This window comes from Sphingomonas colocasiae (genome assembly GCF_019880585.1).
GTDB classification, from domain to species: Bacteria; Pseudomonadota; Alphaproteobacteria; order Sphingomonadales; family Sphingomonadaceae; genus Sphingobium_A; species Sphingobium_A colocasiae.
This window is the reverse complement of the sequence record NZ_JAINVV010000005.1, coordinates 1-115343: the sequence shown is the minus strand read 5'-3', so window position 1 is coordinate 115343 and position 115343 is coordinate 1. Positions and strand designations below refer to the sequence as shown.

The following is a 115343-nucleotide window of genomic DNA, read 5'->3' as shown; positions in this document are numbered from 1 at the left end:
TTTCCATTCGTTCGATGATCTGGCGAGTCGATGCTGACGGGGATCTCCAACCGGGCGGGGCGCGATGCCCGCGTCCGGGCGCCTGAGGGGGAGCGGGCGGGGTGGCTGGCGAAGCCGCTCTGCCCGATTGGCGCGAGCCTGCGGACTATCAATGGCTGATGGCGGCGGATCGCGCCTGTTTCGCATGGGAATGGCTGCGCCGCGATGCCGGTTATCGCGGGGATTGGCGGCGGGCGGGACAGGCCGGCCGCTACGGCCTGGTGCGCTGCGAGGATCCCGCGCTCGACGCGCGTTCGGCGCTGCCGCTCTGGCGCTTCGATTGCGATCCCGCGGTGCTGGTCGGGGAGCGCGCTGACGGTGGCGCAACGGGCAGGACTGTCGGCATCGACTTCGATTTTCGGGGGCTTGCCGGGATGCTGCGGGTCGTTGCCGGGCAGGATGCCGAGCATATCCGCATCGGCGACGCGCGGCATGGCGTGCGGATCGACCTGAATGGCGGCGGCATCCTGGCCGGGCCCGTCGCGATCGCCTGGCGGCTGGTCGGGGTCGATGGGCTGGGACCGCAATTGCGTAGCTTGTCGCTGCTGCGCGCCATGTGCCGAAATGAGCGGCCCGGCTGGAGGCGGTGCGGCGAGGCACGGGCGTCGCGGTGGATCCTCGCGCTGCGGACCCATGACGCACTCGGCGCCGACGCCAGCCACCAGGATATCGCGCATGGCCTGTTCGCGGCATTGGTGACGCGCGCGCGCTGGCGGATCGAGGCGCCGAGCATAAGGCTGCGCGTCCAGCGGCTGGCGCGCGACGCGCGCAGCCTTGCCGCTTCGCCGCCGTCGCGCTGGTTCGCGTGAGAAGAAGGCAGCCGGTCCGACGCGCCTGCCCTGGGGTTCCGCATGGGCCCTGCGAGAAATCCGCTACGGATCGGCGGGGTTCGTTCGTCTTATCCGCGAAGCCGCCATGCGCCTTGAGGCGGATGAGTGCGTCAATCAGGAGAGGAAAAGCGAATGTCGGGCGTCAATGCGAAGCGTTTGCCGGAAATCGAGGCGCGCCGTGTCAGGATCATGGCGCTGCGCGCCGAGGGGCTGACCTGGGCCGCGATCGGACATGAGCTCGGCGTCAGTCCCGACCGCGCCCGCGTGCTCCATGTCCGCGCGCTCGAGGTCGAGGCCGAGCGCGCCGCCGGCATCTCGGCACGGGCTCGGCAGATCATCGACGAATGCGGCGTCGGCGTCGAAGGGCTGCGCGCCCGGCTCGCGCGAAGCCAGGCCGAGGTCGAGCGGGTGCTGCGCCGGCGCGCGATGTGCGGCGCGCGCGAGCTTGCCGAGATCCTCGCATGGCTGGGGCGGGAGGACGTGTCAGCGCAATGACCTGGCGTCCGGCTTTTTGCTCACGAACTTCCATCCCGCTGGCCGGCCGACTTTGCCACCATAGTCGAACAGGTACGGCTTTCGCCCGGTTGCGGCCGACGCTAAGAGTGCGCGCTTCCAGGGGAGGGGGTTTGGACGGGATCATGAAGTGTGAGTGGAACTGAAAATTGGCCACGCTGAATGATGTCTTCGTCACGCTGTTTCCGGATCGCCCCGCTGGCAAGGACCCGTTCGCGCAAGCGCCGTTCATGCCGACCGACATCTTCGCATATGTCGCGCACTTGCTTGAACGGTCCGGAGCCTATCATCATATCGTACCCGAAGTCCCGAGTGAGCCGCATTGTCCCTATCGACGGATCGTGGTTGATGATGCGATGCGTGCGAGGGCGCGGGATCTCGGCCGGACCTGGAGGAGATCGCCCATTCCGCCTGGCAGGCTGTTGCCACCGGTGCCCGGTACGGTTGAGGCGCTGTGGCTCGACCTCGGCCAGTTCCGCGATGTGCCGGTATTCGTCCAACTGAACGATCGCGCCGAGGCTCCCGGATGGTGGGCACGCTGTCTCGAATTGATGATGATCTGCGACGAGGCCTGTGAGGATATAGGTTTCGATACTGGCAATCCCTTCTTCGCGATGGTGAGCGAGCCCTATCGCGAAGGCGAGGGGTTCGAGCGCGTCCAACACGGCCCTTTCTCCCTTTCTTCCGCTGCGGAGGACCTTCTATGCGTCCAGGCCAAGTCGCGCACGCCCTCGGTCGGTTGCACACCGAGGTCGCTTAGCCATCATCTGGCGCTTCTTCCGCCCCGGGGCCAGGTCCGGGCCCGCTGGGTCGACCCCCTTTTCGCCGACGGAGCCAAAGTCGAGGAGCGCCAGCTCGGCCTTCTGCTCGTACCTTTCCCCTATCGCGTCAACGACGAGGCCTTTCGGCCAGCAGGAATAGACCCGGGCGATCATTTCGGATGGTTCACCGTCGAACAGACATGGTTGCCGCTCAACGACGATAAATATCGTCGCGGGTTGCTGGTGGACTTCGTGCTCGGCCTCGTCGCGGAGGCACGTGCCAAGGGCGCTCGCGTCGATGGCGTCGTCCTGCCGGAACTCGCGCTCAATTTCGAGCAATTCTCATCGCTGGCGAGAGCGCTTGCCAAGGACGCTGAGATCGATTTCCTGGTCTCGGGCATTTCGTCGGACAAGTCGAAACGGGAGGGCAATTTCGTCGCTATCATGCCCTTCTTCCTGCTTGGCGCCGAACGCGACCCTGAAATAACGGGCTGGGAGGGGCTGATCCTGATCCGGGAGAAGCATCACCGCTGGAAGATCGATGCCCGGCAGATCAAGGATTACAACTTGGTCGGGCTCAACCGCCGCCGGAACTGGTGGGAGCAATTGACGATTTTGCGCCGCAGTCTCGACCTGCTGGTCTATCGCGGTAACACCACGCTCACGACACTGATTTGCGAGGATTTGGCGCGGGTTGATCCATGCCAGGCGGTCGTACGCGGCGTAGGCCCCAATCTCCTGATCGCGTTGCTTATGGACGGGCCGCAGATCCGCGACAGATGGCCGGCACGCTATGCGACGGTGCTTGCCGAGGATCCGGGAACCTCGGTGCTCAGCCTGACTTCCTTCGGGCTCATCGCGCGTCAGAACGATGTTGGGGAGTTCCCTGAATCACGAAGCGTCGCTCTTTGGAAGGACGAAAAATCAGGTGTGTGCGTGCTCGATCTGCCGGCTGAGAACGATGCGATCGTTCTTGAACTCGAAGCAGTCGACAAGGAAGAACGTACGCTCGACGGACGTCGCGATCACGGTTCCGCGATCCGCTGGCAATATGGGCGCCATCTGCCGATCGCCGGCCGCAAGGTGCCGGAATGGATCCGAAGCGGCACTGCGCCGCAGAAATCAAGCAGCGATCAGGATGCCCGATAGTCGGCGCGAGCCCGGCTCCGGAACTTGGAGAAAAGCCGCATCTCCTCGTCCGCAGTCGCGTCGTGACGAGCAGTAGGAAATCTGGATTCTGCGACCACGCAGTCGAACCGTCCCGTCCGGGACGACTTCTTGACCTCGCTGTAGCGCTTTTTCACATTCGCCATGCCATCAACTTAAGCCACGCGCGGGCAGGATTCAACCAAAACGACGCCGTTCACGGTTCGCGTGTGATGGGAGGTGCCAATCCTTCGCGCGGCCAACATGGTGTTGGTCGCTTGTCCTCAGCGTATCCGCAGCAATGGCCGTATCCCGGATATGTCCACATCGTTGCTTTCGTCCGGAACGACGCCGAGCAGGGGCGCCGACCGCGCGGCGACGCGTCCGACCAGCGGCGCCGCCACCCAGGCGCTCGTCGCATAGCCGAATGAGGCGGCATTGCCCTTGGGATCGGTGATCGCGACCGCGATCAGATAGCGTGGCGCGTACATCGGAAAGGCGCCGATGAAGGACGAGATGGCGGGGCGCCCGCCGTCGATACGCGTCAGAGGCTCGACGCTGCCCCCGAATCCGCCGAGCGCAAGGCCTCGTATATCGGCCTTTCGGCCGGGGCCGTCCGTCACGTTCACCCGGAAGAGCCTGCGCATCGTCTGCGCGGTTCCGTCGCGGAGCATGCGCGGGCCTTCGGGCCTGCTTCCGGTCGCCTGCTTCATCACCGTCGGGCTCGCGGCCATGCCCATGATCAGTCCGCGATAGGTGTTGGTCATCTGGAGCAGCGAACCCGCATAGCCATAGCCGGTGACCACCGATGCGAGCGTCGGTCGGCTCCAGGTCCGCGGTACGAGTGGCGACGCCGCGCCGGGCAACTCGATCGTCGGGCGTTCGGCGAGCCCGAACCGCGCGATCGCCGCGCGATAATCGTCCATGCGCATCGTTTCGGCGATGCGCATGCCGCCGACATTCGAGCCCAGCAGCGCGATCTCGGCGAGGTTGCGCGATCCGTTTGTCGGGAAGGCATCGCGGATGACGAATTCGCCGATCGTCATGGGGCTGCGTATGTCGTAATCCTGTGCGGGGCTGGCGGTGCCCGCGTCGAGCGCGGCCGCGGTCGTGACCGGGCCCCAGAGATTGCCGAACTGGACAAGGTCCTGGATCGGGGCGTTGCGGCCGAGGTCGGGGCGATAGGTCGCCATGTCGTTCGGATCGAAGCCGGGGAGCGTCGCCATGGCGAGCACTTCGCCGCTTCGCGCGTCGATGACGAGCCCCTGGCCCGAGCGGGCGCCGTGCGCCTGGATCGTCGCGAGCAACTCCGCCTCGAGGACGCGCTGGACGCGGATGTCGAGCGATGTCGCGACGCGGGGTGTCAGGGGCACGCGCGGCGAGCCGAGCACCGACTGGATCCCCGAGCTTCCCACGCCGTCGATGTTCATGGTGCCGAGAAAGGCGGCGGCGAGCCCGGCTTGCGGATAGACGCGCTGCTGCGCGCGGATGAGCTCGAGCCCGGGTTCGCCCAGGTCCAGCACCGCCTTTCGCTGATCGTCGGTGAGCTTCCTGCCGAGATAGGCGAAGGTCCGGTTTCCGCGCAGGATCGCCTCGATGTCGGCGGCCGTGCGCTCCGGAAAGATCCGGGCCAGCGCGACCGTCAGCCGGGCGGGATCGTTGATGAGCCGTCGCGGCCGGACTCCGAGTTCCCATCGCGTGCCGCTCTCGACCAGTGTCTCGCCGTTCCTGTCGACGATCACCGTATCGATCGCTTTGAGGGCAGGCGTCACCTGCCCGCGGTCGGCGGGCTCGAACGCAAGGACCATCAGCCTGAACGATATGGCCAGCATGAAGATTGTCGCGAGGGCGATCCCTTCGATCAGGCGCCGTTCGATCGTCCGACGCTCCTGATCGATGCCCTGCCTCGGCGGAGTCGCGCGCAGCGCGCCGCGATATATCCTGAAGAGGAGAGTGGCCATGCCGGCGGCCATGGCCGTGGTCATCGCCGCGGCCGCGATCCGGCCGATCGTCTCGAACCAGCCTTCGTCGAGCGTTTCGAGCCGGGCGGGCGCGAGCCAGATTGCGCCGGCCACGCACAATCCCGCGATCGCGAGCGCGCCGAGCGTCGATGGCGCCGTCAGCCGGGTGGCCAGCGAGGGCACCAGCCAGCGCCGCAGCCGCGCGGGCACGTCGGAGGCCCTGAGCGTGCGCCGATCGCGCCCGCCGATCACCAGCCGGGCAAGCACGAGGTCGGCGGCGGGGGTCGTGATCCCGCCGGCCTGGGTCAGGGCGGTCGCATCCTCCTCGCCATCGTGCGCCGGCGCGCGCTCGAGACCCTCGATCACCAATTGGCGGAGCCGCTCGCGATCCGCCGGTTCCAGGTCCAGGACCAGCCTGTCGCGCAGCCAGTCCGGAAACCAGCCCGCGCGCAGCCAGGGCAGTGCGAACAGCGCGCGGGCGGTCGCGTGGTCGGCGGATGCCGTCTGGCCGGACGGGAGCGCCAGCGCATGCGCGATACGCCATGCCAGCGGTTCGTCGATCAGCGGCAGCGTGGCGGTCGCCGCGAGCCAGCGAAAACCCCCATCCCCCAGATGCAGGCGCAGCACCGCGCGCAGCCGCATCCAGTCCTGTTCGCCCGGCGGGCTTTCGTCGAGCCAGTTGATATCGGGATCGAACAGGATCGCCGCGGTCGCGGGAGCGGGGGCCGCGCGGGCAAGCGCCGTGACGGTCTCGCCGAGATCGGCCGCGGGGGTGGGGGCGTGCGCCTGCGCCGCATCGTCGGGCGCGAGGATCGCGACCGAGCCGTTTGCCGCGCGCCAGCGCGACACGGTCCGGCTCGCGGCGGCGCTGGCGTTCCCGAACACCAGCAGCCAGCCTCCGGGCGGCGGGTCGTCGAGCGGACCGGTACTGGCGCCGTGCGGCGTCGCCCGGTCGAGCGAGCGGCCGAACGTGACCACCCGGATCGCCAGTCCCGCCTCGCGAAGCGACGCAAGCAGCCTCAGCCAGAAGGATGCGAGTGCATCGCGCCGCGAGATACGTTCGATCGCGACCGTGAACCGCGCGAACCCGCGCCTGGGGCGGTGGCGGATCGAGGCGAATCCGCCCCGGGCGGCGGTCGCGAGCACCGAGGCCTCGATGTCGAGCGCGGGCTCGCCGGGAACGGGCTGGGAAAGCGCGGCGCGCCAGCGCGCCGCCCAGGCCCGGTCGATGCCCGGATCGGTGTCGCCGGGCCCCGCGAGCGGCAGTCTTGGCGCGGCCCGGTCGGCGCTCACCTGCCCGAGCGCGAGCGGAAAGCGGTATAGCCGGATCGCGATGAGGAGAGCCGCGATCAGGAGCGCGATCGTGCCGATCACCCAGCGCGTGCTGTCCTGGACAAGGGCCGCCGCGCCCGATCGCTCGGGAAGCCAGGGTGGGTCCACAAGCGCCAGTGGCTGTTTGAGATCGTGCCCGCCGATCGCCCAGGCCCGCGCGATGCTCGCGTCGCTGGCCTGCCCGAGCGTCGTCCGCCGGCCGGTGATGGCGCGCGTCGCGGCGCCGAGTTCGGCAAGGGTCCATGGCGCGGTCGCGTTGCGGGCGAATACGAGGCGGGTCAGGCTCGCGCGCTGCGCACCGGCGTTCCGTTCGGCCTGCTGGATCTGGCGCCATAGCAGCTGGCTGGGCGCATTGGCCGCACGCTCCGCGACCTGTCCGGCGAGCTGCGCGGCGGCGGTCCTTGCGGCGTCGTTTCGCGGCGAGCCGCCCAGTCCCGCCTCCAGGATCCGCTCGACGATCGTCGCATCGTGGAGCGGCAGGGGCGCGTCCGGCGACCAGCCGGCATTCGCCGCCGCCTGCGCCAGCCACAGCGTATCGGGCCCGCCGCGCGCCGCCTCGTTCGCCGAGCGCGCGCCGCGGGTCGCGAGACTGAACAGCGCTTCGGTCTCGCGCGTGTCCAGCGTCTCGCCGCCGCCGGACTGGGGAAGCGCGATCGGGGTGGGTGCGGGCATGTCGTCGGCGGGCCGGACGACCGTCGATGGCCGGGGTGGCTGCAACAGCGCTTCGAGCGCGTAAGGCACCATGGCCAGCAGGACGAGCACGCCCATGCCGAGCCAGAGCCGATTGGCGAGCGAGAGCGAACCGAAGCGCGTCGGGCGCTCGGGCGAGCCTGTGGCGTCGGCGGTCCGCCGGGCAGGCGCCGCGCGTGCCAGCGCGGCGATGTCATGCTCGAGCGCTTGCTCGAACCGGTCCTGCGACGTCGCGAGCGCCGCAAGGATCGGGCGGACGTGCCGCCGCAGCCTGTCGGCGGTGATCGCTCCGTCGCCCGCGAGGCGGGACACCAGCATCATCAGCCGGGTGCGGATCGGCTCGACCAGGATCACATCGGCGAAGCGCTCGCCACCGATCGCGGCGCGAAGCCGTGCGAGATCGATGGTCGCTTCGCCTGTCCCGGGATGATCGGTGCCGGCTTGTCCGGCGGCGACGGTCACCGTCGTTCAGCTGAGCGCGTCGCGCAACTGGGCCATGTCGCCGCTCGTCTTCGCGAGGAGCGCGAGCCAGGGCTCGATCGGGATCGGCTGCTCCCTGAGCCCCAGGCCCGCCGATCCGCCCGCCATCATCAGGGCGGAGAGGAACTGGAGAAGTTCCGCGCTGCTCGGCGCGCGTTCGAGCCTGTTTTGCTGACGCAGGCCGTCCGACAGCGCGACGATATCGGCGACGAGCGCATGGTCGCGGGCGAGCACGCCCTCGAAGCGCCGCTCGATGATACGCGCCAGCGTCTCGCCCGTCGGCGGGCGGAGATGGACGAAGGCGCAGCGACGCAGAAAGGCGTCGGGCAGCAATTGTTCGGCATTGGTGGTGATGAAGACGATCGGCCGGAACGCGTCGTCGATCGGCGGCGTCTCGGGACGGCCGGTCTCTGGGATGCGGAAGCGCAGATGCTCGATCTCGTGGAGCAGGTCGTTGGGAAAGTCTCGCGGTGCCTTGTCGATCTCGTCGACGATGACCAGTGAGCGGCGGCGTTCGCTGCCGCTCGCGGAGAGCCGGTCGGCGGGAGGCAGGGCGCTCTCGATCGCCCGGCCGAGCGGCTGCAGTTCAACGAACGGGGCGGGATCGGCGCCGCGACCGGTCTGGGCGGCATGGAAATGGCCGATCGCGTCATAGCGGTAGAACAGGTCCCGCGCCTGGCTGGTCGATCGCGTCACGAAGATCTCCGGCCTGGACAGGCCGAGCTCGTGCGCGACCGCGAAGCCGAGCTGGGTCTTTCCGCTGCCGGGCTCGCCGCTGATGAGCAGCGGCAATCCCATCAGCAGCGCGACATTGACGGCGTCGCGCGCTTCGTCGCTGGGACGATAGCCCGCCGGATCCGTCAGCGCGTCCGCCCGGCTTCCCGCCATGCCGCCGGACCCCGGATCGTCCCGTCTCGTTCCGTCGCCGCGATACCAGTCCACACTCACCCCCTATCCTGGCGAAGCCGTTTTCCTGAATTCCGTGCCTTCAGCCGCGCATGTCCGGCGCGCCTGTCGACACGCGCCCGTCATGCGGGCCTGTCGCCGGCGGTCCGGTCATCTGCCGCACATGCCGCGCCCAGCGCTCCATCTCCAATCCCGCATGTGGGACGCTCCGGTCGAGCCGCGCGCGATAGTCCGCGGCCCGCGCCTCGCCGAGCGCGGCGCCCACTTCGTCGCGCAGCCATTCCTCGATGCAGGACCATGTGATGCGACCGAGCGGCGGCAGCACCAGCGGCATGACCGAGGGATAGCGTTCCGAGAGCGGCCCCGCCTGTGCCTGGAGCCGGGAGGCGATCGAACCACGCCGGCGGAACAGCGCCGAGAGCTTCGCGAGCGCGGGCCTGCCCATCAGGTCCGTCCGCAGGTCCAGGACCGGGAGCAGCGCCCGCCGCCGATCCATCGCCGCCCAGTCGTGCCAGGTCGCGCACCAGAGTTCGAGACATGCGGAGATCGCCACCGGGGAGCGCAGATCCTCCGACCGGGGTTGCGCATAGACGATGAGCGCGCCCTGTGCCGCGCCCTGATCGTCGATCTCGTCGCGCAGGAAGCGCGCGGCGCGGCGCGGATCGTGTCGCGCATAATGCGGCCAGGGCAGCGAGACTGTCTCGCAGCCGTCGACGCGCAGCAGCCTCGGCACGAGCCGGTCGGGCAACTGATGGAGCGCGAACTTGTCGGGCCGGTCGTCGCGTGTTCCGAGCATCACGGGCAGGACCAGTCGGGGCTCGGGTGCCGTGCCCGCGCCGCGCAGCGCGTCCGCCATGTCGATCGCCTGGGCGTGGCGGTCGGCGAGATAGGGCGACGGCATCTCGAGCGTTATGGTGCGGGGCCCGGCGGCGGTCCTGTGCGCCTTGCGCAGTTCCGCGATCAGCTCTCCGACATCGCGCGCTCCGCGTTCGGTGAGGCGCCAGGCGCCGCGCTGATCGTCGTCGCCCTGTTCGACATAGGTCTTGAACCCCTGGCGGCGGCCGATCAGCGACGCGCCGCGCTCGAGCTCGGCTTGCGACAGCGGCAGCGGGAAGATCGGGCAGCCGTCGCGTTCCTCGCGGAACTCCGCGACCGCGGCTTCCATCTGCACCTGCGCGCGCGTGTCCGCGATGCTGGCTTCGCTCACGACGATGAGGAATGAGGTCGCCGTCTGGAGCGCCTGGTTGCGCTGACGTGGCCAGTCGGCGCCTTCGATCACCCGGCCGGCGAGCTTCGCGATGAGGTCGTCGCCGAGGCCGAGGTCGGGATGGCGCGGATCGTCGATCCAGAGCGGGATATCGGCCTCGATGAGCGCGCGGACGGTCGGCGCGATCCGCGCCTTGTCGTCACCCGCATGGATCAGGAAACTGAACGCCCGCGCCAATCCCGTCACTCCCCTTGCCGGATATCGCGCAAATGCCATTGCCGCGAAAGGCAAAAACGCGTTGTCCCGGCAATGTAACGAGCCGGTTGAACCATCGCGCAACTTGGACAAGAAAGGTTCGAAACGGGGAGTGGGCCATGCAAGAGCATAATCGCGACATGTTTCCGGCGGCGGATGTCTGCGAACTCTATGCGTCGCTCGCGCCGCTCATCGCCAATCCGGTCATCGACCCCGTCTTCGACGAGAATGAGGCCGAGGCGGTCGCCGCCAAGCGCATCTATCATCGCTGGGGACGCCGCGCGGTCTACATGGTGCTGGCCGGCGCCATCTATACCGTCGCCGAGGCGCTCGTCATTCCCGAGTTCGAATGGCGCACGCTCGCCAGCGTCGTGGCGATCCTGCTCGGCGGCGCGGGGGTCGGCATCCAGCTCTGGCTCATCTCGACGCGCGTGAAGCAGCGCTGGCTGCTCGCACGGTTCGCCGCGGAGCGGCTGCGCAGCCTCAAGTTCCAGGCCTATCCGCTGGCGATCGACGCGCCCGACACGGCGGCGCTCGAACAGGCGGTCGACGCCTTTTCCCGCGCGCGCCTCGCCGAACTCCGGTCGGAGCTGAACGCGGGCGAGGCGAGCATCGACCTGTTCACCGCCGAGTTGGGGATCAAGGGATGCGTGCCCGCGCGGGCGGTGACGCCCGGGCCGCTCGCCGACACGGCCATGCGCGCCTATTCCGCGCTGCGGACCGATTATCAGCGGCGCTTCGCGAGCGCCGAGCTGATCAAGCTGCGCGAGCGCGGACGCTTCGTCGAGAGCATGGCCGACATGCTGTTCCTCTTCGGCGCGATCCTCACGGTCGTGTCGCTGTTGCTCAAGATCCTGCCGTCCGTGGGCCCCGCCTGGTCGGCCTGGATCGACTTCATTGCGGTCGCCGCCTTCATCTTCGGTCTCGCCAAGACGATCCTCGACGAGGCGACGATCGATGAGACCTCCAGGCGCCGCTACGAACATTATGTCCATTCGCTCGATACCACCGAGGCCGCGCTTTCTGGCGACGGGGTGGATTTCGCGGAGAATGTCCGCCGCGTCGAGCGGATCGCGATGGACGAGCTCGACCAGTTCTCCCGCTCGGCCATCCGGATCAGCTACCGGATCTGACAGGCAGGTCGTGTGATCGTGTTGAAGTAATCGAAGACCCGGGGCGCCGGGGGCACACATAAGCGAGGTTCTTTCGGGCGTCTCGTGTACTAAAGCGTGGAGCTCTCGCGGCGTCGTTGATCGCATTCGGCCGGGTTGGCGACGCTAAGGTTTCCGTTGCGCCATGATGCCTCGCTCCGGTGAAGCAATCCGGTAGATTTACGTGCTGATTGAGCCCTTTATCCGCCCTTTTTCACATTTCGAGGTTGTTGGGGCAAGATTCTGTTCACCAATATTTTCGAGAAGTATTCGGTGGTTGCTCATGTAAGCGATGTAATAGGCATAGGGGTATATAGAAGCTGGCAAGGTCGCGATCGACCTTGTTTGTATATTCACCAAATGTTCTCGCCTTGCCCTTTTTTGGGCCCGGATGCTTGGTGGGCCGGTATCTTGTCTACCGGTTCCGTCCGGTATAAAGGGCCGTTTCACGAATCGGAGGAACGATCGAGCCAAGGGGGGCGTTAACCGGTAATCATGCAGATCGCGCTCACCATCCTTGCCATTTTCTTCGGCTTTCTCGCGGTCATCCTCGGAACGGTGTTCCTGAGTGCTCTTCGCAATGGCCGCAAGGAAATCACGCGGCTGCGGCGCAAGCGCTATGGTGTGCAGAGCTGGGCGGCCGGGAGTCTCCCGGCCACGACGACCGGTGCAACAATGCATGAGCTCGAAGGTCTAGAGCTCAAGGCCAATGGCGGTGAACTCGTTCATATCCGCCAGACACGGGCACCTTCCTCGGAGCTGATCTGATCGTCCCATCACGGGCGTCGGAGGGGCGGGGGTGCGCAGGCGTTGACGGCTAATTTCCATTTATCGACTGTCGGCGACTATCCGTGGACCAGCGCGGCCTATAGCTATGTCGGCTGGGTGCCCAATGTGTCCGGGCACCTTTCGTTCGGCCTTGTATGCGCAAATGGCGAGGCGCAGGCCCTCAATCTTGGCAGCTGCGCCAATGGCGGGCGCGCGATGGTCATCCACCATCGGCGCTCCGCCGAAGATTTTCCTCTTCCGGGGCGTCTTGTCGGTCATTTTCGCCGTTCGGTAACGCTCGACTATGTGGTGTCGGCGCGAACTTCAGCGGCAAACACACCATTTCTGCTCGACGGCAAGGTCGGTGAACGGGCGGAAGAACACGGCGTTCTCGTCGGTGTCGTCCTTGTGCTGCCGCGTGACAGTGATGCGGAGGCGTCGGCGGCGCGTAAGGCTTTCCTTGCCGAGGTGGATGACGCCATCGGAAAAGGCGTCGCGTGCGAGGCTCCTGATGAAGTGCTTGCCGCGAAGGCGCTGCCGGAGTTTGTCGCCGATCGTGCGAACGATTATCGCGGCAAGATTGCCTGTCACCGGGTCAATTTCGCGCTGTTCAGGACAGGTGAATTGCGCATCTGGTTCGACATGGACGAATTTCTGGGGCGCGATACCCTTGAAAGGCCGCCAACCAATGTTCAGACGCTCGCGGCCGAAATCCTGCCGTCGCAAATCTATTTCTGTCTGAAGGACCTTATCCACCACCATTATCATCACGATCCGCACACGGATCAGTTGCTCGATCTCTACCGCATCGACACAAGTGCGCCGACCTTCGACGACTCCAAATGGCGGATAGACACCTTGCGCGGCCTCGCAAAGGTCGTCGTGGAGTTTCGTCATTCGGACGCTCCGACGAGCAACAAGAAGGCCCTTGGCGTCCTTGCCTATGCGGACGCGTTCCAATCTCTCCTCGCGCGCGTCCAGCGCAAGCGCAGGGTCGAGGAGGACATGGTCGCGCATAAGGGCATCATCCCCTATGACTTCAACCATGTCCGTGCTTCGATCGAGGCACTTGATGCGCTGAATGAATCCAAGCGCGGCGCGTTGCTTCAGCTTTTCGGTATCCTGGTCGGCGTGATCCTGTCGGCGTTCGCGCTTTGGGCAGGGGCGGTCCAGATCCAGCCGCTTCTTTGCGACGCGATGAAGGTCACCAATACACCCTGTCCGGCGATGAAACCCAACACGGCGGTCGACTTCATAAACTGGGTGGTCGCTAATCCGCTGGGCTTCGTGCTCGTTCTTGCTGTGCTCGGATTTATCGCCTTTATCTGGTTCTTCAAGGGTATCACCTCGGTGCCCGGCCAGCGCGCGGTTCGCATCTGGGTTAACCGCTTTTCTTCCGCGATCGGTACGACGCTTTCGCAGAAATCGGGTTCGGACAATCTCGGCTACATCGTTTATGTGTCGATCATCGGGGCGTTGATGACGGCGAGCGGCCTCATCGCCTATTGGATCGTTCCCAAGACCGAGGTCCCGAGTGTCGCCGAGATCGGCCGGGATGCCTCCGGTCCATGGTCGCAACTCGACCGTCTTGCGACCAAGAAACCCTCCGAAACCGGGCTTTTTACCTCAAGCATCATCGCTCCGCATCTCCGTGATCTGACGGGCGAGGACTATGACAGCTTCATGGCGCTGATGGCGGACAGTGGTTCTTTGCAGCAAAAGGACGGCATCTTCTGGGTCACCGGCCGGGCGGCGAATGTTGCGGGTCGTGACGGCGCCTATCTGATCATCGATCAGCGTCATCGCAAACTCGAGATCGGGCTGCGGCAGGATGGCGCCACAAAGGTCTATCGGACGCCCGGCTCGACGATCGCCAAGCCCGCCGCAGTGACGGAAATGCTCGACGGTATAACTGCAGACGTTGGCCCGCTGGCCGTCCTCGCACCGGTTTGCAAGCTTTCCCCGACGAGTAGCAAGAGCAGGACCCTTATTTTCGAGGGGCATCTCCCGGGTGCGGAGCCTTGTGACTATAAGATCATGCTTCGCGCAGGCCAGCTGTTCAGTTACAGTCCGACATCCGCACGCGGGCTCCAGATCGCGATCGGGGCGCCGGGCAAGCAGGCGGTTCCCATCGAGCGGACCTATACCGCGGCGACCGATGGCGAGCACCTCGTGCGGATCACCTGGCAAAGCGTTGGCGGTACGCCCGAGGCTCGGGCAGCCCTTCGTCCCTTCTACGCTCGCGCCAAAGTGCAGTGAGTATGGGCGGGGTACTTCCCTTGGAGAACCAGGACGTCTTTTAGGGGCAGCGGAGAGCTTGCGGTTGAAATGGTATTTCGAAGGCGTCGGCTCTGTGTGATGCTTTCACATATCGCAGGGCCTCACGGTCCGTATGCTCTGCAGTCTTAACCTTTAATAAGAAGGCATGCATGGATTCATATTAAAGGTTATGATATTATCCTTAAATATGGATCATCATATTGGCTCATATTGAAGGATATCACCATGCGCCGGGGAGATCTCTCTCAAGCGGTTGTCGATCGTCTCAAGCGATTGCCGCCACCCCATGCCGCGCACTATGGCGTGGTGCCATCGGCACCGCCCGAGCATGGGGTCGAGCTGGGCGACGCACTGGCCAGCCTGCAACGCGCGACAAGGGCGATGGCGCATGTCGATGTCCTCGCCCGTGAACCTGGCGGCGGCTTTCTCGTCAGCAGGCTGCTGGCGCGCCGCGAAGCGGTGAGCAGTTCCGCGATCGAGGGCACCAACTCCACGCTGGACGAGCTTCTCTCCGTCGAGGAAGGCGCGGCGGACGAGACGCGTCATGCCGCGCTGCAGGTTCGCGACTATGCCATCATCCTCGAGCGTCACATCCGCGATGCTGCAGCAGATGGTCCGGCTGTGTTCACGCGTTCTCTCGTAACGACGCTGCATGCGCAGGCCATGGCGCGCGATCCCGATTACCGCGACGTGCCCGGCGAAATCCGCACCCGCGTCGTCTGGATCGGTGGCGCGCACGATATTGCCTACTCGACTTACAACCCCGCGCCGCCCGACAGCATCGAGGAAACGCTCTCCGACTCGGTCGCCTATATGAGGGCCGAGGGCATGCAGGTCATGACACAGAGCCTCATTACCCGCATGGCAATCGCGCACGCCCATTTCGAAGCGGTCCATCCGTTTCGCGATGGCAATGGCCGGGTCGGCCGACTGCTCCTGCCGCTCATGATGGCGGCGGACGGACAGGTGCCGCTTTACCTCGCTCCGTATATCGAGGCCAACAAGCAGGAATATTACGCGTCACTGAAGGCGGCTCAGCAAAAGCTGGATTGGGCGACGGCGGTGAAGTTCATGGCTGATGCGGTCACGGGCACCGTCGATGAGTTGCTCGCCACGCGCGCGGCACTTTCATCGCTCGCCGATGGCTGGCGTGATCGTCGTCACTTCCGCAAGGAGTCCGCCGCCCTGCGCGCCTTGGACGTCCTGCCGCAATATCCCGTTATCACCGCCAAACGTCTTGCGGGACAGCTTGAGGTTTCCGCGCCGGCTGCGCTCAATGCGATCGACCATCTCGTAGACGCAGGCATCCTGAAGGAACGGACCGGCTATGCGCGCAATCGCGTCTTTGTCGCGTCCGAGGTGCTCTCGATCGTCAATCGACCTTTTGGCGCCGCGCCGGTGCTTGCGTGATTGCGATGCGTCGCCGGAGGCGCGCTGTCACGTTGGGCCGCGCCGCGGTTCGCGGCGGGGCTTCGCTGCTGATCGAACATTGACCGGCCCCATGCTCGGCTGTCCGGCGGTGCATGGATCACCGTGACGATGCGTCACAAAAATATTTGCCCGCTTCATGCGATCCGGCGCTTCCCGTTCGTCACTCAAGGTTAAGGGCAGACATAGCCTGGAGGCGGCTGATGTGGGGTGGCGATGTCGGGGGACGGAGCGCGCAAGCGGTGCGACGGGCGATCAGGCATGCCGATCGGGTGCGACCGTGGCGCGCCGGGGACTTGTCGCCGCGCCGGCAAGCGATCAATCTGGTCGGCATGACGCGGCCCGAGCGTGAGACCGGCGAGAACGAGGAACGCGGCGAGCCCGGAGCGGATACGGGCTTCGGCGCGGGTTTCGATGCGGCGTATCGCGCGCACTGGCGCGAGCTGTGCAGCTATGTGCTGCGCAATTTCGGGAGCGGCCCGCCCGATCCCGAGGATGTCGCGCAACAGGCGTTCATGCGCCTGTCCGGCGTCGGGCATATGGTGGACAATGTCGGATCCTTCCTGCGCCGGATCGCGCGCAACCTCGTCATCGACCATCATCGCCGCGGCCTGCGTACCAGCCTCGTGCACCGGAGCGTCGCTATCCTCGAGGATGCGGGCTTGGAGCACAGCCCGGAGGATCTCTTGTCATCGAAGGAGCAGATCGAGGTCATGAACGAGGTCATCGCGGCGCTGCCGGTCAAGGAACGCGTGGCGTTCCTGATGCACCGCGTCGACGGCGCCCCTTTCACCGAGATCGCGCGCGATCTCGGCGTGTCGCATTCGGGTGCGCGCCTGCTGGTCTCGCGCGCGCTCGAGCGCTGCGCCACGGCGATGGGAGACCGCCGGTGAGCAATGTCGCACCGATCGACCGCCGCGACGTCGACACCGTCGCCCGCGACTGGGTGATCCGGCTCATGGAAAGCGACGACGCAGGCCTGACCGCGGCATGCGCGGCATGGCGCGATGCCGACCCCGCGCATGACGCGGCCTTCTGGCGGGCCTGGACGACATGGTCCGGCGCCGGGCGCACGGCGATCGCGGCCGACGAGAGCTGGCGCGCCGAGGCGGCGGCGCTGCGGTCGGGCTGGCGGCCGCGCGCGCGGCGCTGGATATGGATCGCCGCGCCGGTCGGTCTCGCGGCGTCGGTGGCGCTGGCCTTGGGCATCCCGAACCTGACCCGGCCCGCGGCGATCGAGATCGCGACGCGGGTGGCGGAGACCCGCGTCGTGGCGCTCGCGGATGGGTCCAGGGTGACGGTCGGCGGCCGTTCGGGGATCGAGGCACGGGTCGATGCCACCGGCAGGCGTGTCGAGCTCGCGCGCGGCCAGGCCTTTTTCGAGGTGGCGCACGATCCGGCGCGTCCCTTCGTGGTCGTGGCGGGCGATGCGGAGATCACGGTCAGGGGCACCAGGTTCGACGTGCGCCTCGTCGGCGACGATGTTCAGGTGTCAGTGCTCGAGGGCAAGGTCGAGGTCCGGCGGCGCGGGCTGCTCAGCCTATTGAGCGCGGGCGCGCCCGATGCGGTGCTGACCGGCGGGCAGAAGAGCGAACTGGCGCCGCAGGCGGGGGCGTTCGCGCCGGCGGCGCCCGCCGCCACCGTGCCCGGCGAATGGCGCAGCGGACGGCTTTATTATGCCGATGCGCCGTTGAGTGAGATCCTCGCCGACGCGGCGCGCTATTCCGCGGCGCGGATCGAAGCGTCGAGCCCGGCGATCGGGGCGATGTCGCTGACCATGTCCTACCGGGCGGGCGACGATGAAGGCCTCCGGCATGCCATCGAGGCGGCGCTTCCGGTCCGGGTCGAGAAGCGTGGGACCGTCTGGATGGTCGACGGCGCGGCGGGCGAGTGAGGCATTGGACGCCGATGTGACGTCCAGCCGCTGACGATCGGCGCGGTGCTGGATAGCTGCTCGCCGCGCAATGGCTCGATCCGGTCGGGCCGTGGGACCGACAAAAAATTCTGCTGATCGGCATGGCTCGTCCGTCTTACGCCTGAGCCCCCGGAGATGGGGCGCACAGGGAGCGTTCGATATGGTCCGATCACTGCGCGACGCGCGCATCACCGGCCCGGGACTCGCGTCCGGCGGTCCGGCGGAATCGCGCCGCCCATGAGGAAGCGGTTGCCAATCCATGCCGGATTTGCATGCTAAAGCACTCGTGGAGGATATGTCGGGTGAGCATGGATCCGCTCAAGACCGGGTTGGATATGCCGGGCGAGCGCTCGGGCATCCGCCTGGGCGACACCTTCCTGGACCGGCTTTACCGCAACCATGCCGCCGAGCTGCGGGGCCATCTGCGGCGCAAGCTCGGCAACGGCCCACCCGACCCGGACGATGTGCTTCAGGGCGCATTCGCGCGTTTCGCCGCTCTGCCCGACCGGGAGGCCGTGCCCAATCCCAAGGCGTATCTGCTGCGGACCGCGCACAATCTCATCATCGACGCCCGCCGGCAGGACGGCACCGTCCAGCGCGCGGCCGGAACCTTGCGGCTCATCGAAGAAAATCGTGCTGATCCCAGTGCCGAGGACGTCTTGTCCTCGAGGGAGGAACTGGAGCGCCTCGCCGCGATCATAGGGCGCCTGAAACCGAAGGAGAGGTCGGCCTTCCTGCTGCACCGGATCGACGGTCTCAACTATGTCGAGATCGCGCGACGGCTGAATGTATCCGAATCCGGAGCGCGGGGCCTGGTCTCGCGCGTGCTGGAGATTTGCGTAAAGGAGATGCGGCGATGACGACGGACGCCATGTCCCGACCCGACCCGCGCGAGGAGATCGAGGCGCTGGCGCGCGACTGGCTGTTGCTCGAGGACGCGGATGCGTCCGCGCTGGCGCGCCGCGACGCCTGGCTGGCCGAGTCGCCCGACCATCGGGACGCGTTCGACGAGGCGCGGAAAGTCTATCTCCAGGCCGCCCGGCTCGATGCCCTTTTGCCGGGCTGGCGCGAGGAGGCGGACGGCCATGGCCGCTCGAATGTCGTCAGGCTGAAAGACTGGGCGTTGCGTGGCGCCGGCCGCTTCATATTGCCGGCCGCCATGGCGGCGTCGATCGCGGTCGCGGTGCTGGGGCCCGCCCTGACCGGCGAGCGGCCGGCCGGGATCGCGACCGTCACCGCCCAGACGCGTGCGCTGGCGCTCGCCGATGGCAGCCGCGTGACGCTGGGCGCGCAGTCCGGAATGGATGTGCGGTTCGACGCGCGGAGCCGCCAGGTCGTGCTGCGCCGCGGTCAGGCCTTTTTCGAGGTCGCCCATGACCCCGGCCGGCCCTTTACCGTCATCGCGGGCGATGCCGAGATCCGGGTGACCGGCACCAGGTTCGATGTCCGCTGGATCGGTGACACGGTCGATGTCTCGGTGCTCGAGGGGCGCGTCGAATTGCGCAAGCGGCGCCTGCTGCCTCTCGGCGGGACGGCGCCCGAACGGGTCCTGACCGCCGGCCATCACGTCAACCTCACCGAGGGCGCGACCTTCACCGAGGTGTCGGCGCCCGCGATGACGCCCGGCGAATGGCGTACGGGCCGGCTGTTCTATTCGGAGGCTCCGCTTGGCGAGATCGTCAGCGACATGCAGCGCTATACCGCAACGCCTATTCGCCTGGGCGACGAGCGGGTCGCGGGCCTCAGGCTCACGACCTCGATCCGCGCGGGCAATCTCGACCAGTTCGTCCGCAACGTCGAGGCGACCTTGCCGGTGATCGCCACGCGCGGCGCCGATGGCAGCGTCACATTCTCGGCGCGCTGACACTTTGTGACGGTCTCGTAAAAAAAATCTGCTGATCGAGATGGCCCTCCCGTTTGTGGTTATGGGAGCCGGTGATGCTCCCCGCGCTTGGCGCGCCAAAAATGGGGGGTAGATGATGAACAAGGGGACTGTGGCACGGGTTCGAGGTCGGTGGATGCGATGCGCGGCGGCGGGGGCACTGGGCATCGCGATGGTGACGGCGGGCACATCCGTGCACGCGCAGGCCGGCGAGATCGCGTTCAGCCTGACCGCGCGCCCGCTCGCCGACGCGCTTCTCCAGGTTTCGCGCCAGGCCAATGTCGATGTCACCGCGCCGGAGGCGCTGACGCGCGGCCGGACGGCGCCGGCGGTGGACGGACGCATGACGGCGCGCGACGCGCTGGAGCGGTTGCTCGCTGGATCGGGCCTTCGTCTGCGCCAGAATGGAGAGACAAGCTTCCTGGTGGAGTCGGCAAGGGGAAACGGCGCCGCCCCCGGTGACGGGGGTGCTGCGGCCCGCTCGGGCAGGGGAACGATCGCCGGCAGCCTGAACGAGGAGACGACCGGTGCGGCGCTGAAGGGCGCACGCGTCGAAATCCAGGAGACCGGTGATGTCGTCGCCACCGACGAACTGGGGCAGTTCAGGTTCGCGAACGTGCCAGCCGGACGGGTGACGCTCTCGGTGTCCTATCTGGGTTATCCCACGACCACCATGTCGGTCGAGGTGTCCGCGCGCGAGACGGCGAACGCCCCGATCACGCTGGTTGCCGCAGGCAGGAATCCCGAGATCATCGTGATGGGGCAGGTGTCCGCGCGCGCACAGGCGCTCAATCAGGAGCGTACCGCGGAGAATAGCTCGACCATCATCTCAGGTGACCTGCTCGGCAATTTCAACGGCACGACGATCTCCGATTCCATGCGGCGCGCGCCCGGTATCGCATTCCAGCAGAGCAACGACACCGGCGATGGCACCAATGTGATCGTTCGTGGCCTGTCGCCCGATTACAACCAGATCAAGCTCAACGGGATCGCGCTCCCTGAGGGCAGCGGCATCGGCCGATCGGCCAATCTCAACAATATCCTTTCGAGCGCGGTCTCCGAGATCCGTATCAACAAGACCCTGCTCGCCAATCACGAGAGCGCAGGCACGGGCGGTCTCATCGAGATCGAGACGAAATCGCCGCTCGATCGGCCGAGGCGCTATTTCAACCTGAGTGCCGACGGCACGAAGCTGGGCAAGGGCTTCGGCTACGAATATCTGGTTTCCGGTACGGCGTCGGCACGGTTCGGAGCGAGCGGAAATTTCGGCATCAGTGCGTCGGTGCAGTTCCGAAAGCAGGATTTGACGACCTATTCCTACAATGCGCAGGGAACGCCCGGCGCCTATCTTCCCCTCGCGCCAAACGGCCAGCCGGCGACGTTGGCGGATCTCGATCCCCGGACGCCGTTTCCCTTCTATGACGGCGCTGAATATCTGATCGTCGGATCGCAGACCAACAGGAATCATGTCGCCGCGGAGACGCTCAATGTCTCGCTGTCCGCCGAGTGGGCGGTGAGCAGCTCGACGACCCTGCAGGTCGATTATGTGGGGTCGCGGCGCGAGCAGAACGCGCTCAACATGAACTACAATATCAGGGCCGGCTTTGGCCAATATGGCAGCCTGCGTGCAGTGCCGGCCGAGAATGGCGCGCTGCGCTACGTCTATGGCGACGCATCCAATGTGGTGCGGGTCTCGAACTTCGTCCAGTATACGCCCAACAGCAAGGACGAGACCGACAATCTGAGTTTCCGGGGCAAGTCGGCGCTTGGTCCGCTCACCCTCAATTACAGCGCGGGTTTTGCGGAAGGCCGCTCCGCTACGCCGTTCAGCGCCAATTTCACGTTGCTCAACGATGTGACGCCTTCCTCGGTGCTGGCGCCCGAGGCGATCAATCCCGACACGGGTACGGTGACCAGCTATTTCGGCCCGCGCGTCGGTCGAGGCGTACCGATCCCGCTTCTCACGGCCGCCGGCTTCGAGACGTTGCGCACCTTGCCATTGTCTCGCTTCGCGGGCGTCTATGCTTCGGAGAATCTGCGCGGCAAGTCGAACAACTGGACCGGCGATGTCAGCGCGAAATATGAGTTCGGGCCAGGGATCCTGAAATATGTCGAGGCCGGCATCCAGTATCGGCGTTCGAATTTCCGCAACTTCAGCTCGAATTCGCTCACCTATAATCCGATCTACGGGCCCCCTCCGGCCTATTACCAGGCACCGCTTCCAGAGATCGGGCTCATCTATGCGAATTTGCCGTTTTCGGCGGTCGCCGGCGATACGGTCTATCGCTTCCTGACCGAGGAATCGGTTCGTACGTTCCTCAACAATCTCGATAATCTGGTGACGGGTGGCCATGCGACGTTTCTGAAGACGCCGCGCGACCCCATCATGGATCAACAATACACGATCGAGGAGAATATCGCGGCCTATATCCAGGCGCGCGCGGATATCGGCAAGGTCGAGGTGATTGGCGGCCTTCGTATCGACCGCAACAAGGTCGATGCCGCCTTTCTCAATTCGATCTCCGTCGCCGACGCGAGCTGGCTCACCGATCAGGCATTCTCCAATGCCAACCGGAAGCTGGTCACGGCATCTGATGTACTCACGAGCTATCTTCCCCGCGTTCTCGCCAATTATCGCCCGGCCGAGAATCTGATCGTCCGCGCCGGCTATTTCTCGACTGTGGCGCGGCCGCAGATCCAGCAGCTCAACCGATCGCGTAACGTCTCATTCTTCGCTGCCCGCGTGTTCGGTCCCGGCGGCAACCAGCCGGGCCTGATGGTCCAGGAAGGCAATCCCGCGCTCAAACCTGCCATGACGCACAATTTCGACATCGGGGCTGAATGGTATGACGGCCAGGTCGGTGCCCTCAAGGTCAATGTCTTTTACAAGCGGATCAAGAACCTGCTTGAGGCCAATATCCTGACGGGCCTGAGTTCGCTCGGCGAGGGTTTCGTTCTTCCCGACCACCCGCTGCTGAACCCGCTGCCAGCGGACACCTATGTCTCCTACACCATCCCGATCAACAATCCCAAGCTCGCGAAAGTCTGGGGTGTGGAGGTGTCCGCGGAGAAACGGCTGAGCTTCCTGCCTGGATTCCTCTCGGGCTTCGGAATCTATACCAACTACACCTTCAGCAAGAGCCAGAAATCGACCACGCTGAACTGGTCGAGCGCGCCTGTCTACGGCGCGAACGGTGCGTTGCTGCGCCGCGAGAATATCGCCTATCAGCGCATCCTGCCGTTCGACAATTCCCCTCGTCATTCGGGAACCGCCGGTCTCACCTATACGCGGCCCGGATTCGATGCCTCGCTCTATTACAGTGCCCAGTCGCGCCGTCAGGGGCCATCGGGCGAGCGGGGTTTTCTGCTCGATACCTATTATGAGGCCGCGACTTCGCTCGACTTCCGGGCCGTCTATAATTTCAAGCTGGCGGGTGCTGATCTCCGGTTCAATGTCGAAGGCCGTAATCTGCTCAGGGGCACCGCCGACGCGGTCAACGAGGAAACCGTCGGAGGTGTCGGCGAAACACCGAAATATTATATCAACGGCTATTATTTTGGCGGCCGCAAGGTCACCCTCGGCCTGTCGGCGAACTTCTGATGCGCGACATCCTGTCGATACCGTCGGGACGGCGGTTCCCGTCCACGGCCCTGTGCCGTGGACGGAGTGCTCTCGCCACCGCCAGTCTCGCCGCCCTCTGCTTCGCCGTGGCGGCTGCCGATGTGCCCGCCTTCGCGTCCCGCCCGGCGGCACATTATCAGCCTCGCGCGAACGAACGCGTCGGCACGTTGCCCAACGGACTGCGCTATTTCATCGAGCGCGGACAGCCCGGCGACAAGGTAGAGTTCCGGCTCGTCGTGAGGGCGGGCGAGGCTGAAATACTGCCGCGCGAACAGGAGGTCGCGCATGTCGTCGAGCACATCGTGTCGCACAAGCTGCGCGATATCGCGACCAAGGGATCGCCCGCCCAGCGTGTCGCGCGATATGGCGGTGTGCCCGGCGGCGATTTCAATGCCGGCGCCGGATTTGTCCAGACCAACTATTTTATCCGCATGCCCGCGAACGAGGCGGCAGCGATCGCGGAAGGGTTTGACATTCTCCGGGACTGGGCAACGCCCGGAGAGATAAGCGACGAGGAAATCGATCGCGACCGCAAGGCGGTGGTCGAGGAAAAGCGCCGGGCGAGTCCATCGATCATGCACGGCTTCGAGACGCTGCGACGGACCTGGTATCCGGGAGAGCCGCTCTACACCTATCACTTCGACCCCGCGGGCACGATAAGCGCAACAGCGGCCACAATCCGTGACTTTCATCGGCGCTGGTATGTTCCGGCGAACATGGCGCTCATCGTCGTCGGCGACATCGACCCGGATGTCGCTCTTGGAGAGATTCGCCGTCGTTTCGAGGACATTCCGGCGGGCGAGCCGGTACCGCAGCGCGCGGATCTTCGGATCGAAGCGATAGCGGGCGGCGCGTTCGTCGCGACCGCGAGCCCGGGCGGGCGCGAATCCGATCTCACCGTCAGCTACAAGTACAGGCGTCAGCCTGCGGGGTCCCCTGGCCTGGTCCGGCAGGCAGCGATCGCGCGGATATCGGATATGCTGCTGGCGGGCGCCTTTGCCAATATCACCCAACGCTACGGCTCGCCTCTCGAGGCTGGCGGCGTCTCGACGTCGTTCCATGGGAATCCGGGCAGTTATGGCGGGGTCGATGTGCTCGTTGCGAAGGGCAAGCTCCGTCCCGGCAGGGTCGCTGACGGTCTTTTCGAGATTCTTCGCCTTCTGGAAACGGTGAGGCGCCAGGGTTTCAGCGTGGCCGACATCGAGGCGGCGCGTGCTCGCCTGCTGGGCTCGCCGCCGCAACTTCGGGGTGGCCCGGGCCGTTGGGAAGCCCTGTTCGTGGACGGGGCTTTCGAGCCTGACGAAGCCGCGATCCAGGGCGAAGTTCGCGCGCTGACCGCGTCGGAGTTCAATGATGCGATGAAGGCGCTGCTTGATCCCAAGGCGCGCGATGTCGTCCTGATCCGGCCTGATCATCGGCCCGAGCTCGACCTGTCGGAAATGGATTTCCGTTCACTTGCCGCGAAGGTCGCGCGCGCGCCGGCCGCACGGCTGTCCGGCCCGGTCGTGCGGGAACCGGAGCTGCTCGCGTTCACCGCGGCGGGCGGAGTTGCGCCCGGCAACGGAAAGCGTGCGGTGGACGGCGCGGGCGAGGCGGATCACGGTTTCAGCCGCTCGACGCTGCCGCGCTCGAATGCCACGCTCTTCGTCCGGAAGACGGCGGGGCCGATACGGCTCCATATGGAGCGTCGCGGCGGTGAGGGGCGGTTCGCGCCGGCAGACGCCAATGGCCTTGACCTCGCGTCCGACCTGGTCGCCTGGTCGGGGCTAGGCGGCCTCGACAGGTTCGAAATCCAGCGCTTCCTGGCGTCGCGGCAGATTTCGTTGGACGCGTCCGTTGGCGGCGCGCGCGAGAGCCTGTCGGTCAGCGGACCCGCACGTGAATGGTCGTTGCTGCTTCGACTTGCGCGGACGCGAATCCTGGAGCCCCAGTGCCGCGCGGACGCGCTCGATGATATGGTTGCGGTCCGCTCCGATGCATTTTCAAGCGCTGCCTCCCTGACGGCGGCTCGCGCGGATTTCTCCAACTTCATCGCCCGGGTGCTTGGCGAGGCCGAGCTGCCTGGTGGCGACGATGTGCGAGCGCTCAAGCTGGCTGATGCATGCCGCAAGGAACGCCTGGCGCTAGGCGATACCGAGGGCATGACGATCTTCGTCGAGGGCGATCTCGACGAAGCTGAAATGTCGCGCTCGGTCGGCGCCATGCTCGACCTTCCCGCGTCAGGTCCGAAGCCGCCGCTGCGCGTACGCGAGGTCGTCGAGCCGCGTCCGGGGCGCCACACCATGCGGGCCGGGGAAGGCGCATTGGCGAGCGTGTCCCTCCTCGTCCACATGCGTGCCGATGGCCCGCCCGTGTCGGATGCGGGTTTTCTCGTCGCCGATATTCTCGTCGAACGGATGAATCACCGGCTGAGGACGGTCGAGAGGGGGACATATTCGGCTGGCGGCGGGTTCACCGCGCGCAATGCGCCGTATCGCGAAACATTGAGCATCGGCTTCGACTGCGATGCCGCCAATGTCGATCGCATGGCGGCGGCGGCGAGGGACGAATTCCGGATCCTGCGCGAAAATGGCGTTACCGGCGACGAACTGGCGCGGGCTCGTCGCAAACGGGCCGGCCGCGGGCGGGGGCTTGCCGAACTGGCGGGCGACTGGATCAATCGTGCGACGCTTGCGCCACTGCCGGCCGCGAACGACGTCGAGGTCGCCGGCTGGATCGCGGAGAATGTCGATCCTTCGCGCATCGCGGAATTCGTCCGGCTGCCCGAGACGTGAGGCCGGGTCGCGGAGGGCCGCGCTCTCGGGGCGATTTTGGGGACCCATCGGCGTGGGACCGGTGAAAGCCTTGCGCTGAACCGGGGGCCCAACGGCGTCGGCGTCGCGCGACCGACGCTCATGGGCGACGGCGCAGGACGTGGGGCGCTCGGGGGCGCTGACCCTCGAAAGCATCACCGCGTCCTTTCAATCGTCGCGCCACTCATCCGTACCAGGAGTAAACCATGCGTATCCGATCGCTTCTCATCGCCTCGTGCGGCCTGCTGATCCTTGCCGGCTCAACCGCCGCCGCGGCCGGCATGGGCCGTAAGCCCGCAGCTCCGATCGTCCGGCTCGATCCCGAGGTCAGGCACGGCAAGCTCGGCAACGGTTTCACCTATTATATCCGCCGGGTGAAATCCTCGCCGGCGCGGATCGAAACGCGTCTCGTCGTGAAAGCCGGCTTCAATCAGCAGGACGACGACCAGATCGAGCATGCGCATCTGGTGGAGCACATCGTCGCCAACCATGTCGTCGGAAACCGCGGCACCATCTGGGACTGGGTGCCGAGCTGGGGCGGACAGATCGCGCGGGACTTCGGCGCCTATACGAGCGATGATCGCACGGCCTATAAATTGTCGTTTCCGGCCGATCGGCCGGACCTGCTCGCCGCCGCGATCGAGATCAGCCGGGGCTGGGCGCAGGGGGCTTCGCTTGGCGCCAAGGATAGCCAGCGGGAGCGAAAGGCTGTGCTTGCCGAGATCCTGCGCACCCGCACCATGGGGGCCCGGCTGATGGATCAATATATGCCCCAGATGACGCGTTATTATCGTAGCTGGGCAAGCCGGCAGGCATCGATCGAGAAGACCGATGACGCGCCGGTCCTTCGCTATTACCGGGACTGGTACAGGCCCGATCTCCAGGCGCTGATCGTCGTCGGCGACGTCGATCCCGAGGCTGTCGAGGCGATGATCGTCAAGCATTTCTCGGACATGGCGCCGCTGCCGGATGCGCGCTCCCCTGCGATCAGGGCCGCCCCTCTCGAAACGCGGTCCGGATTCCGCATCGTGACCGACCCCGAGGCGAAGGAACTCCATGTGAAGCTGCTGGCGAAACGCCGGGCGCCACGCCTCACCGGCTATGCGGCGGTTCGCGAGCGCGTGATCGCCAAGCTTGTCGACGCGATGTTCCGCGAAAGGGAGACCGCGCTCATTCATCGCTATGACGCACCCCTTCTCATGTCGGACTATGATCGTTCGTTGACGGCGATCTCCGAGCCTTTGGCCGGTGAAGTGGCGATGGCCATCTCGTCATACCGTGTGCGGCCCGAAAGCATCAGGGAAGGGCTCGAAGCCGGCCTCGCCGTGCGTCGGTCGGTGCTCGCCTTCGGCTTCACGCCCGACGAACTCGATTTTGCCCGAACCTTCGTGGAACGGCAGGATTTGCTGGCGGACAGGCCTGTCGAAGCGCGCGTTCTGGGGCCCGGTTCGATCATGGAAGGGCTGGTCAACGACTTCGTGACCGGTGAGGCTTTCCAGAGTTGGGCGGAATATGAGGAGAGTTACCGACATGCTGTCCGCTCGTTGACCGTGGCCGAACTCAACAAGGCTGCACGTGAAGCGCTTGCGGGGAGCGATCGGGACATCCTGGTCGTGAGCCCTGAAAAGCTTGTGGGCAGCCTGCCGTCGGAGGCCACGCTGCGGCGCTGGATCGCCGAGGCCGAGCGGCGCCCGGCTGTACGTTACACGCCGCGGCCTTCACCGCTGGCGCTGAAGACCAAGGTCGTCGTGCCGGCTTATGCCGGGACGGTCCGGCAGACCCGCCATGACGCAATGGGTATCACGAAGGTTGTCATCCCCGAGAATGGAGTGACCGTCCTGTTCAAGCCGGATCTCGAGCTTGGCACGGCGGATCCCCGAGGCGGACAGATCCAGTTCGCGGCGCTTCGCCCGATCGGCCCCGAGATTTACAAGGGCGATGACTATCTCAATGCCCGTTTTGCCGCCAATCTGGCCTCTGCTGGCGGTGTGGCCGGCCTGGACAAGTTCGAGACGGATCGTCTGGTATACCGCAATACCTGGATGTCGTCCTTTTACGACGAGGACGGGACGGTCTTTCTTGGCGGCGCATTGCGTGACGATTTCGATACGCTGATGCAAATGGTCTATGGCCGGTTCACGCATGTTCAACGCTCGGACAAGGGCTTTGCGCATTACATGAAGGCCGAGCGGGAATATCGCTCCCGGCCGGGCGACAAGTCACCGAAGACGCTGCTTTTCGAGAAACTGGAAGAGACGGTTCGTCTGGACTTCGCGGATCATCCCAAACGCACCGCGCAGAATATCGACCGGATCGATTACGAGAAGTCTCTGGGCTATTTCGAGCAGGCGGTCTCGAATGCCGGTGAGTTCCTGTTCGTCGTGACGGGACGATATGATCCTGAGGACATCATTCCGATCGTGACGCGCTATCTGTCGCGGCTGCCCGCCAATGGCCGCGGCGAAATGTTCTCCTATCGCCGTCCCATCCAGTTCCGCAGCGGACCATTTGACGAGACGATCCGCGCGGGCGATGGCGAGAATGCCTCGGTGACATTGATGTATACCGGCCTGAGCGCCAGGGGGCTGGCGGCGCAATCCCGGTTCCGGGCTTTTGACAACATCCTGAAAGCACGTCTGCGCGACCGCCTGCGTGAAAAGGAGAACGGCACTTATGCCGTATCGTTCTCGACCGAGGTGTCGAGCGCGACCGGCGAGTTCGACACGCGCATCGGTTTCGACTGCAAGGTGGTCGATGTCGAACGGATGATCGCGGCGACCCTGTCCGAGATCGTCAAATTGCAGACCGAAGGGCCGACGGCAGCCGAGATCGCCTCGGCGCTCGAACTCGAAAAGACCCATATGCTCAAGCGCACCGATAATATCTGGTTCTGGCCAGGCTATCTTTTGCGCCGGTTCATCGAGAGCGAGGGCGCGGACAGCGCTTTCCTGCCCGAAAAGACCGAACCGGTCGCGGCGGCCGACATCAAGGCACTGGCCAACGACTTGCTCAAGCGCGACCAGCTCAAGCGTTTCGTCGTGCTGCCCGAAGATCCGAAGGCGCGATAGACGCATTTCCACAAGGGCGCGCCGGATCCGTGCCGGCGCGCCAAACGGCACGATCGTGACCCGCTTAACCTGGAAAGGCCAAGACTCCCTCCGGGCCTCCGACCGTCATGTACGCGGGCGAGGGCAGGAGGAACTATCGGCAAGGCGCCGGTCATGTCCGCGGAAACGCGGATTTTGAAGCTTGCTGCCTTGCCGAATTTCCTTGGTCGTTCGTCTCTCGCATATAGAATGCGGGGAACATGGGATGCGTGTCAGGATGAACGACGCCGGCCAAGGGCCGGAAGACGAGGCGCCCGCCCATGCGCGCGAGGCCGTCAGCAGCCTGTTCGCCGAGCATAACGGGGCGCTCGTCAGGTTCCTGCGACTGAAGCTCAGCTCCGACCAGGAGGCACGCGACGTCGCGCAGGAAGCCTATGTACGCCTGCTGGCGCTGGAGCAGCCGGGCACCGTCAGTTTCCTGCGCGCCTATCTGTTCCGCATCGCCACCAATATCGCGATCGACCGTCAGCGCTCGGTCAGCCTGCGCAATCGTGTCCATGCCGATCCGGTCTTCGATCCCGGGGAGGACAGGCTCGATCCGGAACGGCGGGCGAGTGCGCGCGAGCAGCTCGAGATCGTCGATACCGCCTTGCGCGCGTTGCCCGAGCGGACCCGCACCGCATTTCTTCTGTTCCGCATCGACGGGGTGTCGATGGTCGAGATCGCGCGGCGGCTGGACGTCAGCGAGCGCACCGCTCGCAACCTGGTCACCGCCGCCATGGTCCATTGCCGCAAGCGCCTCGATGAAGGACGCGCGCTCATCGAAGGAGACGAGGCATGAACGACCTGCCTCAATCGCAGCATTCAGGCGATATCGACGCCGAGGCCGCGGCCTGGCTGATCCGGCTCAGCGAAGCCGCTGATGCTGACGACGCGACTTCAGCCTGGCTTACCTGGTACGAAGCAGATCCCGAACATCGCCGTGCGTTCGACGCGATGGTCGAGCTATGGGATGTGAGCGGCGGTCTGGAGGGCATCGGGGCCGCGCATCGCGATGCCCCTACCGCAAGCGATACGGGGACGGTCGTAAGGCTGCGCGCCCGCCGGCGATTCCTGCCACTGCCAAGCTGGGCGCTGGGTGGCATCGCCGCCTCGCTCGTGCTGGCGTCGGTGTCGGGCGTCATTTTGTGGCGCGGCGCGGTCCCGTTGTCCGAGACGCAGGTCGCCGGGCGGATCCAGACCGAAACCGGCAAGGTGCGCCAGGCCATGCTCGCCGACGGGTCCGAGATCGAGCTCGGTGGCCGTTCGGCGGTGGCCGTGCGTTATTCGCAGGACCGGCGGCTCGTCGTCGCCGAGAATGGCGAGGCCTTTTTCCGGGTCGCCAAGAATCCCGACCGGCCCTTCGTGGTCGATGCCGGGCCGCTCCAGATCACCGCGATCGGCACCGCCTTTTCGGTCCAGCGCGAGGGCTCGTCGGTCTCGGTGGTCGTTTCCGAAGGCGTGGTCGAGGTCCGCGCACAGGGAGAGGCGGGAGGTGCCGGGGCGGGGCCCGCCATGTTCCGTATCGCGGCGGGCGAGCGCGCGACCTATGATCGCGGCCGGCTCACCCGCTCGGTCGAGACCCGGGTCGCCGATCTCGTGACACCCTGGCATGACGGGCGGCTGGAGTTCCGGGACGAGCCGCTTCGACTCGTGGTCGCGCGGATCAACCGCTATTCAAGGACCCGCATCGAGATCGGCGACCGGTCGATCGAGGAGTTGCGCGTCACCAGCACCGTCTATGACGACCGCATTCCCGATTGGCTGGAGGGCATCGCCCAGGTTCTGCCGGTCAAGGTCGAACGGCGCGGCGCCGACACGGTCGCGCTGGTGCCGGCGACGGCCGCCGCGCGGCCGCTGCCATAAAAAATTCACATGATGTTTTGCCGGTTCGCGCGCTTCAACCGTCAAGGCCCCCGACAGCAGCGGACTGGCTGCGCAAAATGGGGGGTATGGGGATGGTTCGTTCGTTGAGATCGGTGATGATGGGGGCGGTGTCGGTGGTCGCGGTGGTGCAGGGAGCACCCGCCGCCGCCCAGTCGCTCGATGCGCGCGGCAACTTTGACATCGCGGCGCAGCCCGTCGGTGACGCGCTGCTGCAATTCTCGAGGCAGAGCCGGGTCCAGATCGTCTCGTCGGCGGCACAGCTTGGCGAGGCGCGCAGCAAGCCGGTCAAGGGCGAAATGACGGCGCGGCAGGCGCTTTCGACCTTACTCGGCGGAACCGGCCTGGTCTTCCGGCCGATCGGCAGCGGGTCGGTCGCGATCGCCCCTGATGCGAAGCCGGTCGCACGGGGCGGACGCGGCACGATCGCCGGCAGCCTCAACGAGGCGACGACGGGTGCCGCGCTCAAGGGCGCCCGCGTGGAGATCGAGGAGACCGGCGATGTCGCCTCGACCGACGATCTGGGCAATTTCCGCTTCGCCAACGTGCCGGCGGGGGACGTGACCTTGCGGGTCTCCTATCTGGGCTATCCGGCGACGAGCATGGTGGTGACGGTGTCGCCAAGCGAGACCGCGAGCGCGCCGATCACGCTGGCGGCGGGCCAGGATCGCGAGATCATCGTGCGCGGCCAGGTCTCGGCGCGCGCGCAGGCTCTCAATCAGGAGCGGACGGGCGAGAACAGCCGGACGATCGTCTCGGGCGACCTGCTCGGCAATTTCAACGGCACGACGGTTTCCGACGCGCTGCGGCGCGCGCCGGGGGTATCCTTCCTTCAGGAGGCGTCCACCGGCGATGGCTCCAATATCGTCGTTCGTGGTCTCGCTCCCGATTATAACCAGGTGAAGATCAACGGGGTGGCGCTGCCCGAGTCGACGGGGACCGGACGCTCGCCGAGCCTGCGCAACATTCTCGCGGACTCGATTTCGGAGATCCGCATCAGCAAGACGCTGACCGCTGCCCAGGAGAGCTACGGTACCGGCGGGCTTGTCGAGATCGAGACCAAGTCGCCGCTCGATCGGCCGAAACATTATTTCAACGTCAGTGTCGACGGGTTGAGGCGCGCAAAGGGGTTCGGCAACGAATATTCGGTTTCGGGCACCGCTTCGATGCGGTTCGGCGCGGACGGAAATTTCGGTCTGAGCGCGTCCTATCAACGCCGCGAGCAGGAATCTCGCACCTATCAATATACGCTCGACGGGGTTTACGGCGCCTATATCGGACTGCGCCCAGACGGGCAGCCTGGCCTCACGCGTGACATGGATCCCCGGGTGGCGTTCCCATTCTATCCCGGCGCCGAATATTATGTGCAGAATGTTGCCGCCGCCTACAATCTGGCCGAGGTAGAGACATCGACCTTGTCGCTGTCGGCCGAATGGCAGGTCAGCCAGGGCACGAACCTGCGCATCGATTATGTGCGGGCGACGCGTGACTCCGATACCTTGGGCAACAGTTCGTCGGTGGGCGGCGTCGCCAGCGGCTATTCGTTGCTTGCCGTTCCGGCTGAGGGTGGAGCGAGCCGCTATGTCTATGGCTATGGCCTGCCGATCGTGTCCGCGCTTAACGGTATCACCCTGAACCGGGGAGGTGAGCAGCAATCGGACACGCTGAGCTTCCGGGGCGAGAGCGCGTTCGGTGGCCTGCGCCTCAATTATCAGGCGGGCTATGCCAAGGCGGCGCAAGTCAGCGCCGAAAGCCACAATTTCTCGCTGGGCCGCAGTTTCTCGGCCACGGCCGCGGACCTGCTCCCTGAAGCCGTGACATCGGCGACCGGGACGGTGGTCAGCTATTTCGGTCCGCGCGTGGGACGGGGCATGCCGCAGCCGCTCCTGACATCGGCCGGATTCGAAAAGCTTGCGAACCAGGGGCTTTATGTCCCCGCCGCGAATTCCGCATTCAACCGCCGTGGCAGTTCGGAGGATTTCAGCGGCGCTTTTTCCGCGAAATATGATTTTTCGGCCGGATGGCTCAAATATGTCGAGACGGGCCTGCAATATAAGGGCGCGAAGTTCAGGAATGTCGGGACGAACAACGCGTATTATTCGCTGAATTTCGGTTATTCTCCGCTTCCCACCTACAAGGAGATGGGGCTGGAATATGAAACCGTTCCATTCGACTCGGTCACTAACGGCGACACCGCCTATCTCCTGATCGACGAGGCGTCCGTGAACCGCTTTGTCGATAGCCTGGATGCTCTGGCGGACAAGGGGTATTTCACACGCCGGAGCGAAGGCGTCGATCCGCTGCTCGCGCAGGTCTATACCGACGAAAGCGCGCTCGCGGGCTATATCCAGCTGAAAGCGGATATCGGCAGGTTCGAGATCATCCCGGGCGTCCGCATCGATCGCAACCGGGTCGAGGCCGGGTTCGCGAACGGCACCTCGATCACGCGCGAGGACGGCAGCTTCGACCAGCAATATTATGATCAATCGCGCGTGATCCAGACAGGCGCCGACGTGCTGACGACCGTCCTGCCGCGCGTGCTCGTGAATTTCCGTCCGAGCAATGATCTGGTGTTCCGCGCCGGCTATTTCTCCACGGTGGCGCGCCCGCAGATCACGCAGCTCAACAGCAGTCGCTCGATCCAGTATGACGCGCGCCGCCGCTATGGCAGCGGCACGCAGCCCCGGCTTATGGTCAGCGAGGGCAATCCGGCGCTCAAGCCTGCGACCACCCACAACTTCGACCTGAGCGGCGAATGGTACGACCAGAAGGTCGGGGTGGTGAAGCTCGGGGTGTTCTATAAGCAGATCTCCAACATGATCGAATCCAACGAGAGGAGCATGCGCGGCGTCGGGCTCGAGGGAATCGACCTGCCCGATCATCCGTTGCTCAACGCGATCCCGAGCGATGTATTTGTGCAGCTGAGCCGTCCTGAGAACAGCCCCGACAGCGCGCGGATCTGGGGTGTTGAAGCCGCTTTCGAAAAGCGGCTGACCTTCCTGCCGGGCCCATTGTCCGGGCTCGGCGTCTATCTCAACTATACCTATACCAACAGCGAGCGGACCTACCGGTCGACCTGGGTGCAGCCCATCTACGATCCCACCGGTGTGCGCATCCGCAACGATACGATCACCTACACGCGGCGCGTACCCTTCACCTCCTCGCCCAGGCATTCCGGAACGGTCGGTCTGACCTATACGGGCTACGGGGTGGACGCCTCGCTCTATTACACCAGGCAGGCCCGGGTCATGACGGGAGTGGGCATCTATCAGATGGACATCTTCGACGAGGCGGTCGCGTCGCTCGACTTCCGGGCCGTCTACAATTTCAAGTTCGCGGGGTCGGTGATGCGCTTCTCCGTCGAAGCGAACAATCTGCTTCAGGGCAAATCCGATCCCCTGATCGAGCGGACCGTGGGCGGCAGCAACGGAACCCCCAAATATTACACCAGCGGTACCTATCATGGCGGCCGCAGGTTCGGGCTCGGCCTGTCCGCCACCTTCTGAACCTTGGCGATCGCAAGGGATCAGTGATCATGCGTAACCGGATATACGCCGCAGCGTTATGCTACGGCGTAGCCGCCCTGCTGCCGGGCGCGCCGCTTCTGCACGGAAAGGTTTCCCCGGGAGGCGGTGTTCCCCGTTCCCCCGGGGCATCGCAAGCCGGTAATCGGCTGGTGGGCAAATTGCCCAATGGCCTGTCCTATTTCATCGAGCGTGGCGGACAGCCCGGAGAGAAGACGCAGTTCTCTCTGATAGTGAGGGTTGGCGACGCGCAATATCTCCCGCGCGAGAATGATGTCGCGCACGTCGTCGAACATATCGTGTTCAACAAGCTCCGCGACGAGCCGACGTCGGGGACGTTGCGTGATCGTGTGGCGCGCCATGGCGGCGTCGTGGGCACGGACGCCACCGCGAACACGGGGCTGGTCTCGACGCGCTACACCCTGCGCATGCCGAACGAGCCGGAGGCTCAGCGGGCCGCGCTGGACATTTTGCGGGATTGGGGAACGCCGGCTGCCCTCACCGACTTGGAGATCGATCGCGAGCGAAAGGTCGTCATCGAGGAACATCGGCGCTCGCCTCCGGCCGCGATGCGCGAATTGACGACCAGGATGCGAACATGGTTTCGCGGCAATCGGTATCTCGACCATCAACCCGACCCGATCGGGACGATCAGCGCCACGCCGGCGTCCATTCGCGCGCTTCACGCAAAATGGTACACGCCTGCCAACATGGCCGTGGTCGTCGTGGGGGATATCGACCCTTCGGCCATGCTGTCGGAGATCACCGGGCGGTTCGCGGATCTTGCCGCCGGCTCGGGCCCCCTCATCGCAGCGGATCCGACAAGCTGGTCGGCGCAGGGCGGTCGCTATGTGCCGACCACCGGTGCCGATCAGGAGGAGACCTCCGTCGAGGTGACCTTCAAGCATCGGGCAACACGCGCAGGCGTGGCCGAGCAGGCACGCGAGGCCGCGATGCTTCTGCTCTCCCGAAGGCTGATCGCCGACGCGGCGGCGAATCTGAACCGTCGCCATGATGCGCCTTGGACTTCCCTCAACATGCAGGCACGGCAACTGCCCGGCATCGGTGCCGCCATCCTGACCTTTGGCGGGGGCGTCAAAAGTGGCGAGGCCCGTGCCGCACTGGCCGACATTCTTGGTCTTGTGTCGACGATCCGCCGCCAAGGTTTCGGCACTGCGGACATCGAGCGCGCGCGTGCCGATGTGCTTTCCGGGCTGCCGGAAGGGCCTTTGTCCGCAACGCAAAGCGCGTCGCTTTGGGAAGCGCAATTCATCTCGGGCCGTTCGGAGGCCTCGCCGCTGGATATTCGTTCGGCGGTTCAGAACCTGACTCCAGCTGCATTCAACACGGGGATCGGCGTCCTCCTGTCGCCCGCGGACCGCGACATCTTCCTGTTCTTTCCCCAGGCGGATCTCGGTTCGATACCCTCCAGGATCGATGTCGAACGGATGATCCGGCGCGCGCGGACCCAGGAGCCGGTGAGGCTCGACCGGCCGGCGCTCAAGGAATGGCGACTGTCGTCCGTCCCCGAAAACCCACCCGCGGCAGCAACGGGGGCCGAAGAGGCCGGGGGTTTTATCCGCTGGACGCTGCCCCGATCCGGCGCGACCGTGCTTTACCGGCAGGTTTCGTCGTCAAAGGCGCGGCTCGTGATGCGCCGGAAGGGCGGGGTGGAGGGGCTTGACCCGGAGATGGCGCGACAGGCGCGGCTGGCATTTGCGATGGTGCAGGATTCAGGACTGGGCGGGCTGGACAAATTCGAGCTCGCGGACGTACTGGCCGCCCGCAAATCATCGTTGCAGCTCTCCCTTGGCGATCGATCCGAGGGCCTGTCGGTCGACGGACCGGCATCGGAATGGCGGTCCCTGCTCGGACTTGCGCGAACCGTGCTGCTGGAGCCGCAATGCCACGAGGCAGCGCTGCGTACCCGTCTTCATGCGCCTCGGCACCTTGGCAGGTCCAGGGCGTCCGACGATGCCGCCTTCTTCCAGATGGTGGCGGAGAAGCTGGGAATGAAGACAACAGTTATCCCGGCCGCGAACCAAGGAGATAGTGCCGCTTCACTTTGCGCATTGTACCGTCGGTTGCTCGGGGATGCGCGGGGAATGACGATCGCCGTCGAGAGTGATGTACCGCCCGAAGCGGTCTATCCCGATATTGCGGCTGCGCTCGACATTCCCGGACAGCCGTTTGAACGCATAGCTGGCACAGACGCTTCCGTGGCCGAAACCGCTGCGGGGCGGGATGTGCTCAAGCGCGGGCTCGACAGTTCCGCGACGGTCGCGCTGACGATGCAGCGCGCCGCCGCCGGCGGCGATCGCGTGGATGCGAGCTGGCCCCTCGTCGGCGAGATCATGACACGGCGGCTGATGCATCGACTGCGCGAAGTCGAAAAAGGGACTTATGCCGCCAACGCCGCACTGACCGGCGGGGTGAGATCGGATCGCATCAATTTCTCCATCAATTTCAGCTGCGATGCCGCCAATGTCGACCGGTTGATAGAGGCGGCAAAGGACGAAGTGCGCCGGCTCGCGGTCGAAGGTATTTCGGCGGAAGAATATGCGGCGGCGATCCGCATCACCGCACAGAGGCCGATCGGCCTTTCCGAGCGTGTCGACCGCTGGATGGCCGGCAAGGGACTCCTCCCGGCGCAGCCGCTGGATCGCGAAGACCTCAACGCTGCGATCAGGGATGTGATCGATGTGTCGCGTCTGCGGGAATTTGTCCGGTTGCCCGGAGATCCTCCGACCTGAGTCGCCTGCCGCATCGGCATCCAGGTGCTGCTTATCCGCCCCGTCGAGAGTCCCGGCGTGTCCTCGGATCATGCGCCTCGGCCGCGAGGCGCCGCAGCCATGCAAAAAAGGGCGCGTCGCCGCCAATGTCCAGGGCCAGGAGAAGGTTAGTCATGCGAACGAAGATCATGCCGACGATTGCGTGCGGCCTGTTGCTCGCGGCAGGTGCGGAGCGCCCTGTCCATGCGGGCGACGTCAAGGTCGGCCCCGATACGGTCCGGCTCGATCCGGATGTCCGGTTTGGCCGGCTGGCCAACGGCTTCACCTATTATATCCGGCGAAGCCTGCGTCCGGCCAAGCGCATCGAGATGCGCCTGGTCGTGAAGGCAGGCACAATGCAACAGGACAAGGATCAGGTCGAATATGCCCATCTTGTCGAGCACATCGTCGCCAATCATGTCGCGGGGGACCGCGGCACGATCTGGGACTGGGTGCCGAGCTGGGGCGGCAGGCTGGGCAGCGACTTCACCGCGCAGACGTTGAGTGACCGGACCGTCTTCAAACTCAACATTCCGGCAGGACGGGCCGACCTCTTCAGCGACGCGCTGGCGATACAGCGTGGCTGGGCGCAGGGCGCGGCGCCCGGCGCCAAGGATCTCGGGCGCGAGCGCAAGGCCGTGCTTGCGGAGATCCTGCGATCGAACAATCATCAGGCGCGGATGCTCGACCAGACCTTGCCGGGCATCACGCCCTATTATGATCGCTGGGATGTCCGGCAAAAGGCGATCGAGCAAAGCGATGACGCGCCGGCGCTGCGCTTCCATCGCGACTGGTACCGGCCGGATACGCAGGCGATCATCATCGTCGGGGACATCGATCCGGTGGCGGTCGAGGCGCAGGTCCGGCAGGTCTTTGGCGACATGCGCACCGGCGCGCGCAAGCGTGCGCGTGAGGCCAAGCCGGCACCGGTGCCCGTCCGGGACGGTTTCCGGTTAATCACCGATCCCGAGCAAAAGGAGGTGCAGCTCAGATGGCTGGGCTTGCGGCGCCGCGAAACTGTCTCGGACGTTGCCGGACTGCGCCGCGAGCTGCTGCTGAAACTCGTCGACAACATGTACCGTCAACGCCATCTCCGCATCGAGGAGCGTGATGACCCGCTGCTGGCGCAGTCGGGGTCCGATGTCTCCACGGTTCATTTTGCGCGCCGCTATCCCGGCAAGCTTGCCGGCGTGGAAAGCATCTTCGTTCTCTTTCCGGAGCAGATAAAGGAGGGAATCGACGCGGGCCTGGCCATTCGGCGCGCAGTTATGGCCGATGGCTTTCAGCAGGCCGAACTGGACAAGGCGCGCGAAGAGCTCTCGCGGGAATTGCTGGCGGAGGCCTCCGCGCCGGCCGATCGTCCGCCTGCATCGCCCGCGCTTGCCGCACGTCTCGCCGAGCATTTCGTGACCGGACTGCCGGTGCCGGCCTGGCCGGATCATGAACGCCTTTATCGCGGGCTGCTGAGTGCGATCACGCTGGCGGACGTCAACAAGGCGGCGCGGGAAGGGCTCAGTCTTCCCAATCGCGAAATGCTCCTGGTCGCGCCTTCGGGCCTGGCCGCGGCGATGCCGTCGGAAGCACAAATCAGAAGCTGGATCGATGAAGCCGCGCGCAAGCCCGCCACGCCCTTCACGCTGCGTCCGTCGGCGGCGGAAATGACCACGAATATCGTCCTTCCCGATTATGCGGGTACGCCGATCGTCACCGAGTTCAAGGAAACCGGGTTGACCCGTGTCGTCATCCCGGAGAACGGCGTCACGATCATCCTGAAACCCGATCGGGACCTTGCAAAGCCGGACATCCGCAAGGGCAAGGTCCATATCCTCGCGACCCGGCTCATCGGGGCCGAGGAATGGCGGGGCGATGCCTATCTGAACGCGCGCCAGGCCGGTTCGCTGGCCTATGCGGGCGGCGTCGGCGGCCTGACGCAATTTGACCTGGATGCGTTGCTCAAGGATCGCCGCATCTGGTCCGCGCCCGAGATCGATGAAGATCGGACACAATATATGTCCGGCGGACCGATCGAGGAGCTCAATATGATCATGCAGCTGGCCTATGGGCATTTTACCGAAGCCAACCGATCGGAAGATGCGTTCAGGGGACGAATGAAGGCGGTGAAGGCCTATCATTCGACCGCGGCCGTGAAAGATCCGAACGCGATCTTCGGCGATCGCATGTCCTCTCTGGTATATCGGTATGCCGCCGAGCGCCCGGAGCGCAACGCCGGCAATCTCGATCGTATCCGCTATGACGAGGCTTTGAAGAGCTATCGTCATGCAATGGGCAATGCGGCCGAATTCCTCTTCACGGTCGAAGGACGGTTCACGCCTTCCGACATCATTCCCACGCTGACCAGATATCTGTCGCGGCTGCCGTCCGCCGGGCCGGACAAGCTATTCTCGTTCAAGCGGCCCTATCAGCTGCGGCACGATCCGATCGCCGAAACGATCTACGCGGGCGAAGGCGTCAACGCGATGGTGGGGCTGGTGTTCGCCGGGCCGCTGGCGATCAGGCTCGAGCAGATCAGCAAGGTCCGGGCGCTACGGAGCATCATGGAAGCCCGCCTGCTCGATCGCCTGCGTGAGAAGGAGGGCGGTACCTACACCGTCAATTTCACGGCCGATGTCTCGATCTCGGCCGGTGAGTATGACTCGCGGATCTATTTCGAATGCAAGGCGGCGGATGTCGAGCGCCTGGTCGCCGCGGCCATGGATGAAGTGCGGAAGATCTCGGCGGAGGGCGTGACGACTGCCGAACTCGCGAGTGCCGCCGCGCTTGAAGCCCGGCATCTTCAGGATATGGACAAAAAATTCTATTATTGGGCCGACGAACTCACGCTCCGTTACGTTGTGAATGCGGGTCAGGATCGCGCCTTCGAACCGCTGACCTACGATCCGGTGACGGCCGCCGATGTCCAGGCCCTGGCGAGGCAATTGCTCGTGCCCGAGAAACTTCAGCGTTATGTGCGGCTTCCGGAATCGTCGCGGCCGAAATAGCGATCATACAGTGGCAGGGATCGCGGGGAATGAACGACCGGCTTTCGCTATCAGGGGTTTGCCGGCCTGGATTTCTGGGAGAAGTGGCGGGACCTATCGCAGATAGTTTCCGTCCCGATCATAGCTTGGCGAGCCGGCCTGCCCAAAAGCATTCCATAACAAATCGAACAGCGGTCGCAGCAGCGTATGCGGCGGGTTCCGGTCACCAACGTCGTCGATGAGCAATTCGGGCAGGAGGATGCGATCGCTCAGATGAGGATAAGCGAGGGTCGTTCCCCAGTCGTCCGCCGGCGCGCACAGCCCGCGTACCCCGGTCAGCGAGATCATGAGATAATAGGGCGGGGGCACCGCATAGTGCGTCAGCTCCTTGAGCGCCCGCGAAACGGCGGGCATCGTGTCGAACTCCATGCCCTTCAGGTTGATCGTCGACCGCTCGCCATTCCTGATCGTGCCGACGCTGGCGACGGCTTCCACGATGGCGTTGCGGAACAGTGTCGTGAAGGCGCGGACCGTTTCGAACCGTTCTTCGTGACCCGAATAGCTGACCAGGCCATCGAGCGAATGCATGCGGTTGCCACCCCCCGATCCCATCGGGAAGAGACCGGGCCTTTGATCCTCGAAGGCGAGCTGGACATTTTCGGTGAAACTTGCCTGGGGAACGAGATGCAGGACGATCGCCGGGCCGTCTTGTCTTATGGCGAGCGGGCCTTCGTTGGCCGTCAGGAGCTCGAGCCGGTCTTGACGGAAATGCCGTATCCGTTCCTCGACTTCGGATGCGAAGAGGAAAGCGCGGCGCAATTCGGTCACTGACATCGGATGTTTTCCGTTCTCGTCTCGCAGGAAGAACCGGTTGTCCTTGGCGACCGTGACGCGGTGCGGCGCGTTCCAGCTTCGGTCGACCTGGATCGCGAGGACGCCGCGACCTGTCGCGATCTCGATCCAGCGGACGCGAAGGCCGGGGATCGGAGGCTCTATCGAGGTGCGTAGCGACTCGACGACCGCACGGACCAGAGCATCGGGGTCGGGGGCCTCGACTCCCGGAATCGCCGACGCGACGCCATTCTCTTCCGCGATACCGACGAACAGATAGCCGCCCTGTGCATTCGCAAAGGCGGATACGTCCGCGGCGAACTCCCGTCTCGCCTCGTCCGTCCTGCCATAATGGTCCCGCTTGAACTCCAGCTGGCGACCTTCCGGGATTCTCGTCTCGACGAGCGCGCCGAAATCTTCGGCGGAAAGGTCGTCCAATGTCTTTTCGAACAGCTTCACCGGATCGCCCGCACCTCTTCGTTTTGATCCCGATCATAGTTCAAACGAACAGGTTCCGGATACTCCCATCGCCTCGGGGTTCCGCGTGGTGAGGTGTTTGGATGCCAGGGCGCTATGTCGCGGCAGTTAATGAGACAGGACCTGCCCCGCCAATAGAGCAACCACCAGTACGATAAGCCTCGCGCTCCAGCGGCCCAGTTCTCCGGCAAAAGCCGTCGTGAATTGCCGCGCTGCGCTGCGTGCGTACCGAACCCTCATGGTACCGCGTTCATATATGCCGCCATCGCCGCCCGGCCGTCGAACCATTTTTCGACCCAGAGCTGCCTGATTTTGTCGCTCGCCGGATTGCGCGCGCGAGATCTCAGGACGATCACCCCGGCCGTCACGGTTTCAGATCCGGGCAGATTGGTGCCAGCGTCATATATGCCGGCGAGGCAGCAGGCGCTATACCGGCGCTCGATTGCTTTGACGTTGGCGAACACGTCACCGTAAAGCCGGCGCAGCCGGAACGACCGCTCGCGATTGGGCAGCAGCGTGCCGTCATGTGCCCGCATGAAGCCGGTCAGGTCGAGCCATTCGCGCAGTCCCGCCAAGTCCTCGCTCGCTTCCTCGATATCGGTATCGACGACACAGAATGATGCCTCAGAAAGTGACCGCAACTGGTGCTCATGACGGAACGGCGCGACCGGGATCTGGATCTTGTCGGCATAGGTGGCGAGATGCGCGGCGATGCGCTCGAGAGCCTCTGCTTCACTGATCCTCGGTCGCAATTCCACAAAGGCTTCAGGCTCCATGTCGAGCGCCACGGCGATCTTCTCGAGCACGGTATCGCTGACGGCTTGGCCGCGCTCGAGGCGTTCGACGGAGGACAGCGAGACGCCGGCCATGCTCGCGAGCGTCGCCTTTTTCCAGAGAAGGAATGTTCGCCTCATCCTGACGCAATCGGCGATAGTGGCCGGGTCGGGGCGGTGGAGATCGTGTTGCGTGTCCATGGTCGCGAATATGGGTCAGGCAGGATGCAAAAGGCAGGGGGATAAGGCCTTCAGTGGCCGACGTCCGATCGTCGACAGGCTTCGGATCGTCATGTGCGTTCGAACTGCGATTTCCTGCCGCATGTTCGTCCTGGACATAGAGCACCATCCCGCCGGGTGGCCGCCGCCATGTCCAGGCCCTCGGGCTAAAAGCGCCGGCTCCTGCCTCAAGCTTGATCCATCACCCGGCGGGCATTTTTCTAAAGGGCGGGGAGGGGGCTCCTGCCACCCTTTCCCGGGAGGCGTGTATCAGAGGACTGTCCCGCACGATGTCTGTGCACGGGCAAGGCGCCGCTCCGCTCCGCTATGGCGGGCTGCGCTCCGCGGCGCCTTGCACCAGCCGTCGGATCGCGGATCGGAAGGAGGCGAGCTCCAGCCAGTGCGTCGTAGTGCGCTTGTCGGCGTCGATCATAGGATCGACCAGCCAGATCAGGATCGCCCCCGGACGCGGCGGCTCGGGGCGCGAGGGACTGGGCGAGGCCGGGCAAGCAGCAGCACGATCAGCGCGATGATGACGCGCGCGGTGCTGACAAGCGGCGGCTCGAACCAGCCAGTCTCTTCGAGCGGCGTGCGGGCCGAGGATTGTTGCTAGAAAACCATGTTTGCCCGAGGGGGCAGGTGCGTTAAATCGGTCGGGCGTTCGAGAGTGCTCCGCGCAATCCTGTCCGAATTGAGGGGCGTCGATCGCAGCGAAGCGCGAAACCGGTTTCTGTTCCGCAGCCACCAAGCGGCGGTGTAATCCGGCAGGATCGAACGGCCGCCGACCACGAGCTCAATAATGAAAACGGCACTGGGCGATTTCGAGCCGCTGCTCGTCATCTTTTCCCTGCACGCGGTACACCAGCCGATCTTCGTGCGTGATGCGCCGCGACCACCAGCCTTGCAGGTCGCCGCACAGCGGTTCCGGCTTGCCGGTGCCCTTGAAGGGATTGCGTCTGCATTCCTCGATAAGGCTGTTCAGCCTGGCGAGAGCCTTCGCATCCGAACTCACCCAAGGCTGACAATCGTCCCAAGCCTGATCTGCGAAGACGATCTTCATGGCTGGGTCAGCGTGCGCTCTTTGCCTTTTCCGTCATCAAGCTGACGGATCGCCGAGCGCAGCCGGTCGGCATTGGTCGGCGTGGAAAGAAGATGAAGCGTCTCTTCGATCGAATTCCAGTCGTCGAGCGACAATATGACCACCGGCGCGGCTTTTTGACGTGTGACGACGACATGCGTGCGGTCTTCCACCACACGATCCATCACCTCTTTAAGCCTGGCGCGGGCTTCGGTGTAGCTGATAACATCCATGTCCATTCTCCGTCCGCAGTATTTGTACAAATCTTTGTACAAAGCCAAGGCTGTTCCAGCGCCGCTCCCCGGAGGCTGGTGTCAGGGGCCCGCGCGCGTCGTCTATGCGCGGGCAAGGCGCCGCTCCGCTATGGGGCTGCGATCCGCGCTGCCTTGCATCGATCGCGCGGATCGCGGGGCGGGAGGGGCGGGCTCGTGCGGTTCGATCTTCTGCGGCGTTCCTATCCTCCCTCGTTCAAGGGATGGCGCGAGCCGTTTTGTCCGTTCATCGTCTTCTCATTTTCGATCGATTTTGCAGAGGGTGCGCGCCCGCTCCCTTGCCAAAGCCGAACCCTTCCGCGAGACTCCTTGCTTCGATGCGCACCGACCTTTCCCATCTTCCGGCCGCCAAGCAGCGCGATCTCGAACGCGTGGTCGCGATCCTCTTCGAGGAATTCGGCGAGGCGACCGCGCTGGCGTCGGGTGAATGGAAGAAGAAGGGGCGTATCCTCAAGATCGTCCTTTACGGCAGCTATGCCCGCGGTGGCTGGGTGGATGAGCCCCACACCGCCAAGGGCTATCAGTCCGATTTCGATCTTTTGATCATCGTGTCGGATCCGCGGCTGACCGATCCGGTGAAATTCTGGGAGAAGGCCGAGGAGCGGCTGACCCGCGAATTCGGAATCACGAAGACGATCAGGACACCGGTCAACTTCATCGTCCACACCTTGCAGGAAGTGAATGACGGGCTGGCGCATGGGCGCTATTTCTTCATGGATATCGCGCGGGATGGCATCGCGCTTTACGAGAGCGAGGGCGCGCAGCCGCTGCATTCGCCGAAGCCCAAGACGCCCGAGCAGGCGCTGGCGATGGCGAAGGAGTATTTTGAGGAGTGGTTGCCGAGCGCACAAAGCTTCATGCGGGGCTACCGCCACGCGGTGAATGATGGCGACCTTAAAAAATCGGCGTTCGATCTGCATCAGGCAACCGAGAGGCTTTACCACTGCGTCTTGCTGGTGAGCACTTTCTATACGCCGCATGTTCATAATCTCGGATTTTTGCGAACCCAGGCCGAGCGGCTCGATATCCGCTTGATCGATGCCTGGCCGCGCGAGCAGCGGCGTGAACGTGCAATGTTCGAGAAATTGAAGGACGCGTATGTGAAGGCGCGCTACTCGAAACATTATCGGATCACCGAGGAGGAACTGGTCTGGCTCGGTGAGCGGGTCGAGGCGCTTGGCGGGATTGTGCATGCCATCTGCGCCGAGCGGATTGTCGCTCTTGAAGGGCAAGCTGGTAAGGAGTGAGCCGCTCGCTGGCGTCAGCCGGCCTGTGGAGAAAATATGCGCGTCAAAAAAATGTCACCCAAAATGCGATCGGCCTGATCCCGTTCGTCCCTTCTGTGAGGTCGGCGTCGACCTCGCTATGAAAAGATGAGGGGACCGGGATGATCGGGGGGAAATCGTTACTCGTGGATGCGCTGAAGGCCGGTGTGGCCGGAATGGCTTTGATCGTGGCGGGTGTGTCGCCGTCGGTCGCCATGGCGCAAAATGCGACCAGCTATCAGATTGCGAGCCAGCCGCTGCCGCAGGCGCTGATGCAGCTCTCGCGCCAGGCCAATGTGGATATTTCGGCGTCGGCGAAGCTCACGCGAGGGAAAGTCGCAGGTGCGGTGAGCGGTGCGGGCAGTGTTGAGGCTGCGCTGGCGCAGATGTTGTCGGGGACCGGGCTGAGTTATCGCAAGGCGGGCAAGGGCTTTGCGATTATCGCCGGAGCTAAGGGGGGAAACGGTGAGCGTCCGCAAGCCCCGGTTGTGGACTCACAGATCGGATATGGGGTTGGTGGAGGCGCGGTCGTCGACGCTCGTACCGGCGCCCCGCTCAAGGGCGCCCTCGTCCAGATTGTGTCGACTGGAGAGAAGGCGGCAACCGATGATCTTGGCCAATATCGCTTTCCCGGCAAGACCGGCAGTTTCGATATTCGCGTTTCCTACCTTGGCTATCTGCCGTTCGAGCAAAAGGTCGATCTGAAAGATGGTCGTGCGGCCACGGCCGTCTATCTTTCAGATGGAAGCAAGGTCGGCGAAATCGTTGTTTATGGAACGCGGTCAGCGCGTGCGACGGCTCTGAATCAGGAGCGTACCAACGATAATGTGTCCTCGATCTTTTCGTCGGACCAGATGGGCCGCTTTGGCGGGGCAACGATTTCTGAATCTCTGCGGCGCGCGCCGGGGGTCTCGTTCGATCGCAGCGGCGAAACGGGCGATGGAACCAATATCGTCGTCCGCGGGATGGCGCCCGACTTTAACGCCATCAAACTTAATGGCGTTGAGCTGCCTGAGGGGAAGGGCAGGGGGCGCTCGGCTTCTCTCAGCAATGTGCTGACAGAATCGGTCGGTCAGGTTACGATCAACAAGACCCTGATGGCGAGTCAGGATAGCAGCGGTACTGGCGGTCTGATCGAGATCGAAACCAAAAGCCCGCTGGAGCGGAACCGTCGTTTTGCGTCGTTTTCCATCGAAGGCGGCGGACGTGCAAAGGGTTTTGGCGACGAGTTTCAGGCGTCCGGTACTCTTTCCGGCAGATTTGGTCCCGGTGATAATTTCGGCTTAAGTGCATCGTTCCAGATTCGCAAACGATCTATTCGCAGCGTCTCGACATCGGTCGGGTACCCCAACGCGGGCCAATACCTCCCGGCTTACCCGAATGGGCAGCCGATTCCCTCGCCGCAACATGTCGACCCGTTTGACGTGTTTCCATTCGAGGGCGGCGGCGAGACGCTCTACCCCATTTCGACCAATCTTAGGGAGGGCAAGACCAAGACCACAAACCGCGCGTATAACATCGCGGCCGCATGGCAAATCGCGCCCAATTCCCTTTTGAAGTTCGACATCTCGCGGTTTGAACAAGTCGACACCAACTTTTCGCGCTCTACGTCCCTCGGTGCGACCACCTCTTATCAACTGACACCTGTTCAGGAGCTTGGGGGTGAACCTCGGTACCGGCTGGCGTGGGGGCCGGACAGGTTTATCAATCTCTCTCAAAATTACTCATACAGTCCCGATGAAAAGACAATAACGAATGTCGTGGCGGCAAGCGGAAATACGAGTTTGGGCCGGCTCGATCTTCGCTACTCAGGCGGATTTACGAAGGGTTCCAGCTCCCGTCCGGCCACGGAACTTAGCTTTGGCGATTTTGTGAGCATTCCAGAAAATTATCTGCTCGCGAGCGCGGTGGATTCAGTCGAAGGGGGCGTGCTCTCACCCTTTTCGCCGACAGCGGACGACCCGACCATTCCGCTTTTCAACGAGGCAGGCCTGAGTTTCCTCGGCAGCCCCGCAAGCTATCGCCTACAGAGCATGGGGAAGAACATTGTTTCTGGCCAGAATCGCCGGTGGGTTGCAGACATTAACGGCAGATACACCCTTCCAAGCAAATGGTTGAATTACTTGGAGGCGGGAATTTCCTGGAAACGATCACGCTTCGCAAATCGGACCGGCGATCCATTGCAATACTACCCGATCGCAGACCCTCTGGATGGGTATCAGAATCCCAGGCTCAGCCAGTTCGGACTGACTTTCGGCAGTAGCCCATTGGAGCGACTCGACCGTGGAAGTGCCCTCAGCCTCATAAGCTTCGAAGACATGGTGAGATTCATGGAAACGGGCCTTCCCAAGATTGCTTCCGTGTATGATCCGTCGAATCCGTCGACCTTCAATCCTCCTAATCTCGCATATGCAAGATCAATTGTACTCGATCCGCTTCTGAGGCAGCAATATACCCGTGAAACCGAACTCGCCGGCTATCTTCAGGGTAAGGTGACATTGGGCGCCCTCGAGGTCATCGGCGGGGTACGAGTTAACCGAACGGATGTCGTTGCCCGTCAGTTGAGGGCCCCGATATACATAAGGGCCGACTTCACCTTCGATCCGGAGTTCGAAGGCCGATTTAACGGGCTGAATACGGAGACGTCGCGCCGCACCGACGTGTTGCCCCGCATTCTTGCAAACTGGAGGATTGATAAGGACAACATTATTCGGGCCGGCTATTACTCAACCGTGGCGAGACCATCTATAAATGACATCTCTAAGTCACCGCAAATCAGTCTTTATATGTTTCCTTTCTTCGGGCCTCAAAATGACAAACCTTGGCTGTCAGTTACCAAGGGAAATCCAGATCTGAAGCCATCGGTAACACATAATTTTGATGTTAGCTTTGAGCATTACGATTCGCGTGTTGGGGTCGTGAAGATTGGTGCGTTTTACAAGAGGATAACTAATCTTCTTGAGAATAACTTCACAAATGATAATTCCGAAGTACTCGCTGCGGCAGGGGTGTTGCCACATTTCCCGGCTTTCAATAACGTATTGCAGAATCCGGAGAATTATCATCTGAGCGTGAGCGTTCCGTTCAATAATGATAGTCCTGCGAGTATTTGGGGTTTTGAGACTTCTTTCGAGCGTCAGCTGAAATTTCTTCCTGGATGGCTGAGTGGTTTTGGTGTGTATGCGAACTATACATACACGAAGAGCAAGAAGCAGCAGCCCTTCAATTGGAACTATTCACCTATTATCGACAGCTCTGGCACAGTAGCGGGCTATGAATCCACGCAGGTAATCTTCAGGAACGTGAGCTTTCAAGGTCAACCTAAGCACAGTGGAACTATTTCTCTGACGTATAATGCCGCAGGATTCGATGGTATGGCGGCATATTCTTTCCAGTCTAGCAGGAGGGGTATAAATTTTCTTGCCAATGGATTCATAAATGGTGAGAAATCCTATCGTACCTTGGATGCAAGGTTGTCATATACATTCGGAAAGATGAGCGGGAAGCCTCGCATATTTATCGAGGGTAGCGATCTGCTGAGGTCGTCTAACGATCCTTCATTCTCTCTTCCCATCTTTACGTCGACCGGCGAGGAATATGACAGCCAAGAGACCTATTTCGGTGGTCGCAAGCTTCGGCTGGGGCTTGGAATTACGTTCTAATCGAATTGGATAATGTTATGCGAATTTCATTTGGCGCGCCAGTGATTCTGGCCGCACTGGCAGCCATGTCCGCCTCCCTTGCCGGGGCTCAGACTTCCGGCGGGTCGTCGGGGGCCATTGTCTCTGGCAAATTGGAGAATGGGATTCGGTTTTTCACCCATCCCGGCTATGATGGTTCGGGCAAGGTGCGGGTGCAGTTGATCGTGAATGTCGGGAGCCCCGACGAGACGGTCGAGACCGTGCAGTTTCCGCATCTCGTGGAGCATATTCGGGTCGCTGAGTTCTGGGAGTCTCCAATTGGGGCGCAATTCAAAGCGGCAGGGCTGTCACCGGGCAATGACGTCAACGCCTCGGCGGGCTGGTACACGAAATACTACATGGACGTACCAGAGGGGCGCCCCGATCTGGTCGCGCTGGCGATCAAGGGCCTTCGGCTCATGGCATCGGCAAGCCCCGTCACCGACCGCACTGTGGAGATCGAAAAGAAGACGGTCATTGCCGAGTCTGATCTCGTCGATCCGCAGACCCGGCTCAACACCGATCAGCGCCGCGTTCTGCTCTCATCGGACTCTCCTTTGCCAACCTACGTCGGCGACTATAAGGCGGCGACGGACCGCTCTTTTTCAGTGGCGAATGGTGCGTCAGTGTCGGCATTCCTGACGCGCTGGTATAGGCCGTCGTGCCAAGCGGTCTTGGTCGTGGGTCGGGTGGACCTGAGTGCAGTAAAATCTCAGATCGTTCAGGCGTTTTCTGACGTCCCGGCTGACGACGGCTCGAAATGCGGACGCGATCGTTTCGAAGATTTTATGCTTCCCTTGCCGGCCAAAGGACAAGTGCTGGTACAGACAGGTGCTTCAGGAAAGTACCAAGCCGAACTGTTGAGTTTCTTCGACGGGCGGCTTCGCCCTCGCCCTGATCTTGCCAGCCTGTCCCTTGATGTTCGCGACGATGTCAGACGAATTCTAGTCGCGAACAGGTTTACGGACGTATTTGTACCGAAGAAAGGCGTGGTCGCCTATGTCACGCTCATGCACGAAGAGCTCAAGCCGTCTCAACTGGGAAGTTTCGGAGGAACGGTCTCTGCACCATCCCTCGATTTTTTGAACAGCGAGTTGAGAACACATTTTGCGATCCTCAGGCAAATCACTCGGTTCGGATTCAGTGAGGCGGAACTGCGGATCGCTAAGGCTGATGCGGAATATGAGTATCGCCGGAAGGGTTTGGAAAATTCCGAACTGTTGACGCTGATGGGGGACCATTTTGCCTTTGGGTCCGTGCTTTCGGATCCAAAGATCGTGTTGGAAAATCGCCTGAAGGCGTTGAACGCTGTAAGCCTGAAAGACGTCAATCCGTTTTTCCTTGGATTGAACGCGAGTGTCGATCAGCCGTCGGTTATTCTGACGGTGCCGAAGGGACTAGAGGCGACGATTTCGGCGCCTGAACTTGAGCAGCAACTCTCTTCTCGATTGCAACAATGGAGGGGGGATGATGTCAACCCGCCTCAACTGAAGCTCAACAGTATTGGTGCGATTGTTGAGCGCCTTGAGGCCAAGTCCGCCGAGTCTCCCAAGAAGGCTCCTGGAAAAATCATTTGGAGCGGATCGACAGCCCAGATATTGAAGCCGAACGGTCTCCGTATAATCTCGGCTCAAGAGAAAATCGAAGTATTCGGTAAGCGAAATTCGGTTCGCTTGACTGTTACGCTTCCTCGGGGAACCGCAGACCTCGAGCCAGGTGCGCCTGGTGTCGGCGATGCCAAGATCGCCGAAATGGGCTTCAGCCATCTCCCGTTCAAAGATCTCAAGAGAATTATGGAGAGCAGAGGTATCTATGCGAGCCTTGCGATCAGCGGCGCTCACTCCTCGGTTCTTACTGCGCTCGTGCCGCTCGATGAGCTTGACGCTGGTTTCGGGATGCTGAAGTTCATGGTTACGGACAAGCCGGTCTCCTACGATCCGAAAGCCTCCTCCGCCTATTCGCAGCTCATTGGTGGATTGAATAATGCCGTGATCGTTGCGACCGGTGATCTGCCACCGGCTGAGCTTGCTGGTCTTGTCGCGCGGCATTTCGATGCGAAGCCACTCAAGGCTGCTGCAGTCGAGCGCAGTCCTTCCGAACAGCTGGAACGCGGTCAATGTGAAGCGGGCCCCGCATGGTACATGACGCCCAAGCCCGCTCTGGCAGAGATGAACTTCTTCCAGCCGATTACAGCCGGGAAGCCCCAAAGCCTGCGCGAGGGCCTCGCAATCGAAGTGTTGGCGGGTGTTGCGAAGACGCGGCTTCATAACCGGCTACGCCAGCGAGACGGCTTGATCTACAATATAAACGTGTCCGCAATGGTGGAAAGCCGCGGCGCTCGATGCGCTCTGCTTCGGGCAAATTACTCGGTCGCCAACGACAAGAATGCGGCCGCGCAGAAAAGCTTCATTGAGGAATTTGAGGCGTTCGCCCGCGACGGTATCACCGCCGATGAGTTCAATGACGAAAAGAATCGTCTTGCCCAATCGAATGGATTTGTATTCTTCGCGCCCGACTTGAATTCCTATCTTGTTCAAACGTCGATGGGGCGAACGGGCCCGATCGAGGTTCCATCGCGTGCGTCCGAACTCAGCAAGTTGACAATCGAAGAGGTTAACGCACTCGTTTGGGGAATGCCCGCGAAAAAATCTCAGTAATCTCTCATTTCTGGGGACCGGGCTTCGGCTGCCCAAATTGTCCATCACAATAGGCATTTGAGGTCTTCGGGCGAAAGGAAACATAATGAAATTCTGCACGATCCCAATCGCAGCGCTCGTCGCTTCTATGCCCGTTTCGGCCCAGGTCCCAGTGGAGAACGTCCCGACCGTTGTCGTGAAAGCCGACCGCAAGGAGGTGATCATCACCGTCGAGGGTCAGACGGCCACGCCATGGATCCTGATGGAACCTGACAAGGACGACCCGCTTGATCTTTCGGCTATCACGCCACCGGAAGGCGGGACGCTCTGCGTTGTCACGAACGTCGACAAGGGGTGTTTGCAACTGAAAAAGGGTCAAGCCGGTCGCTTCAATATCGAGTTTGAGGGCAATAGTTATCCAGCTCTCTTGAAAGTCTGACCTTTTGAAGCCTGAATAGTCGCGAAGACCGTTCAGGCTCCATTGTCAAAAGATTTCCATTAGTTTCCGTTGCTGTCTGAGCACGAAGAGTTGAATTTTGTGCAGTTGGCACGCGACGTACAAGCGCGCCAAACACTCGGTCGAGTTTATGGAGATGGTGTGGCGCTCGCCAAGGCGATCTCTCGCCGCCATATCGAATTTATTGGCGGAGAATTGATACTTCGGGCCGTTCCGGTTGATCAACCTGCTGGACCGATTCTCGGCGAAGCCGACCAATCGCACAAAAGGCGCATTCTTTCTAACCAAACGCCATCGACCAGTCGCCCCGATAAGCCCGATGAGATGTGGATGGCAGGCTCCTCGTCAGGCGGTGGAAGCGCGGGCACCGACCCGTTGGTTCAGCAATATTCCTCAGTCTTGGCCGTTGTCGCAATCTTCGGCTGCTGGTCGGCCGTGCAGCTGCAGATCCCGGCGGAGAGCCGCTTTTTATTCGCCGATCTTCTCGCCGAGCACTGGGCGCACCGTGATGCGCTACAGCCATGGCTGGACGAGCGTTGGGCTTGGCTGGCAGGGCATGGCTATCATCGCTGGTTCGCGCTTGCGACCATGCCGGGCGTTGTTGCGGTCGGAAGCGTCAACGCATTCGACAAGCGAAGCCCCTGGCCCATTCTTCATGCCTTGCTCGGATGGGGCGGCGGTGTGCTGCTCGGCGTAATGCTGTTCCTCGACTTTCGCTGTCATGGCTGGCCGCTCGCCGTGCCGGTGGCTACTTGAGTGGAGCTCCGGGCAGATCGAGCCTTACTCACTTGCGCTGGTTTCGGAGAGTTCGCCGCTGATTTTCGGTGCCTGTGACCGGATCGCTGACCTGACTGGCGGTGCTGGTCACTTCGCAGCCAGAAATGTGTGCCGATACAAGGCAATTTTTCAAGGGGGTATCAATGTGGTTGGCTTTATTTCGTTGCCAAACTCGTGGGGCCTCCACTGTGCCGATTCCGTGAGGTGGGGCAGCAGAATGCTCTGGGTTTGAGGGTCTATTTGCCATTCATCCGGCACTCGTCACGAGTGCGATTTCGGCCCATCCGCGTCCTCACGCCTCGGGAGATCGATCGGTGAGGCTGATCTGTCTTCGTCCTGCCTTTATCGCGTTTCTTCGAGGATTGCGGTGAATATGTAGAAGATTGATCCTCGGGGGGTGTCAAAGCGCCGCTCTCGTTCGTCGTCCTCTTCAGCCGGAAATGTCGCGGTCTGGAGCAGGGATGATGAAGGCGTGGGGGATATGCTGGAGGGGAGGGCGGGCCGCCTGGTGGTCCGTGACGGGTCTTGTCTGACGCGCGCGCCATGGGCGGGCGGCCGGGCGCCGGTGGAGCATTGCGGAGCGTGCGTGCCGGGCCCGCTTGCGGTCGTAGGCAAGTTGCGCTCTCTTCGACGCTCGGCAGCGCAAGGACGGCGATGATCGGGACGGAGCCGGGTGGGCAAGTTGGCGGGGGCCGGGCGATCGTCGAGCGCGCCTTTCGCGAGCATTGGCCGGCGCTGTGCCGCTATGTCCGTGCCGCCTTCGGTTCCGGTCCGCCGGACCCCGAGGAAGTGGCGCAGATGGCGTTCGAACGCTTCATCGCGCTCGATGCCCCCGAGCGGATTGACAATGCCCGGGGTTTCCTTTTCCGCTGCGCGCGCAATCTCTCGATCGACATCCGCCGCCAGGCCAAGATCCGCGAGCGCCTCGATCCCGAGGGCGAACTGGGCGATCCCGACCAGGCCGGGGTCAACGAGGATATCGAGCGCGTCCTGTCTGGCCGTCAGCGGCTGGAGATCGTCGAGGCGGCGATCCGTGGCCTTGAGGAGAAACGGCGCACCGTCATCATCCTCCATGCCGTCCAGGGCCTGGGCTATAGTGAGATCGCCCGCCGCCTCAATCTGTCGCGCACCCGGGTCGTCCAGCTCGGCGCCGACGCCATCCTCGAATGCGAGCGTGCGCTCGCGGCAGCCGACGCGGCTGGAGACCCATCATGACCCCCATTTCCGAAGACATCATGGCGGAGGCCGCCACCTGGGTCGCGCATCGCCGCGAAACCGTGCGGAGCACCGAGCGCGACGAGGCCTTCTTCGCCTGGATGGAGGCCGATCCGCGTCACGCCGAGGCTTTCGAGCGGCTCTGGCTGACGCTGGAGGACATCGCGTCCCTGTCACATCTTTCGGAGCTGGTGCCGGACGAAGCCGGCGGTGGCGTGGCCGCGGGGCGTTGGTCTTGGGCCCCCCGGGCGGCGCGCTGGTCCGCTGTCGCCGCGTCGCTCGTGCTAGCCGGACTGGCGAGCCTGTGGTTCCTCGATCGTCCCGACATGTCCGCCCGGACACCGATCGCGCAGACGCGCGTCATCGCGCTCGCCGACGGCAGCCGGGTGACGCTCGGCGCGGATTCCGCGATCGAGGTCGATCTGTCGGCGGGGGAACGGCGTGTCTCGCTCGTGCGCGGCGAGGCCTTTTTCGAGGTCGCGCGCGACGTGCACCGGCCTTTCCTCGTCCTGGCTGGCGACACGCGCGTGCGCGTGCTCGGCACCAAGTTCGACGTCCGCAGGAGTGCCGAGAGGGTCAAGGTCTCGGTGCTCGAGGGCGTGGTCGAGGTGAAGGCGCCGGCGCGCGTGTTCGCGTCGGGGCAGGTGAGTACGCTGCGCGCGAGCCAGGCGATCGACACGCCGCTTTCGGTCGGGCTGCTCGACGTGGCTCCGCCGCTGGCCAAGGTCGCCGCGATCGAGACCGTGCCCGGTGGCTGGCGGACCGGGCGGCTCACCTATTTCGACGCGCCGCTCAGCGACATAGTCGAGGATCTCAACCGCTATCACGCGCCAGGGCTTCGCATCGCCGATCCGGCGCTCGGCAATGCGCGGATCGCGGTGTCGCTACGTCCCGACGAGATCGAGAGCTTCGTCGGCAATTTGCCGATGCTGGTGAAGGCCGAGATCCGCCGCGAGAGCGACGGCGCGATCGTGATCGATCGGGCGAAGCGGTGAGCATGGACGTGCATGTGCGCGTGGCGCGGTCGTCCGGATCGGGCCGTCACAAAAATTTCATGAGCCCCCCTGTCAGCTGATGCACGGCGTTCGTCCTCACCATGCTGGCCCAGGCGCGAAAGACGCGCCGGGCGGCCCAAAGGGGGGAGATTGACATGAACACCAGGCGTCACACGACCAGCGGCTTCGCCGCGTTCCTGATGAGCTGCGCATCGCCGCTCGCGCTGCTGGCGCCGGCAAGCGCGTCGGCCCAGGAGGCCTCCCAGGCGTTCGACATACCGGCCCAGCCGCTCGCATCCGCGATCCTGGAATATTCCCGCCAGTCGAACCGTCAGGTGGCGGCGCCCATGGAACTGGTGCGCGGCAAGCATGCTCCGGCGTTGAAGGGAAGCTATTCGGCCGCCGCCGCGCTCGAGAAGCTGCTCGAGGGATCGGGGCTGTCGATCCGCAAGGGCAGCGGCACCTCCTTCGTGATCGCCGCGAGTGCGGCGGGAAACGTCGCCGGCGCTTCCGGTGACGGGAGCGCCGAAGTCCGCCCGGGGCGCGGCACGATCGTCGGGAGCCTGAACGAGGCGACGACCGGAGCAGCGCTGAAGGGTGCGAGGGTCGAGATAGAGGAGACCGGCGACGTCGTCGCGACCGACGAGCTGGGCAATTTCCGGTTCGCGAACGTGCGTGCGGGCGATGTGACGCTGCGCGTCTCCTACCTGGGCTATCCTGCCACGAGCATGGTGGTGACGGTCACCCCCCGCGAGACGGCGAGCGCGCCGATCACGTTGGCGGCGGGGCAGGACCGCGAGATCATCGTGATGGGCCAGGTGTCCGCGCGCGCGCAGGCGCTCAACCAGGAGCGGATGGGCGAGAACAGTTCCACGATCGTGTCTGGCGACCTGCTCGGCAATTTCAACGGGACAACGATTTCCGACGCACTGCGGCGTGCGCCGGGCATTTCTTTCCTCCAAAATGCGGATACGGGTGACGGCACCAATATCGTCATCCGTGGCCTCTCGCCCGACTACAATCAGGTAAAGCTCAACGGCATCGCCTTGCCGGAATCGAGCGGGATCGGGCGATCGGCGGATCTCTCGGCGCTTCTGGCGGACTCTGTCTCGGAAATCCGGATCAGCAAGACCCTGAGCGCTAGGCAGGACAGCGCGGGCACCGGTGGGCTCGTCGAGATCGAAACCAAATCCCCGCTTGATCGTCCCAAGCGTTACTTCAACGTCAGTGTCGATGGCACTCGTCGAGCGAAGGGGTTCGGCAGCGAATACTCGCTATCCGGCACGGCATCATTGCGGTTTGGGGCGAGCGATAATTTCGGGATCAGCGCATCCTATCAGCGCCGCAAGCAGGATGCCCGGACATATGCCTATGGCATAAATGGCATATTCGGCGCTTACCTACCGCTAAATTCGGACGGCACGCCCGCCATGACGCGAGATCTCGATCCACGTGTGTCATTTCCATTTTATGAAGGCGGGCAATATTATGTAACTGGTGCCTACGCGAATTATGACCGGGTGAAATCGGAGACGTCCACCTATTCGGTTTCTTCGGAATGGAAGATCGATAACAGCACCAGCCTGAGGATGGACTATAATCGAAGCGAGCGCGCCGCCGACACGCTTTACAATGCTTACGGATTGAGTGGTGTCAACAACTACTCCACGCTTGCTCCGGTCGCGGCGGAAGGCGGAGCGCTGCGCTACATCATGACCGCTCCAGTCCGCCTGAGCGGCTCCAATTCGGGCAGGCTCAAAGACGATGACCGCAGCGCCACGGACTCCGTCAGCTTCCGCGGCAAGAGCGTGTTCGGCGCGCTGACGCTGGACTATAGGGGCGGCTATTCGCGCGGTGCGTCGGTGACTCCCGGCGAATATAGCTTCATGACCTCCCGATCGTTGCCGGTGAACAGCGCGAACGTTGCCGCGAGCGCGATCGACCCTGCCACCGGCACAATCATCACCGCCTTTGGTCCGCGTATCGGGCGTGGCATTCCGCAGCCGCTATTGACGGCAGCAGGGTTGCAATTGGCGCAAACGCCGGGCGTCTATATTCTGAGTGCGTCCGGTCAGGTCGATAGGCGTGGGCGATCGGAGAATAAGGATGGTGAATTCAACGCTCGATATGATTTTCAGGGTAGCATTCTGAAATATATCGATGTCGGCGTTCAATATACCGGGTCATATTTCAAAAATATACCGAGGAGCAGCGTCTACTATGCGGGGCTGCCGAACGGTGGAAACCTCTATCCCCTTGCTGCTGAGCTGGTCGAGTTCGAGACGGTGGCATTCGATGCGGCAACCGGCGCGAATTCCCCATATAATCTGTTGAGCGAGGCATCGATCAGGCAGTTTCTGGGGGCGCTTGACTCCTATGTCGATCGCGGTCTGATGCGCCGTTCGGTAACCCCCAGCCGGCCGTTGATCGACGATATGCATACGAAGGAGGACACGCTTGCGGGCTATGTCCAGCTTCGTGCCGACATCGGCAGGGTCGAGATCATCCCAGGCTTGCGCATCAATCGCACGCGCACCAACGCGGCCTTTGCGAATTCAACAACGATCCTTGATGAGAACAGCGTCCGGGATGACGCATTTTACGATGCGAATCTCCGCATCTTCAATGGCGTCGGCGTGGCGACCGATTACCTGCCACGACTGCTGGTCAATTTCCGGCCAAGCGAGGCCCTGGTTTTCCGCGGCGGATATTTCTCGACGGTCGCCCGTCCCCAGATCAGCCAGCTCAACAGCGAACGGGGGCTAGTCTACTATGCAATGCGTGCTTACGGACCCGGTAATACGCAGCCATTGCTTGGTGTATCGGAGGGTAATCCGAACCTCAAGCCGGCCTGGACGCATAATTTCGATGTAGGTTTGGAATGGTATGACAAGAATGTCGGCGTTCTGAAGCTGAACATGTGGCTGAAGCGGATTTCGAATCTCATCGAAAGCAACGCGATCTCCGATCAGAATCTTCTTGATGGTCTTGATCTACCAGATCATCCGGTTCTCGATAACCTCCCGTCCGACGTCTTCATCACGTGGACAAGGCCGGTCAATAATCCCAAGGTCGCTACGATATGGGGCGGCGAAGTTGCATTCGAGAAACGGCTGAATTTTCTGCCGGGCTTCCTGTCGGGTTTGGGAGTTTACCTGAATTACACATATAGCAAGAGCGAGAAGACGTGGCAGGGCAATTGGCCGAAGCCTATCTACGATGCTTCCGGATCATTTCAGGGATATGAGAACATCGCGTATTTCCAGAAGGCGCCATTCGACAATTCTCCCAAGCATTCCGGGACGGCCGGGCTGACCTATTCGGGATGGGGGCTGGACGCATCGCTGTTCTTCTCGAAGCAGTCTCGGATGCAGACCTCGATCGGAAGCTACAATATGGGGCAGCACGAAGAATCGTTCCAGTCGCTCGATTTTCAGGCCGTCTATAACTTCAAGATCGTGGGGGCCCAGATGCGGTTTGTTCTCCAGGCGAACGATCTTCTACGTGGCCCAACCGATGCGCAGTTCGAAACCACGATCGGTGGCGTCGACAAGACGCCCAAATATTATACAGGCGCCAAATATCATGGCGGCCGCAGAGTCTCGGCAGGAATTTCGGCGACGTTCTGAACTCGCGTCGGACCGAGGCATGACAACGTGTTTTCCGTCCGGTTCCGCAGCACTCCGCCGCAGAGCAGCAGGTCGTGTCGCCGGCTGGCCATCCCGGGAGCTTGAGCGGGGGAAACAGCGACGAGGCAGCTGAGGAGGCTGCCTCGGCCCGTCGATTTCACCAATGCCGGGAGCATCAAAGGCAGGCCCATACTGTCTCAAGCCAGGATCTGTGCCGAATTCACTCGAGCGAAGCGAGGCCGTCCTCGGTGATCTCATTTGTGACGGCAGTGGGGGCCGGTCAGCAAATCTTCCTCAAGGAGTATGTTATGCGTCTCAAATTCCTGCTGCCGATTTCGTGCAGCCTGATGATCGTGGGTCTGCACGGTGCGGCCGTGGCCAAGGCGGTGGTTCAACCGGTCAGCGCCAACGAGATCAAGCTGGATCCCGAAATCCGGCACGGCAAGCTCGCAAACGGCTTTACCTATTATATCCGTCGCAATGTAAGGCCGGCCAAGCGGGTCGAGATGCGCCTGGTCGTCAAGGCTGGCACAATGCAGCAGGATCGAGATCAGGTCGAATATGCCCATCTGGTCGAGCATATCGTGGCGAATCATGTCGCTGGGGATCTGGGCACGATCTGGGAATGGGTCCAGGGCTGGGGCGGAAAGATCGGGACTGATTTCAATGCCGAAACCTCGGACGATCGCACGATCTACCGGTTAAGCCTGCCGTCCGACCAGCCCGAGCTCTTCGCGCAGGCGCTCGGTATTCAACGCGGTTGGGCGCAGGGTGCAGTTCTCTCGGTCAAGGATACCGCACGGGAACGAAAGGCTGTGCTTGCCGAAATCCTGGGGAGCCGGAATCGCCAGTCGCGGATCATGGATCAGGTCGCTCCCGAAATCACATCATACTATGACACTTGGGACGAGCGCCAGGCATCAATCCAGCGGAGTGATGACGCGCCGGTGCTCCGCTATTACCGCGACTGGTACCGGCCGGACACCCAGGCGATCATCATCGTGGGCGACATCGACCCGATGGCGGTCGAGGCAATGGTGAGGAAGACCTTCGGAAACCTGCCGCGTGGTGTCGGCAAGCGTTCTCCAACCGTACGCCCGGCTCCGATTCCGGTTCGTGATCGCTTTCGGATCATTACCGATCCTGAGCAGAAGGAGGTCCAGCTCAGGCAGATCATCGCATCGCGCGGCGCGGAGGCCACAGGCTATCAGGGGTTGCGATCTGAGATCGTGACGCAGTTGCTGGAGAGGATGTACGTGGATCGCGAACTACGCCTGCGCGACACTTTCGACCCTGTCCAAGCACGCTCGGCGCAGGACACCGACGTCACCAGCTTCAGCGGCAGATACAGCGGCGGGGTCAGGACGACCCAGTCGCATTTCACGCTTCATCCCGATCGGATGAGGGAAGGCGTGGACGCGGGATTGGCTGTTCGCCGGGCCGTTCAGGTCGAAGGATTTCAACAGGTCGAACTCGATCGCGCGCGCCAGTTGCTCGGCCGGGACCTGCTCTCCGAGCAGTTGCCGCTGGAGGAGCGTCCGCTGACATCAGGCAGCATGGTGTTGGCTATCACCGACCACTTCGTGAAAGCCAGTCCGTTCCAGAGCTGGGGCGACTATGAGCGTACCCATCGCCAGATCCTCGCATCCATCACCTTGGCCGACATCAACAAAGCGGCGCGTGAGGCGTGGAAAGGCACCAACCGCGAACTGCTTTTGCTGGCGCCACCGAAGCTGCTGGCAAGCATGCCTTCCGAAGCGATCATCCGCGCCTGGATGAACGAGGCGGAACAACGTCCGGCGGTCGCCTATGTACCGCGAGTTTCAGCCGACACGCTCAAGACGAATGTCGAGCTTCCGGCTTATGCCGGGAACCTCCTAGTCACCCGATTTGAGGAGTTGGGTCTGACCAGGGTCGTCATTCCGGAAAACGGGGTAACGATCATCCTCAAGCCGGATCGTGACTTATCCAAGCGGGACATTCGTGGAGGACAGATCCACATCGCCGCCACGCGGCCAATGGGCGCCGAGGCGTGGTCTGGCAACGCCTATCTCAATGCGCGGCAGGCCGGTAATCTCGCTTATCTGGGTGGCGTCGGCGGACTCAGCCCGTTCGATTATGCCCGTCTGCGTATAGAACGCGGGATCTGGACGTCCCCGGGTGTCGACGAACTGGAAACCCAGTATCTCGCGGGTGCGCCGCGCAAGGAACTGGATATGCTGATGCAACTCACCCATGCCCATTTCACGCAGGTGCAGCGTTCAGAAGACGCGTTCCGGCTCAATAGCCGCCAGTTGCGTGACCACTTCAACAAGCTGGGGGAAAAATCACCCCAGAAGATTCTCGCGGATCGGGTTTGGGAGGTTTCATCCCGCCACTCGGCGGACCGGCCAAAGCTCGATGCAAGCAATTTCGACACGCTCGATTACGACATGGCCCTTGGATATTATCAGCAGATGATGGGCAATGCAGGTCAGTTCCTGTTCGTTGTCCAAGGGAGATTCGACCCGGCGGATATCACGCCGACTCTGGTCAAATATCTGTCCAAACTGCCCTCGTCCGGGCCAGCGGAGATATTCGGTCGCAAAAGGCCATTTCAACTGCGGCATGACGCGGTCAAAGAGACCGTTTATGCCGGGGGCGACGAGAACGCATCCGTCATCCTGAAGATCGCCGGGCCCGTCGCTGTCCGGCGTGAGGACGAAAAGAAGACCCGCGCTTTCAATAACATTATGCGCGCACGCCTTCACGACCGGCTGCGCGAGAAAGAGAACGGGACATATTCTGTACAGTTCGGCGCGAGCATGTCGCGAAGCGCCGGTGAATTTTCTGTCTCGGTCAGCTTCGACTGCAAGGCGGTCGACGTCGATCGAATGGTCGCGGCGGCGATCGACGAATTGCGTAAATTGAGGGAGAATGGTCCGACGGCGGCTGAGGTGGCAAAGGCCATGCAGCTGGACGCTACCTATCTGGCAACGCTTGACGATGACATCTATTTCTGGCCCGGTCGTCTTTCCACCCGCTATGTCGAGGAGTCCGGCGCAGACAGCGCGTTCGAACCGGTCCAATATGACCAGGTGACGATCGAGAGCATAAAGGCGCTTGCCGAAAAGCTCATCGACCCGACGAAAATCCAGCAATATGTGCGTCTTCCCGAAGCAATGCGGAAATGACGGTCCGCGGGTGATCGATCGCCGATGTTTTCCGGAAGTTTGGTCGGACCGGTTCTTCGACATCTGGACTTGAGCAGGTCGGACGGACCGGATCTTTCGGTTTTACATGGCGGCAAACTGGATGCGTGGTGCAGCATGCTGCCACCCATGCAGTGTTCTCCGGTCAGGACGCCAGATAGCGAAGGCGGGACGGCAAGCTGGCAAGCCAAAGCAAGAGAGCAATACGCCGGGGCCTGGTGAGGCGCAGGCGCGGGCGGTCGATGACTTTGTCGATGAGACCGGCCGCCTGGTTTGGTGTTATCATGAGCGGACGGACGGGGGCCTTCGCCATTTTGGTATCGACAAAGCCGAAGCGGAGGTTGGAGACCTGGACGCCGGTGCCCTCCAAGGCTTGTCCGAGGCCCTCCCAATAGGCCGAGATGCCCGTCTTGGAGGCGGCATAGGCGGGCGCCGCCTTGCTGGCACCGCGATCCATGATCGAGCTGAGGCCGATGAAATGCCCGCCGCCCTGCGCGATCATGCGCGCGAGGACCCGTTCGGTCGCGACCGCGGCGCCCATGAGATTGACGCGGAGCGTCGCGGTTTCAGTTTCGAGCGCATCCGGGTCGAAGGTCGTGCCGATGCCGGCGCAATGGATGCAGAGGTCGATGCCGTCCATCTCGTCCAGCACCGTATCGAGCCGGATCCCGAAATCTTCCGCCGCCACGTCCAGCCGGTGATGCCGGAGGCCGGGCTGGCTGAGGGGGGATGCCGAGCGCGCGAGGCCGGTGACGTGATAGCCGCGCGCGAGGAGCTTGCGGGTGACTGCCAGGCCGATCCCGTCGGAATTGCCGATGACGAGCGCCTTGCGCGAGCCGGTCGTCATGTTTCTCACGCCAGTTTTTCGGAGTCCGATGGTGTTCGTGCGCGGACTATAGCGGTCTCGTCGGCCATGCCAATTCCGGGCATGTGCCGCGACATCGCGCTCCCCGGCGAAAAGGAAATCATCGCCTCATGTCTCCTCGCCTTCCGAAGGAGAGGGGTGTGGAGGGATGTTCTGCCGGCCCGGCGCGCGCGGCATGGCTCGTGCGTCACGTCCTGCCGCACGAGGCCTGGCTGCGACGGTATCTCGGGCGACTGGCTCATGGCCCCGACGAGATCGACGATGTCGTCCAGGACTGTTTCGTGAAACTGCTCGCGCTCGATGGCGTGGACGGGATCGACGATGTGCGGGCGCTGATGGCGCGCATGGGCCGCAATCTCCTGATCGACCGGCATCGCCGCCGCGCCTGTGTCCCCTTTGTCGACCTGTGCGAGGCGGGCGAGATGGCGTCCGACGATTGTCCGGCGGACAGAGCGTGCGATGCGCGTCAGGCGCTCGCGCGGGTGTCGCGTGCGTTCGATGCGATGAGCGTCTCGCGGCGCCGGGTGGTCTGGCGGCGGCGGATCGACGGGGCGTCCGGGCGCATCGTGGCGACTGAGCTCGGTGTGACGCTGTCGGCGGTCGAGAAGCATCTGTACGGCGCCATCCGGGTCTTGCGCGAGGCCGGCGAGGGCGCGGCGGCGTCTCCGGGCGCTTGAGCCGGATGGCCTGTGCCGGGCTCCTTCGGCGCGCGGTGCCGGGCATCCGAAAAAAATCAGCTTTGAAAAAAGGAAATGGCGCGCTCAGGTCTCCTCTCGTCCGGGCGCGCGGAGTGCGCCTCTTTGAAGGATCATGGGCACGACGCAGATATCGAACCGCGAGCGGCAGCGCAGACGGGCGGCGTGGGTGGCGAAGCATGTCATTCCCCACGAGCCGTTCGTGCGCCGTTGGCTTCGCGGCGCGCGCGTGCCTCCTGAGGAAATCGACGAATTGATCCAGGACGGCTATTGCCGCTTCGCCATGCTCGATGCAGTCGATCATATCGAGCGGCCCGACATCTATTTCTTCTCGATGGTCCGCCATCAGCTCGGGCGTCGCCGCAAGCGCGCCAGGGTCGTGCCGATCGACACGATGAGCGATCTGGGCGAGTTCGTCCATGACGAGGCGCCTTCGCCCGAGCGCGAGGTGGCGGGGCAGCTGGCCTTTGGCCGCCTGAAGACGATGCTCGAGGATCTCCCCGAACGCTGCCGCCGCATCATCGAGATGCGCAAGTTCGACGGGCTCTCGCAGCGCGAGATCGCATCGACGCTCGGGATCACCGAGTCGATGGTCGAGAACAATATCCAGGCCGGGCTGCGCCAGCTGCGCGCGGCCTGGGCGAAGGACGAGGCGCTTGCCAGCGAGGCATTCGCCCGGCTTGGCGAAGGAGGGCGTCGGGCATGAGCCAGCGGCCGATACAAGAGATCGACGACATGGCCGCGCGCTGGGTCGCGCGCATGGATTCGGACGCCTGGAGCGATGCCGACGATGCCGAACTGGGCGCCTGGCTCGCGCTCGATCCGCGGCATGGCGGCGCGCTGGTCCAGGCGCAGGCGCTCTGGTCGACGCTCGGCCAGGAGGAGACCGTCGAGGCGGATCCGGATGTTGTGCGTGTCGATGATGCGCCACCGCCGGTCTGGACGCGGCGCTGGTTGCTGGCGAGCGGGGGCGGGGCGATCGCGGCTTCGCTGGTCGCCGGGCTGGTCGTGCTTGGCGGGAGCGAGCGTTACGATACCGGGGTCGGCGAGATCCGGCGCGTGCCGCTGGCCGACGGATCGACCGCCGCGATCAACACCGACAGCCGCATCGCGGTCGCGGTCGCCGAGACCCGGCGCGATGTCAGGCTCGAAAAGGGCGAGGCTTGGTTCCAGGTGGTGAAGGACCCCCGTCGGCCGTTCGTCGTCGAGGCGGGCAATGTGCGCGTGCAGGCGGTCGGCACCGCATTTTCGGTGCGCCGGCGCGAGGGCGGCGCCGATGTGATCGTGACCGAGGGCGTGGTCGAGGCCTGGGCCAACGGCGCCGAAGGGCAGAAGATCCGGATCGTCGCGGGCGCGATGGCGTTCGTCGCCGACAATGCCGCGGTCAGGCGGCCGGAGCCGGGCGCGCCGGCGGTCGAGCGCGCGCTGGCCTGGCGATCGGGCAAGATCGACCTGGTCGCGACGCGCGTCGATGACGCGATCGCGGAGTTCAATCGCTACAATCGCCGCCGGATCGTGCTTCGCGATGCCGCGATCGCCGACGAGCGTGTCGACGGCGTGTTCCGCACCGACGATCCGGTCGGCTTCTCGCGCGTCATCGCCGGGAGCTTCGGCGGCTCGGTCGACCTGTCCGGGCCTGAGGAAATCCGGATTGAATCCGAGCAGGTTACAGAAAAATGACATGGCGGTGAAAGGAAAATCCGGTCTTGGGTCTCCTTCCCTCCGGCGCGGCAGGAACCGCGCTCAAAAGGGGGGAATGACATGATCGACGGACTGGGCCGGAGCCTGCTTTTCACGACGACCGCGATCGCCATCGTGGCGGCAACGCCCGCAACGGCGCAGACGCGTTCCTTCGACGTTCCGGCGCAGGCCGCGGAGACCGGGATCGCCGCGCTCGGTCGCCAGGCGGACATCCAGATCGTGGCGGCGCGCAAATATACCAAGGGCAAGCAGACCCGGGCGGTGCGCGGCCCGCTCAGCGTCGAGCAGGCGCTCAGCCAGCTTCTCGAAGGGACCGGTCTCGTCGCGCGTTCGACGGGAGGTCAGACCTATATGGTGGTCCCTTTCGCCGCGGGCGGCCAGACGGCTGACCGGGAGGCGGCGCAGGCCGGACGCGGCACGATCGTCGGCAGCCTGAAGGAGGCGAGCACCGGGGCGGCGCTCAAGGGCGCGCGGGTCCTCGTCCGGGAAACGGGCGACGTGGTCGCCTCCGACGAACTCGGCCAGTTCCGCTTCGCGAACCTGCCCGCCGGTCATGTGACCCTCGAGGTTTCCTATCTCGGTTATCCCGAGACTTCGGTTCGCGTCGAGGTGATCGCACGCGAGACCGCGAGCGCGCCGATCATGCTGACGGCGGCGGGGCGGGATCCCGAGATCATCGTCATGGGCCAGATCTCCGCGCGTGCGCAGGCGCTCAACCAGCAGCGGACCGCCGAGAACAGCACGACGGTGGTGTCGGGCGACCTGCTCGGCAATTTCAACGGCACGACCATCTCGGATTCGCTGCGGCGCGCGCCGGGCGTGTCCTTCCTGCAGAACGACCAGAGCGGAGACGGCACCAACATCCTCCTCCGTGGGATGTCGCCCGATTACAACCAGGTCAGGCTGAACGGTGTCGCGCTCGCCGAAACGCGGGGAACGGGCCGTGCGCCGGATCTGAGCACCCTGCTTTCGGACGCCGTTTCCGAAATCAGGATCAGCAAGACGCTGCTCGCGAGCCAGGGTGGCGCCGGCACCGGGGGGCTTGTCGAGATCGAGACCAAGTCGCCGCTCGATCGTCCGCGCCGCTATTTCAACATCAGCGTCGACGGCACCCAGCGCGGCAAGGGCTTCGGGCGCGAATATTCCGCTTCCGCGACCGGCTCCCTGCGGTTCGGGCCGAACGACAATTTCGGCGTCAGCGCGTCGTTCCAGCATCGTAACCAGGATCTGTCGACCTACTCCTATTCCCTGAATACCATCCTGGGGCCTTATCTCCCGCTCGCCGCCAACGGACTGCCGGCGCGTGTCAATTTCCTCGATCCGCTGATGGCGTTCCCATTCTTCGACGGCGCGGACTATTATGTGGCGACGGTGTCGGTCGCCCGCAATTCCTATCAGGCGGAGACCAACAATCTCACGCTCGGCGCCGAGTGGCAGGTGGACAGCGCGACCAATCTGCGGCTCGATTATGTGCGATCCGACCAGCGTCGCGACGCGTTGTCGGTCAAGACTTTCGTGAGCGGCGGGGGCAGTTATCAACTCAACCGCCCGGTGCCGGCGCTCGGGGGCGCGCTGCGGACCGTCTATCTGGCGCCCGCCTCGCCCGTCATGTCGGTCAACAACGACGTCCAGTACGACCCGGATTACACCAGCAAGTCCGATACGGTGAGCTTTCGCGGGACGACCGCGTTCGGCGCGCTCTCGCTCGACTTCGGCGCGGGTTATGCAAGAGGCGCCGAATCGCGGCCTTTCTCGGGCAGTTTCACGGTCGACAGCCGGTTCACCCTATCGCCCGGGTCCCCGCTGATCGCGCCCGAAGCCTACAATGCCGCGGTCGGGGGGATCGTCACGCTCTTCGGTCCGCGATCGGGCACGGCGGTGCCTGTCCCGCTGCTCACGGCCGCCGGTTACGAGGCGTTGCGGAACAATCTGGTCACGAGCAACTTCCAGGGCCTGTCGGCCCAGCAGGGCATCGACGGCGGATCGACGCAGTGGAACGCCAATCTGAGCGCGAAATACGATCTCGCCGGCGGGATACTCGATTATGTCGAGGCGGGCGTTCGATATGACCGCCGGCGCTTCTCCAGCAGGGCCGGTTCTTCCATCGGCTATTTTCATCCGGACGGCGGCACGCCCGTCAGCAATGTCGGCCTTGCCTTCGAGGAGCAGTCATATGCCCCGGTGACGGGCGCGGATACGATCTACAGGTCGCTCAGCAGGGCTTCCGTCATCGATCTGTTCAGCCGGATGAGCGATCTCGAGAGGCTCGGTTATGAGTTCAGCGAGGTCGAGTTCGATTCCACGCTCTCACGGCAGCAATATACGCGAGAGGAGGATCTCGCAGGGTTCGCGCAGGGGCGGCTCAATCTCGGCCGGGTCGAGGTCATCGGCGGCGTCCGCGTCGAGCTGAACCGGGTCGATGCCTTCTTCGTCAACGGGGTCCGGGTCACCGACGCGCAGGGTCAGTTCGACCAGCTCTATTATGACCGCACGCTTCGCCTGGAACAGGGGCGGGGACGGACGACGAATTTCCTGCCCCGGATCCTCGCCAACTGGCGGCCGCAGGAGAATCTGGTTTTCCGGGCGGGCTATTTCTCGACGGTCGCGCGGCCGCAGATCCAGCTCCTGAATTCGGCGCGCACGATCAGCTATGATGCCCGTCGCTTCTTCGGGCCGGCCGGCGGTCAGCCGGGTCTCATGATCAATTCCGGAAACCCCGATCTTCTGCCCGCGCGAACGCATAATTTCGACGCCAGCGCGGAATGGTATGACGGCAATGTCGGCGTCATCAAGGCGAGCGTTTTCCTGAAACGGATCCGCAACCTGACCGAGTCGAACACGTATGTCGAGGGTGGTTCGCTCGACGGACTCGAACTGCCGGATCACCCCTTGCTTGACGCCATCCCGGCCGATGTCTTCATCGCTTATAATCGCCCGATGAACAATCCGGACATATCGACGATCTGGGGCCTGGAGCTCGAGGCCGAGCGGCGGCTCACATTCCTGCCCGGCTTCCTGTCCGGCCTGGGCGTCTATGCCAATTACACCTATAGCGACAGCCGGAAGACCACGCTGTTTCCTTATGTCGAACCGGTCTTCAATCCCGATGGAAGCTTCAGCAGCTTCGAGCCGAGGTCGGTGACGCGCAGGACGCGCTTCGAAGGATCGCCACGTCATTCCGGCACGCTCGGGCTCACATACACGCGGCCGGGCACGGACGCGACGCTCTACTACACGCTCCAGTCGGACCGGTTCAGCTTCGCCGATAATTTTCTGGTCAACGGATATGCCGCGCCGTTCAACTCCCTCGATCTGCGCGTCGTCCAGACGCTCAAAATCGCCGGCTCATCCGTTCGGTTGTCGTTCGAGGCGAATGACCTGCTGAAGGGGACGGGCGACCCGAACACCCAGAATTACCGGGCGAGCGGTACGTCCAGGAAATACTATATGAGCGGCTATTATCACGGCGGCCGTCGGTTCGCGCTGGGACTGTCGGCGACCTTCTGACAGGTGCGGTGAATGCGGAGGGCAAGGGGGCGGAGGCCCTCTTGCCGACGGTGCCGGCAGCCAATGTTTCCCGGACGGCGCGCGACGGGTGGATCAGGAAAATCGCGAGGCAAGGCGCGGTGCGGCGATGCCGGACACCGTTCGTCGATCCGTGTGGAAAAGGATGACATGATGAAGGTGACGGTGTTGCTGATGGCGGCCTTCGGTCCGATACTGACCGGGTCGACGGGTGCCTGGGCCGCGCCACCGGCGGGCGAGCAAGGGCCGGCGGCGACGCGCTCCGGGCCGGATATCCGGCGCGGCAGGCTCCCCAATGGATTGAGCTATTTCATTGAGAGAACCAGCGGGCAGGCGGACAAGGTCCAGGTCCTGCTCAATGTCCGGGTCGGACTGATGCACACGATGCCGGCCGATACCGAGGCTGCCCATGTTCTCGAGCATGTCGTCGTCGAGAATGTCCGCGATCGCGCGTCGAAAGGGACGCTGCTCGACCGTCTTAAGCCATATGGCGGCCGCATCTACGGAGCCAGCACGTCGTGGGAGATGACTTCCTACGGCCTGATGCTGCCGGCCGGGGATGCCGTCGCGCTGTCCACCGGGCTGGACATCCTCACCGACTGGGCTTCGCCGCTGCCGATTTCGGATGAGGATGTCGACCGCGAACTCAAGGTGGTGGCGGCGGAAAGCCGGAACGGGAACAACGCCCAGCGATGGTCCTGGACCATGATGCACCGGACCTGGTACCCCGACAGCCCCGCCTATCACGCCGTATTTCCGCCCGTCGGCACCGTCACCTCGACACATGCAGGCGTCCGCGCGCTTCATTCGCGATATTATGTCCCGGGGAACATGGCGGTGATCGTCACCGGCCCGGTCGATCCCGACGCGATCCTCGCGGAACTCGAGAAAAGCATGGGCCGTATACCGGCCGGACAGGCCGGAGCGCAGCCCGATCTCACCATCCCCGCGCTCAAAGGCGGCGGGTATGTGCCGATAACGCATCCGGATCAGCGGACCGCCGAAATCAACATAAGCTACAAGATCCGCCGCGCCGCGCATGGAACCGAGGCGCGCGTGAAGGAGGAGGCGCTTTACCGTCTCGCCGGCGCGCTGTTGCGCGACAGCATCGGCGAGCTGAGCGCGCGCTACGGCGCTCCTGTCCCGTCCGCGACTGTCGCCGGCGCATCCTATAATTACGCGAGCTATATCAAGGCCGCCGCGGTGGACGTCTGGGCGGTCACGGCACAGGTCCGTCCCGGAAAGATCGGCGCCGCCTTTACAGATCTGTTCCGCTTCATTTCTTCGGTGCGACGCGTCGGCTTCTCGTCCGCCGAAATCGAGCAAGCCAGGGCCATGGCATTGCCCGAAATCAGGAGCGATCCCGCCACCGATGCCGCCTCGAAATGGCAGGCCTATTTCCAATATGGCGATTTCGGTGCGACGCCGCTGCAATTGCGCACGGCGATCGATGCGATGACGGTCGCCGAGGTCAATGCGGGCCTCCGGAAGATCCTGGACCCCGCGCAACGCGACATCTTCGTGATCCATCCCGAACAGGATCGCGGCGCAGTGCCGTCGAGGTCCAGCCTGGCCAGGCTCATCGCGGCGGCTGACCGTGCGCCGCCGATCGCCCTGGCCCCGCCGGCTCCCAAGGTTCCGACATTCGCGCCGATCCCGCCCGAGGCCATCGCGCCTGTCGCGGCCGTGCCGGAGACGAACGGGTATCTCCGGTGGCGCCTGCCGCGATCGGGCGCGACATTGCTGTTCCGCAAGACAGACGCGGATGCCCTGATCGTGATGGGGCGCCCGGGTGGAGCCTCGCGACTTCCCGCCGCCCTGGCCGACGCCGCGCTGATCGCCGGCGATGTCGTCGTGGAATCCGGATTCGCCGGGCTCGACGGCTTCGAGGCGAGGCGCTTTCTCGATACTGCCCGCATCGCCATCTTGCCCATCTTCCGCTACAATCGCGAGGGCCTGAGAGCCTCCGGCCCCGTGGAGCAATGGCCGCTCCTGGTCCGGGTGACGCGCGCGCAGATCATGCAGCCGCAGTGCCGCCCGGAAGCTTTCGACGATTATCTGTCGATGATCGAGCGTGTGCGCCATGAGGCGCATTCATCCGCGCTTTCCCGGATCAGCCTGGACAGTGCGGTGGCCGCGGCAACGGGCAGGCGCCTTGCTCCGCAACTCGAAAGCCGCCCGGACTTCAGGGCGACTTGCGACGCCTATGCGGCGATGCTGTCCGACACCAGCGATATGACGATCGTCGTCGAGGGGAAGCTGGACTCCGAGACCGTCTATCGCTCGTTCGCCTCCACGCTCGATATCCCCGCGAGAGGAAAGCCCGGCCAGCTGGAGCGTCACGCGCTTCCCGACAGTATCGCCTCGCGAACGGTCGTGAATGACGGGCTCGACAGCGCGACGGTCATACTTGTCCTGCAGCACGGCAAGAGGGTCACCAGCGCCGACGCCTCGGGCCTGGTCATCAAGGAAATCATGAAACGACGCCTGACCGACCGGCTGCGGCGCGTCGAGAAAGGCGTGTACAGCGTGATCGCCGACTATTCGATCGGTACGTCGCCCGACAGCGCTGCTTTCGGTGTCGAGTTCAAGTGCGCGCCCGGCGATGTGGAGCGATTGATCGGCGCGGTGAAGGACGAACTGCGTCGCGTGCGTGAGGAAGGCGTGAGTGCGGACGAGCTCGCATATTCGCGTCGCTTTCTGGCCGAGCAGCCCGTATCCGCGGATTCCACGGTCGAGAACTGGATTGCGTGGGGCACGGTGTCGCGGCATCCGCTGCCCGACGACCAGCAGGTGCAGCTGTGGATCCGCGGCTTTTTCGATCCCGCGAAACTCGCCGAGTTCGTGCAACTGCCTGTCCGATAAGGGCGGGCCGGGCGGGAGCTTCCCGGCGGCGGAGGGTGGCGGTAATGCCGACCATTCTCGGGCCGGGGATCTCCGAGGCTGCCTGGATTGAGGCTGCCCCGTCAGCGCAGCGTCCGTTCGCGCAGCGTCGGAATGTCGGCGCTCGATGCCGCGGCCGTCGTATCGAGCCTGATGCGCTTGAGCGGGATTGTGCCGACGGGGATGGATTGCTCGATGACGAGGTCGTCGCCCAGTTGCTCGAGCGTCCGGTCGAGGCTGGTCACGTCGCTGCACCAGATCTGTTCGGCGTCGCGGTCGCGTGACGGATCAGGGCCGGTGCCGTTCGCGTCGAACGCGACCGGGCGCATCTGGACGCGTTCGCCGCCGCTCAGCTCGACGCCATAGTCGGGGCGGCCCGTGCTTCTGAGGACAAGGCGTCCTTCGGTCGCCCAGGCGGTCGACATGCCTTCGGTCACTTCATAACCCAGGCCGCTCAGGCCCTGGAGGACGGCGGCGCGGCGGTGGGCGAGTGCCCTTTCGGCGCGGTGGGTGGTTATCGCGGCTTCGATCGTTGCGGTCCGTTCTTCGACCTGTTCGGTGGTGAGCGTGTCGGCGTCGATCGCGTCTTGGGCCATGTCCATGCCCGCCGCTTCGGCCTCGGCGAGTGCGAGGCGGAGTTGCGAGATCGCGCGCGCGCGTTGGCGTATGGCGGTCAGCGCGCGTCCGGTCTCCACCTCGAGCGCATCGAGGATGAGATCGCGTCTCGCCTTTGGAGCCTCGGCGGTCTCGGCGAGGCGGGCGTGCCAGTCGATCGTGTCGACGCGCGTGTCGGTTCGCGCGATCTCGGCGATCCGGGTCTCGATCCGTTCGATCGCGGGATCTTCGGGGCTGGCGGGCTGTGTCTTCAGCCAGTCCTGGAAGCTTTGGGCGGGCGCGTCGTCGCGCAGTCTTGCCGCAAGCCTGTGATCTGGGGATTGGGTCTCCCTGGCGGTGAGCAGCAGCAATGCCTGCGAGACGGCGGCCGGGTCGGCGTTCCGGAGGCCGTTTTCGAGTTCCGGGGCGAGCGGCGCGCCCGCGTTTCGGAGGCGGTTGAGGAGCGCCTGGGCCGCCTCGCGTTCACGGCGCTGTCGCGCTTTCGCCTGGGCTTCCCTTTTCGCGGCCTGTTCGAGCCGCCGCTGGAGGTCGTCGCGCAGGAACGCCGCCTCGACGGGGGCCTGTTTCTGGAGATCTGCGAAGCGGTCGGCGGCGATGAGGGCGGCCAGGGCGTCGCGGCGCGCGCGTGTCGCCGCGATGTCCGCGTCGTCGATCACGGCGTTCTTCCGCCCGATCCGGATCCAGTCGGCGATCGCGGCGTCGACGCGCGCCAGCTGGCCCTGGCAGATCCCGATCAGTTCCTCGCGCGTCACGATGCGCACGACCTTGGGACCGCTCATGACCGTTCCCCCATCGCTTTCGCGATGACGGCGCGGAGCCGCGCCTTCTCATGTTCGGGATCGTGGAACCAGCGATGCGAGGACACGCGGTGGATGACCGGGATCGAGCGCTTGAGGACGCCGGGCCGCCACATCTCCCTGGCGCGCGCGGTCTCCAGCAGGCCGTGGCGCGGTGCGTCACATTCGATGCCGATGCCGTAAAGCCCGGTGCGCGGATCCTCGATCGCGAAGTCGAGCCCGAAGGCGCCTTCGTCATTGACCGGGGCGGGCTCCCAGCCGAGCCTGCGGATCTCTCCGGCGACCGCCGCCTCGAGCCCGTCGCCCAGCCGGTCGTCGCGCCGGACGGTGCGGCGCTGCTCGGGCGTCAGGCGGGTCAGCAGCGCCTCGGCGGCGTCGAGCTCGCCCTCCGAGATGCAGCGCGCATATTCGAACCAGGCCTGCAGGAAGTCGCGCGGGGACGCCGCCTGGCGCCGTGTCGAGAGCATGTCCGAGATGAGCGGGATCGGCATCGAGGTGACCAGGATGATCTTGCGCCGGGCGCGGGTCACCGCGACATTGAGCCGCCGTTCGCCACCGGCCTGGCCGAGCACGCCGAAGGCGCGCCGGAAACTGCCCTGGGCATTGCGCCCGAAGGTCGAGGAGAACAGGATCACGTCGCGTTCGTCGCCCTGCACATTCTCGACATTCTTGACGAAGAAACCCATGTCCTCGCCGCCCTCGACCCGGTCGCGCTCGCGCATCAGCGCGTTCCGGAAGTCCGGATCGGCCTCGGCGCGCTCCTCGAGCACTTCCTCGATCAGGTCAGCCTGCTTGCGGTTGAAGGTCACCACCCCGATCGTCGACGGTGCCGCGCCGCCCTTGCTCCAGAGATCCTTCAGCACATCCGCGACGCGTTCGGCTTCCTTCGGGTTGGTCTGGTCCTCATAGACGCCGTCGACCCGGATCAGCTCGATCGGACGGACCCGCCTGATCTCGTCGGACGGGTGGCGCGCGGGCACGCTCAGCCGGTTCACATAGAAGGAGGCGTTCGAGAACTGGATCAGCTCGCGATAGGCCGAGCGGTAATGGATGCGCAGCGTCGTCGAAGGCAGCACGGTCTTGGCGAGCTGCAGCAGGTCGGGGCAATCCTTGATCTCGCGCCGGTTCCAGGTCTCGGCGAGCGCCTCGCGTTCCTCCTCGCCGAGCTCGTCGCCTCCCTCCTGCCCGTCATAGATCTCGGCCTCGTCGCTCTCGACCCGGCTCGCGAAGAAGGCGGTGGGCGGCATCTGCTTCTCGTCGCCGCTCACGATCATCGCGCGGCTGCGATACAGCGTCGGCAGCGCATATTCGATCGGCATCTGCGACGCCTCGTCGAAGATGACCGTGTCGAACAGCGCCTTGCGCAAGGGCAGGAGGCGACTCGCGACATCGGGGTTCACGAGCCAGACCGGCCGGAGCTGCATGAGGCCGAGATCGGCGCCCTGGTCGACGAACTCGCGCAGCCGCTTCGCGCGCACGCCGCGATAGCGGGTGATGTCCTCCCATTCGCGCAAAGGCCTGAGCCGGGTCATGTCGAGGCCGTCGACGAGCAGCCGGCTGTTGAGCTCGCGCATCTCGCGATCCGCCGCCGTCAGCGATGCCGCCTTCGCCTCGAGCTCCGCCGCCTCGAGCAACAGGTTCGGGTCGGCCGCCTCGAGCCTGGATTTCCAGGCAAGCCGCGCCTCGGTCGCGACGATCCGGCGGACGACGGGCTCGAGCTCGCCTCCGGGCAGCGCCTCGAGGGTGTCGCGCACGCGCGCCAGCTCGGCGAACACCGCCATCACGGTCTCGCCGAGCTGGGGAACGCGCGCACGGAAGCGCTGATAGGCAGCGATGGCGGGGGCGTCGCGCTCGAGCGGGGCGACACGTGCCTCGTTCGAAAGATCCTGCGCGATCATAGTCGCGGCCATGCCCGTCCAGTCCTCGCTCATCCATGGCGAGAGCCTGGCGAGCGCGGCGAGGCTCGCGGTGCGCGCCGCGTGGCGGGCCAGGCCCTGGTCGATTCCCTCGATCATGTCCCCGACCGCCTGGCTGCTGGCGGCGCGCGCCATCGCGAAGGCAGTGGCGGGGTCGGGATAGGCCTCGAGCCGGGCGACGAGCGCTTCGGTGGCGGCCAGCGCTCTGAGCGCGCCGCGCGCGGCTTCGGCCAGCGCCGGCGTCCTGAGCGGCGGCAGGTCGCCCGACGGTTCGCCGATATCGGCGATCGCGTCGATGAGCCGCGTGCGGACCGGGCGGAGATCCCGTTCGCGGTGAAGCGCCGCGCCAAAGGCTTCCGCGTCGAGGAGCCCTTCGCGCCGGAACAGCCGCTTGCGGCGGAGGCTTGCGAGCCAGCGCAGGGGCGACAGGCTCTGGAGGAAGGTCGGGCGGCGGAGCAGCCGGTCGGAGGTCCCGACCCATTCATCGAGCGCCTCGTCGTCGAAGGTCAGCGCGACCGCGATCGCGTCGTCGGGCGCGACATCGGCGGGGAGGCGCAGCAGGTCCTTCTCGATCCCGGCGAGATTGTCCTGGACCGGCGTCGTCGCGGGCGGACGCGTGGCGGCGCCCTTCAGGGTCTCGAGCCAGCGCGCGAGGCGGTCGCGCGACAGCTGGTCGAGGCCGCGCAGGGCCGCGCCGTGATCCTGCGACCATTGCCGATAGGGCGCGGGGTCCTCGATCGAGACCGCGTCGGGCGTGCGCTCCACCACCGACATGCGTTCGCGTTCGCTCGCGGCGAACCCGGCCACGTCTCCGGCGAAGGTTCCGAGCGCGCCCTCGTCGACGCCGAAGACCCGCGTGTCGGCCAGCGCGCTCCCCTCGTAGCGCGCCGGCAGCCAGAGTCGCGCGACCGGTGCGCAGGTCTCCTGCAGGACGGCGAGCCGGCCGGGATCGAAGCCGCCGAGCAATGCGCGCAGCGACGGCACCGACGGTGTCGCTCCCTCGTCCGCGAGGCCGATCAGGTCGCCCAGGATCAGGCGATAGCTGAGCCCGGTCTGCTCGTCGCTCCGGTGGAGCGCCCGATGCTGGCCGTCGAGCTCGCGCTCGAGCGCCTCGATCCGCGCCGCGGTCTGCCGGCGCTGCTGGCGCCAGCCGCCTGTCCCGAAGCCGCGCTGGTGAAGCTCCTCGAGCTGTTCGCGCACGCTCTGGATGACCGTCTGGCGATCCTTGTTCACGTCGTTGACCATGACGACGCGCTCGCCGAGCCCGGCCGCGTCGAGCCGCTTGCGGACCACGTCGAGCGCCGCCTGTTTCTGGCAGACGACGAGCAGGCTGCGGCCGGTGCCGATCGCGTCGGCGACCATGTTGACGATGGTCTGGCTCTTGCCGGTGCCCGGCGGTCCCTCGACGAGCAGTCCGCGTCCACCCCGGGCCTCGAGCACAGCGGCTTCCTGCGAGGGATCGCTGTCCGCCGTGAAATAGCGCTCTTCCTCGGGGACATCGGCCGGATCGCTTCGCTCGACATCCTCGCCGGTGCGCAGCGCGGTCTCGAGGCTTGTTCCGGCAGGCGGCATCGCCTTCAACTGGCGGAGGTCCTCCATCACCGCCTGGCCGAGGAAGCCGAGATGGAACAAGGCCGCCGAGCAGACGATCCGGTCGTCGCCGGCCTTGATCTTCAGGTCCCTGGAGGGGAGAGGCGCGAGTTCGCGCCCGTCGACCGCTGCGAGCTCGCGGAACGCGTCGACGACCTCGGCGGCGTTGACCGACGCGCGCGCCAGCATCTGGTTCGCCTTGTCCTGCCATGCGTGCGCCGCATCGATGCCCAGCAGTGTCTCGAAGGCGGGGTTCAGCCGCACTTCCTCGCGGTCGCGGTCGAAGGCGAGCGTCACCCGGCCGCGCGAGCCGGTCTCGGGGACGAGCCGGATCGGCCAGAGCAGCACCGGCGCGATACGCGGCCTGGTGGTCGCACGGGCTTCCTGCATGGTGAGGAAGGGGAATCCCAGGAACAGTCCGTTGATGCCGGTGTCGCGGCGGTAGAGCGTCGCATGCGAATGGAGCGTGCGCAGGCGGCGCTCGAGCCTCGGATCCGCCGCGAGCGGCGCCGGGTCGATCTCGACGCTCTGCTCGTTCCTGAGCAGCAGATGATCGAGCAGGGCCCTGGCCGGGCGCCTCGGGCTGTCGAGCTCGACGAGATCGATCCGCGAACTGGTCTTGCCGATCACCATGCGGGTGAGCGGACCGCGCATGATCGACCCGGTGATGCGACGCGCGAAGAAGTCGAGGAGCGTCGCCACATAGGTCTGGCGGGGCGGCTGGCGCCAGCTCTCCGGCGGAACGCCGAGCAGCGCGAGTGCGCGCGCGACCGGCAGGCGGCGCTCGAGCCGGAACTGGTCCGCCCATTCGTCGACACGGTCGAGCCCGCAGCGCGCGAACCCTTCGAGCCTGGCCTCGATCTCCGCATGGAGCTCGCGCCTCGGCCGGCCGAGCCATGCGAGCGCCGCGTCGCGGTCGAAATGCTCGACCCCCGCGCGTCGCGCCGCCTGTTCGGCCTCCCCGACGATCGCGTCGGCCGAGCGGAACTGCGAAGCGGCCGCGCCCAGGAGGAGGATGAGATCCTCGTCCTCGGTGATCTTGCGCTCGATGATCGCGAGGAGCCCGGGATGGTCGGTATCGGGCAGGATGTGGCGCTGCTCCTCCCAGATGCCCGCCAGCCGGCTTCTGGAGGTCGAGAGCGCGAAGACGCGCAGCTTCGTCTCGTCGAGCTCGACCTCGAGCTGGCGCGCCCGGTCGCGCACCCGCGTCTCGCGGCGCTTCAGGCGCGAGAGCCAGACCTCGCTGTCGTCTCGCTCGAGCCGGTCGGGGACGGGGCCGGTGATGAGCGCATAGCCTTCGTCCGGGTGATCGATCAGCCAGCCCGGCGTGACGATCTCGCCGCGCACCACGAGCGGCATGGCGGGGTTGAGCGCCTTGAGCGCGAGCGCCAGGCGCATGTCCTCGGATGCGTCCTCGAGCGCGGCGATCGCGCGGATCTCGGCGCGGAGGTCCGCATGGAGCCCGGCTTCCTCGATCCAGGTCGCGAGGTCGCCGCGCAGCAGCAATTGCCTCGCCTCGTCCCAATGTTCCGCTTCCGCGGCGGCGAGCGCGAACTGCGCGGCGCCGACATGCCGCCGGCCGCCAAGCGCGATCGCGCGTTTCGCACGGTCGTCGCCGGGCGCGCCAAGCCGCGGCGGGGCCTGGGGAATGTCTCCGTCGAGCCAGCGCCGGACCTCGGTCCAGCCCCAGCGGGCGCGGCGGTCATGGGCGAGCAGGCCGCGCAGCAGCGCGTCGATCTCGGGCGCGAGGCCATCGGGGATCGGCGCGCCGTTGGTCAGCACGTTGATGAGATAGGCCTGGTCGTCCGCGCCCGCGAAACAGGCGCCGCGGGTCACCTGCTCGAGGATGAGCATGCCGAGGCCCCACCAGTCGCTCGCGGCGGCGACGCCGCCGGCGACCGCCTCGGGCGCGGTGTAGCGCGTGATCTCGAGCGGCGAGACGATGTCGAGGTCATAGTCGGACAGCCGCGCCGAGCCGAAGCCGGTCACCACCAGGTCGAGCGGATCGCGCGCGCGCACCATGATCGCGCCGGGCCTCAGGTCGCGGTGCCGGAGCCCGCTCTCCGCGATCGCCGCCAGCGCGGCGCCGACTTCGGCGAGGATGCGCGACAGCGTCGGCAGGTCATCGGCAAGGAGTCCGAGATCGGCGAGGGTGCCGCCCCTCAGATCCTCGGTGACTTCATAGGCGCGCTCGCCATGGCGACCTGTCTCGAGGATCTCGGGCACATGGTCGCGGTCGAGCGTGCGCAGCACCTCATGGACCTCGGGGTCCGGCTCGCTGCCCTGCGCGTACAGGGTGAGGACCGCCTCGCGGCCGTCCGAGGCACGCGCCGCCTCATAGCGTTCGCGGACATGGCTGGTGGTGGGCAGCCGCCTGAGCAGCCGCCAGTCGCCGATCATGGTCTTGGAAGCGGATGCAGGTGCGGACTGGAGCGGCCGCGCGGGCGTTCCGGTGGCATCGCCGGCGGCGGGCGGCGGCGGTGCGGAAGTGGCGGCTTCGGCCTCGACGATGTCGGCCCCGCAGGTCGCGCAGATAAGGTCGCCGGGTTCGGCCGGGTGGCCGTTCGCGCAAGCCGGCGTGGCGGCGGGCGAGGGGGGCGGCGGCGCTGCGGCGTCCGGCCGCCAGCCCGGGGCGCGGATCGGCACGCCGGAGAGCGGCCAGTCGCATTGCCTGCCGTCGATCTCGCCTTCGCAGAAGATCTCGCCGACCGAGCGCTCGGTCGCGCAATTGGGGCAGAAGCGCATCATGCGGGCATCGCTCCGAGGCTGTCCGAGGTGACCGCTGCATGGCCGGCCGAAGCGAGCAGGCGCCTCAAGCGCGCGAGGTCGCCGCGCGCCGGAATGCCCGCGATCCACGCGTCGCCGGCCTCGTCGAACATCACGTCGAGCCTGTGGTCGCGCGCGTCGCGTGTCCGCTCGAAGCCGGCCAGCGCCGCGCCGCGTTCGGTGAGGATATGGAGTTCCTGGTTGTCGCTGCCCCTGAGCGCGAGCGTCTGGGGCAGGTCGGAGCGGAAGGGGCCGGTCATGAGCGCGTCGATCAGGCCGGGGTTGGCGGCGAGCCAGTCGGAGAGTTCGGCATGGTCATGGCCGGTGAAGACGAGGATCGCGCTGTCGCTAACGTCCCTCCAGCCCTGGAGCAGGCGGGCAAGCGCGTCCGGCTGGTCGAAGGGCTCGCCGCCCGAGACGGTGAGCCCGTCGGCCTGGTCGGCGAATGCCGCAAGCGCGCCGATCAGCTCCTCGACCGGAATGTGCGTCTCGCCTTGATGCCAGGTGTCGACGGAGATGCAGCCGGGGCAGCGGATCGAGCATCCCTGCAGCCACAGCCCGACCCGGCGGCCCGGCCCCAGCGTGGTCACCGGAAAATGGAGGCGGGAAAGCGCGACGCGCATCAAGCGTCCCCGAGATCCAGGCTGGTGACGAGGCCTGCATCGATCCGGCGGATGACGGCCGGGCCGGCTCCCTCGCGTTCGAACAGCGCGCGCGCCAGCGGATTGATCAGATGCGCCTCGATCTTGTTGCGGATGCCGCGGCCGCCATTGGACAGGTCGTCGGTGCAGAGTCTCCTGAGCTCGGCGTTGGCTTCCGGCGACAGCGAGACCTCATGTCCCGAGGCCTTCGCGTCGTCGAGGACCGAGGCCGTCATCGCGTCGAAGATCCTGGCGGCGACATCGTCGCGGATGAAGTCGAAGACGATGATGTTCTCGCCGAACCGGTTGAGGATCTCGGGCCGGTTGAGGACGAGCTTGAAATGCGCCTCGATCTCGGCCCGGACGCGCGCGCGGACCTCCTCGAAGGGCTGGTCGGGCGTCACATTGGCGCGCCGGACGCCGTCGGGCCCGGTCGAATAGATGCCGAGATTGGAGGTGAAGATGATCAGCGCTTCGGAGAAATAGACCCGGTCGCCGCGCCCCGAGGTGAGCACGCCATCGTCGAGGATCTGGAGGAACTTGTCGAGGATGCGCGGATGCGCCTTCTCGATCTCGTCGAAGAGCACCACGCTGAAAGGCTTCTCGCGCACCGCGTTGGTGAGCTCACCGCCCATGTCGTAGCCGACATAGCCGGGCGGCGCGCCGATCAGCCGCTGGTCGGCATGTTCGGCGCTGAACTCGGACATGTCGAAGCGGATATAGGCGCTCTCGTCGCCGAAGAGCAGCTCGGTGACGGTCTTGGCGAGCTCGGTCTTGCCGACGCCGGTCGGCCCGGCGAGGAAGGCGATGCCCCTCGGCCGGCCGCCCCGGCGGCCGCCGCCGATGCCGGTGGCCGCGCGCTTCACGATGTCGAGCATATGGACGACCGCATGGTCCTGCCCCATCACGCGGCGGCCGATCGTGCCGGCGCCTTCAGCGATCGTGCGGTGCTCGATCTTGCGCCAGGCGTCCTCGGTGACCCCGACCTTGTAGCGGCGCACGGCCTCGCCGACGTCGCCGATCTGGACCCCTTCGGTGCGCGCGAGCTGCGCGACCGCGTTGAGGTCGACGAGGAGCATGCCCTCGGTCGCGTCGACAAGGTCGTCACAGGCGTCCTCGGCGGCTTGAGCCGATGCATCGCGCCCGCCAGGCATGCCGCGCACGAGCGATGGGGCGACCGCGCGCCGGACCGCCCGGTCGGGTGCGGCGATGGGGATATGGCGCAGGCGGGGATTGTCGATGATGAGCCAGTCGGGAAGGTCGCCTTCCTTCTCGACGATCCAGATGATGGTGTTGAAGCGCGGCGCACGGTCGGGGCCGACGGGACGGGCCTGTGCGATCTGGCTCACCACCAGCGCACGGGTGAAGAGCTGCTGCTCGGCGGGCGCGAGCGCGTCGGCGCGAATGATGAGCCGAGAGGCGAAGTCGATGACGAGCGCCACCGGCGGACCGTCGAGCGCCGCGAGTCGTTCGATGACCGCGCCCAGCAGGTCCGGGCCGGCCGCCGCGCGGCCATTGGCCGGGGTCAGCCCGAGCCGCGTCAGCACCGCGTCCGGATCGGCGTTCGCGCCGCCGGGGACCGGCAGTATGGCGAAGCCGCCCACCGGTTCGTAGCGGACGATGTCGGCATAGCCGGCGTCCGCCAGCGTGCCCGCGAGCACATCGGCGAGCGGGGCGGCCGCGACGATGTCGCCGATCGCGCGGACCTGGAGGTCGCGCACATTGCCCGTCAGCACGAACTGGCTCTTCAATGGCAGGAAACGCGTCAGGTCGCGCACCCAGCGCGGCCTCAGATCCTCACCCGTCACGTGTCATACCCCCGATGCCGGCCGCGCGCCGGCCTGAACGGCGAGACTAGCCGGATAGGCAGACCGGTCAATGCGGGGCGGGAGCGTTTCCGACGGTCGGCCTGCCCGATCGGCCGGGCCGCGAAACCGCGCGTTCAGCCCGTCGCTCTCGACGCCTGGCGCTCATAGGCGTCGGCGAGCTTGTGGTAGAATGTCGAGGCGGTGCTGTCCGCCTGCGCCCTGGCGCGTGCGCGCTCCTCCTCGGCGCGGCGCCTGAAATAGGATCGGTCGAGATGATTCATGATCGGCCTCCTCGATGTCACGCACGGCCATGCTGACTTTGTTTCGGACGCGAGTCGAGTCCGGGAATGGCGCCTTGCGGCCGGACTGACGGGACACATCGATCAGTGTGTGGAGGAGGGCCGCGCGGGGGCGCGGCGGACGGTGCGCGGGGCAATGGGCGCGCACTGGCGGCGTTGCCGCCAGAGGTCGCGCGTCGTTTGTGGCCCGCGCCTGCGCACTTGGGCTCCCGCCCGAGCGTCGCGGCGGCGGCTGGCCCCCAGGCCCGGGCGCACGCCGCCGCGCCGGGGCTTCGCCAAGGGCGCGGTTTTTTTTTGAGGTGGGCGCGCCTGGCGGCGCGCGGGCAGGGACCGGGTATCCGAGAGTTGGGGTGGATCCATGAAATGATGCCGGCGGTTCGGCGCCGGCATCATCCCTGTCATCGGATCAGAACTTGACGCCCAGGCCGACCATGCCCTGGTGGCGGCTGAAGTCCGCCTCATAGTTCGAATAGCGATATTCGACCTTGCCGTAGATCTTGTCGGAGATGCCGAGCTGATAGCCGGCGCCGACGCGGAAGCCGTCGAGATTGTCGCCCGACTTGGTCCGGGTGGTCCCGCTGCGATAGCTCGCGAGCACCCGGGCATTGGTATAGCCGGTCAGCAGATAGAGGCTGCTCTTCTCGGTCAGGCGATAGCCGGCACGGGCGATGACGCTCAGGTCGCGGCCGGCGCCGATGCAGGTGCGGTCGCCGGCGACCGCGACGTTCCTGACGCATTCGCGCGTCGTGCTGTCGTCATATCCCGCCTCGAAGCCCAGGAAGGACTTGTCGCCGACATTGCCGTCATAGCCGATCGCGAAGCCATAGGCGACGCCATCCGAGGATTCGCCCGCCGCGCTGACATTGTCATAGCCGGTGCGCAGTTCCGCGCGCAGGCCTTCGGCATGGGCCGCGGGCGCAGCAGCGAGGGCCGCCAGGACGGCGGTGGCGATGATCATCGATTTCATTGGAAGTCCTTGTTCTTACATGTCTTACAGCCGGGCGTCCCAGTCACCCGGTGCCGCGCCTCTAGGCGGGACGTTTCGTTCGCGCCACGATTATCGGCCGAAAATCTGTAATAAAGTTGCTCTATATTGTAATAATGCAACAGTTATGTGACGATTCACGTATCTGTCGTTCGTCTCGAACCGCCGTGATCGCTGGCCTGTCGATGGAAAGACGATCGCCGGACCGATTTCCGCAGCTGGGACGGCAAAGAAAATTCGCCGTGGCGCGAGATCCGCGGGCAACGGGAAGAGCGGTATCGCCTTGCCGCATCGGCGGCCGCATGCGCTATGGTGCGTCGGATCGCCTCGCCGCGGGCCCTGAAATGGCGAGAGGCTGATGGGAGATATTGTGGTCGATCGAAGCCGGAGAGTGGTGGCGAATCGTGCGGGAGCGATGATGCGCTGCGCCGTTATCGGCCTGTGCCTGGCGCTGGCCGCCTGCGCATCGGTGCCGGAACGCGTGGCCGGGGACGCGCGCCCGCTCCGGCTGGCGAGCTGGAACCTCGAATTCCTCGCCGAGCGCGACGGGGAGGGCTGCGCGCCGCGCGTCGCCGCCGACTATGTGGCGATGCGGCGGATCGCCGATGGCCTCGATGCCGATGTGATCGCGTTCCAGGAAGCCGAGAACGAGGTCGCGGCGGCGCGCGTGTTCGATCCGGCCCGCTATGTGATCGTCATGGAGACACGGGCCGGCGCGCCGAGGGGAAGCTGCGGCGGGCGCCATCCCGACAAGACGCTGATCCGCCAGGCGGTCGGGTTCGCGGTGCGCAAGGACCTGGCGTTCGAGCGCCATCCCGACCTGGCGGCGTTGAGCCTGGGCGATCCGCAGTTGCGCTCGGGTGTCGACATCACCGTGCGGCCGCGTGGCGCCGCGCCGATCCGGTTGCTCGGGCTCCATCTCAAGTCGGGCTGCTTCTCCGGCAGCGATGCCAGGGCCTGTCCGGTCCTGTTGCGGCAGGTGCCCGCGCTCGAGGCCTGGATCGACACGGCGGCGAAGGGTCCGGTGCGGTTCGCGGTGCTGGGCGACTGGAACCGCCGCCTGGCGCTCGCCGGCGACAGCGTGTGGCGCGAGATCGACGACGCCGAGCCCGCCAATGCCGATCTCCGGCTGGCGGATGACGGCGTCCCGCCGGGCTGTGATCCGCGCTATGACAGCTTCATCGACCATATCGTGCTCGACCGGCGGGCGGGTGCCGCCATGACCGGCTTTGCCGAAACGCGTTATGCGGCCGGCGAGAAGCATTATTCCGACCATTGTCCGGTAAGCGTCACGCTCGCCGGCTAGCGGGGGCCGGGTCACGCCGAATATCCTCCAGAACCGATCGACCCGGACTCGACATCCGGCCAACCGCTGTGCAGCGTCTCATGCAGGGGAGAATGTTCATGCGTATGATGCCGACGATCGCTCTCGAGGGCTTACTGGGGGTGGCCGGTGCCGCCGAGGCAAGGACATGGCCCAGCGCGGGTGGCTGGGATATCGGCGAAACCGACGACAGTTGCGGCATGATGATGCGTTATGAGGGCAAGGGCGCGACCGAACTTACCTTGTTTAGGCGTCTCGACGGAAGCGTCGAGATGATGGTGACCAATTCGGGATGGTCGACGGTGAAAGGCGAGGCCTACAAACTCAGCTATCACCTCAACGGAACCGCTTTTTCCGGTGAATCTTTCGGTATCGGCGACAAATATGACGTGAGGAAAGGCTTCGGCGCCTCCTTCAAGGCGGATTTCCTCCTGGATTTCCGCAAATCGACCTATCTCCATATCTACCGGGACGAGACGCTGGTCGATCAGTTGTCGCTGGCGGGAAGCGCCGCCGGCCTCGCGGTCCTCGAGCGGTGCCTGGCGCATGTTCGCGGCCTCCGCCTGGCCGAGCAGCGCGAGAAGCAGCGATGGGAGCATATCCCCGACGATCCTTTCAGTGGACCGAAGGGATCGAAGGCCTCGTCCGCGAAGGGCGATCCGGCGCGCTGGATCACCAATGACGACTATCCGGTCGCCGCGATCCGGGCGCGTGCCGAAGGGGTTTCGAGCATCGCCTGGACGATCGACGTGGACGGCCGGGCGATCGACTGCAAGGTCGTGCGATCGAGCGGAAATGCCGATCTCGACGCCGCGGCCTGCGCGGCGCTGACCAGGCGAGCCCGCTATTCGCCGGCGCTCGACGAGGCTGGAGATCCGGTCCGCTCCACGGGCCAGCGCGATGTCGGATGGAAGTTGCCCGAGGATTGAGCCCGCGCTTGTCCCGGACAGGGGCGAGGCCGTCCTTATTGCGCTTCAGGCGGATGCGAAACCGGTGCTAGGGGCTTGCGCATGAAGATCCGCGAGAAGGTCATGGCGTTCATCGCCCGTCTCTCACCCGAGCCCGTCTGCGACGACTGCGTCTCCGGGAAGCTTGGATTCACGCGCCAGCAGGTGGCCAGCCGCGCGAGCGAACTTGCGGGCCAGTCGGGATTCGAGCGCCGGATCGACCAGTGCACGCTGTGTGGCGCCGAGAAGAAGGTCACGCGCAGGGTCTGACCGGCGCCTCGCGCTCGCGCGCGACCGCGCTCTACGCCGTCTCGGTACGGCTTCGCCTCCTCGCCGCCGCCGGGCCGCCGCTGCGCCGCGTCCCGGCCTGACGGTGACGATCGCTGACGCGTAGATGGTCGCCGCCCGGTGGGCGGCGGCGTTTCTTGTTCGGCCTTCCCGGGTGCGCGGGTGCGGGCGGGGCTCGCTCCTGGACCCGCCGCGTGCGCCCGCAAGCCCTCGCAGGCTCGGCCTGCTCCGCTTCCGCTCCGCCCCTTGCGGGTGCGCTCGCCCGCTCCTGCGGGTCCTTCCGTTCGCCCTTGCCGCCCACCCCCGCTTCCCGGGGGCGGCCTTGCGAGGAGGGGAGCGGTGGAGACACGCAATGCCCAATGCCAAGCCCGGCCCGGACCCCGACAGCCGCGCCAATCTCTATGACATGGTGACCGCGCGCATCGTCGCCGAGATGGAGGCGGGGCGCTTCCCATGGGTCCGGCCATGGGGCGTCACCGAAGCCCCCGCGCCAGGCATGCCGCGCAACGCGCTCACCGGCAGGCCCTATTCGGGGATCAATGTGCTGATCCTGTGGCACGCGGTCATCGATGCGGGCTTTGCCAGCCAGAGCTGGCTCACCTTCCGGCAGGCGCAGGGTGCGGGGGGATGCGTGCGCAAGGGCGAGCGCGGCACGACGGTTGTCTATGCCGATCGCTTCACGCCCAGGGGGGAGGCCGAGCGCGCCGCCGAGGCGGGCGGCGATGTCCGCGTCGTGCCTTTCCTCAAGCGCTTCACCGTCTTCAACGTCGCGCAGTGCGACGGTCTGCGCGACGGGCTTGCGGGCGATCCGCCGCCGCTGCCCGAACGCGAGATCGTCCCCGCCGCCGAGGCGCTCATCGACGCGAGCGGCGCGGATTTCCGCGTCGGGGGCGACCGCGCCTTCTATGTGCCGTCGCAGGATTTCATCCGGGTGCCGCACCAGACGGCCTTTTACGATCAGGTCAATTATTACCGGACCTGTCTCCATGAGCTGACCCACTGGACCGGCCATGAGAGCCGGTTGGCGCGGGATTTCTCAGGCGCGTTCGCGAGCGAGGCCTATGCGCGCGAGGAACTCGCCGCCGAGCTGGGATCGGCCTTTCTCTGCGCGGCGCTCGGCATCGTGCCGACCGTGCGCCATGCCGATTATCTGGCGGGCTGGCTCGACCTGCTGCGCGGCGACAATCGCGCGATCTTCCGGGCCGCCAGCGCCGCCAGCAAGGCCGCCGACTGGCTGCTCGCCCTGCGCGACCGCGCCTCGGGTCAGGCGCTGGAGGTGGCGGCATGATCCTCATCCCCCATGAGCTCGATTTCGCGCTGCGCGCCAATGCCGTCGCCGGGCTGGCAAGCGCCGAGCGCGACCTGCGCTTCGACCCCGTGCCGGTCGTCAAGCTGTTCAATCCGGTCGGGGCCGCGACATGGCTCGCGACCGAGCTCGACGTGGACGGCGATACGCTGTTCGGCCTTGCCGATCTGGGCTTTGGCTGTCCCGAACTCGGCTATTTCAGCCTGTCCGAAATCGCATCCTTGCGACTGCCTTTCGGACTCCGCATCGAGCGCGACCTCCACTTCTCGACAGCGCATCCGCTGTCGCGCTGGGCCGACCATGCGCGCCGCGCCGGATCGATCATCGAGGCCCAGCGCATCCTCGCGGCCCTGCCGCCCGACGAGCTTCCGCCGCCGGACCCCGCATCCGGCGGCGGCTGACGCGGGCGGCCGTTCGCCGTCCATCGCGCCGCCCCGGCCATGGGCCGGGGCGGCATTCAAGAGGAGAAGACCCATGAGACTGGAATTCATCGACCATGACCGGCTGGCCCCCGCCAGCGTCAATATGCGTTTCGCGAAAAAGGCTCCCGACATCGCGGACATCCTTCCGACTATCCGCGCGCGCGGCATCCTCGTGCCGCTCATCGTGCGCGCAGCGGCTTCGGGCGACCGGTTCGAGATCGTCGCCGGGCTGAGGCGCTGGACCGCCAACACCGTCGCGCGCGCCGAGGGGATCGATCATGGCCCCGTGCCGTGCGCGATCGTCGAGGCGGGCGATGATGCGGGCGCCGTCGAGGCGTCGCTCATCGAGAATGTCGCGCGCCGCGACCCCGACGAGGTCAGCCAGTGGGACTGTTTCGTGCGGCTGGTGAAGGAGGGCCGCGACCCGGAAGCGATCGGCCTCACCTTCGGCCTGCCCGAGGCGGGCGTCCGCCGCATCCTCGCGCTCGGCAATCTCATGCCGCGCCTCCGCGCGCTTTACCGGAAAGGCGAGATCGACCGGGTCGGCATCCGTCACCTGACCATGGCGTCCAAGGCGCAGCAGCGCGCATGGCTGGCGCTCTTCGACGATCCGCAGGCCCATGCGCCCATCGGCATGCAGCTGAAGGCGTGGCTGTTCGGCGGACAGTCGATCAAGGCCGCGCACGCGCTGTTCCCGCTCGACGCCTATCCGGGCGCGATCGTCTCCGACCTGTTCGGCGAGGATCGCTATTTCGCGGACCCCGATGCCTTCTGGGTCGCGCAGAACGCCGCTGTCGAGGCGCGCGCCCAGGCCTATCGCGAGGCGGGATGGTCCGAGGTCGTGATCGTGCCGCCGACGACATATTTCCAGAGCTGGGATCATGAGAAGACGCCGAAGCGCAAGGGCGGGCGCGTCTATGTCGAGGTGCGGTCGAGCGGCGAGATCATCTTCCATGAGGGCTATCTCAGCCGCCGCGAAGCGCGCGCCGCGTCGCGGGGCGATGGCGGCGACTCCGCCGTGAAACCCGCGCGGCCCGAGGCGAGCGGGCCGCTCAACACCTATATCGACCTGCACCGCCATGCCGCCGTCCGCGCCGCGCTCACCAGCCATCCCGGCGTCGCGCTGCGGCTGATGGTCGCGCACGCGATCGCGGGTTCGACGCTCTGGCGCGTCGAACCCGAGCAGCAGGCGACGCGCAACGACGCCATCCGGGACAGCGTCGCGGCGTCGTACGGGGAGGCGATGTTCCATGAGCGCCGCCGCGCGGTGCTCGACCTGCTCGGGTTCGATCCCGAGCGCGTCGCTCTGGTCCGCCGGTTCGGCGATGGCGACGAACTGCCCGGGATCTTCCAGCGCCTGCTCGCGCTTCCCGACGCCGCATTGCTTGACGTCGTCGCGATCGTCATGGGCGAGAGCCTAGCCGCCGGGAGCATGGGCGTCGAGGCGGCGGGCGCCGCGATCGACGTGCGCATGGCCGACTGGTGGGGGGCGGACGATGCGCTGCTCGACCTGATCCGCGATCGCGCGGTCTGCGAGGCGCTTGTCGCCGATGTCGCGGGCGATGTCGTCGCGCGCGCCAATCAGGGCGCGAAGGGCGCGACGCTCAAGCGCATCATTCGCGACCATCTCGACGGCAAGGACGGGCGCGCGCAGCTGGTCGGCTGGGTGCCGCGCTGGCTGGCCTTCCCGCCCACGGCCTATACGGGCCGGGGCGGGGTGGGGAGCGTCTCCGCCTTTCGGCGCATGGTCCAGAAACTGCCGCCCGCGCCCGATGGGGATGCGCCGCCCGAGCAACTCGCGGCCTGAGGCTGATGCCCGCCGGGCTGCGGATCGGCGGTCGTCGTTCGTCATGACAGGGAGAAACGGCCGCGCGCCGCCGCCCTTTTGCGGGCGGCGGCGCGCGGTTGCCCATGTTCGGGACGATGTTCGAAACGAGGAGCCGCCATGACCCTGTCATCGTCCGCCGACCGGCTGGAACGCGCCGAGGCCCGCCGCGCCCGGATATGCGAACTGCATGAAGGCGGCGCCAGCTTCAACGAGATCGCGGCGCAGCTCGGCATCACCGCGACGACCGCGCGCCGCCTCCATCACCGCGCCCGCGAGGTCGCGCAGGAGCGCGCCATCGGCCTGTCGCCGCGCGCCAGGCGGATCGTCGAGGAATGCGGCCATGACGCCGCCTCGCTCCGGCGGCAGCTCATGCGCGGCGCCGACGGCGTGACCCGGATCCTGCGCCGCCGGGCGGCCTGCGGACCACGGCAGGTCGCGGAGATCATCGCCTGGCTCGGCGAAGGCGGCTGATCCCGGCGATCGCGGGCTGGCAGGGTCGCATGGCCGTGACGCCCGGCATCGCGCGTGGAGCACCGCCCGGGCAAGGTCCATCCTCGTTTTGCCCGCGACCCGTCCGGGGAATCGAAGCGCCCTGGCTGGCGGCGGCGCGGCCCCCCGAAACCATCGGCGCCGGCTTATTTCCCCGCCCGCATGCGCGGGCTCCTCGCGGCCGCTTCGCTCTCAAATAAGCCGGCGTCTCCGGTCCTCCGCTGGCGCTGCGGCCGTGCCGGTTCGGGGCTCCGCCTGGGCCGCCGCCTCTTGCCGGCGCATCGCCCCGGATGGGCCGCGGGCGAGCTTCGAGGAGTAAAGACCATGCCTGCAATCGGATATGTCACCCGCACCGAAACCGGCTTCAAGGGCCAGCTCAAGACCATCTCCGTTCGCGCCGATATCGAGATCGTCGAGAACCGTTCCAAGGCCAACGATACCCAGCCCGACTACCGCGTGTTCTGCGGTTCCACCGAGGTCGGCGCGGGCTGGATCCGGACCGGCGAACGCTCGGGCAAGGAGTATGTCTCGCTGAGCCTGGCGGCGCCGGAGTTCGGGCAGCGCACCCTCTACGCCAATCTCGGCCGCGCCGCCGGCCAGGATGACGACGACGCGCTGGCGATCATCTGGAACCCGGCCGAGTGACGGCCGGCCCCCCGCGCCCGCCGGGCGCGGGGGGCCTTTCCCCATGAGCGATCTCGGAAGGCCCATCATGGCATCCACCGCTTCGAACCGGGCCGCGCGCCGGCCGACCCTCATCGAAATGGCCCGCGCCGCCGCCGCCGATCCGGGCGCGCGCGAGGCCGCGACCAGCGCTCTCGCGATATTCCACGGTCATTGTTCGCAGCCGATGCCGCGCATCCCGGGCTGCGATACCTGGCTGCGACTGGCGATCCGCATTCATCGCGGCATGAGTGCGGAACAGGCCGCCGCGCGAGAATATGCCTATCGCTGGCATCTCTTCCTTCGCGCCTGGCACAATCACGGCGAGAGTCGGTCGCGCAGCCGCTTCATCCATGGCGTCATGTGCTACTCGCCGCCGCACCTCCTTGGCCAATGATCTGGGCTCGATCGGGGGCGGCACCCGATCCGAGCCTCCCGGCGCGGTGATCGCGCCGCCAGCCTCGGTGCCGCGCGGGGCATTCCGCCCCGTCGCACAAACCGGAACGACCATCATGGACAGCGACGACGACATTACCCGCGCGAACCGCGCCAAGCGCGGCTCGCCCTTCCTCAATACCGATCAGGCCGCAGCTTATCTCAAGATATCGAGCCGGCTGCTGAAGCGCCTGCGTGTCGAGGGAAGGGGGCCCTTGTTCCGCCGCCATTGCCGCTTCGTCCAATATCATATCGATGATCTCGACAGCTGGAGCCGCGCCAACAGCGCCACGAGAGGGGCGCGATGACGCGCGGGCTGCTGGTCTTGGGCAACGCATTGCGCGCGCAGAAGGCGCGCCGTCGCCGGCTGGTCCGCATCGGGTGCGGCATGCTGTGCGGCATTGCCGCGCTCGGCGGGACGATCGCCTGGCCGCCCGCGCCGCGCCTCGTCTGGAATGCCAGCGCGAGCGCGCCCGTCGGACTGTATCTTGTCCGCCCCGGTGGCGCGATCGCGGTCGGCGACATGGTGCTCGCATGGCCGCCGGAGGGGATAAGGGCCATTGCCGCCGCGCGCGGCTATCTGCCGCTGAATGTGCCGCTGGTGAAGCGGGTCGCGGCGGGGCCCGGCGATACGATCTGCGCGGCCGGCCGCCGGATCCTGCTAGAAGGACGGGCGATTGCGATACGCCGCGCGCGGGATGCGCGCGGACGCGTCCTGCCGCGCTGGACCGGCTGCCGGACCCTGAGGGCGGGCGATCATCTCCTGCTCATGACCGGCCATCCCGGCTCGTTCGACGGGCGGTATTTCGGGGTGAGCCGGGCGGCGGATATCATCGGTCCGGCGCGGCTGCTGTGGCGGCGATGATGACCCTAGTGCTGGCGGGCACGCTCGCCGCCGCCGCGCCATGGCGCCCCCAAATCCTCGAGGCCTCGGCGCGCTGCGGGGTGCCGGTCGAATGGATCGCGCGCGTGATCCATGCCGAGAGCCGGGGCCGGACGCATCTGGGCGGGCGTCCGATCCGCAGCCCCAAGGGCGCGATGGGGCTGATGCAGCTGATGCCCGGCACCTGGGCGGAGATGCGGCGAGACTTGGGGCTCGGCGACGATCCCGACGCGCCGCGCGACAATATCCTGGCGGGCGCCTGCTATCTGCGCCGCATGTATGATCGCTTCGGTCATCCCGGCCTGTTCGCCGCCTATAATGCAGGGCCCGCGCGCTATGCCCGCGCGCTGAAGGGGCGGCTGCTCCCTGCCGAGACCATCGCCTATCTGCGTGTCGTCGCGGGTGATCCGGCGGCGGCCGCGCATGCTGGCCCGGCATCGCCGCCGGTGCTGTTCGCGCTGCGCCGAACGGACGCGCCGACAGCGGCGGGCGAGGTGTCGCGCGCGCCTGTCGATCCCCTCTTCGCGATCCGGGCCGATGCGCGCTGAGGCGTTTACGACGGGCTTCGGTGGGGGAGGGGCTCGCTGGACAAGTCCCAGCGTGACGGGCGGCGGCGCGGCTCTCAAGGCCCATGGGTACCCCCCAATTTGCTTCGCAAATCGGTTCCCCCCATGGCCGCTTCGCGGCGCCTCCGCTTGCGCTCCGGCGGCCCTGACAGCCACCCCGCCGCCCGTCTCCGGACTGATGTTCCCAGGCAGGGAACGCTCAGGATGGAGGCTCTCATGACTGTCGAAACGCATATCGCCGCACGCTCTTCGGGCATTGTCGCGGCACTGGTCCATGGTCTCGAAACCGAGTTCGGACGCGGCGCGGGCGAGGCGCTGGCGCGGCGTTTCCTGGACGCCGAGGAGGTGGATTTCTGCTGGGATGCGCGCGTGCGGGAGCGCTGGCTCGGCGCGTTCGAGGGCGCGGAACTGGACGGGATTGAGCTCGACCGGGTCGCGGTGCTGGGCGTGCTCGATCGCCGCTGGTTCGTCGCCGGCATTATCGTCGATGGCGAGGGACAGGCGCAGGGCATGATCGCGCGGCGGGCATTTGGCGGGCGGCGCGCGGCCGAACGGGCATTCGCTAATGCGCGCTGAGGCGGCTTTTTCTGACTGGGGAGCGCGGTGCCGGATCGGTGCCGCGCTTCCTGGGCTCTGGGGGCGGGGTCGGACAGGGGAGACGGGCGGGAGGGGGCGGGAAGGAAGGGACAACAAGATAAAGGCAGTGTCTCGAAGACACCGCCAACTGATTGTCTGCACATCGGAATTTCGCGAGACATGGCCATGCCCGAACGAGGCATGGCGCGGCGCGGTGCGATCGTGAAGGACGACGACGATTTCGAGCCGCGGCTCGGGCGGCAGCGTGGCCGCGATGGCGCCGCGCGCTATGCGAGCCGGGTGGTGGTCGCGGCGGGCCTCGTCGCCGCGAGCGTCGCGCCGCGCGTCCGCCGGTTTGACGGCAGCAGGATCGGGCGTGGCGCCGCTATCGGCCGGCTGCTCTCGAGCCGCGACCGACTTGCCGGCCTTCGCGGACGCCGCGCGGTGGTGAAGACGCGCCTTGTCCGGCTGGGTGCGCGCGGCGCCGGGGCGGCGAAAGCGCATCTGCGCTATATCCAGCGCGACGGCGTGACCCGCGAGGGCACGCCCGGCGAGCTCTATGGGGCCGATGCCGACCGGGCCGACGGCAAGGCCTTTCTCCAACGCTGTGGTGAGGACCGGCACCAGTTCCGCTTCATCGTCTCGCTCGAGGACGGAGATCAGTATCGCGACCTGAAGCCGTTCACCCGCCGGCTGATGGCGCAGATGGAACAGGATCTGGGCACACGGCTCGACTGGGTCGCGGTCGATCATTTCAACACCGGCCATCCCCACACGCATGTGGTGCTGCGCGGCGTCGACGATCGCGGCAGGAACCTGGTCATCGCGCGGGAGTATATCGCCCACGGCCTGCGCGAGCGCGCCGCCGAGCTGGCGACGCTCGACTTGGGGCCGCGCACCACCCGCGAGATCGAGGCGCGGCTGCGCCATGATGTCGAGCAGGAGCGACTGACCGCGATCGACCGCCGGCTGATCGCGCGCATCGACGAGGCGGGGTTGGTCGCGCCGCGCGCGAACGATCCATTCTTCCATGCGCTCGAGGCGGGGCGGTTGCGGGTTCTCGAGCGCATGGCGCTTGCCGAGGATCTGGGCGACGGGCGCTGGCGGCTGGCCGAAGGACTCGACGGGACCTTGCGCGCGATGGGCGAGCGCAACGACATCATCCGTCTCATGCAGCGCGAGATGACGCGCGCGCGGCTGGCGCGTGACCATCGCATCCATGCGCCGGAGACCGGGCCGCTCATTGGCCGGGTGATCATGCGCGGACTCGCCGACGAGCATCGCGATCGCCATTTCCTGCTCGTCGACGCGAGCGACGGCCATGGCCATTATGTCGATATCGGTGCGGCGGGCGCGGTCGAGCCGCTGCCCGACGGCGCGGTCGTCCGGATCGTCGCGACCGGCACGGGCGCCCGCGATGTCGACCGGACTGTCGCCATGGTCGCGACGGCGAATGGCGGGCGCTATTCGCAGGCGCTTCATCTGCGGCATGATCCGTCCGCGACCGAGGCGTTCGCGCAGGCGCATGTCCGGCGCCTCGAGGCGATGCGGCGCGGGGGCGCCGATGTCGTGCGCGACCCCGACGGAAGCTGGCGGATATCGCCCGATCATGTCGGCGAGGCGGAGCGGTTCGAGGCGGCGCGCCTGCGCGACCGTCCGGTTGCGGTCCAGCTGCTCTCGGCAATCCCGGTGGAACGGCTGGCGACGGGCGACGGCGCCACCTGGCTCGATACCGAATTGGGTTCCGGCGCGCCGGTCGCCGCGCGCGACGCGGGGTTCGGGCGCGTGCTTCGCCAGGCGCTCGACGCACGCCGGGCATGGCTTGTCGAACAGGGCCTGGCATCGTTCGGGGCGGACGGGTTCCGGCCGGGCGCGGCCATGGTCGAGACGCTGCGCCGGCGCGAGCTGCTGAGGGTCGCGGCGCGGCTCGAAACCGAACTCGGCAAGCCGTTCGTCGAGACAGTGGCGGGCGGCCATGTCGAGGGTAGGGTCGCGCGGCGCGTCGACATGGCGTCGGGGCGCTTCGCGCTCATCGAGAAATCCAGATCGTTCACGCTTGTGCCTTGGCAGCCCGTGCTCGAGGCGCGGATCGGCCGCGATGCGAGCGGGATCATGCGCGAGGCCGGGATCAACTGGCGGTTCGGACGCGGTCGTGGCGGACCGGAGATCGGTTGAGCCGCGGGGCACCCCCGAGGATCAGCGGCCGCGATAGGGCTCGCAGGCGATGCCGTCGTCATCGCCGTCCATCGCTTCGCGATAGCCGGGTTCGCCCGCATAGAGCGGCGCGACACCCGCCGCGCGCGCCGCGTCGCAGTTGCGATACCAGGCGCCGGGTTGCGGGTCGTTCCGCCGCATCAGCCCGAGCTCGCCGGCGGTGCGCCTGAGGGCACCGCCAAAGCCCTGGGGCAAGCCGTCGGAGAAGAAGACCGCGCCGAAGGTGATCGCGGACAAGGCGATGATGCCGGGCATGAACCATGATCCCGACCCGGCCGGCCGGCGAGACCGTCGGCTTCCAAAAACCGGTAGCGCCCGCTTCTCCCGGGCATGGCGCATCCGCATGGCGTTTTGTCGGGAGCGGTTCCGATGCATCCGCCCCTGATAGCGCGACGCGTTTAACGCCCTGCTACCAGGGATGGATATTTCGCATCCGAAATGGAGGCGATCGCGGGAGGACCCGATCGCCCGACGGGTCAGGCGTCGCCGCTCAGATGCTTCTGCGCCGCCTTTCTCGCGGCGGACGGGCTCTTGCGCGCGGCGGGCTTGGCGGCTTCCGCCTTTGCGGGCCTCGGCGCAGCCTTGGCAGGCGCTTTCTCTCCGGGCTTGCGGCCCAGGCCGATCTTCTTGGCCATCGCGCGGCGCGCTTCCGAATAGGTTTCCGCGACCATCGGATAGTCGGGCTTGAGATTGTAGCGCTCGCGATATTGCTCGGGCGTCAGGCCATGGGTCGAGAGATGGCGGCGCAGCGTGCGATAGGGCTTGCCGTCGATCATCGAGATGATGTGATCCCGCGATCCCAAGGACTTCCTGACCGTGACCGCGGGCGTGAATTCCTCGGCGGTTTCCGCGGCGGGGGCCGACGGCGCCGCGACCGCGCCCAGTTCGGCGACGGCGGCGTGCATGGTCTTGAGAAACGAGGGGACGTCCTCCGCGCTCGCACGCGTATTGGGATTGGAGAGCCATGCCATGGTCAGATCGGCGGCCAGTTCGACGGGGTTGATGCCGTCGGCAATCGCCTGGATTTCATGATCGGTGTCGGACATTCTAGGCTCCTGGGGATCGGGTGTTCGCTCGGGCGTACTAGCGAAATCATATCACAATACCAGATCGCACGATCAACATTCATGCCGTGAATGGTCATCATGAATTCGCATGGCTCGTCTGGCTGCGGCTTCGATCGCCCTGCTTGGCGACAAGTTTATCCTGGTCGGTAGCGACTCACGCGATCTTTCAGGGCTCGCCGGCTGTTCGACGAGATCTACGACCTGATCGTCCCGACGTCCTCCGAAAGGCACCATCATTCACCCGATCGGCACTGCCGTCGGGGGCGTCATGCGCGGACTCTCCGCCAGCCCGGCCGTTCCGAGTCCGGTGCGCGGCCGGAGAGCGTCATGACCCCCACCAAACTGCTCATAGGCCAGATGGTCGTGGTCCTCGCGATCATCCTCGCCGGGATCTGGTTCGCGACCCAATGGACCGCGCACATGCTCGGATACCAGTCCGCGCTCGGCATGCCCTGGTTTCTGCTCGGACCATTGCCGGTCTACCGGCCGTGGTCGCTCTTCGTCTGGTGGCATCATTTCGACGCCTATGCGCCCGCGATCTTCGATCGCGCGGGCGCCATGGCCGCGACGAGCGGGATCATGGGCTGCGCCGCCGCGATCGCGGGGTCGCTCTGGCGGGCTCGCCAGGCGCGGCAGGTCACGACCTATGGCTCGGCGCGCTGGGCGCATCGCCGCGAGATCGCGCGCGCCGGCCTGCTGGTCGAGCGGGGCGTGTTCCTCGGGCGGCTCGGCGACGAGTATCTTCGTCATGACGGGCCCGAGCATGTCATGGCCTTCGCGCCGACACGTTCGGGCAAGGGCGTGGGGCTGGTGGTGCCGACATTGCTGGGATGGTCGGGCTCCGCGGTGATCCACGACATCAAGGGCGAGAACTGGCAGCTGACCGCGGGCTGGCGCTGGCGGTTCTCGCATTGCCTGCTCTTCAATCCCACCGATCCGCGCTCGGCGCGCTACAATCCGCTGCTGGAGGTCCGGCGCGGCGCGCACGAGGTGCGGGACGTCCAGAACATCGCCGACATCCTCGTCGATCCCGAAGGCGCGCTCGAGCGGCGCAATCATTGGGAGAAGACCAGCCATTCGCTGCTGGTCGGCGCGATCCTCCATATCCTCCATGCGGAGGAGGAGAAGACGCTGGCGCGTGTCGCGACCTTCCTGTCCGATCCGCAGCGGCCATTCACCGCGACGCTGCGCACGATGATGACCACCAATCATCTCGGCACGCCCGAGGCGCCGCGCGTCCATCCGGTCATCGCCTCGGCGGCGCGCGAGGTGCTGAACAAGTCGGACAATGAGCGCTCGGGCGTGTTGTCGACCGCCATGTCCTTCCTGGGGCTCTACCGGGATCCGATGGTCGCGGCCGTGACGGCCGCGTCCGACTGGCGCATCGCCGACCTGATCGAGGGACCGTCCCCGGTATCGCTCTATCTGGTCGTGCCGCCCTCGGACATCAGCCGCACCAAGCCCTTGGTCCGTCTGATCCTCAACCAGATCGGCCGCCGGCTCACCGAGACCCTCCATGGCGGAGAGGCGCGGGACGGCGCGGGCGGGTCGCGCCACAGGCTCCTGATGATGCTCGACGAGTTCCCAGCGCTCGGGCGGCTCGACTTCTTCGAGACCAGCCTCGCCTTCCTCGCCGGTTATGGCGTGCGGGCCTTCCTCATCGCGCAGAGCCTCAACCAGATCGAGCGGGCCTATGGCGAGCATAATTCGATCCTCGACAACTGCCATGTCCGCGTGGCGTTCGCGACCAATGACGAGCGCACCGCAAAGCGCATCTCCGACGCATTGGGCACCGCGACCGAGCAGCGCTCGATGCGCAATTATGCCGGGCATCGCCTCGCGCCGTGGCTCGCGCATGTCATGGTCAGCCGCCAGGAGACCGCGCGCGCGCTGCTGACCCCCGGCGAGATCATGCAGCTGCCAGCGAGCGAAGAGCTTGTCCTCGTCTCGGGCGTGGCGCCCATCCGGGCGCAAAAGCTGCGCTATTTCGAGGACGCGGCTTTCGCTCGCCGCGTACTCCCGCCACCAGTCCTCGAAACCGGCGGCTATAGCGATCGTCCCTCGCCCCGGGAAGACGACTGGACCGGACGCATCTGTGCGGTGGACACGCGGCTGACCCCCGCCACCGACGACGCGGAGGCCGGGGCAGGCGGTCTCGAACAGGCGCGCCATCCGGCGATCGAGATCTCGCCTGGCGGGGATCCGGCGCCGGACATCGCCGATCCGCTCGGCCTGGGCGAGGATGACGGCGACGCCGCCGCCGAGCGTCACGCCATCGAGCAGTCCCGCCGGATGGGTGCCGCGCGGTCGGTCTATGCGGTCGACATGGCCGGCGATCGTCCCGACGATCTGCGGCTGGATTTCTGACGATGGCGGGCAAGGTTCGCCACCAGCTCTTCCTGCCCAGGGCGACCAGCGACCGGCTGGAGGCGCTCGCGTCGCGGCCGGGCGTCAGCAAGTCGGCGCTGCTCGCCGAGGCGGTCTCGGCCTGGCTCGACCGCCGCGGCCGCTCCGAGCTCGACGACCGCTTCGGCCTGAGGCTCGACCGCATGATCGAACTGCTTGATCGCCTCGCGCGCGACAGCCACATCCAGCTCGAGACCCTGGCGCTCTTCATCCGTTACGAGCTCGCGATCAATCCGCCGCTCGCGCCCGACGATCATGCCGGTCGCGCCGTCGCCGCCAAACGCTTCGAGGCCTTTCTCCTCCAGGTCGCGCGGCAGGTCTCCGCCGGCCAGCGAAGCCTCGAGCCGGGAGAAGCGGGATGACCGGCGCGCTTGCGAGCGACCGGCGGCGGATGATGCTGCGCACCGCGTTCGGCGCCGATATCGCGGCGGCGCTCGCCGATCCGCTGGTCGTCGAGGTGATGGTGAATCCCGACGGCGTGCTGCGGGTCGACCGGCTCGGCAAGGGACGTCTCGAAACCGGCATCCGCATCGATGCGGCGCAGGTCGAGCGGATCATCCGCCTGGTCGCGAGCCATGCCCGCGCCGAGGTCCATGGCGACGCGCCGATCGTCTCGGCCGAACTGCCGCCCCATGCCGAGGGCCGGGCGGGCGAACGGTTCGAGGGCTTGCTGCCGCCGGTCGCGCCCGGCCCCTGTTTCGCGATCCGCAAACCCGCCACCAGGGTCCACGGGCTCGCCGACTATGTCGCCGACGGCATCATGGCGGCCGGCGCGGCGGCGCGATTGCGCGCCGCCGTGCGCGAACGCGCCAATATCCTGGTCGCCGGCGGAACCAGCTCGGGCAAGACCACATTGGCCAATGCACTCCTCGCCGAGATGGCGTCGGACGACGAGCGCGTGATCCTGATCGAGGACACCCGCGAACTCCAGAGCCCGGCGGCCGACACTGTCGCGCTGCGCACCCGTCCCGGCATCGTCGGGATGAGCGAGCTTGTCCGCTCGACGCTCCGGCTGCGCCCCGATCGCATCATCGTGGGCGAGGTGCGCGGCCCCGAAGCCCTCGACATGCTCAAGGCCTGGAATACGGGGCATCCCGGCGGCATCGCGACCGTCCATGCGAACTCGGCGCGTTCGGCGCTCTACCGGATCGAGCAGCTGGTCCAGGAGGCGGTGGTCACGGTGCCGAGGCGCCTCATCGCCGAGGCGATCGACATCATCGTCTTCATATCCGGCCGCGGCCTCCAGCGCCGGGTCTCCGCCATCGCGCGTGTGGCCGGGATCGACCCGGACACCGACGATTACTCCCTCGTCGACCTTCTCAACCCCGCAGATATCCAAGGAGCCTGATCCATGCCGACCTTCATCACCCGTCACAGCCTGTTTCGCGCGCCGTTGATGGCGGCCTGCGCGCTCGCGATCGTCACCACCGCGCACGCCGCCGGCTCGGGCATGCCCTGGGAGGAGCCGCTGCAGCAGGTCCTCGAATCGGTGCAGGGGCCCGTCGCCAAGATCGTCGCGGTCATCATCATCATCGTGACCGGGCTGACGCTGGCCTTTGGCGAGACCGCCGGCGGGTTCAGGCGGCTGATCCAGATCGTGTTCGGCCTGTCGATCGCGTTCGCCGCCTCCAGTTTCTTCCTGAGCTTCTTCAGCTTCGGCGGCGGGGCGCTCGTCGCATGAGCTGGAGCGGCCCGCACATCGAAGGCTTCGAGGTGCCGATCCATGCGAGCCTCGGGACGCCGATCCTCCTTGGCGGCGTCCCGCGCGGGATCGCGATCCTGAACGGCACGCTGGCGGCTTCGGTCGGCCTCGGGCTCCAGCAATGGCTCGCCGGGCTGCTGATCTGGGCGGCCGGCCACAGCCTGTGCGTCGTCGCGGCGCGGCGGGATCCGGAGTTCGCGACGGTCCTGCTCCGCCATCTCCGGCAGAGGAGCCATCTGGCATGCTGAGCCTGAGCGAATATCGCGGCCGCGCCGACCGGCTCGCCGATCACCTGCCATGGGCGGCGCTGGTCGCGCCGGGCGTCGTCCTCAACAAGGATGGCGGCTTCCAGCGGACGCTCCTCTTCAGGGGTCCTGATCTCGAATCCGCGACCGAAGCCGAACTGGTGTCGGTCGCCGCGCGGGCCAACAATGTGCTCAGGCGCTTCGGCACCGGCTGGGCGCTGTTCATCGAGGCTTGCCGGCACGAGGCTGCGGTCTATCCGAACGACGGTTTCCCCGACGCGGCCAGCTGGCTGGTCGATGAGGAGCGTCGCGCGGCCTTCATGGCGAAGGGCGGGCATTATGAGAGCCGCTATTACCTGACGCTCGTCTGGCTGCCGCCCGCCGACAGCCAGGATGCGGCCGGCCGTTCGCTTGTCGAGCGTGACGGGGACGGGCAGGGGCGGGACTGGCGCGGCGCCCTTGCGTCCTTCGTCTCGGAAACCGATCGCGCGCTCGATCTGCTCGGCGGCTTCATGCCCGAGGTGCGCGCGCTCTCGAGCACCGAGACGCTGACCTATCTCCACGACATGATCTCGGACCGGCGGCATGACGTCATCCTGCCCGAAACGCCGATGTATCTTGATGGTCTTCTCGCGGACACGCCATTCACCGGCGGGCTGGAGCCGCGCCTCGGTGCGCTTCATGTCCGCACGCTCACGGTGCCGGGTTTTCCGAACATGAGCCGGCCGGGGCTGCTAGACGCCCTCAATCACCAGGATTTCGGCTATCGCTGGGTCGTGCGCTTCATCGCGCTCGACAAGACCGACGCGACCAGGGCGCTCACCAGCCTGCGTCGCCAATGGTTCAACAAGCGCCGTTCGATCACCGCGATGCTGCGCGAGGTGCTCTACAACCAGCCTACCCAGCTCCTCGACAGCGATGCCGACAACAAGGTCGCCGATGCCGATCAGGCGCTCCAGGCGCTGGGCGGCGACCATGTCGCGTTCGGCTATCTGACCATGACCGTCACCGTCGCCGATATCGATCATGCCCGCGTCGAGGAGAAGGTCCGCGCGGTCGAGCGGATCGTAAACGGGCTCGGGTTCACGGCGATTCGTGAGCGGGTGAACGCCGTCGAGGCCTGGCTCTCGTCGCTTGCCGGTCAGGTCTACGCCAATGTCCGCCAGCCGCTCGTCCACACGCTCAACCTTGCCCATCTCATGCCGCTTTCGAGCGTCTGGGCGGGGCCGGAGCGCAACGCACATCTCGACGCCTCGCCGCTCCTCCATGCCGATACGTCGGGTTCGACGCCGTTCCGCCTGTCGACGCATGTCGGCGATGTCGGTCATATGCTGGTCGTGGGCCCCACGGGCGCCGGCAAGTCGGTGCTTCTCGCGCTGATCGCCCTGCAGTTCAGGCGCTATCGGGACGCCCGGCTGTTCATCTTCGACAAGGGCTTCTCGGCGCGGGCGGCGGTGCTGGCGATGGGTGGCGCGCATCATGCGCTGGGGCTTGGCGCCGACAATGGGGAAACGCTGGCCTTCCAGCCCCTGCGGCGGATCGACGACGACGCTGAGCGGGCCTGGGCCGCGGAATGGATCGGCGCGCTGCTCGCGCATGAAAGGATCCTGGTGACGCCCGACATCAAGGACCAGCTCTGGTCGGCGCTGGGAAGCCTCGCCTCCGCGCCGCCCGATGAGCGGACCATCACCGGACTGGTGATGCTGCTCCAGTCCAACGCGCTGCGCTCCGCGCTCGGTCCCTACACGATCGAAGGCCCCTATGGCCGGCTGCTCGATGCCGCCGAACCGTCGCCGGCCTTCGCCGATGTCCAGTGTTTCGAGACCGAGGGGCTGATGGGACAGGCGGGCGTGGTCGCGCCGGTGCTCACCTATCTGTTCCATCGGCTCGAGGAGCGGTTCGACGGGCGCCCGACGCTCCTCATCCTCGACGAGGCCTGGATCTTCCTCGACCATCCGTTGTTCGCGGCCCGGATCCGCGAATGGCTGAAGACATTGAGGAAGCGCAATGTCGCGGTGCTGTTCGCGACCCAGAGCCTCGCCGATATCTCGTCGTCGCCGATCGCGCCGGCGATCATCGAGAGCTGCCCCCAGCGCATCCTCCTGCCCAATGACCGCGCGATCGAGCCGCAGGGGAAGGACGCCTATGTCCGGTTCGGGCTGAACGAGCGGCAGATCGAACTGATCAGCCGGGCGACACCCAAGAAACATTATTATCTCCAGTCCGCGCGGGGCAATCGCCTGTTCGAGCTCGGCCTGGGGCCGGTCGCGCTAGCGCTGTGCGGGGCCTCGGATCCGGCAAGCCAGGCGCTGATCGACGCGTTGCTCGCCGAGCACGGCGCCGAGCGGTTCGCGGAGCATTTTCTCCGCGCATCGGGCCTGGATTGGGCCGCGGATCTCATGACCGATCGTCGCGGCTGAGCCGGCGCGACGCGCGACCGGATGCGGGATTCCGACCGCCCGTCGTTGTGGTCGTGGGAGTTCCGGCTCCCGAGCGGCAACGTCGAAGGAGCTTCAGCGTGGAGCGGACCCGTTCGGATGAACCGAAGCCGGTCGCCAGCGAGGCGGATCGATTGTCGGTCTTCCTGGCGAGCAGCGCCATGCTGCACGGGGTGATCCGGAGGCGGCTCGGGACTTTAGGTGAATGGACCCCGGACGTTCTCCAGGACCTTTATCTCAAATGGGCCATGGTCACCAACCGGTTCGACGATCGCGGTGACGCCAGGGCCTTCCTCATCCGCATGGCGATCAATCTCGCGGTCGATCGCCGCAAGGTTGCGACGCGCCGCCTGGAGATTCTCCAGATTCAGGAGGGGCGCGTCGATGATGGACCGGAACCCGCATTCATCGCGGCGCAGGACGTGCTTGCGATCGAACGAGCGCTCAAGGCGCGTTCCAGCCGCACCCATGAGGTGCTCATGCTCACGCGCGCCCATGGCATGCTCAATCGCGACGCTGCCGACGAACTGGGTTTGAGCTTGCGCTCGATCGAGCATCATCTCACGCTCGCCCGCACAATATGCAAGCTCGTGTTGAGCGCTGATGCGCCACCGGACACGGCTCGGCCCGGGAAATAGGAAAGCTGTCGCGCCCCCGCCACGACCGTCGCCGTCGCCGCCGCTATTGCCATCTGGCCAGCCGTCAAAGGCGGCGCGTGGACGTCTCCCGGACGTCTCCCCCCTCGGGTGCCTGTGTGCCCCGTAAATGCACCCGACGGCACTCGGGATGGACTGCCGCCTTTCGTCAGAATGGCGATCCTGTGCCGGCTTCCAACCAGCAGGGAATCCTCCAGATGCTTCCTCGACCCATGCCGCGCCGGCCGCGCAGCGTCCTGATCGCCGCCTTTCTCGGAACGGGTGTCATCGCCTCGCTTGCAATGATTGTCCTTCCGCCGCCCACGCCCGCTCAGGCCCAGCTGGCCGTCTTCGATCCGACCAACTATGCGCAGAATATCCTGACCGCGGCGCGCACGCTCCAGCAGGTCAATCAGCAGATCCAGCAGCTTCAGAACGAGGCTTCGATGCTGATAAACATGGGCAAGCATCTCGCGAAGATCGATTTTCCGCAGCTCGATGCGCTTCGCCGCACCTTGGGCGAGATCGACAAGCTGATGGGGCAGGCGCGCGGGATCGACTTCCGCGTCGATCAGCTCGACGACAGGCTTGGCAGCCTCTTCCCGCGTGCCTTCGAGCAGGCTCTGAACAGTGACCAGCGTGTCCAGGCCGCGCGGGCGCGGCTCGATGCGAGTACGGAAGCCTTCCGGAAGACCATGACCGTGCAGAGCCAGGTGGTCGAGAATGTCCATGAGGACGCATCCGCGCTCGCCGAGATCATCGCGAAGAGCCAAGGGGCCGAGGGCTCCCTTCAGGCGCAACAGGCGACCAACCAGCTCCTGGCATTGACCGCCAAGCAGCAGTTCCAGCTCCAGCAGATGATGGCCGCGCAGTTCCGCAGCGAGGCCGTCGAGCAGCAGCGCCGGCTGACCCAGTCCGAAGAGGCGCGCGCCGCGACCAAGCGCTTCCTCGGCAATCGCAAGGCCTACACGCCAGAGCGCTGACGAGACCGGTCGCGGCTCTCGCCCCCTATGCCGCGGCCGTAGCCCGCGGGGTTTCGGCGCACTCCCCTCCGAGACCCCGCGGCACCATTTCATCGAGAGCGGACGCCAGCATGAACGATCTCAACGTCATCGACCGCTTCTGCCAGGCGTTCATCGCCTATATCGATGCGGGCTTCGGGCTTCTGGGCCCAGATGTCGGCTTCCTGACGAGTATCCTGATCGGCATCGACATCACGCTGGCCGGCCTGTTCTGGGCGCTGGGCGGCGAGGACAATGTCATCGGCCGCTTTCTGCGCAAGATCCTTTATGTCGGGGTATTCGCGCTCATCCTCAACAGTTTCTCGACGCTTTCCGAAATCATCTTCCGTTCCTTCGCGCAGGCTGGCCTGACCGCGGGCGGCGGTGCGCTCTCGGCCGACGACCTGCTGAAGCCCGGACGGCTCGCGGGTACCGGGTTCGAGGCGGCGTGGCCCTTGCTCGACCAGGCGAGCGAAATGGTCGGGTTCACGACCTTCTTCGACAATTTCCTGACCATCGTCGTGCTGCTGTTCGCCTGGGCGATCATCATCATCGCCTTCTTCGTTCTCGCCGTGCAGATGTTCGTCTGCATCATCGAGTTCAAGCTGGTGAGCCTCGCCGGTTTCATTCTCGTGCCCTTTGCCTTGTGGAACCGCACCAGCTTCCTCGCCGAGCGCGTGCTCGGCCATGTCGTGAGTTCGGGCATCAAGGTCATGGTGCTCGGCGTCATCGTCGGCATCGGTTCGGGCTTCTTCGCCGACTTCACGGCCGCATTGAACGGGCAGGAGCCCGATATCGGCCAGGCTATGAGCCTTGTGCTCGCCAGCCTCGCCTTGTTCGGCCTCGGCATCTTCGCGCCATCGGTCGCGAGCGGCCTCGCGGCGGGCGCCCCGCAGCTGGGCGCGGGCGCCGCGCTCGGCACGACACTCGGCGCCGCAGGTTTCACGATGGTGGCGGGCGGAGCCGCCGCCGGCGGCGCCCGCATGCTGGCCGGCGGTGCGATGGGCGCGGTGCGCGCCGGAACAGCCATGGGGTCGGCCGCATCGACCGCTTACGCGCTCGGCAAGGAAACCGGCGGCTCGCCTACGGTCGGCGCGGGTCTCGGCGGGGTCGCCCGTGCGGCGGGCAATGCCGCAAGATCCCGTGTTTCAGGCGCTCTCGGTGTCAGTGAGGCGGCCGAGAGCGGCCGCAAGGCCGCGTGGAATGCGCTGAACGACAAGGCGCCGGCATCGCCTTCCGCGACCGGCGAATCCGCTCCCGCCTGGGCACAGGCGCTCCATGCCCAGCAGACCTCGCGGCATCGCCGGCAACTCGCCGTCCATGCCGTCAGCCAGGGTGACCGCGGCGGCGCAGCCGCGACACCCGACATCAAGGAAAGGGACTGATCCATGAAGTTCAGACGCGCCGTGCAGCGCTATGGTCGCACGCCCGAGCCGGAGACGCCCTTCCAGCGGGCGGGCCAACTCTGGGATGAGCGCATCGGATCCGCGCGGGTCCAGGCGCGCAACTGGCGATTGATGGCGTTCGGTTCGCTGTTGCTGAGCGGCGGTCTGTCGGGGGCGATCACCTGGCAATCGCTGCAGAGCCGCATCGTGCCTTATGTGGTGGAGGTCGATATGCTTGGCGAGGCGCGGGCGGTCGGTCCGGCCGATATCGCCTATCGCCCCACCGATCCGCAGATCGCATGGGCGCTTTCGCGATTCATCGGCAATGTTCGCGGGGTTTCGCTCGATCCGGTCCTCACCCGCAAGTGTTGGCTCGAGGCCTATGATTTCGCGACGCGACGCGGCGCGCAGTTCCTGAGCGCCCATGCCCGGGGTTCGGGCGCGCTCGCGCGCATCGGCGAGCGCACCGTCTCGGTCCAGGTGACCAGCGTGGTGCGTGCGTCGGACAAGAGCTTTCAGGTCAAATGGAGCGAGACCGCTTACGAGAGAGGAAGCCAGACCGGCACCAGCCGCTGGACCGCGATCCTGACGCTCGTCGAGACGCCGCCCAGCGACGCGGACACGCTGCGAAGGAACCCGCTCGGCATCTATGTCGATGCGATCGACTGGAGTCGCGAGCTCGAGGTGCCCGCGCCGGTGTCGTCCCAGGCTGCACGACCTGCCCCCCAGCCATCCGGTCCGCAGCTCGATACCGGCCTCGGAAACCCGGCTTCACCGCAGGAGACAAACCAATGATCCCGCATATCCTCGCCCTGTCGCTGCTTGCTGGCGGCGGTTCCCCGGGACCGGCCGCCGGCGTCATCGCCGCCGAGCGCCGGGCAACGGTCGAGCCGGCGTCCTCCAATTTCATCAACGCGCGTCAGGTCTATGCCTGGACCGAAGGCGCGATCTACCAGGCCTATGTCGCGCCGGGACTCATCACCGAGATCGCGCTCCAGCCCGGCGAGAGCCTGATTGCGGTTGCGGCCGGTGACACGGTGCGCTGGGTCATCGGGGACACAAGCAGCGGCGCCGGTGAAAGCAAGCGCACGCACATCCTGGTGAAGCCGTACAGCGTCGGCCTTGAGACCAATCTGGTCATCACGACTGATCGGCGGGTCTATCATCTGCGGCTGACCAGCGTCGTGCGGCACGCTATGACGGCGCTCGCCTGGACCTACCCACAGGACGCGATGATCGCGGTCAAGCGTGCCGCGACCGATCTCGAGCCGGTGCGGCCGCTCGAGCCGCCACTGGCGATCGATGCACTGGGATTCGGCTATGTCATAACCGGTGATCGGCCGGCCTGGCGGCCGTTGCGCGCGTTCGACGATGGGCGGCAGACCTATATCGAGTTTCCGGCGTCGATCGCTGTTGGCGAGGCTCCACCCTTGTTCCTGCTCGGCGCGAACGGCGAGGCGGAACTCATAAACTATCGGATGCGTGGTCGCTTCTACGTGGTGGACCGGCTGTTCGACGCTGCCGAACTCCGGCTGGGAGCCAGTCGGCAGCAGGTGGTGCGAATCACGCGCTCGGGCGAACGGAGCCGGCGCCATGGCCGATGAAAGCGCGACGCCGACAGTTGTTCCGCAGAAGGTCGATCCGGAGACATTGGCGATAAGGGCGCGACCGCCGCGCGCGATCCGGTTCCGGCGCGGCGCGATCATCGGGGCCGCGGCGATCGGCTCGGGCGGCCTGATGGCGGTGGCCTGGCTGGCTCTGCAGCCGCGGGTATTTCGGCAGGTCGCGCAGGAAAGCGAGTTGTCGCAGCCCAACAGCCGCGCGGCCGGCGATGCGCTCAACGATCTGCCGTCAAGCTATGGCGATGTGCCCAAGCTCGGCCCACCGCTACCCGGCGACCTTGGGCGACCGATCCTGCGTGCGCAGGAACGAGAGCAGGTCGCGGTGGCAGGAGCGGGGCCCGATGCGGCCGAATCGGCAAGAACCGAGCGCGAGCGTCGTGCGTCGGAACTCAGGGCCGCGCGTGAGTCGGGGCTCCTGATCCAGGCGTCAGGTCGCGCCGGATCGGCATCGCCGCAATCCGTCGCGGACGTGAATATGGGCATGCCGCAAGCTCCCTCCGCGTCTGCCGGAGACCGCAAAGCCGCGTTCGTCTCCACACCGGACAGCAAGGGTGACCTCAATCCCCACCGGACGACCTCGCCGCCATCACCTCATATGCTGATGGCGGGAAGCGTGATCACCGCCAGCCTGATCACCGGCCTGAACTCCGATCTGCCCGGGCTCGTCACCGCGCAGGTCTCGGAGAATGCCTATGACAGCGCAACTGGCAGGATTTTGCTGGTGCCGCAGGGCGCGCGCCTCATTGGCCGCTATGACCATGTCGTGGCGTTCGGGCAGAGTCGCGCGCTGGTCATCTGGGACCGGCTGATCATGCCGGATGGCCGTTCGGTGCGACTCGACAATATGTCGGCGACCGACGCGGCCGGTTATGCCGGGATCGCGGACAAGGTCGATTTCCATAGCTGGCGCCTGTTGAAGGGGATCGCCTTGGCGACCCTGCTCGGCGTGGGAACCGAATTGTCGCTGACCGGAGAGAGCGATCTGGTCGAGGCGCTCCGCGAATCGGCGCAGAGCAACACCGCGCGCGCTGGCGACCGGCTGGCGCAACGCAATCTCGATATCCAGCCGACGATCACGATTCGGCCCGGCACGCCTGTCCGGCTTTTGGTCAACAGGGACCTGGTGCTCGAGCCGTGGCGGGAGCGCGGCTTGTGAGCGGGTTACGCCTGCCCAAGCTGCCGGATCGCACGCCGGTCAAGCTGACGATCCTGCTTCTGCCCGGACTGCATCAGCGCCTGGCCGACTATGCCGCAAAATATGCCAAGGCATATGGGGTTGAGGAGCCGGTTACTGAACTGGTGCCGGCAATGCTCGCCAGTTTCCTGGACAACGACCGCCATTTCATGCGCAGGCGGGCTGACTGATGCGCAGGTCCAGAGCGGCACGGCAGTCCGGACCGGGCGATCAGAAAAAGCCGCCCGAACCGTTCAGTGTCCGCGTTCCGCAGGCTCTGGCGATGACCGGGTTCAGCCGGTCCCGTCTCTACGAGCTGATCAAGTCGGGTGAGATCGAGATCGCCAAGGACGGCAATTGCACCTTCATCCTTGTCGACAGCCTGAAGGCGGCGATCTCGCGCCGCGTTCGGCGAGCGTAAACACTCTCCAGTCGACAGGCTTCAATCCGAACTGGCGAAGCAGCAATCTGCGCCGCTGTGATCGGATCGGTATCGGCAAGCCGTCAGGCTCCGCACCTCAGTATCGAGAGGAAAGAGGGCAGGCCTTCGCGCAGCCACGCTCGGTCGATTTCCACCAGCGGATTAATCGAAAAAATAGTCCAAGCCCGTCCGGGCGAATCCGAACCCATATACTGGACAAGAACTGGACAAGTTGCCTTCTGCAACTCAAAATCAACGCTAAGTCGTTGATTTTGTTGGTGACCCCTACGGGAATCGAACCCGTGTTTCAGCCGTGAAAGGGCCGCGTCCTAACCGCTAGACGAAGGGGCCGCGAAGGCAGGCGAGCACCTAGGCGAGGAATCCGCCCCGGTCAAGCATGTGGGCAAACTGATTTTCATATCCGACTTCGAAGATGCCGGCGCATCCGAGATCGGTTCGCTCAAGCGCCGCGCGGGCTGGCGTCAGGCCCAGGCCGCGTCGTCGATATGGAGCTCCGCCGCGGGGCGGCTGCCCCAGTCGTCGATCTTCGCGCGGCCGGCGATCCACAGCTTGCGATCGCGCGGGGCGGCGAGAATCGTCTGGCCGAGTTCGGTTTCGGCGGCGCGGAAGGCGACGGCCTTGAAGCTGCGGCCATCGTCTCCGCCCACGATCGCGCGCACATGGTTGGTGCCGACGATATCCGCCTTGATGATCCTGACCGGCCCCGCCGCCACGCGCGGCGCCGGCCAGCCCATGCCATAGGGGCCGCCGGCTTCCAGCGCCTCCACCAGCGCGGGCGTCATGCCGCCCGGCGCGATCACCGCGTCGAGCAGCAATGCCCGTTCGCCCTGCGCGCGCACGACGTCCGCCGAGAGGCGCTCGTCGAGGAAATCGGCGAGGGCGTCGATTCGCTCGGCCGCAATCGTCAGGCCCGCCGCCATTGCATGGCCGCCGCCCGCGACGAGCAGCCCACTTTCCTTGGCCGCCATCACCGCCGCGCCCAGATCGACGCCGGAGATCGAGCGGCCCGATCCCTTGCCGACGCCATCCTCGTCGATCGCGATCACGATCGCCGGCCGGCCCAGCTTTTCCTTCAATCGCCCCGCGACGATGCCGATCACGCCGGGGTGCCAGCCACGGCCGGCGACAAGCGCGACCGCGCGATTGCCCTGGCCGATCGAAGCGGTTTCAGCCGCCTCCTGCACGAGCGCCTCGATCGCGCGGCGTTCCTCGTTCAGCCGGTCGAGCTCTTCGGCGATGCCGCGCGCTTCGTCCGGATCCTCGGTGACGAGCAGCCGCACGCCGAGATCGGATTTGCCGACGCGGCCGCCCGCATTGATTCGCGGGCCGAGCGCGAAGCCGAGATCGGTGCAGGTGGGCGCGCGATTGAGCCGCGATGCGCCGATCAGCGCGTTGAGCCCGATATTGCGCCGCGCCGCCATCACTTTCAGCCCCTGCGCCACGAAGGCGCGGTTGAGCCCGCGCAGCGCGGCGACATCGGCGACGGTGCCCAGCGCGACGATATCGAGCAGGTCGATCAGCCGGGGTTCGGGGCGGGCGGCGAAGAAACCGCGCTGGCGCAGCAGACGCAGCAGGGCGGCGCCGAGCAGGAAGGCGACGCCGACGGCGGCGAGATGGCCGTGCGCAGCACCTTCATCCTCGTCGAGCCGGTTGGGATTGACCAGCGCATAGGCGGCAGGCAGCGCGCTCGCGCATTTGTGATGATCGACGACGACGACGTCGACGCGCGCCGCCCTGGCCATGTCGAGCGCTTCGAACGCCTGCGCGCCGCAATCGACGGTGACGATCAGCGTCGATCCCGCTTCGGCCAGGCGGACCAGCGCCTCGCCCGAGGGGCCGTAGCCCTCCATCAGGCGATCGGGAATATAGGCCTGCGCATGGAGGCCCAGATCGCGCAACAGGCGGATCAGCAGCGCGGCGGAGGTGGCGCCATCGACGTCGTAATCGCCGAAGATCGTCACTTTCTCGTTCGCCAGCACGGCATCGGCCAGTCGCTCGGCGGCGCGGTCCATGTCGCGGAAGATCGACGGATCGGGCATGAAGCCGCGAATGCTGGGCGCGCGGTGCGCCTCGATCGCGTCGCGCGGGCAGCCGCGCGTCAGCAGCAATTGGGTGACCAGATCGTCGGGCTCGAAATTCACGTCGCGCGCGCCGGTGTCGAGGCCGCGCCAGCGCCAGGGCTGGCCGAGAATCGATCGTGTGATGTTGAGTGCTGCGGTCATGCTCCCGGCTTAGACGGTTCGCGGGAGCCATGGAATCCTGATAGGACCGGAATCATGGGGAAGGCATGGTTCAACCCGGCTGAACTGCTGGGAATCGCGATGGTGCTGCTGGCTCTGGGCTGGCTGGCTGGCGTCGCCGGCCAGGCTTATGCCCCGCCGGGCGATCGCACCGCGATGATCGCCCAGGGCGAGCGATTGTCGAGCCTGCTTGGCTGCAAGGGGTGTCATGGCCAGGATCTTGCCGGGCGGCTGAATTTCGACGAGGCCGGGTTCGGCACATTATATGCGTCGAATCTGAGCCGTATACTCCCAAGCTATAGCGATGCCGCGCTCGACAGGACGTTGCGGACCGGCCTCCGGCCCGACGGCTCGGCGCTGTGGGAAATGCCGTCGGCCATGTTCGCCTCGCTCGATCCGGAGGAGATGCGCGCGTTGACCGCCTATCTTCGTTCGGTGCCGCCAACCGGGCGAACCCATCCCCGCGCCGTGATGCTGGCCGGCTGGCGCTATGAGGCAAGAGCGGGGCTGTACCGGAGCGCGGCGGAAAGAGTGCGCGATGAAGCCGGCCTGGCACCGGTCGATCTTGGTCAGGATCATGCGCGGGGCCGCCATCTCGCCATGACGGCATGCAGCGAATGCCATGCGGCGCGCCTTGATGGCAACAAGGCGCCCTATCGGCCCGATCTGATCGTCGCGGCGAGCTACAGCCTGTCCGAGTTCCGCACGTTGATGCGGACGGGGAGGCCAACGGGGGGGCGAACGCTGAAACTCATGGCGGAGGTCGCGCGCGACCGCTTTTCGCGATTGACCGATGACGAGATCGCCGCGCTTCACGGTTATCTTTCGGCGCGGGCGCTCGTGCCTTAAAGTGGTTCCGAGGCAGGTGGCCTCACCTGCCGACGACCGGCAGGACGATCCGCGATGCCATGTCCGCCGTCGAGAAGACGCGCTGATCGGCTTTCCTGTAGGCTTCGGGCGGCGCCTTCGCGATATTGGGCACGAAGGTCTGCGGATTGCGGTCGAGCATCGGGAACCAGCTCGACTGGATCTGCACCATGATCCGGTGCCCCTTCAGGAACACATGGTCATGGTCGCGCAGCGGGAATTGCCACGCCATCGCCTTGCCCGGCGTCAGCGCGGCGGGCTTTTCGCGCGATGCCAGCCAGCGGCCGCGCCGCACCTCCATCGCGATCGGCAACTGATAGCCGTTGAGCGTGTCGGCATAGGCGCCGATCGCGGGCGCGCCATCGCCCCAGGGCGCCTTTTGCGCGGTGTTGGGATAGACGTCGATCAGCTTGACGACGAAATCGCTGTCGGTGCCGCTGGTCGACGCGAAGATCGTCGCGGCCACTTCGCCGCTTACCGTCAGATCCTCGGTCAACGGCGCGCTGACATAGGTGAGTATGTCGGGGCGCCCGTCGACGAAGCGCTGGTCGCGCGCTTCCCACCAGCACCAGTCTCCGCAGGGATAGGTGGGGGAGATCGGCCGCGCGCGGAAGGGAACGGGGCGGGCGGGATCGGAAACATAGTCGCGATGGCCGCTGTCGGCGGCGGCTGCGCCGGGCGCGCTGAACGACAGGGTGCCATCGGCATGGAGATAGAGATTGGTCGGCTTCGCTTCCCTGGGCGGCCATTGCGCATAGCTTTTCCAGACATTGGATCCGCTCTGGAACATGCGCGCTTCCCAGGCCGGCTTCTGGCCCTTGCCGTGCAGCCAGTAACGGAAGAAGGGCGCCTGGATCTCGGCCTGGAACTGGGTGCCGCTTTCGGTGCCGATCGGAACGACGGGGCCGATCATGTCGCCCTTGCCCGTCCAGCTTCCATGGTTCCACGGGCCGGCGACCATCAGGTTCAGCCCGTCGGGATCATTCTGTTCCGCCTTGCGATAGATCTGCCAGCTTCCCCAGGGATCTTCCTGATCCCAGAAGCCGGCGACATTGAGCGTCGGGACGGTCGTCCTGCCCAGCCGGTCGATCCAGCGCTCGCGCTTCCAGTGCGCGTCATAATCGGGATGATCGATCAGCGCGCGAAAGGCGGGCACGCGGCCCTTCATGTATTCGGTCTCGATCGTCTCGGCATTCCCGCGCGCCAGGAACCAGTCGTAGAGATCCCAGGCGTCGTCATAGGGGAAGGGGGCGTTGTCCATCTTCTCCGCCTGCAGGCCCCACAGCCAGTCGGTGGCGTAGCTCAGCCGGATCGCGCCACCCCGGTGCAGATCGTCGTTCATCCACCAGTCCACCCAGGCCGCCTGGGGGCTCACCGCTTTCAGCGCGGGATGCGGTTTGATCAGCGCGACGGCGGCGGCGAGGCCGGGATAGGAAACCCCCAGCATGCCGACCTTGCCGGTGTTGCCCGGCAGCGACTTCACCAGCCAGTCGATCGTGTCATAGGCGTCGGTGGCTTCGGTGATCACCTTCGGATTCTCGGGATCGACCGCCATGGATGCGCTGAACGACCCTTCCGATTTGAAGCGTCCGCGCATGCTCTGCATCACGATGATATAGCCGTCGTCCATCATCGCGCGCAGATAGCCCGGCGCCTGTCGCGGGGCGGCGCCGGGCACGCCATAGGGCGTGCGCACCAGCAGGATCGGCAGGCGCTCCGTCCGCCCCCTGGGGCGCAGCACCACCGTTTGCAGCTTCGTGCCGTCGCGCATCGGCACCATCAGTTCCTGATAGGTGAAGGGCGATTGCGTGGCGGTCTGCGCGGTGGCGGCCGGGATGGGGAAAGGGGCGCCGACGGAGCAGAGGAGCGCCGCCGCGATGGCGGCGGCGGAAAGCAGGATGCGAGGCATGACATTCCCCGGTTGCGGAGTCGATGGCGGAGCATCGGCCAAGCGCCCAACCCTGTCCAGCGCTTGACGCCGGAGGCAGGGCTGTATTATTTGAATAATACAGCTAGGGAGAGAGGATCATGCGCGGACGATCGCGTTTCACCAGGCTGGCCGTCTCGCTGACGGCCATGGCCGCGATGCACGCGCCGCTGGCGGCGGCGGATCCGGAGCCAGCTGCGCTGGTCGCGGCGCATAGCCGGCCATTCACCTTCACGAACGACACGCTTGCCGGCCCCGGCGCCGCGTTTCTGGAAGCCGCGACCGCCGACAGCCAGTTCGTGCTGTTCGGCGAGGATCATTATCTCCACGACACGCCGGTCTTCGCCGCGGCGCTGTTCCGCATGCTGCGCGACCGCCATGGTTTCCGCCATCTGGTCGTCGAGCAGGACAGGATCGCGATGGAGGACGCGCTGGCGCCGCCCAATCGTGGCGATGCGCGCCGGCTGGGCGCGCTCGCCGCGCGCTATCCCAATCTGTTCGAATTCGCGTCCGATCAGGATCTCGAGCTGCTGGCGCTGGTCGGGCGGCTGGAAAAGGGGCCGGAAGCGATCTGCGGGATCGAACAGGCGCTGGGGCCGGTCCGCTATTTCGACGAACTGGCGGCCGCCGCGCCCAATCAGGCGGTGCGCGCCGAGATCGCCGCCCTGCGCGCTCACGCGCTGACGCGCGATCCCGACGCCCGCTACAGCGTCAATTTCCTGTCGGAAGCGGGGGTCGAGCAGCGGCTTGAACGCTTGCGCGCCGATTTCGGCGCGAAGCCGGGGTCACGGCATGACGAGATGCTGCTCGGCCTCATGCGTTCGGCGGAGATCTTCGGCTATTATCGCCGGGCCGAGGCGGGTGAGCCCGTGGCGCTGTTCAACAACACCGTGCGCGAAGCCTGGTTCAAGCGGCTGTTCATGGATTGCTATCGTCGCGCCGCGAAGCGCGGGGCGCTGCCCAAGGCGCTGTTCAAGTTCGGCGCCAATCATATGTATCGCGGCAAGAACCCGACCCAGGCCTTCCCGATCGGCAATTTCGCGCATGAATTCGCGATCGCCAACGGCAAGGACGCCTATGGCCTGTTCGTGCTGCCGCTGACGGGCGCGGGCTATGCCGATGTTCCGGACTGGCTGAAGGTGATGCTGCCCGCGACGCCGCCGGACCAGCCGGTGATCGTCGACCTGCGTGCGCTGCGCCCGATGCAACGGCTGGTGCGCGTGCCGCTCAAGGAAAGCGACCACACGCCGTTCCGCGAAGCCATCAACGGCTTCGACGCGATCGTGATCCTGCCGGGCGAAAAACCGGCGACGATGATGCTGAGCGGATTGAAGGGGCTGCGCTAGGTCGTAGACTCATAAACGCGAAGCCAAAGCCGCATTGATGCGAGTTGAACCATGGCGAGGAAGTTCGCGGCCAGCTTGTCGTAGCGGGTGGCGACGCGACGGAAGTGTTTCAGCTTGGAGAAG

81 protein-coding genes, 1 tRNA gene and 1 pseudogene are annotated in these 115343 nt (G+C 65.6%); 63 read left to right on the top strand and 20 right to left on the bottom strand.

Annotated elements, in window-relative coordinates; genetic code table 11:
- The first annotated feature begins 101 nt into the window (after positions 1-101).
- The 3 genes from K7G82_RS30215 to K7G82_RS13220 all read left to right on the top strand — a co-directional run bounded on the left by K7G82_RS30215 (position 102) and on the right by K7G82_RS13220 (position 3292).
- Positions 102-848, top strand: a complete 747-nt coding sequence (locus K7G82_RS30215) for a transcriptional regulator domain-containing protein (RefSeq protein ID WP_222990379.1) — start codon at positions 102-104, stop codon at positions 846-848.
- Positions 849-1001: 153 nt separating this feature from the next.
- Complete coding sequence (locus tag K7G82_RS13225) at positions 1002-1364, top strand: hypothetical protein (RefSeq protein WP_222990378.1); 363 nt, start codon at positions 1002-1004, stop codon at positions 1362-1364.
- 167 nt (positions 1365-1531) lie between these two features.
- A complete protein-coding gene (locus K7G82_RS13220) occupies positions 1532-3292 on the top strand; it encodes a hypothetical protein (protein WP_222990377.1) in 1761 nt (586 codons plus the stop codon).
- 281 nt (positions 3293-3573) lie between these two features.
- On the opposite strand, the gene K7G82_RS30210 is transcribed toward K7G82_RS13220, so the two are convergent.
- The 3 genes from K7G82_RS30210 to K7G82_RS13205 are packed head-to-tail and all read right to left on the bottom strand — an operon-like array spanning position 3574 to position 10102.
- Complete coding sequence (locus tag K7G82_RS30210) at positions 3574-7734, bottom strand: penicillin-binding transpeptidase domain-containing protein (protein WP_222990376.1); 4161 nt, start codon at positions 7732-7734, stop codon at positions 3574-3576.
- A gap of 6 nt (positions 7735-7740) precedes the next feature.
- On the bottom strand, positions 7741-8700 hold the full coding sequence (locus K7G82_RS13210) for an AAA family ATPase (RefSeq protein WP_222990375.1): 960 nt from the start codon (positions 8698-8700) through the stop codon (positions 7741-7743).
- 40 nt (positions 8701-8740) lie between these two features.
- The gene (locus K7G82_RS13205; RefSeq protein ID WP_222990374.1) at positions 8741-10102 is read right to left on the bottom strand and encodes a toll/interleukin-1 receptor domain-containing protein; all 1362 of its coding nucleotides are present in this window, start codon (positions 10100-10102) and stop codon (positions 8741-8743) included.
- Positions 10103-10239: 137 nt separating this feature from the next.
- Here K7G82_RS13205 and K7G82_RS13200 point away from each other — a divergent pair, with 137 nt between their 5' ends.
- The 16 genes from K7G82_RS13200 to K7G82_RS13125 all read left to right on the top strand — a co-directional run bounded on the left by K7G82_RS13200 (position 10240) and on the right by K7G82_RS13125 (position 40222).
- Positions 10240-11253 (top strand): hypothetical protein, encoded by a 1014-nt coding sequence (locus K7G82_RS13200; RefSeq protein ID WP_222990373.1) that lies wholly within the window; start codon positions 10240-10242, stop codon positions 11251-11253.
- Between the two features lie 513 nt (positions 11254-11766).
- The gene (locus K7G82_RS13195) at positions 11767-12039 is read left to right on the top strand and encodes a hypothetical protein (protein WP_222990372.1); all 273 of its coding nucleotides are present in this window, start codon (positions 11767-11769) and stop codon (positions 12037-12039) included.
- Between the two features lie 42 nt (positions 12040-12081).
- Positions 12082-14298, top strand: a complete 2217-nt coding sequence (locus K7G82_RS13190) for a hypothetical protein (RefSeq protein WP_222990371.1) — start codon at positions 12082-12084, stop codon at positions 14296-14298.
- Positions 14299-14544: 246 nt separating this feature from the next.
- The gene (locus K7G82_RS13185) at positions 14545-15729 is read left to right on the top strand and encodes a Fic family protein (RefSeq protein ID WP_222990370.1); all 1185 of its coding nucleotides are present in this window, start codon (positions 14545-14547) and stop codon (positions 15727-15729) included.
- Positions 15730-15989: 260 nt separating this feature from the next.
- Entirely contained in the window at positions 15990-16640 is a 651-nt protein-coding gene (locus K7G82_RS13180; RefSeq protein WP_222990369.1) for an RNA polymerase sigma factor, read from the top strand.
- Entirely contained in the window at positions 16637-17641 is a 1005-nt protein-coding gene (locus K7G82_RS13175) for a FecR family protein (protein ID WP_222990368.1), read from the top strand. Before K7G82_RS13180 ends, K7G82_RS13175 begins: the two co-directional genes overlap by 4 nt.
- A 329-nt stretch (positions 17642-17970) precedes the next feature.
- Positions 17971-18522 carry an RNA polymerase sigma factor gene (locus K7G82_RS13170; RefSeq protein WP_222990367.1) on the top strand — a complete coding sequence of 184 codons (552 nt, stop codon included), beginning with the start codon at positions 17971-17973 and terminating at the stop codon, positions 18520-18522.
- Positions 18519-19526, top strand: coding sequence for a FecR family protein (locus K7G82_RS13165; protein WP_222990366.1), 1008 nt, complete (start codon positions 18519-18521; stop codon positions 19524-19526). The genes K7G82_RS13170 and K7G82_RS13165 overlap by 4 nt, the downstream gene beginning before the upstream one ends.
- Before the next feature lie 154 nt (positions 19527-19680).
- On the top strand, positions 19681-23145 hold the full coding sequence (locus tag K7G82_RS13160) for a TonB-dependent receptor (protein WP_222990365.1): 3465 nt from the start codon (positions 19681-19683) through the stop codon (positions 23143-23145).
- Positions 23145-25940 (top strand): M16 family metallopeptidase, encoded by a 2796-nt coding sequence (locus K7G82_RS13155; protein ID WP_222990364.1) that lies wholly within the window; start codon positions 23145-23147, stop codon positions 25938-25940. Before K7G82_RS13160 ends, K7G82_RS13155 begins: the two co-directional genes overlap by 1 nt.
- Positions 25941-26164: 224 nt before the next feature.
- Positions 26165-29026 carry a M16 family metallopeptidase gene (locus K7G82_RS13150; protein ID WP_222990363.1) on the top strand — a complete coding sequence of 954 codons (2862 nt, stop codon included), beginning with the start codon at positions 26165-26167 and terminating at the stop codon, positions 29024-29026.
- A gap of 244 nt (positions 29027-29270) precedes the next feature.
- Positions 29271-29846 carry an RNA polymerase sigma factor gene (locus K7G82_RS13145; RefSeq protein WP_222990362.1) on the top strand — a complete coding sequence of 192 codons (576 nt, stop codon included), beginning with the start codon at positions 29271-29273 and terminating at the stop codon, positions 29844-29846.
- On the top strand, positions 29843-30910 hold the full coding sequence (locus K7G82_RS13140) for a FecR family protein (protein ID WP_222990361.1): 1068 nt from the start codon (positions 29843-29845) through the stop codon (positions 30908-30910). Before K7G82_RS13145 ends, K7G82_RS13140 begins: the two co-directional genes overlap by 4 nt.
- A gap of 92 nt (positions 30911-31002) precedes the next feature.
- Positions 31003-34434 carry a TonB-dependent receptor gene (locus K7G82_RS13135; RefSeq protein WP_222990360.1) on the top strand — a complete coding sequence of 1144 codons (3432 nt, stop codon included), beginning with the start codon at positions 31003-31005 and terminating at the stop codon, positions 34432-34434.
- 29 nt (positions 34435-34463) lie between these two features.
- Positions 34464-37205, top strand: coding sequence for a M16 family metallopeptidase (locus K7G82_RS13130; RefSeq protein ID WP_222990359.1), 2742 nt, complete (start codon positions 34464-34466; stop codon positions 37203-37205).
- A gap of 152 nt (positions 37206-37357) precedes the next feature.
- Positions 37358-40222, top strand: a complete 2865-nt coding sequence (locus K7G82_RS13125; RefSeq protein WP_222990358.1) for a M16 family metallopeptidase — start codon at positions 37358-37360, stop codon at positions 40220-40222.
- 93 nt (positions 40223-40315) lie between these two features.
- Here the strand turns inward: K7G82_RS13125 and K7G82_RS13120 are convergent, their stop codons facing one another.
- The 4 genes from K7G82_RS13120 to K7G82_RS13105 form a co-directional block, all read right to left on the bottom strand.
- Positions 40316-41491: an AlbA family DNA-binding domain-containing protein gene (locus K7G82_RS13120; protein WP_222990357.1), complete on the bottom strand. Its 1176-nt coding sequence runs from the start codon at positions 41489-41491 to the stop codon at positions 40316-40318.
- Between the two features lie 254 nt (positions 41492-41745).
- Complete coding sequence (locus K7G82_RS13115) at positions 41746-42423, bottom strand: helix-turn-helix domain-containing protein (protein WP_222990356.1); 678 nt, start codon at positions 42421-42423, stop codon at positions 41746-41748.
- An 871-nt stretch (positions 42424-43294) separates the two neighbouring features.
- Complete coding sequence (locus K7G82_RS13110; RefSeq protein WP_222990355.1) at positions 43295-43561, bottom strand: Txe/YoeB family addiction module toxin; 267 nt, start codon at positions 43559-43561, stop codon at positions 43295-43297.
- A complete protein-coding gene (locus K7G82_RS13105) occupies positions 43558-43812 on the bottom strand; it encodes a type II toxin-antitoxin system Phd/YefM family antitoxin (protein WP_222990354.1) in 255 nt (84 codons plus the stop codon). Before K7G82_RS13105 ends, K7G82_RS13110 begins: the two co-directional genes overlap by 4 nt.
- Before the next feature lie 356 nt (positions 43813-44168).
- Here K7G82_RS13105 and K7G82_RS13100 point away from each other — a divergent pair, with 356 nt between their 5' ends.
- The 9 genes from K7G82_RS13100 (at position 44169) to K7G82_RS13060 (ending at position 61678) form a co-directional block, all read left to right on the top strand.
- Positions 44169-45098, top strand: coding sequence for a HEPN domain-containing protein (locus tag K7G82_RS13100; protein WP_222990353.1), 930 nt, complete (start codon positions 44169-44171; stop codon positions 45096-45098).
- Between the two features lie 140 nt (positions 45099-45238).
- Positions 45239-48778, top strand: a complete 3540-nt coding sequence (locus tag K7G82_RS13095) for a TonB-dependent receptor (RefSeq protein WP_222990352.1) — start codon at positions 45239-45241, stop codon at positions 48776-48778.
- A 17-nt stretch (positions 48779-48795) separates the two neighbouring features.
- Positions 48796-51453, top strand: a complete 2658-nt coding sequence (locus K7G82_RS13090; protein WP_222990351.1) for a M16 family metallopeptidase — start codon at positions 48796-48798, stop codon at positions 51451-51453.
- 85 nt (positions 51454-51538) lie between these two features.
- The gene (locus tag K7G82_RS13085; RefSeq protein ID WP_222990350.1) at positions 51539-51871 is read left to right on the top strand and encodes a hypothetical protein; all 333 of its coding nucleotides are present in this window, start codon (positions 51539-51541) and stop codon (positions 51869-51871) included.
- 159 nt (positions 51872-52030) lie between these two features.
- Entirely contained in the window at positions 52031-52645 is a 615-nt protein-coding gene (locus K7G82_RS13080) for a hypothetical protein (protein ID WP_222990349.1), read from the top strand.
- A gap of 675 nt (positions 52646-53320) precedes the next feature.
- Positions 53321-53881, top strand: a complete 561-nt coding sequence (locus K7G82_RS13075) for an RNA polymerase sigma factor (RefSeq protein ID WP_222990348.1) — start codon at positions 53321-53323, stop codon at positions 53879-53881.
- Positions 53878-54876, top strand: a complete 999-nt coding sequence (locus K7G82_RS13070) for a FecR family protein (protein ID WP_222990347.1) — start codon at positions 53878-53880, stop codon at positions 54874-54876. The genes K7G82_RS13075 and K7G82_RS13070 overlap by 4 nt, the downstream gene beginning before the upstream one ends.
- A 155-nt stretch (positions 54877-55031) precedes the next feature.
- Entirely contained in the window at positions 55032-58505 is a 3474-nt protein-coding gene (locus K7G82_RS13065; protein ID WP_222990346.1) for a TonB-dependent receptor, read from the top strand.
- 308 nt (positions 58506-58813) lie between these two features.
- Positions 58814-61678, top strand: a complete 2865-nt coding sequence (locus K7G82_RS13060; RefSeq protein ID WP_222990345.1) for a M16 family metallopeptidase — start codon at positions 58814-58816, stop codon at positions 61676-61678.
- Between the two features lie 163 nt (positions 61679-61841).
- On the opposite strand, the gene K7G82_RS13055 is transcribed toward K7G82_RS13060, so the two are convergent.
- Positions 61842-62543, bottom strand: a complete 702-nt coding sequence (locus tag K7G82_RS13055; protein ID WP_222990344.1) for an SDR family NAD(P)-dependent oxidoreductase — start codon at positions 62541-62543, stop codon at positions 61842-61844.
- Between the two features lie 158 nt (positions 62544-62701).
- On the opposite strand from K7G82_RS13055, the gene K7G82_RS13050 reads away from it, so the two are divergent.
- From K7G82_RS13050 to K7G82_RS13030, 5 genes are all read left to right on the top strand, one after another.
- Entirely contained in the window at positions 62702-63238 is a 537-nt protein-coding gene (locus tag K7G82_RS13050; RefSeq protein ID WP_222990343.1) for an RNA polymerase sigma factor, read from the top strand.
- Between the two features lie 133 nt (positions 63239-63371).
- On the top strand, positions 63372-63962 hold the full coding sequence (locus tag K7G82_RS13045; protein WP_246623527.1) for an RNA polymerase sigma factor: 591 nt from the start codon (positions 63372-63374) through the stop codon (positions 63960-63962).
- On the top strand, positions 63959-64936 hold the full coding sequence (locus tag K7G82_RS13040; RefSeq protein WP_222990342.1) for a FecR family protein: 978 nt from the start codon (positions 63959-63961) through the stop codon (positions 64934-64936). Before K7G82_RS13045 ends, K7G82_RS13040 begins: the two co-directional genes overlap by 4 nt.
- An 81-nt stretch (positions 64937-65017) precedes the next feature.
- A complete protein-coding gene (locus tag K7G82_RS13035) occupies positions 65018-68464 on the top strand; it encodes a TonB-dependent receptor (RefSeq protein WP_222990341.1) in 3447 nt (1148 codons plus the stop codon).
- Positions 68465-68632: 168 nt separating this feature from the next.
- Positions 68633-71347, top strand: a complete 2715-nt coding sequence (locus K7G82_RS13030) for a M16 family metallopeptidase (protein WP_222990340.1) — start codon at positions 68633-68635, stop codon at positions 71345-71347.
- A gap of 101 nt (positions 71348-71448) precedes the next feature.
- Here the strand turns inward: K7G82_RS13030 and K7G82_RS13025 are convergent, their stop codons facing one another.
- From K7G82_RS13025 to K7G82_RS13000, 6 genes are all read right to left on the bottom strand, one after another.
- Positions 71449-72759 (bottom strand): hypothetical protein, encoded by a 1311-nt coding sequence (locus tag K7G82_RS13025; protein WP_222990339.1) that lies wholly within the window; start codon positions 72757-72759, stop codon positions 71449-71451.
- Complete coding sequence (locus K7G82_RS13020; RefSeq protein ID WP_222990338.1) at positions 72756-79031, bottom strand: AAA domain-containing protein; 6276 nt, start codon at positions 79029-79031, stop codon at positions 72756-72758. The genes K7G82_RS13025 and K7G82_RS13020 overlap by 4 nt, the downstream gene beginning before the upstream one ends.
- Positions 79028-79672: a 4Fe-4S cluster-binding domain-containing protein gene (locus K7G82_RS13015; RefSeq protein ID WP_222990337.1), complete on the bottom strand. Its 645-nt coding sequence runs from the start codon at positions 79670-79672 to the stop codon at positions 79028-79030. Before K7G82_RS13015 ends, K7G82_RS13020 begins: the two co-directional genes overlap by 4 nt.
- Positions 79672-81498, bottom strand: coding sequence for an AAA family ATPase (locus tag K7G82_RS30205; RefSeq protein ID WP_222990336.1), 1827 nt, complete (start codon positions 81496-81498; stop codon positions 79672-79674). Before K7G82_RS30205 ends, K7G82_RS13015 begins: the two co-directional genes overlap by 1 nt.
- 134 nt (positions 81499-81632) lie before the next feature.
- Complete coding sequence (locus K7G82_RS13005) at positions 81633-81779, bottom strand: hypothetical protein (protein ID WP_222990335.1); 147 nt, start codon at positions 81777-81779, stop codon at positions 81633-81635.
- Between the two features lie 424 nt (positions 81780-82203).
- Positions 82204-82764 carry an outer membrane protein gene (locus K7G82_RS13000; RefSeq protein ID WP_222990334.1) on the bottom strand — a complete coding sequence of 187 codons (561 nt, stop codon included), beginning with the start codon at positions 82762-82764 and terminating at the stop codon, positions 82204-82206.
- A 436-nt stretch (positions 82765-83200) separates the two neighbouring features.
- Here K7G82_RS13000 and K7G82_RS12995 point away from each other — a divergent pair, with 436 nt between their 5' ends.
- The 14 genes from K7G82_RS12995 (at position 83201) to rlxS (ending at position 94684) form a co-directional block, all read left to right on the top strand.
- Positions 83201-84088 carry an exonuclease/endonuclease/phosphatase family protein gene (locus K7G82_RS12995; protein ID WP_222990333.1) on the top strand — a complete coding sequence of 296 codons (888 nt, stop codon included), beginning with the start codon at positions 83201-83203 and terminating at the stop codon, positions 84086-84088.
- 98 nt (positions 84089-84186) lie between these two features.
- On the top strand, positions 84187-85035 hold the full coding sequence (locus tag K7G82_RS12990) for a TonB family protein (RefSeq protein ID WP_222990332.1): 849 nt from the start codon (positions 84187-84189) through the stop codon (positions 85033-85035).
- An 81-nt stretch (positions 85036-85116) separates the two neighbouring features.
- Positions 85117-85323, top strand: a complete 207-nt coding sequence (locus tag K7G82_RS12985; RefSeq protein ID WP_222990331.1) for a hypothetical protein — start codon at positions 85117-85119, stop codon at positions 85321-85323.
- A gap of 370 nt (positions 85324-85693) precedes the next feature.
- On the top strand, positions 85694-86629 hold the full coding sequence (locus K7G82_RS12980) for an ArdC family protein (protein ID WP_222990330.1): 936 nt from the start codon (positions 85694-85696) through the stop codon (positions 86627-86629).
- Positions 86626-87048, top strand: a complete 423-nt coding sequence (locus tag K7G82_RS12975; protein ID WP_222990329.1) for a DUF2958 domain-containing protein — start codon at positions 86626-86628, stop codon at positions 87046-87048. The genes K7G82_RS12980 and K7G82_RS12975 overlap by 4 nt, the downstream gene beginning before the upstream one ends.
- 73 nt (positions 87049-87121) lie before the next feature.
- A complete protein-coding gene (locus K7G82_RS12970; protein WP_222990328.1) occupies positions 87122-88876 on the top strand; it encodes a ParB/RepB/Spo0J family partition protein in 1755 nt (584 codons plus the stop codon).
- A gap of 138 nt (positions 88877-89014) precedes the next feature.
- Complete coding sequence (locus K7G82_RS12965) at positions 89015-89368, top strand: helix-turn-helix domain-containing protein (protein ID WP_222990327.1); 354 nt, start codon at positions 89015-89017, stop codon at positions 89366-89368.
- A gap of 342 nt (positions 89369-89710) precedes the next feature.
- Positions 89711-90031, top strand: coding sequence for a DUF736 domain-containing protein (locus tag K7G82_RS12960; protein WP_222990326.1), 321 nt, complete (start codon positions 89711-89713; stop codon positions 90029-90031).
- Between the two features lie 67 nt (positions 90032-90098).
- Entirely contained in the window at positions 90099-90446 is a 348-nt protein-coding gene (locus K7G82_RS12955; protein WP_222990325.1) for a hypothetical protein, read from the top strand.
- A gap of 115 nt (positions 90447-90561) precedes the next feature.
- The gene (locus K7G82_RS12950) at positions 90562-90792 is read left to right on the top strand and encodes a helix-turn-helix domain-containing protein (protein ID WP_222990324.1); all 231 of its coding nucleotides are present in this window, start codon (positions 90562-90564) and stop codon (positions 90790-90792) included.
- Positions 90789-91349 carry a S26 family signal peptidase gene (locus K7G82_RS12945; protein WP_222990323.1) on the top strand — a complete coding sequence of 187 codons (561 nt, stop codon included), beginning with the start codon at positions 90789-90791 and terminating at the stop codon, positions 91347-91349. Before K7G82_RS12950 ends, K7G82_RS12945 begins: the two co-directional genes overlap by 4 nt.
- On the top strand, positions 91349-91915 hold the full coding sequence (locus tag K7G82_RS12940; RefSeq protein ID WP_246623526.1) for a lytic transglycosylase domain-containing protein: 567 nt from the start codon (positions 91349-91351) through the stop codon (positions 91913-91915). Before K7G82_RS12945 ends, K7G82_RS12940 begins: the two co-directional genes overlap by 1 nt.
- A gap of 234 nt (positions 91916-92149) precedes the next feature.
- Positions 92150-92509 carry a hypothetical protein gene (locus K7G82_RS12935; protein WP_246623525.1) on the top strand — a complete coding sequence of 120 codons (360 nt, stop codon included), beginning with the start codon at positions 92150-92152 and terminating at the stop codon, positions 92507-92509.
- A 186-nt stretch (positions 92510-92695) separates the two neighbouring features.
- Positions 92696-94684, top strand: a complete 1989-nt coding sequence (gene rlxS / locus K7G82_RS12930) for a relaxase/mobilization nuclease RlxS (protein WP_222990320.1) — start codon at positions 92696-92698, stop codon at positions 94682-94684.
- A 21-nt stretch (positions 94685-94705) separates the two neighbouring features.
- On the opposite strand, the gene K7G82_RS12925 is transcribed toward rlxS, so the two are convergent.
- A complete protein-coding gene (locus K7G82_RS12925; protein WP_222990319.1) occupies positions 94706-94978 on the bottom strand; it encodes an excalibur calcium-binding domain-containing protein in 273 nt (90 codons plus the stop codon).
- A 221-nt stretch (positions 94979-95199) separates the two neighbouring features.
- Positions 95200-95769 (bottom strand): Ros/MucR family transcriptional regulator, encoded by a 570-nt coding sequence (locus tag K7G82_RS12920; RefSeq protein WP_222990318.1) that lies wholly within the window; start codon positions 95767-95769, stop codon positions 95200-95202.
- A 348-nt stretch (positions 95770-96117) separates the two neighbouring features.
- On the opposite strand from K7G82_RS12920, the gene K7G82_RS12915 reads away from it, so the two are divergent.
- The 14 genes from K7G82_RS12915 to K7G82_RS12850 all read left to right on the top strand — a co-directional run bounded on the left by K7G82_RS12915 (position 96118) and on the right by K7G82_RS12850 (position 108819).
- Entirely contained in the window at positions 96118-98157 is a 2040-nt protein-coding gene (locus K7G82_RS12915; protein WP_222990317.1) for a conjugal transfer protein TraG, read from the top strand.
- 2 nt (positions 98158-98159) lie between these two features.
- Complete coding sequence (locus tag K7G82_RS12910) at positions 98160-98558, top strand: CopG family transcriptional regulator (RefSeq protein WP_222990316.1); 399 nt, start codon at positions 98160-98162, stop codon at positions 98556-98558.
- Complete coding sequence (trbB, locus tag K7G82_RS12905; RefSeq protein WP_222990315.1) at positions 98555-99544, top strand: P-type conjugative transfer ATPase TrbB; 990 nt, start codon at positions 98555-98557, stop codon at positions 99542-99544. Before K7G82_RS12910 ends, trbB begins: the two co-directional genes overlap by 4 nt.
- Positions 99545-99547: 3 nt before the next feature.
- Positions 99548-99877, top strand: a complete 330-nt coding sequence (locus K7G82_RS12900) for a TrbC/VirB2 family type IV secretion system protein (RefSeq protein WP_222990314.1) — start codon at positions 99548-99550, stop codon at positions 99875-99877.
- Positions 99874-100146: a VirB3 family type IV secretion system protein gene (locus K7G82_RS12895; RefSeq protein WP_222990313.1), complete on the top strand. Its 273-nt coding sequence runs from the start codon at positions 99874-99876 to the stop codon at positions 100144-100146. Before K7G82_RS12900 ends, K7G82_RS12895 begins: the two co-directional genes overlap by 4 nt.
- A complete protein-coding gene (gene trbE / locus K7G82_RS12890; protein ID WP_222990312.1) occupies positions 100140-102563 on the top strand; it encodes a conjugal transfer protein TrbE in 2424 nt (807 codons plus the stop codon). Before K7G82_RS12895 ends, trbE begins: the two co-directional genes overlap by 7 nt.
- 98 nt (positions 102564-102661) lie before the next feature.
- A complete protein-coding gene (locus tag K7G82_RS12885) occupies positions 102662-103219 on the top strand; it encodes an RNA polymerase sigma factor (RefSeq protein ID WP_222990311.1) in 558 nt (185 codons plus the stop codon).
- A 215-nt stretch (positions 103220-103434) separates the two neighbouring features.
- Positions 103435-104199 carry a P-type conjugative transfer protein TrbJ gene (gene trbJ / locus K7G82_RS12880; protein WP_246623524.1) on the top strand — a complete coding sequence of 255 codons (765 nt, stop codon included), beginning with the start codon at positions 103435-103437 and terminating at the stop codon, positions 104197-104199.
- Between the two features lie 110 nt (positions 104200-104309).
- Positions 104310-105602: a P-type conjugative transfer protein TrbL gene (trbL, locus tag K7G82_RS12875; protein WP_222990310.1), complete on the top strand. Its 1293-nt coding sequence runs from the start codon at positions 104310-104312 to the stop codon at positions 105600-105602.
- Between the two features lie 3 nt (positions 105603-105605).
- The gene (gene trbF / locus K7G82_RS12870; RefSeq protein ID WP_222990309.1) at positions 105606-106397 is read left to right on the top strand and encodes a conjugal transfer protein TrbF; all 792 of its coding nucleotides are present in this window, start codon (positions 105606-105608) and stop codon (positions 106395-106397) included.
- On the top strand, positions 106394-107206 hold the full coding sequence (trbG, locus tag K7G82_RS12865) for a P-type conjugative transfer protein TrbG (protein WP_222990308.1): 813 nt from the start codon (positions 106394-106396) through the stop codon (positions 107204-107206). Before trbF ends, trbG begins: the two co-directional genes overlap by 4 nt.
- On the top strand, positions 107196-108380 hold the full coding sequence (locus K7G82_RS12860) for a TraB/TrbI/VirB10 family type IV secretion system protein (RefSeq protein ID WP_222990307.1): 1185 nt from the start codon (positions 107196-107198) through the stop codon (positions 108378-108380). Before trbG ends, K7G82_RS12860 begins: the two co-directional genes overlap by 11 nt.
- A complete protein-coding gene (locus K7G82_RS12855; RefSeq protein ID WP_222990306.1) occupies positions 108377-108589 on the top strand; it encodes a DUF2274 domain-containing protein in 213 nt (70 codons plus the stop codon). Before K7G82_RS12860 ends, K7G82_RS12855 begins: the two co-directional genes overlap by 4 nt.
- Positions 108589-108819, top strand: coding sequence for a helix-turn-helix domain-containing protein (locus K7G82_RS12850; protein WP_222990305.1), 231 nt, complete (start codon positions 108589-108591; stop codon positions 108817-108819). The genes K7G82_RS12855 and K7G82_RS12850 overlap by 1 nt, the downstream gene beginning before the upstream one ends.
- A gap of 276 nt (positions 108820-109095) precedes the next feature.
- Here the strand turns inward: K7G82_RS12850 and K7G82_RS12845 are convergent.
- Positions 109096-109170 (bottom strand) — tRNA-Glu (locus K7G82_RS12845).
- A gap of 131 nt (positions 109171-109301) precedes the next feature.
- Positions 109302-111062: a single-stranded-DNA-specific exonuclease RecJ gene (recJ, locus tag K7G82_RS12840; protein WP_222990304.1), complete on the bottom strand. Its 1761-nt coding sequence runs from the start codon at positions 111060-111062 to the stop codon at positions 109302-109304.
- 54 nt (positions 111063-111116) lie between these two features.
- Between recJ and K7G82_RS12835 the strand changes: the two genes are divergently transcribed.
- Positions 111117-111929 (top strand): c-type cytochrome, encoded by an 813-nt coding sequence (locus K7G82_RS12835; RefSeq protein ID WP_222990303.1) that lies wholly within the window; start codon positions 111117-111119, stop codon positions 111927-111929.
- A gap of 22 nt (positions 111930-111951) precedes the next feature.
- On the opposite strand, the gene K7G82_RS12830 is transcribed toward K7G82_RS12835, so the two are convergent.
- Positions 111952-113856, bottom strand: a complete 1905-nt coding sequence (locus K7G82_RS12830) for a CocE/NonD family hydrolase (RefSeq protein WP_246623523.1) — start codon at positions 113854-113856, stop codon at positions 111952-111954.
- Positions 113857-113975: 119 nt separating this feature from the next.
- Between K7G82_RS12830 and K7G82_RS12825 the strand changes: the two genes are divergently transcribed.
- Entirely contained in the window at positions 113976-115220 is a 1245-nt protein-coding gene (locus tag K7G82_RS12825) for a hypothetical protein (RefSeq protein ID WP_222990302.1), read from the top strand.
- Here K7G82_RS12825 and K7G82_RS12820 read toward each other — a convergent pair.
- Positions 115217-115343: pseudogene (locus K7G82_RS12820) on the bottom strand (IS5/IS1182 family transposase); the annotation flags it as partial. The gene K7G82_RS12825 and the pseudogene K7G82_RS12820 overlap by 4 nt on opposite strands.

Excerpts from the sequence above, each read along its gene's own strand:
- K7G82_RS12850 (WP_222990305.1), top strand. The coding sequence starts at position 108,589 with ATGCGCAGGTCCAGAGCGGCACGGCAGTCCGGACCGGGCGATCAGAAA.
- K7G82_RS13005 (WP_222990335.1), bottom strand. The coding sequence starts at position 81,779 with ATGAATCATCTCGACCGATCCTATTTCAGGCGCCGCGCCGAGGAGGAG.
- K7G82_RS12915 (WP_222990317.1), top strand. The coding sequence starts at position 96,118 with ATGACCCCCACCAAACTGCTCATAGGCCAGATGGTCGTGGTCCTCGCG.
- K7G82_RS12900 (WP_222990314.1), top strand. The coding sequence starts at position 99,548 with ATGCCGACCTTCATCACCCGTCACAGCCTGTTTCGCGCGCCGTTGATG.
- K7G82_RS12920 (WP_222990318.1), bottom strand. The coding sequence starts at position 95,769 with ATGTCCGACACCGATCATGAAATCCAGGCGATTGCCGACGGCATCAAC.
- K7G82_RS13200 (WP_222990373.1), top strand. The coding sequence starts at position 10,240 with ATGCAAGAGCATAATCGCGACATGTTTCCGGCGGCGGATGTCTGCGAA.
- K7G82_RS12830 (WP_246623523.1), bottom strand. The coding sequence starts at position 113,856 with ATGCCTCGCATCCTGCTTTCCGCCGCCGCCATCGCGGCGGCGCTCCTC.
- K7G82_RS13020 (WP_222990338.1), bottom strand. The coding sequence starts at position 79,031 with ATGATGCGCTTCTGCCCCAATTGCGCGACCGAGCGCTCGGTCGGCGAG.
- K7G82_RS13115 (WP_222990356.1), bottom strand. The coding sequence starts at position 42,423 with ATGAGGCGAACATTCCTTCTCTGGAAAAAGGCGACGCTCGCGAGCATG.
- K7G82_RS13160 (WP_222990365.1), top strand. The coding sequence starts at position 19,681 with ATGCGATGCGCGGCGGCGGGGGCACTGGGCATCGCGATGGTGACGGCG.
- K7G82_RS13225 (WP_222990378.1), top strand. The coding sequence starts at position 1,002 with ATGTCGGGCGTCAATGCGAAGCGTTTGCCGGAAATCGAGGCGCGCCGT.
- K7G82_RS13170 (WP_222990367.1), top strand. The coding sequence starts at position 17,971 with ATGGATCCGCTCAAGACCGGGTTGGATATGCCGGGCGAGCGCTCGGGC.
- K7G82_RS13195 (WP_222990372.1), top strand. The coding sequence starts at position 11,767 with ATGCAGATCGCGCTCACCATCCTTGCCATTTTCTTCGGCTTTCTCGCG.
- trbJ (WP_246623524.1), top strand. The coding sequence starts at position 103,435 with ATGCTTCCTCGACCCATGCCGCGCCGGCCGCGCAGCGTCCTGATCGCC.
- K7G82_RS12895 (WP_222990313.1), top strand. The coding sequence starts at position 99,874 with ATGAGCTGGAGCGGCCCGCACATCGAAGGCTTCGAGGTGCCGATCCAT.
- trbB (WP_222990315.1), top strand. The coding sequence starts at position 98,555 with ATGACCGGCGCGCTTGCGAGCGACCGGCGGCGGATGATGCTGCGCACC.
- trbG (WP_222990308.1), top strand. The coding sequence starts at position 106,394 with ATGATCCCGCATATCCTCGCCCTGTCGCTGCTTGCTGGCGGCGGTTCC.
- K7G82_RS12910 (WP_222990316.1), top strand. The coding sequence starts at position 98,160 with ATGGCGGGCAAGGTTCGCCACCAGCTCTTCCTGCCCAGGGCGACCAGC.
- K7G82_RS13030 (WP_222990340.1), top strand. The coding sequence starts at position 68,633 with ATGATGAAGGTGACGGTGTTGCTGATGGCGGCCTTCGGTCCGATACTG.
- K7G82_RS12935 (WP_246623525.1), top strand. The coding sequence starts at position 92,150 with ATGACTGTCGAAACGCATATCGCCGCACGCTCTTCGGGCATTGTCGCG.
- K7G82_RS12955 (WP_222990325.1), top strand. The coding sequence starts at position 90,099 with ATGGCATCCACCGCTTCGAACCGGGCCGCGCGCCGGCCGACCCTCATC.
- K7G82_RS13035 (WP_222990341.1), top strand. The coding sequence starts at position 65,018 with ATGATCGACGGACTGGGCCGGAGCCTGCTTTTCACGACGACCGCGATC.
- K7G82_RS13040 (WP_222990342.1), top strand. The coding sequence starts at position 63,959 with ATGAGCCAGCGGCCGATACAAGAGATCGACGACATGGCCGCGCGCTGG.
- K7G82_RS13075 (WP_222990348.1), top strand. The coding sequence starts at position 53,321 with ATGATCGGGACGGAGCCGGGTGGGCAAGTTGGCGGGGGCCGGGCGATC.
- K7G82_RS13060 (WP_222990345.1), top strand. The coding sequence starts at position 58,814 with ATGCGTCTCAAATTCCTGCTGCCGATTTCGTGCAGCCTGATGATCGTG.
- K7G82_RS12825 (WP_222990302.1), top strand. The coding sequence starts at position 113,976 with ATGCGCGGACGATCGCGTTTCACCAGGCTGGCCGTCTCGCTGACGGCC.
- K7G82_RS12970 (WP_222990328.1), top strand. The coding sequence starts at position 87,122 with ATGAGACTGGAATTCATCGACCATGACCGGCTGGCCCCCGCCAGCGTC.
- K7G82_RS13185 (WP_222990370.1), top strand. The coding sequence starts at position 14,545 with ATGCGCCGGGGAGATCTCTCTCAAGCGGTTGTCGATCGTCTCAAGCGA.
- K7G82_RS13140 (WP_222990361.1), top strand. The coding sequence starts at position 29,843 with ATGAACGACCTGCCTCAATCGCAGCATTCAGGCGATATCGACGCCGAG.
- K7G82_RS13100 (WP_222990353.1), top strand. The coding sequence starts at position 44,169 with ATGCGCACCGACCTTTCCCATCTTCCGGCCGCCAAGCAGCGCGATCTC.
- trbF (WP_222990309.1), top strand. The coding sequence starts at position 105,606 with ATGAAGTTCAGACGCGCCGTGCAGCGCTATGGTCGCACGCCCGAGCCG.
- trbL (WP_222990310.1), top strand. The coding sequence starts at position 104,310 with ATGAACGATCTCAACGTCATCGACCGCTTCTGCCAGGCGTTCATCGCC.
- K7G82_RS13130 (WP_222990359.1), top strand. The coding sequence starts at position 34,464 with ATGCGTAACCGGATATACGCCGCAGCGTTATGCTACGGCGTAGCCGCC.
- K7G82_RS13045 (WP_246623527.1), top strand. The coding sequence starts at position 63,372 with ATGGGCACGACGCAGATATCGAACCGCGAGCGGCAGCGCAGACGGGCG.
- K7G82_RS12925 (WP_222990319.1), bottom strand. The coding sequence starts at position 94,978 with ATGCCCGGCATCATCGCCTTGTCCGCGATCACCTTCGGCGCGGTCTTC.
- rlxS (WP_222990320.1), top strand. The coding sequence starts at position 92,696 with ATGCCCGAACGAGGCATGGCGCGGCGCGGTGCGATCGTGAAGGACGAC.
- K7G82_RS12940 (WP_246623526.1), top strand. The coding sequence starts at position 91,349 with ATGACCCTAGTGCTGGCGGGCACGCTCGCCGCCGCCGCGCCATGGCGC.
- trbE (WP_222990312.1), top strand. The coding sequence starts at position 100,140 with ATGCTGAGCCTGAGCGAATATCGCGGCCGCGCCGACCGGCTCGCCGAT.
- K7G82_RS13165 (WP_222990366.1), top strand. The coding sequence starts at position 18,519 with ATGACGACGGACGCCATGTCCCGACCCGACCCGCGCGAGGAGATCGAG.
- K7G82_RS13125 (WP_222990358.1), top strand. The coding sequence starts at position 37,358 with ATGCGAACGAAGATCATGCCGACGATTGCGTGCGGCCTGTTGCTCGCG.
- K7G82_RS13155 (WP_222990364.1), top strand. The coding sequence starts at position 23,145 with ATGCGCGACATCCTGTCGATACCGTCGGGACGGCGGTTCCCGTCCACG.
- K7G82_RS12960 (WP_222990326.1), top strand. The coding sequence starts at position 89,711 with ATGCCTGCAATCGGATATGTCACCCGCACCGAAACCGGCTTCAAGGGC.
- K7G82_RS12985 (WP_222990331.1), top strand. The coding sequence starts at position 85,117 with ATGAAGATCCGCGAGAAGGTCATGGCGTTCATCGCCCGTCTCTCACCC.
- K7G82_RS13025 (WP_222990339.1), bottom strand. The coding sequence starts at position 72,759 with ATGAGCGGTCCCAAGGTCGTGCGCATCGTGACGCGCGAGGAACTGATC.
- K7G82_RS13000 (WP_222990334.1), bottom strand. The coding sequence starts at position 82,764 with ATGAAATCGATGATCATCGCCACCGCCGTCCTGGCGGCCCTCGCTGCT.
- K7G82_RS13070 (WP_222990347.1), top strand. The coding sequence starts at position 53,878 with ATGACCCCCATTTCCGAAGACATCATGGCGGAGGCCGCCACCTGGGTC.
- K7G82_RS13055 (WP_222990344.1), bottom strand. The coding sequence starts at position 62,543 with ATGACGACCGGCTCGCGCAAGGCGCTCGTCATCGGCAATTCCGACGGG.
- K7G82_RS13110 (WP_222990355.1), bottom strand. The coding sequence starts at position 43,561 with ATGAAGATCGTCTTCGCAGATCAGGCTTGGGACGATTGTCAGCCTTGG.
- K7G82_RS13135 (WP_222990360.1), top strand. The coding sequence starts at position 31,003 with ATGGTTCGTTCGTTGAGATCGGTGATGATGGGGGCGGTGTCGGTGGTC.
- K7G82_RS12980 (WP_222990330.1), top strand. The coding sequence starts at position 85,694 with ATGCCCAATGCCAAGCCCGGCCCGGACCCCGACAGCCGCGCCAATCTC.
- K7G82_RS12860 (WP_222990307.1), top strand. The coding sequence starts at position 107,196 with ATGGCCGATGAAAGCGCGACGCCGACAGTTGTTCCGCAGAAGGTCGAT.
- K7G82_RS13095 (WP_222990352.1), top strand. The coding sequence starts at position 45,239 with ATGATCGGGGGGAAATCGTTACTCGTGGATGCGCTGAAGGCCGGTGTG.
- K7G82_RS12950 (WP_222990324.1), top strand. The coding sequence starts at position 90,562 with ATGGACAGCGACGACGACATTACCCGCGCGAACCGCGCCAAGCGCGGC.
- K7G82_RS12995 (WP_222990333.1), top strand. The coding sequence starts at position 83,201 with ATGCGCTGCGCCGTTATCGGCCTGTGCCTGGCGCTGGCCGCCTGCGCA.
- K7G82_RS12975 (WP_222990329.1), top strand. The coding sequence starts at position 86,626 with ATGATCCTCATCCCCCATGAGCTCGATTTCGCGCTGCGCGCCAATGCC.
- K7G82_RS13015 (WP_222990337.1), bottom strand. The coding sequence starts at position 79,672 with ATGCGCGTCGCGCTTTCCCGCCTCCATTTTCCGGTGACCACGCTGGGG.
- recJ (WP_222990304.1), bottom strand. The coding sequence starts at position 111,062 with ATGACCGCAGCACTCAACATCACACGATCGATTCTCGGCCAGCCCTGG.
- K7G82_RS12965 (WP_222990327.1), top strand. The coding sequence starts at position 89,015 with ATGACCCTGTCATCGTCCGCCGACCGGCTGGAACGCGCCGAGGCCCGC.
- K7G82_RS13090 (WP_222990351.1), top strand. The coding sequence starts at position 48,796 with ATGCGAATTTCATTTGGCGCGCCAGTGATTCTGGCCGCACTGGCAGCC.
- K7G82_RS12990 (WP_222990332.1), top strand. The coding sequence starts at position 84,187 with ATGCGTATGATGCCGACGATCGCTCTCGAGGGCTTACTGGGGGTGGCC.
- K7G82_RS13150 (WP_222990363.1), top strand. The coding sequence starts at position 26,165 with ATGCGTATCCGATCGCTTCTCATCGCCTCGTGCGGCCTGCTGATCCTT.
- K7G82_RS13065 (WP_222990346.1), top strand. The coding sequence starts at position 55,032 with ATGAACACCAGGCGTCACACGACCAGCGGCTTCGCCGCGTTCCTGATG.
- K7G82_RS13105 (WP_222990354.1), bottom strand. The coding sequence starts at position 43,812 with ATGGATGTTATCAGCTACACCGAAGCCCGCGCCAGGCTTAAAGAGGTG.
- K7G82_RS13085 (WP_222990350.1), top strand. The coding sequence starts at position 51,539 with ATGAAATTCTGCACGATCCCAATCGCAGCGCTCGTCGCTTCTATGCCC.
- K7G82_RS13145 (WP_222990362.1), top strand. The coding sequence starts at position 29,271 with ATGCGTGTCAGGATGAACGACGCCGGCCAAGGGCCGGAAGACGAGGCG.
- K7G82_RS12835 (WP_222990303.1), top strand. The coding sequence starts at position 111,117 with ATGGGGAAGGCATGGTTCAACCCGGCTGAACTGCTGGGAATCGCGATG.
- K7G82_RS12945 (WP_222990323.1), top strand. The coding sequence starts at position 90,789 with ATGACGCGCGGGCTGCTGGTCTTGGGCAACGCATTGCGCGCGCAGAAG.